We start from the raw sequence: 115,343 nt of genomic DNA, 5'->3' as shown, positions 1-115,343 counted from the left end.
CGCAACGACAGGCAAATCCGTAATTCTTAGGACTCAGATCACGGTTTACACCATCTTCATTATTATCCAACTGGCGGTAAAATGCCCACGTGGAAGAAAATTCCGAAGACGTCCAGAAGTATGCGCCACTTCCTAAAAAGTGGAAGTTCTTCTCGAGAACTAAGTAGAAGCCAGAAGGTAGCACATTGAAGCCTAATTCGTTTGTACCGTTTCCGTTACTGTTCCAACCAGTTGTTGATTTCATCCCTATTCCATGAGAATCTCGATATCCTGTGATTGTGGCCGCACCTGGATTCATACCCGAAGCTACTTCTAAAGTACCCCACTCGGCGTCAGAAGGTATATGCCATCCATTTGGGCAAATCCCTTGTACTCCGCTTGGGCTTGAAAAACTGGAACTACCTCCATTCATCATAGTATCCCAGTAGTATAATCGGCCATACTTCGAGCTTGGGTAGTCTGGATTTAGCCATGAGCCCGGAGCATTATAGCGTAGGTTTTCTGCCATCCATGATTGAGACTCAATAGTAACTATGGCATATATCTCGCCATCACGGCTATCTGTCATAGTAGACATAGTAGATGAACCACAATCGCTTTGACAGGATGACAAACTAGCATAGGCACCACCGCTTTCTACAGGGGTACAGTCTCCACTAATGCAATCAAAACCTTGAGCGTCATTTTCAGGAGAATCTTTTTGGCAGTTTTGGAAGAGTATAAACGTTAAAATAAAAAATAAAAAGACATTTGAGGGAGTTAATTTTTTCATGATTAATTAAAATTTGGGGTTTTAAAGTGATCTAAAGTAGGTTTATTTTTCTTAAAAGTTCAGTATTTATGTTTTTAGTGGAACTTTGTGAACCTTTCATCGATATTTTAAGATTATAAATAGTCAGGGATATTATGTATTTAATTAAAGTAACAGATTGCCATCAATCAACACATTTAATTTTTCTGCGAAAAACCCGCTCTGCGAAGTTTGCAACTTCGGAGTGATTGTATAAACTTAAATTTTAAAGATGCGAAGTTGCAAACTTCACTAAGGGTTTTGTTTTTATTTCCTAACTTCGTTACTAAACACTGCATTCCTATTATGAAAAATTTTACTTGTCTAATCTTCATTTTCGTGCTGTCATCCTATAACTTATGGGGACAGGAAAAGACCATACCCGTTATTAATCAGCAAACAGCTCACACGCTAAGCTCCGAGATCAATGAGACTACCTACTACCTAAACGTATCGCTACCTCAGCACTATAAAGCAGGGGACAGTATTCAGTATCCGGTGTTGTATGTCTTGGATGGCGGAATGTGTTTTCCGGTTGCCCATGCGGCACGTACCAGTATGGATTTTTACAGAGGACTGGAAGATCTCATTATTGTAGGAATACAATACGATTGGGAAAGATCCTTTAAACCATGGTTCACCAAAAGATGGCGCGATCTCACACCGGATCAAGACTCCCTTATTGACGACAATCCTGATGTCCGCGGAATTTTAGATATGCCCACCGGTACCTTGACCTCCGGAGGTGCTTCCGTTTTTTTACAGGTGTTAAAGAACGAGATTATCCCGTTTATCGAAAAACACTATAAAACAACTTCCGACCGTGGTATTTCCGGACACTCCTTTGGAGGCTTATTTACAACGTATTGTCTTTTTACAGCACCCGATCTGTTCAACAAATATGGTATCAATAGTCCATCGTTCTGGTGGCATAACAAAATGATGTTCGATATAGAGAAGGCGTTTTCAAAGGAACACAACATTTTAAATGCCGAGATCTTTATGTCGGTTGGAAGTTTAGAAGGCCCCTCAATGACGCCTCTGATATTAGAATTTGAGGAGATCCTCAGAAGCCGAGGGTATGAGGGACTAGACCTAACTACCCGCGTTTTTGAAGATGAAACGCATACATCGGTACTCCCGGCGATGATGAGTAGCACCATTAAAACCCTTTACGGTAAGAAATAAAATAGTCACATGACCAAAAAGTCACAAATAAACGTCCGGCAAGCCAAACTCCCCGAGGACCTGGACCACATAAAAAGCTTATGGTACGACTATTTGGTTTGGGGTAACAACCAAATGGAAGCCCTTTACGGGGTTCATCCGCATAATCCCAAAGAAGCGGTGGAAGCCGACATTAAACAGATCCATAAGTTTCAGCCACCATACGGACAGCTCATCACAGCCATTTATGACGGTACCATTTGCGGATTAGGAAGCCTGAAAAACATCAGTCTGGAGATCGGAGAAATAAAACGGATGTTCGTAGATCCCGATTTCAGGGGTTTAGGTGCGGGGCGCGCGATACTGGAAGGTCTTTTAGCGGCATCTAAACAGGCGGGCTACAAAAAGGTACGTTTGGACAGTCCGAAGTTTATGGAAGCAGCACACGGCTTATATCGAAGTTTTGGATTTCGTGATATTGACCCCTATCCGGAAATGGAAATTCCAACATCATTTATTGACTACATGTTGTTTATGGAATTAGATCTCACTGTGGATTCTCAGTAAATTCCTGTGGTTCAGTTTATTTTCCTAAATTAGTCACTTGAAATTGCAACACACTGTTGCACTTCAATGTAACCAACCACCAAAACCTTCAGAATGGAAAATTTAAAAAATTCATTCTCAAATCTATTTAACCGACCTGAACAAAATTACAAAGCTATCGACGGTATTAGAGCCATCGCCATATTATGGGTGATCATCTTACACGTTTGGTTCTTTCAACTTAATGTTTTTCCCGAAACAACACAAAGTATCGCCGACTTTCCACTATTGGCATGGATCACGCGTGGTGACCTTGGCGTGGATCTGTTCTTTGTGATCAGTGGATTTTTGATCGGAACCATCCTTTTTAAGGAGTTCAAGAAAAGTTCCAAAATCAATTTTAAAAAATTCTACACCCGCCGGTTTTTTAGATTGATACCCGTTTATATATTCTCTATGATCCTGGGTATTTATTTCCTGAAAGGTACCCCATTACACAACTGGCAAGACGCTTGGATCAACTTACTGTATATAAACAACTATGTTACAGGATCGTATGTCCCCTGGACCTGGTCATTAGCCATTGAGGAGCAATTTTACATCGTAACCCCGTTTCTTATTGCCTTTATATTTCCGCTTTTCAAAAGGAAATACCTGTTATTCCTAATATCAGCGATCATTCCTATTGCCTTGACCTATTACTATTCAACAGACATTTTCGATTTTTCCGTACCATTCAATAATCCCTATCCCAGCGAAGGCTGGCTCACCTGGTTTTGGGATTATTATATGCTCACCCATTTGCGATATGGAGGCTTGCTCGCAGGCATTATAAGCGCGTATTTAAATGTGTATTACAGTGATAAGGTACATGAATTTTTTACTTCAAAAAGAACCTTAAGTACCATCCTTATTGTGGTGTCACTCGTGGTGTTTTTCTTCATATCCAATATTAAACTAGGCCAGTCCATTGCTTTGGACCATTCCATATTTTACGATTTACCGGCCTGGGTAGGGACCTGGTATGAAGTGCTACACCGGGAAGTTTTTTGTTATGCCGTAGCCTATTTGATCATGGCTTGTATTTACTCTGATAGTTTTGCGATAAAACCTGTAAACCGATTTTTATCATTGAAATTCTTTTACCCTATTGCCCAAATATCCTATTCCGCGTATTTATTTAGTGAAATGCTCATGATCTGGTATTATCCCAGAGCAGCAGAATTTTTTGAGGGTTCTACCCTGGCGGATTGGGAGATCATCGTTTTAAATGGCGCCATAACCATCGTGATCATTCTTATTGTCTCCAGTTTGATGTATATATTTATTGAACAACCATTCCAACACTTAAGAAACAAGCTCACCATGAAGGTTGTGAAAGTTAAGGTTAATTAGCTTTGATCATGTCGTCTTTTAGCGAATTAGACCATGAAAAACCTAAATGTTTAATATAAAAAAGTAAGGTTACAATTTATTCAAAATCACTCGATTCCAATTCAAAAAGATCCTCAACCGATTTTTCCAGATATTTAGCGATCTTAAGAGACAGAACAGTTGAAGGATTATACCGACTTACTTCTATCGAAATGATCGTTTGACGCGATACACCTAATAATTCTGCCAATTCTACCTGGGTAAATCCTTTGTGCGCCCTCGCTGCCTTTACATTATTTTTCATACTTATAAATCCGAACGTGAAGCATATAGTTAAAACGAATGATATAGAAAAGCCAAAAAATTAGAATTGCAGTTATAAAAAATAGCATCATCCCGGCATCTTTTGGTGGCTGCTCCATCATTCCGAAGTACAACACACCCAGTGTTATTAAAACAATTTGCATTAGAGCTGCAGAGCGAAATGATTCTAATCGGATGTTTTTGATCATTTCATCTTCAATTTTTTCTTTCGAAAAGGCCAGAGCATAAATTCCAAATAAAAAGAACAACATACCAAGAACAGCGACCGTAATATTCAATGGTCTTGGATTTTGTAATTGGATAAATTCCGAAAATTTAAGGACCAATCCCTTTTGCATAATAATCCAAAGCGTTAAGCCCGTAGGTGCTAAAATTAAGCCTATTTTCTTAAAATAATGTGGTAAAAGTTTGAACATAATACTCGTAATTGTAAAGTTTACTTAACGTAAAGCTAACTTAACATTTTGACAAAAACAAATTTACCTTTAAACCCCCTAAAATATTTTCCGTGTTCTTGGTTATATGAGATCAGAATTTTCCCTTATGAATTTCTAAGGCTCTCGCAGGTGTAAGCTATTTTTTACTATTTTAGTTTCAATCCAATTTAAAAAAGGCTCACCATGGCTTAAGGCGTATTATTTAAATCCTATTTCCTGTGTTGAAAACCGAACCGATCAAGGAGCAAAACCGTATACTCATCATTGATGCCATTCGAGGTATTGCCATATTAGGCATCTTATTGATGAATGTTTACGTTGGGGGACAATATTGGCAGGATAATTATTTACAAGATCTCATTAGCGATTATAATAGTGCAGATTTTATTTCTACAATTTTCGTACAAAGCCTTTTTGAAGGAAAAATGAGGGCACTTTTTTGTATGCTTTTTGGCGCTGGCATTCTCTTGTTTTTAAAGAATAAAGAAAAACAATATTTTAGTGATACAAAAAAACTGCATTTTAAAAGAATGTTTTGGCTTGCCTTATTTGGCCTCTTTAATGGGTATGTTCTTTTGTTTAAATATGATATTCTTTTCATGTACGCCACAGCCGGAGTGATCTTAATTTTCCTTAAAAACTTAAGAATTCGGTATAAACTTCTTGCCATGCCCATAGTTATTTTGATAGGACTCTTCAATAGCAATTTAGACTATCAGAAGGAAAGAAAGAAATATTTTGAACAAATTGCAACAGCTGAAAATATGGCGCCAAATACTTCTTTGGTTAAAAAAGAAGAGGAAAAAATTGATCTTTTGAAAAAAGAAGAAGACCTTATTAAGGGGTCTTATATTGATGTAGCAACCGCAATATACCCTAAGGTTTATAGGGGGCAAACCAAAGAATTCATCAATAGATTAATAGACAATATTCCACTAATGCTTTTAGGAATGGCATTACTTCAGTTAGGATTCTTTACCAATGGTTGGCAAACAAATAATTTTAAGAAAACCGCTATAATAGGTTACCTGATTGGAATTCCTCTTGTCATTTATGACTGGTATTTTTTTATTGAAGTCCAAAATAATGAAGATGCAAAAAATTCCATGTACCAAAATCAATCCATTAACCTATCCTTCTTAGTTTATCACCTTCAGCGAATAGCATTGGCTTTGGCTCATGTTGCACTTATCACAATACTTTATCAAAAAGGTTGGTTTCATAGTCTTTTTAAAAGGCTTGAGGCTGTTGGGCAAATGGCACTTACCAATTATCTCATGCAATCCTTTTTCCTGGCATTAATATTTTATGGTTTTGGTCTCAATCTTTTTAATGATCTCAGTTACTATCAACTTTATTTTGTAGTTCTTGGAATATGGATTGTACAACTTTGGTATAGTCCGATTTGGTTAAAATACTTTAGATTCGGCCCTTTTGAATGGATGTGGCGCAGCTTAACCTATGGGAAAAGGCAAAAATTAAAAAGAACTCATTGACAATTATTTGGAACGTAATTATGATTAATTGAAAAATAGAATGACGGAAGTTTCATATAATCTTAAAGATCTCGTTTATGTTAATCAACGAAACCTCATGGCATCGTTTTATTTCCTAACTTCGTTACTTCATGTTATAACAAACCACCAACCAACCAACCAACCTGACATGAAACTCACCGTATGCAACCAACCAAAACCAAAAGAATTGAATCCCTGGATATCCTAAAGGGCTTAGTGATCGTATTCATGGCGCTCGATCACACACGCGACTATTTTCATACAGGCTCCTTTATTTTTGATCCGGCTGATCCGGAAAAAAGCAATCTTATCTTGTTCTTCACCAGGTGGATCACACACTATTGTGCACCTGCTTTTAGTTTTCTCGCCGGGATCTCGGCATTTTTAGTGGGCAGAAGGAAATCTAAAAAAGAACTCTCGGCGTTCCTTTTAAAACGTGGGACCTGGCTTGTATTTATTGAATTGACCATCGTTATTTTTGGTTGGAGTTTTAATATTCATTTTAACTACCTAGGCCTTTTAGTAATTTGGTCTCTGGGGATAAGTATGATCTTTCTTGCCTCTATAATTCACCTACGTATGAGATCGATCCTGATCCTGAGTTTGGTAATTATTTGTGGTCATAATTTATTGGACAACATCCATTTTAATGATAATCTCCTTTGGTCTATCCTACACGAGCGCGGTTCTTACGTGTTATTTGACTATATCAATTTACGTGTGGCCTACCCTATTATACCCTGGGTGGGCGTGATGTCCTTAGGTTATTATTTTGGAAAATTTTACAACAAGGATGTATCACCTGAATACCGAAAGAAACTATTTACTAAAATTGGTTTGTTCTGTATTGCAGGATTTCTAATCCTTCGAGGTATTAATCTTTATGGTAATCCGAGTCCGTGGATAGCTTATGACACCTTTTCGCAAACCCTCATCTCCTTTTTAAACCCGATGAAATACCCACCATCACTAAGCTATTTATTGATGACCCTTGGGCCTGCCCTGCTATTTTTGGGAAATGCAGAACAGCTTAAAGGCCGTTTGGCCGGGTACTGTGCAACGTTTGGGAAGGTGCCTTTTTTCATTTACATTATTCATATCTATGCGATCCACCTGCTCGCCACCATTTTGGCCGAATTTACAAGCTTCGGCTATGAATCAATGATTCTTAGCGGATTTGTTTCAACAAATAAACATTTGATAGGATTTGGTGTGAACCTCGGTTGGGTATACGTGGTGTGGGTATTTGTATTGCTCATTCTTTATCCGCTGTGTAAAAAATTCAGTCATTACAAACTGAGCCACAAAGAAAAATGGTGGTTGAGTTATTTTTGATAAAACCCCAACCAACCCGAGGATATATATATTCGTGTTATGTCGCAAGACCGAAAAATATAAATGGTTTTCTCGAGGTTTATTTTTATTTGCTAAATTAGGTACTTGAAGTTATAACAATTCGATAGGCTTCATGATAACCAACCACCAATCCATGATCAAGTTCTTTCGTAAAATCCGTCAAAAATTAATTACTGAAAACAAATTCAATCGCTATTTTCTTTATGCCATAGGCGAAATTATATTGGTGGTTATTGGAATTCTCATCGCCTTACAAGTAAATAATTGGAATAACGACCGCATCATAGAGCGCAATACAAACGAAAGTTTAAAATCACTTAAAAATGAATTAACATCCAACAAAGAGAAATTAAAATTTAATATAAACATTGCAAAAGGACAAATTGTAAATGGTCTTAATTTAATCGACTCCTTAAACAACCACAACGATGTAGAGGACAAAGATAAGTTCCTTTTAGATAAAATCGGAAACCTGGGCCCCTTGCGAATAAAAACCTTAACCACCACCACACTTGGTGAATTCGTTAATGCAAGTAATTCAGGTCTAATCTTACCGGATGCGATAAAAAACTATTTATTAGTCTACAATTCAGAAATTAAAAATTTAGATTTCGCGCTTGATAGATTTGAAGAATATTGGAAGGGTATTGAGTTGCCATACCTGACAAAGCACTTTAGCATATTAGATATGTATACTCAGAGGATCTCCAATTCAAAAACACAAGACTCTATTTTGGAAGGAACCACGATTTTGCTTTTGAATAATAAGAAGTCATATTTTAAAAATAACCTTGAGGCTTTTTACAACAATCGAGAATTTGCGAGTATGTACACATCGCGTTTTGCCGATCTGAGAGTTGCCCTTAATGCGATGATCCGATTAGATCATTCCATTGATGACCTGATCCAAAGTATTAACAATAAAAATGACATTTAAAAATAACAATAGAGGTACAACCCAAGTAGAAAGCAATGTTCCAGATTATAATGAAATAGTGAACGATCAAAAATTTATAATAAGAAAACCTTAAATGACCTTTAGTCCGGCTTAAACAAAATCTATACTAAAAAAATGTAATAAATTTCAAGGGGTTATAAACGGAATTGAAATAGCCACTTGAACAAATTAACTAAAAAGACATACCAAAAATGAAAAAATTATTCAGCCTTATCTTGCTTCTACCTTTATCCTATATGGGATTTACACAAACCCTTAAGGTTAGTTATAGTCCAGACATTTTTAAGGAAGCCTTTTCAGGCCGGGTCGTGGTGTATCTCTCAAAAGATCAAAAAGAACCCAAAGACCAAGGTATAGGTTTTGTAACCTTTCCTTGTTTTGCTATGGATGTTACCAATATAGAGCCGGGTGAGTCTGTTATTTTCGACGATAAGGCTATATCGTTTCCCACAACCTTATCCAATATTGAGCGAGGCACATATTATATTCAGGCTGTTTGGGATCGGAATTTAGGTGGACGGGCCATAGCCCAAAGTCCGGGTAATCTATTTAATACATCGCAGACCATTACCCTGACCAAAAATTATGAGGTCGTTTTCGAAGTGGTAGCTAACACCATGGTTCCTGAAAAAGAACCTTTTATTGAAAACGACTATGTAAAAGCTATCGAGATACCTTCCACCCTGCTAAGTGATTTCCATGGTCAAGATTTTAGTTTAAAGGCCGCTGTATTACTTCCTGAAGCCTATTATTCAGAACCCGAAAAGGAGTTTCCTGTCCTCTACCGCGTTTATGGCTATGGTGGTGATTACATGTTCATGTCTGGCAGAAAAGAACCTGCAGAACTCCTTGATGATATTCCGGTAATCCAAGTCATTTTGGATGGCAACTGTGCTTTAGGTCATAGTGTTTATGCGAACAGCGATAACAACGGCCCTTGGGGAGATGCTTTAACCCAAGAATTAATTCCCGCTATAGAAAAACGCTTCCGCGGAAATGGCACCCGTTTATTACGAGGTCATAGTAGCGGCGGCTGGACCGTACTTTGGTTGCAAACACAGTATCCGAAAGTATTTCACGGCACCTGGTCGAGTGCACCGGATCCCGTTGATTTTGAGAGTTTTCAAAGAATAAATATTTATGAAGACACCAATATGTTCTATGATGCTAAAGGCGATTTGAGACTGGTGAGCACGGTGGCCGGCGCTATTCCCTGGGGATATATGAAAACGATCTATAACTTGGAGTATGTCGTTTACCGCGGTGAACAAATGCGTTCCTTCGATGCTGTATTTAGCGGAAAGGATGCTAATGGCTGGCCTTATTCGATTTGTAATGTGGAAACTGGAAAAATTGACCCTGAAGTGGTAAACCAATGGTCTCGTTATAATATTACCAAATATCTCCTTGAGCATTGGGATAGCATCAAAGAGGATCTACAAGGAAAAGTGCGTGTTTCAGTTGGGAATCAGGATAATTTTTTACTCAACCACGCCGTGAGATCCATGGATGAAAAAATAAAAGCATTACAAACAGGATTTGAATTCGCCTATTATCCAGGCGATCACTTTACTGTTTTTAGATTGGATGATTATGTACCGGATGCTACGGCTTTTTTAAAGCAAAAGCTTCTGGAGCACGAAAACAGCAGGAATTGATACGTGGTTCACACTTCTATTTTTATACGCATTGAAAACTCATTATTTATTCACATCTGAACGACTGGGCTTTAGGATCTGGACTCTGGAAAATCTCCAATACCGGGAATAAGATTGAAGCACCTGTAAAACCACAAATAGTTTCAGGAAAGAAATAATGCTAGGTCAATTCATCTTTATTCCCCTCAATAATTTAATTCAAAACCTCTGGTATTTTGAAAATATCTAATTATTGCTTCTATAAGTAATTATCAAATATGCATCGAAAACGTTTTCGTATTGAAAAAATTTTATTTTAAGGTTTAAAAACTGCGAAATTTGTAAAATTTTATACATTTAGACCATGAATAAGGTCGGTGTTATTTTCGATTTAGACGGTGTAATTGTGGACACCGCCAAATACCATTATTTAGCTTGGAAAGAGTTAGCTGATCATCTCGGTTTTAGCTTCACAAAAGAGCATAATGAATTATTGAAAGGGGTGAGTCGCGACAGATCTTTAGAAATTTTACTAGATATCGGTAAGGTTTCAATTTCCGAGGCTGATAAACAAGCGTATTTAAAAAGTAAAAATGAGGCTTATTTGAAGTACATCTATAAAATGGATGACGGTGAAATTCTACCCGGTGCAGAAGCCTTGTTAAATACGTTGGATAAACTCAAAATACCTTACGTTCTGGGTTCGGCTAGTAAAAATGCACCATTAATTTTGAAACAGGTTCATTTGATCGATCGATTTAAAGGTATTATAGACGGCAATAGTGTAAATAAGGCTAAGCCCGATCCAGAAGTTTTTCTAATTGGAGCCCAGACCTTAAATCTCGATCCTAAAAACTGCATTGTATTTGAAGACGCCATAGCGGGTATTGAAGCGGCTAACCGGGCGGGCATGATCTCCGTTGGCATTGGAGATAAAGAAACACTGAGTGCTGCAGATTTTAATTTTTCTGATCTTAAGGAAATTCCTGAAAACTTTTTTAATCAATTCATCAATCAATAAATCAACCTAAAAGCAAGCTAATGAATCAGGATTATATTAAAGCCCATGAATGGTCGATTATAGAAGAAGGCTTTGACCCGAAACGCGTAAAATCCTCAGAAAGTCTATTTAGTATTGGTAACGGCGCTATGGGGCAACGCGCCAATTTCGAAGAACTCTATTCCGGTCCCAGTTTCCAGGGTAGTTATATTGCAGGCGTGTATTATCCGGATAAAACCCGTGTAGGCTGGTGGAAAAATGGCTATCCGGAGTATTTTGCAAAAGTCATAAACGCGCCCAGTTGGATAGGCATCAATGTTGAAGTTAACGGAGAGTCACTCGACTTATACACCTGCAAATCTGTTTCAGATTTTAAACGCGAACTCAATATGAAAGAAGGTTGGCTTTCGCGAAGCTTTACTGCGACCCTACAAAATGAGGTGATGGTACATGTTGAAGCCAAACGCTTTTTAAGTTTGGACAGTGATGAACTTGGCGCTATTGCGTATACCATAAAACCCTTAAACACGGCGGCGATCATTGTTCTTCAACCCTATTTAGATTCCGGAATCACCAATGAGGATAGTAATTGGGATGATAAATTCTGGGATACTACTGATGTTAGCCAAGAGAATCATCAGGCCTTTATAGAAGCTAAAACCATGAAAACTAATTTTCATACGTGTACCTTCATGACTTCACAGCTTTTTGTAAACGAGCGGCAGTTGGTTATCGAGCCGGAACAAAAAGCTAACGCTACATATGCTTCCTTTAGTTACAGACATCAGGTAAAACAAAATGAAAGTTTTACGATTCACAAATTTGGAGGCTATGTTGTAGACAGAAACCACAAAAAAAGTGACCTCCTTAAGGTAGCTAAGGATCTCCTGAAAAAAGCTTTAAACATTGGTTTTGAGCAACTTCTTGAAGATCAAAAAGAAGTATGGGCAAAAATTTGGAGTATGTCCGATATTAGTATTTCCGGTGATGTTAAAGCACAGCAAGGGATACGATTCAATATTTTCCAGTTGAACCAAACCTACCTGGGTCGTGATGCCAAATTAAATATTGGTCCTAAAGGTTTTACAGGTGAAAAGTATGGGGGAAGTACGTATTGGGATACAGAAGCTTATTGTATCCCTTTTTATATGGCCACAAAAGATCAAAAGGTAGCGCGAACCCTCCTGGAGTACCGATACTACCATTTGGAAAAAGCTATTGAAAATGCCGAAAAATTAGGTTTTTCAAACGGAGCTGCCCTCTATCCTATGGTCACTATGAATGGTGAGGAATGCCATAACGAATGGGAAATTACATTTGAAGAGATTCATCGTAATGGTGCTATTGCATATGCTATTTACAACTACGAACGCTTTACCGGAGACTACAGCTATATCCCTGAAAAAGGCTTGGAGGTATTGATTGGTATTGCTAGGTTTTGGCAACAAAGGGCCAGCTTTTCAACAGACAAGAACAAATATGTAATTTTGGGTGTTACCGGTCCGAATGAATACGAAAACAATGTTAACAACAACTGGTACACCAATTACATCGCACAATGGTGTATCAATTTTACAATTGAAAATATTGAAAAGATAAAAAGTGATCATCCTGAAGATTACAGTCGGATCTACAATAAAACATCACTCTCGGAGGATGAGATCACCCAGTGGAAAAATGTTGCAGAAGGGATGTATTTTCCCTATTCTGAAAAACATCAGGTATTTTTACAACAGGATGGTTTTTTAGATAAAGATCTCATAACTGTAGACCAATTAGATACATCGCAACGACCCATTAATCAGAAATGGAGTTGGGATCGTATTTTACGATCGCCATACATCAAACAAGCGGATACTTTACAAGGGTTTTACTTTTTTGAGGATCATTTTAGTGAAGAGATACTGGAACGCCATTTCGATTTTTACGAACCCTTTACGGTTCATGAAAGCTCCTTGTCGCCATGCGTTCACGGTATTCAGGCGGCAAAACTGAATCGAATGGAACAAGCATACACCTTCTATTTGAGAACCTCAAGGTTAGATCTAGATGATTATAATCATGAAGTTCATGAAGGCTTGCATATTACTTCAATGGCAGGTACCTGGATGAGCATTGTTGAAGGTTTTGGTGGCATGCGCATCCGAAATAATACCTTGTCCTTTACACCACGTATTCCCAAGGAATGGGATGCTTATTCCTTTAAAATAAATTTTAGAAACCAAACTATAAAAGTTACGGTAAATCAGGATACTACATGCTTTGAACAGGACGGTTCTAAAGATTTGGATATTTTAGTGAATAACAAATCGGTAACTTTAACGCCTGAGAATAAAGTTTCCTTGTCATGTGTTTAAAGTCGTTTTGGTGGTTTAATCCAAAACCTTTTTTACCTGTTTTATTTCAAAATTTGACAAAGTAGCGTCATTATTGATTTTCAAATCGGTAAACGGCTCCGAAGGAAATATTTGATTGGTTAGAACATAATCACCGTTATTAATAAATAATTCTATAGAGGAAGCATCTAAAACAATTTGAAATGAAAGATAGTCTGTTTTTCCAACTGACATTCTTTGAAAAGACATGGCCTCATATTTATCATTAAAATCTACCAAACCAGAATTTCTTCGATCCACGGTTAAAATACCGTTCGCTTTTTGATAGGTGATCCTTAAGTTCTCCAATTTTGAATTTGAAAATTGGATGTGCAAAGAATCTCTGATTTCGGCTTCAAACGAAATAAAGCTCGTCTGAAGATCCTTGAATTTAAAATCATATGGTCTTTCACCTACGATGTCATCAGTAGAAACCGGTATAAGGATCGACTTAAAGTCATCTATCAGTTGACTTTTAACATAATATGAATCCTCCTTTTTAATTAATTTCAGTTCTCTTGGCAAGGTCATGGCACTTCGCCATCTGATTGTAGGCGTGCTTTGTGCATATTCCCAGTTACTCATCCACCCTATAAACAATCGTTTATTATTTGGGGTGTTGTTATAGGTAACACCGGCGTAGTTATCGGTTCCGTAATCGATCCACTGACTAGACTTTTGATCAGTAACAAACTTTTTTCCATCAAAATCACCTACAAAATAACGGGTACCTGAACCACCGTTTGGCGCACTATTCCCACCATGACTTACTATGAGCACCCACCTTTCTTCATCAGATCCTTCCACGTTCATTTTAAATAAATCCGGACATTCCCAAACACCTAAAGGCGGATCATCAGGAAAATAAAAATCACTGAGTTTATCCCAGTTTTTAAGGTCTTTAGAATTATAAAACTCCACATGATCCTTCGCTACCAAAGCCATTTGCCAGGAGCTCGTTTCAGCGTTCCAGAATACTTTTGGGTCCCGAAAATCAGAAATTCCAGGATTTTTGATCACCGGATTATGATCGTACTTGGCCCAGGTCTCCCCATCATCATGACTGTAAGCGATGCCCTGAGTTTGATAATCCACAGCACCATCAGCCTCCTTTTCAGGATCGTGATAGGTAAATATGGCAATCATGGCGTTCTTACCTAAGCCTGATGTGTTTTGCTTATCAATGACAGCACTCCCTGAGAAAATGTATCCGAGACTATCTGGTGCTAAAGCCACCGGGCGATGTTTCCAGTGTAAAAGATCTTTACTTATGGCATGCCCCCAATGCATAGGACCCCAAACCGTACTGTCAGGATAATACTGATAAAATAAATGATAAGAACTATTGGCATATACCAAACCATTAGGGTCATTCATCCATTGGGCTTTTGGGGTAAAATGAAATCGTGGGCGAAATTTTTCCGTTTCCAAACCTAAAGAATCCGGGATAATAGAATTACTGGTATTGTTTTGTTCATTCTGCTTACAGGAAATGAAGCCGCATAAAATCATTAAAATCAGTACAATATGTCTCACGGTTTATTCTTTTATCAAAGTTTTACTTAGTTCTTCTAGGGAAACCCCTTTAGTCTCAGGCATCATAAATTTAACGAACCCTAATTGAAATACCATCATCACAGCAAAAATCATAAACACCACGCCGGGACCAATACTGGCAAATAATACCGGTACTAAGGACGGCACAACTGCTGCCAAAACCCAATGCGTTGAACATCCGAATGATTGCCCGGACCCACGTAAATGATTCGGGAATATTTCAGATATAAATACCCAGATCACTGAACCCTGACCAACGGCATGAGACGCAATGAACATGAATAAAAACACTGGCATGAGGTCGCCTTGCCACTTAAAAAAGAAAGCACAGGATACGAGGGTTAGGGAGATGATATAGCCCACCGACCCAATATACATGAGTTGTTTTCGACCTAGTCGATCTATGAGATAAATCCCCAGAAGGGTAAATAACATGTTCGTAACACCAACCCCTATACTACTCAATAATGCCGCACTTTCACCCAGACCCGCTTCTGTTAGGATTCGGGGGGCATAATATAAAAAGGCGTTGATTCCCGAGAGTTGGTTGAAAAATGCAATTAAAAAAGCCAGCAATAGCGGGAATCGGTATTTTTTCATAAAAATGGTTTCGTTAGGGACCGTATTATCCATTTCATTTTTAATTTCATCAATAAGAATTTGAGGGTCCATATCGGGACTTACGATTTTAAGAACTTCCGTAGCTTCCTCATTCCTATATTTTGTGAGTAACCACCGCGGACTTTTAGGTATGCTAAATGCTAAAACGGTATAAATAGCCGCAGGAAATGCTTCCACACCAACCATCCAGCGCCAGTCATTATCACCAATGCCATTCAACAAATAATTTGAGAAAAAGGCTATAAGAATACCAAATACGATATTGAATTGATATAATCCTACTAATTTACCACGATCACCGGATGGCGCTATCTCTGAGATATAGGCCGGGGCAGCAATGGTTGAGGCTCCCACACCTAAACCGCCAAGAAACCTAAAAATAGCAAAGCTATAGGGATCATTAACCAAAGCAGATCCTATGGCAGATATGGTGTATAAGACACCTATAAGAATTAAGGTTTTTTTACGACCCAATTTATTTGTTGGAAATCCGCCAAATATAGCACCAACAACGGTTCCCCAAAGTGCCATACCGATCACCACCGTGCCATGGAACATATCGGAGGACTGCCATAAAGCTTGTAATTTTTTTTCAGCACCGGAAATAACGACCGTATCGAAGCCAAACAGGAAACCAGCAAGGGCCGCCGTAATGGACCAAAGTATTATCTTTTTATTCATAGATTGGTTTTAGTTTCGTAGTAACCAAAAGTCTTTGCGGTTAAAACCACAAAAACTCTTCCGAATAAAGATAATAAGATTTTTTTAAGGAGATTCCTAATATGAAAATTATGATAAGCCTAGTCGCTCACTTTAGAAATCAGGGTTTCTAAGGAAACTTTCTCCTGATCGCCTGTTCTCATATTCTTTAAAGCATAACGATTGGACTGTAATTCTTCCTCCCCTACAATAACCACATGTGGGATGTTGCGCTTGTTGGCATAATTCATTTGCTTTTTCATTTTTGCAGCATCCGGATATAATTCCGCATTAATACCATTTTTCCGTAACTGTTTAATGGTTTTTAAACTGAATAAAGCCTCTTTTTCACCAAAGTTAATAAACAACACATCAATCGTTTTTGTAATGGTTTCAGGGAAAAGGTCCAGAGCTTCCAATACAAGGTAAATACGATCCAGCCCAAAACTGATGCCCACACCACTCATATCCTTCATGCCGAATATTCCCGTAAGGTCATCGTAACGACCACCACCACCAATAGAGCCCATATCCACGGTTTCAGGAGCCGCAACCTCAAAAATAGCACCGGTATAATAATTTAATCCGCGTGCTAAGGTTACGTCCAACTGTAAGGTAGCGGTTGCCAATTCCAGTTCTGAGATCGCCTGATCAATAAACTCTAATTCCGCAATACCTTTCATGCCTTCAGCTGAATCGGCTAAAATGGTTTTTAAGGTTTGAATTTGTGTTTCAAATGAACCTGTTAAAGAGAATAAGGGTTGTAGCTGGGCTATCCCCGCTTCAGGAATACCTTTGCTTAGCATTTCTTCTTTAACCTTCTCCTCCCCGATTTTATCCAATTTATCCAAAGCCACGGTAAAATCTATAAGTTTATCGGAAGCCCCAATAACTTCGGCTATGCCGGACAAAATTTTTCGGTTATTTATTTTAATGGTCACGCCCTCTAGATTCAAAGCTGAAAATACGGCATCGTAGAGCTGCACGAACTCTACTTCCTGCCAAAGGGAATCACTACCCACCACATCGGCGTCACATTGGTAGAATTCTCTAAAACGTCCTTTCTGCGGACGATCGGCACGCCACACCGGCTGTATCTGATAGCGTTTGAATGGAAATTCAATATCGTTTTGATGTTGTACCACATAACGGGCGAAAGGCACGGTAAGATCGTACCGTAAGGCTTTTTCTGAAAATAAACTTGAATCCTTGGAATTTAAAAATTCTAAATTATTTATGTATTCATTATATGTTTTTTGAAACAAATCTCGAAAATAAACTATTTGCTTAAAAACTAACCTATCATCTTTGTTATCAGATTTATCGCGAATATGACCTAAAATTTCATTTTCATTTTCGGAAAAGAACTTAGTTAAAATTGTTTTTTCTATTTCGTCTAAATCCTTATAAATAATCAACAATTTATTTATGAAATCTTTAAAGTTAAACGCATTTGAATTAATTCTAACCTTCGTTTCAATAGCATTCAGAATTTCAAAAAAATAAAAACTAAATTTACCTGAATCTATTACATTTCTTCTCAAATCCTTAAAATAATCTCCCGAATTTAGAATTTTAAATATTAATCGGTCGCCTTCATCACCATACTTCCCCATGAGGGTCTCTGAATTCTCGAAACTGGGTGTTTCGATAGGTTGAAAACCAAAGGTTTCAAAAGCACTGCGAATGGTGTTAAAAATATAGTTGCGTTTTGCAACTTCTTCTGGATTAAAGTCTCGGGTGCCTTTAGGAATACTTGGTTTTTGAGCCATTGGGTTAAAAGGTGTTTTTAAATTACAATACCTAACTGATCACAAAAATAAGTGTTTCATTTGATATTGTTTTGGCTTTTTAGAAGAATACAAAGGTATCAGTTAATAATGTTGTCAAAATAGGTATATAATTCTCCTTTCGTGATGACTGCACCCTGTTCTATCATTTTGAACTTATCCAGGTTCTTATCATCGGTATAATCCTTATCAGCTTGCAGGAATTCCACACGGTCATCCATGAGGTTTTCGCGCAGCCACTTGTAACCTTCTTCCGTTGTAATATCCACATCGTGCTTCACATTAAGGACAATGGCGTGCATCTGATCGTCATCCATATGGAACAAATACATGTGCTGCGGGGCGATATGTTCCAGATATTCCGCCTTATTAAGTACACCTTCCCAAATAAGATCACTAAAAACATCTAACTCGGTTTCGGCCAGTTCGGGTTTATTCTTCTTTAAATTCTCCCACTCATCAGCAGTAACCTGCTGGGTCGCCAAGAAATTTATAAACTCCTGATGTAATTCTTCAAATTGTTCTTTGGTTAATCTTCTGTACTTCATAGTATCTAAATAAAAATGCGCTCCTTTTTTAGGAGCGCAAATTTATTAAATATTAATTGATTCTGTTAAAAAATATAGCGTAAACCTACCTGAGCTTGCCAACGGGAAGCCAGACTGGAATCGAAACCAAAGGTAGTAGCATCAGATCCTCCAATAAAAGTATACTCTGGTGTTCCACCAGACGTATCAACACTCAATGGGGACAAATTGTTTGGTTGCTCAACGACACCCCAATCTGAGTTGATAAGATTTCCAAAGTTTAATATATCTAAACTTAATTGAATTGTGTTTATTTTATCGCCACTAACTTTAATATTAAAATCTTGTAAAATTTTAATATCCCAACGACCACGCCATGGTGCCAAAGCACCATAACGATCAAAATAACTTCCTCTATTATCTCTTAAATATTTATCTTGTTGAATGAAGTTTTCAAAATTATCCGCCATGGCTTGTCCACCTGAAAAATTCATTTGTTGTACTTCCGAAGCTGTTGGTACATATATTAAATCATTATTTTGAAAGGAGCTATCCCCATTAATATTACCTGCATAGGTATAATTAAATCGACCGCCTTGAGCGTATTCAAAAAATGTCGATATCGTAGTTCCCCACTTTCCACTACCATAAACCCATTTTTTACTTCCAACACCTATGAATCTGTGAGTGTCCCCGTATTTAGAATATGAAAGCACATCATTATTAGCATTACCTAAGTTAGGGTTAAAATCGAAGGCGTCACCTGTAATTTCTGCTTCAATTGAATTAACATCTTTAGCATTTAAATAGTTATAAGCTAAGCTAGTATAAAATCCATTGGCAAATGTTTTTTGGGCTTTTAATGTAGCATTCCAAATCCGCCCTTTATCGGAATTTGTGAATACATAAGCATTATTACCTCTGTCACTCGATAAATAAACAGGCCTATTGTCACCAGGCGCATTCAATGTGCCCGATGGATTTCTCAATCCCCAGTTTTGTACATGAGCTGCATTTAAATCTTTAGTGTATGAAAGATCAGCAGTAAGCGTAATGCCATTTTCTAATCTATGATCGGCACCTATGTTTGTTCGCCACACTTGCGGCCATTTGTAATCAGGATCAACTAATTGAAAGAAACCATCATCTGCTCCACTAACTTGATTACCCAGCCAAACAAAAGGAAAACGGCCCGTAAACAATCCTGTACCACCTCTAATTTGAGTAGTACTTTCATTATTTACATCCCAATTAAAACCTAACCTTGGTGAGATCAACCAATTATTATTAGGTAAGGTTGTTGAATCTAAATTTACTTCTTCATTAGTATTTGGGTTGAAATACAAAGTAGAGTTATCTCTTGTTGCTCCATTGTCTGTATCTATGTATTTCTGAATTAATTCAGCAGTATTAAAATACATCGGTTTATCAAAACGAATCCCATATGTAAGCTTAAATTCATCATTAACGTTCCATTCGTCCTGTGCATAGAAGGATAATTGACCAACATTAAGTTCTGCCAATTTCCAACCACCATCATTCCCTGTTCCATTAGCATTAAACGAATCATAAGCATTTTGAGTAGCGGTTAAATATTGATCAACAAGACCACCAGGTTGTGCATTATCCAAAAATGTTTGAACATCTGGATATGGACTAAAAATCCCATAGTAAGGGAAAATTCCAAAATTAAAAGACTCGTAATTAACTAGGTTAAAAGAATTTTTAAAAGCAAATTTTTCATAGGATAAGCCAATTGTAAATGTATGGTTACCTTTTACAATATTTAAATTGTTTGTCAACTGGAATACCTTCTGATCTAATTCATTATTAATAGAAAATGGTTCATGTCCTGCAATTATATAATTAGAGCCTGCACCATCTTGAATGGTTATTATCGGAGCAGGTCCAGACAATGGATTTCTAAAATCATCAAAATGCGTGTATCCTACTTGAAGTTTATTGGTCATTTCATCTGATAATTTAGAGTTTAATTCTAATTGAACAGACTTTAGTTTGTTGTTAATCTCATAACCAGAATTTTCAAATTGTAGTGTTTGGAAACTCGGTCCTCTTGAGCCCAATGCTGTTGGATGCGCTGGCTTTTCTTTTGAAGCATCTAACCAGTTATAGATAACTGCTAAACGATTATTATCATTGATATTCCAATCCAATTTAACAATTCCTTTCGTAGATTCTGAACCATAATTAAATCCTTTATATGCTCCGGTATTATAACCTAACCCTCCAGTTCTGGAACCATCAGGTTGTAGCACTCCCCATAATGCTTCTTGAACAGCTATAAAATCACTTTCCGAAACCCTGGATTCATTTACCGCACCAGAACCTGTATTAGGAACCCAACCATTGGAACCCAGATCTGTTCTATCATCTATTTCAAAATTCGCAAAAAAGAATAATTTATTTTTTACTATTGGACCTCCTAAGCTAAAACCGTATTGGTTTTGTTTCAGGTTTGATGTTGGAACATCCTGCCCATTTACCTTTCCTCCTGTTAAATTTTCATCTCGATAAAACCCATAAACAGTTCCATGAAATTCATTGGTTCCACTTTTTGTTACGGCATTTACAGAAGCCCCTGTAAAACCAGACTGTGTTACATCATAAGGAGCTGTTGAAACAGAAATTTGATCAATCGCATCTAAAGATATAGGTTGAGCATCTGTTTGTCCACCAGGAGTTGGAGCATCTAATCCAAAAGGATTATTAAAAATGGCCCCATCTAGAGAAAAGTTATTGTACTGATCGTTTCTACCTCCAAATGAATTTCCATTAGAGGACGGCTCTAACCTTGTAAAGTCCGAAGCAGATCTGGAAATGGTTGGCAAGCGCGTTAATTCGCGTCGTCCAACACTTGTTTCAGCACCTGTACGGTCACTACCAAAAGTTCCTGTACTCGAGGTCCCCTGAATCACTACAGCATCCAACTGAGACGCTTCTTCCGCCAAAACAGCATCTAAATTTAAGGTTTGACCCAGAGATAAATAAACATCATTAAACGTTTTAGCCTGATATCCCACATAACTTATAGTTATGGTGTAAGGACCTCCAACTTTAAGGTTCAAAAGGTTAAATCTACCATCAATGTTTGTAGCAGCACCAAAATTAGTACCAGTTGGATTATGCACTGCCAGAACATTGGCTCCCGGCAAAGGCTCTGAATTGTTGTCCAGAACCAACCCTTTTATGTTAGCTGTGGTTACCTGCGAAAGGCCTACAAAGCTCAAAGACATAAAAAAGATTAAAGCGTAAATTTTTTTCATAAGGTGGTTTTTGATTAGTTTATAAAGCTATTATGCATGCATAATATTAAAAAGCGAATTTACAATAAAAAAAAAGTCACTCGAAAGAGTGACTTTAATTATTTTAAAAATTTTATTAACTATTTTGATTAAGCCTGTGCTACGACCTCGAATGGGAAATCAAACACCACTTCTCTGTGTAAACGGATAACAGCATTGTACTGCCCTAAACGCTTGATGTTTCCTCCGGTAATGGTTACAAACTTTTTATCAACAGTGTGTCCTTCTTTTTCGAAAGCTTCCACAAGATCTGCTTTTGTAACAGAACCAAATAATTTATCACCCGCAGAAGCACCTTCAGTAGCTTTTGCAGCGATTTTAATTTCTAATCCTTTTATAGCTTCAGCAGTTTTGTTTGCGTCTTCTATAATCTTCTTTTCTTTATAAGCACGTTGCTTTAAGTTTTCTGCCAATACTTTCTTAGCAGAAGGCGTAGCTAAAATAGCTTGCCCTTGAGGAATTAAAAAGTTTCTACCATAACCGTTCTTAACTGTTACAACATCGTCTTTAAATCCTAAATTTTCAACGTCTTGTTTTAATATAAGTTCCATTGTTATTGGTATTTTATTTTAATAAATCTGCTACGTATGGCATCAACGCTAAGTGTCTTGCTCTTTTTACGGCAACAGATACTTTTCTTTGATACTTTAATGAGGTTCCTGTTAAACGTCTCGGTAAAATTTTACCTTGCTCATTCACGAACTTCAATAAGAAATCTGGATCTTTATAATCCACATATTTAATTCCTGACTTTTTGAAACGACAATATTTCTTTTGCTTATTGGTCTCAATATTCAACGGGGTTAAATATCTGATCTCTCCGTCTTTTTTTCCTTTAGACTGTTGTTCAATAGATGTTGCCATAATTACGCTTTTGCTTTAAGTTTTTCTCTTCGTCTTTCCGCCCAAGAGATAGCATGTTTATCTAACGCAACCGTTAAATAACGCATGAATCGCTCATCACGTCTGAACTCTAATTCTAAGGCTCCAATCACCTCTCCTGGTACAGTGTACTCAAATAAGTGGTAAAAACCACTTTTTTTGTTTTGGATCGGGTAGGCTAATTTTTTTAGTCCCCAATCTTCTTTAGCTATCATCTTAGCGCCGTTAGAAACAAGAAAATCTTCGTATTTCTTAACTGTTTCCTTTATCTGTTCATCAGATAAAACGGGATTTAAGATGAAAACAGTTTCATAATGATTCATAAAAATTGAATTTATTGTTAAAAATTGGCTGCAAAAATAACTATTTTATCTATATTACACAACTAAATAGAGAGACAAAATACCAAATCTCACGAATGTTAAATTTTTGTTAAAAACTACAGTTCACCGATGAAATTTGGTTTTTAACGTAATTTTTTGTACTATTGTCGATATCTTAACCGAAATAATATAAAATGTTATGACTTTAAACTGTGTAGTAGTAGACGACTCAGCGATACAAAGGCTGTCAATCGTGAAGTTAGTGGAGAATCACCCCGCTCTAAATCTAATTGCAGAATACAGCAGCGCGCTAGAGACTAAAAATGGTTTAAATACGCACCAGGTCGACCTTATCTTCCTTGATATTGAAATGCCTGTGCTTAATGGCTTTGAGCTATTAGACGTATTAAACAAAAAACCGCAAATTATTTTTGTAACCGGCAAAACCGAATATGCTTTTAAAGCATTTAATTACGATGCTACCGATTACTTACACAAACCCATTACAAAAGAACGCTTTAACATTTCTGTAGACAAAGCTTTAGAACAACACCGCCTTACCATAGATTATAATGAAGAAGATGGTGAACACATTTTTGTAAAAAGCAACTTAAAGAAGCGTAAAGTGTACATTAAAGATATTAAATGGATCGAAGCTCTTGGTGACTATGTAAAATTAGTGACTGAAGAAAATAGCTTAGTCGTTTTATCTACAATGAAGTCTTTTGAGGCAGAGTTACCTGCCGGTAAATTTTTGAGAATTCACAAGTCTTACATCGTGAATCTTGACAAAATTGACCGTTTTAACAGTAAAAATGTGGAAGTGGGGGCATACGAAATTCCATTAAGTAGAAACAAAAAGACACAATTAGTTGACGCTTTAAATAATATTTAAAAGTTATCGACATTTAAATTTACTTTAACCACCCGAAAATCTTTTATACTCAAGAAGCTATTATTAATTTTAATAATGGCTTCTTTTGTTCTTTGTAGCGACTGTTCCTTAGGGATCTTAATCAGGATATTTTTATGATATTGATTTCGAATCCTAGAAATGGCCGGTGATTCAGGGCCTAAAACATAATTGCCAAATAACTGCCGAAGAGACTTGGCATACCAAATCGCTCCTGTTTCTACCCTATTGTAGTCTTTGTGTTTTAAAGTAATTTTTATTTGTCTGTAAATGGGTGGATATTTAAAGGTATAGCGCTCCTCCATTTGATCTTTATACATCGCCGCGTAATTATTGGTTGACACCTGCTGCAGAATGGTATGATAGGGATTATAGGTCTGAATCAATACTTTACCTCGTTCTTTAGTGCGCCCTGCCCTACCGGCCACCTGAAGTAACAATTGAAAACTGCGCTCGTGTGCCCTAAAATCTGGGAAATTCAGCATATTATCAGCATTTAAAACGCCAACTAATTTCACATTTCTAAAATCCAATCCCTTGGTCACCATTTGGGTACCTACTAAAATATCGATTTCCTGCTGTTCCAGTGCCGTAATGATCTTTTCATAGCCGTGCTTGCCACGTGTAGTGTCGAGGTCCATACGACCAACTTTAAAATCAGGAAAAAGTTCCTTGACCTCAGCTTCAATTTGTTCCGTTCCGAAGCCTTTATTATCGAGATCAGGACTCCCACAAGCCATACAACTATTTTGCATCGCCATAGCATAACCACAATAATGACAGCGTAATTGATTTCGATATTGATGGAAAGTTAAACTCACATCACAATTAGGACATTGCGGAGAATGCCCACAGGTCTGGCAGGAAATAACCGGTGAAAAGCCGCGGCGATTTTGAAATAAAATCACCTGAAATCCTTCATGCAAGGTTTCGGCCATTTCCTCAATTAAAGTATCACTGAAATGACCTTTCATGCGTTTCCGCTTATACTTATCCTTGAGATCCACCAGTGAAATATCCGGCATCAACACATTATTATAGCGATAATTCAGTTCCACCAAACCATATTTGTTTTGCTGAGTATTGTTATAGCTTTCCAAACTTGGTGTCGCCGAACCTAATAAGGTTTTAGCTTTAAAAAAAGAGGCCAAAACAATGGCGGTATCGCGGGCATGATACCTTGGCGCCGGATCGAATTGCTTAAATGATTGTTCGTGTTCTTCATCAACAATAATCAAACCCAAATGACTAAAGGGTAATAGGACCGCAGAGCGTGCTCCCAGAATAATTCGTGCCTTCGATTTATCCCCTAAAATATTATTCCAGACCTCCACGCGCTCGTGGGTAGAATATTTTGAATGGTACACGGCTACCTGTTCCCCAAAATACTCCTGCAAACGCGAGATCAGCTGGGTTGTTAAGGCGATCTCCGGCAGCAGATATAACACCTGTTTTCCTTCTTTAAGAGTGTCTTCAATAAGCTTTACATAGATTTCTGTCTTTCCCGACGAGGTGACACCATGGAGTAAGCTTACTTCATGACTTTCGAAGGACGTCTTAATTTCCTCTAAGGCCGCAGCCTGATAATCATTTAAATGTTTTGAGTCTTCATTTTCTTCTCCCTGATACTGAATTCTATCGGTTTGAATAAAATATTCCTCTAAAATATCTTTATCAATAAGGGTTTTTATAATGGAAGACGATGTGTCACTAGCCTTAGCCAGATCAGTGACCTTTACCGGTTTTTTTGTTTGTGCTGAAAGCGAAAAAAAGGTCATAACCACTTCTCGCTGCTTTGGTGCACGACTTAGATCATCAAGTAGTTTGTGTAATTGTTCCTCGGAATTATATGTAGTATGGAGCTTTACATAACGTACTAATTTTGGCTTATACGTTTCATAAATATCTTCCTGTAATGTTATGGCATCCTTTGCGATCAAACGATTTAAAACGGGAAGCACATGTTTCTTATCCAAAATATTTGAAATATCTTGAATTTTAAGTGAGGATTGATGGTGTAGCGCTTCATAAATTAAAAATTCGTCATCTTCCAGATCAGAATCCTTTATATCCTTAGCATTATTTTTTACGATAAGAGTTTCACTTTCTAAAATAAAACCACTTGGTAAGGAAGCACGCATAACGTCTCCTAAAGTGCACATATAATAGTCAGCTATCCACTGCCATAATTTTAATTGCCAGGAATTAACTATGGGGGTGTCATCCAGAATTTGCTCAATATCTTTGGCTTCATAGGCGGTAGGCGCATTATTGTGAATATGATGCACAATACCGGTATATATCTTGGTTTTGCCAAAAGGGACAGCAACACGCATTCCCGGTTTTAAAAATTCCGCTTCCGCGGAAGTAATACGATACGTGAATAACTTTTGAAGTGGGACAGGAATAATTACATCTATAAAATATAGCATAGCTTATTTCCTGTTTCGAAGTTTATTAATAGAAATATTCAACTCATAACCCAATAAAAGCACATTGGAGTTTAACCACAGATAAAATAATAAAATCAAAAGCGCTCCAATAGAACCGTATAATTTATTGAATTGGCCAAAATTTTCGATGTAAACACCAAATAAAAACGACGTTACAACAATGAGAAAAGTAGTGAATAACGCGCCTACAGAGAAAAATTTAGAGTTTCGTCCTTCGCGTGTTCCAAAATAATACAATGTAGCTGTAGCGATATAGATCATGATAACAAAAAAGACATACTTCACCACATTTGGCCAAACTGTTTCCTTGTCTGGAACCTGATAGCCTCGCTTATCTAAGGCAAGGAATACCTCATCGACCACATAAATTTGAAAATACCCCAGAACAGCGATCGTAAGAATGAGTAAAAAGGACAAAATCAAGGCAATTCCCAAAGCAAACAAATACTGCCGAAGCACGCTTCTGGACAATTGATCGTGATATGAATTTTCAAATCCTGAAAAAATAGCATTTACACCATTAGCCATCAAAATTATGGATAAGATGAATACTCCTGATAATAATCCCGCCTGCTGTGATTGATCGATATTTTCAAAAATATTATTAAAGAAGAAATCCGAGGTTGTCGGCGGTAAAAACGATTGCAAAAAGGTTTGAAATTCTAATTTAAAGTTTTGTATTGGGATGTAGGGAATAACGATTAAAATAAATAATAGAAAAGGAAATAAAGCCGTGAAAAAACTAAAGGCAATAGCACTTGCTCGTGTGGTTAATGCTCCCTTTACAATACCCGTAATGTATAATTCGAAAAGGTCGTAGAATGAAAGTCCTTCCAAGCCTGGAAGCTTCACTTTTTTTAATAACCTGATAACAATATTGATAACAGGAATTTTTTCAAGTTTCTCTTCAATAGGTTTGGTCATTAATTTTTATGCTTTTCAGAATGAAAAACAAAGTTATCAAATTTAGCTTGCTAAAACTACTATGAAAATTACTTTATAGCCTTTAAACTAATGTCCATATTATGTACAGAATGCGTTAGAGCACCACAAGAGATAAAGTTTACACCACACTCAGCATAATGACGTACGGTGTCTTCATTAATATTTCCTGAAGATTCAATAAGACATTTTCCATTAATAAGCTTTACCGCTTTTCGAGTATCTTCATAATCAAAATTATCCAACAGGATTCTATAAACGCCATCATTTTTCAGAATCTCTTCAAGCTCTATGAGATCTCTGGCCTCTACCATAATAAGTAAATCCTTTCCTGTTTCACGTAAATAATCTTTGGTCATCTCGATAGCTTTAGTGATACCACCGGCAAAATCAATATGATTGTCTTTCAACATGATCATATCATAAAGTGCGAACCGATGATTTTCTCCACCTCCAATTTTAACTGCCCACTTTTCTAGCACACGAATACCTGGCGTAGTTTTCCTAGTATCTAATATTTTTGTTTTGGTTCCCTTTAAAAGATCAACAAAAGTTCTTGTTTTGGTAGCAATAGCACTCATACGCTGCATCGCATTTAAAACCGTACGTTCCGCCTTTAAAATAGATTGTGACGGCCCTTCGATATACATAACCACGTCACCAAATGTCACTTCGCTCCCATCCTCAATTTTTACATCTAATCTGAGGTTTTTATCAACATAGGCAAACACTTTTTTAGCAAAATTTACACCACCAATGATGCCTTTGTCCTTCACCAAAATTTTTGCTCTACCACGGGCATTTGCCGGTATACAAGCTAAAGAACTATGGTCGCCATCACCTACATCCTCGCGAATGGCATTGGCTATAATCATTTTGACTTCATTGTCAAACTGCTCTTGCGTTATCATATTGAGTTGATTTGAAAAACAAAAATAAGAAATTGATTTACTTAACCACGTTTTACAATTACGAATTTTGTAATTTTTTAGTTTGAAAATACGGCTTTCGTAATTTGGAAATACTAATTTTGCGATTATGACTATTAAACTCATCGCTGTAGGCAAAACAGATAAGACAGAATTCCAAGATCTTATGACCCTGTATCAGGACCGTTTAAAACATTATATAAAGTTTGAAATAGAAATTATTCCAGATATTAAAAATGCTAAAAAGCTAAGTGAGTCTGAGCAAAAACAAAGGGAAGGCAATTTAATTTTAAAGAAAATAAATCCGGGCGATAGTATTGTTTTGTTAGATGAAAACGGTAAACAGTTCAGTTCGGTCCAATTCTCTAAAGAACTTCAAAAGCATATGAACTCCGGGGTAAAAAGACTGGTTTTTGTAATTGGGGGACCTTACGGTTTTTCGGATGAGGTATATCAAAAAGGAAATGGGAAAATGTCTTTATCAAAAATGACCTTTTCCCATCAAATGATCCGTTTATTTTTTATTGAACAATTGTATCGTGGCTTCACCATTTTAAAAAATGAGCCTTACCACCATCAATAATTTTAAAAAGTTTTAAATACCTGCTTACGCTTTTTTAATTGGCGCTCAAGGTCATTAATCGTATCCCTAACGGATACTTCATAATTATGAGTATTCGAAGTGGCAAAAATTCTAGGGCCCGGTAAACTTAATTCAATGCTACAAATTTTCCCCGCATCATGATCGCTGCCCTCTTGTTTAAAATGTACCGAGGCACTGATTAAAAACTCATATCTATTAAATAATTTTTCTAATTTTTCTCTTGTGAATTCCGATAATGTTTCACTTACATCTAGGTCTACATATTGAATGTTTACTGTCATTATAATTCTATTTTAATGTTTATTTCTACCACTAATATACAGGTTTTAAATGGAGCTATTCCTAACATTAATCATAAAAAATGGTGAATCTTTAATTGGAATCAGATTCAAAAATTACTTTATCCTCCATGGCAAACCATTTGTAGTAATATGGTTTATGTATTTTTTCAATGGCATTTCGTTTTACCTTGAGGGTAGGTGTTGTTAAATTATTGTCTGGCGTCCAATCTTCCTTCATAATAACGACTTTTTCAATGCGTTCGTGTTTCTCCAAGGTTTTATTTAGCTCACGAACAGTACCCATCAAACTTTCTGCCAATGATTTTTTAGTTTTGGTTGCTCCCACCTCAGAGAGCGTAATAAGAGCTATAGGTTGCGGTATACCCGAGCCTACTAAACAAATCTGCCCAATATCGGTATTCGCGCTTAAGGCTAATTCGATTGGTGCAGGAACAATGTACTTACCTTTATCTGTTTTAAACTGGTCTTTAACACGACCGGTAATGGTTAAAAAACCATCGTGATCGTATTCTCCCGTATCTCCGGTTTTTAAATAACCACCCTCGAAAACCGAAGCGGTCAATTCAGGGTTTTTATAGTAGCCTAGCATCATACATTCATTTTTAATTAAAATTTCACCTTCTTGCGATAATTTTACTGAAACCTCATCATGAGCCTTCCCTACGGTTCCTGGTTTATTAGCACCTCGAAAATTAGCATGCGAAAATGAACAATCTTCTGTCATACCATAAAGCTGTACAATTTCAACACCTATGGTTTTATACCAGTAGATAAGACCTACAGAAATTGGCGCAGCTGCAGACCCTACGACTAGGGCTGAGCCCATTCCTAATTTTTTTTGAAGTTTATTCTTAATAATCGAACCTACTAGAGGTATACTCAATAAAAAACTCAAGCGTTTTTGAGGGATTTTATCAAGTATTTTTTCTTGGAATTTGGCATATATGCGTGGTACCGCAAAAAATAAATGTGGTTGTGTATTTTCCAGATCCTCAGCAAAGGTATCCAGCGATTCCGGGAAAAACACTTCTGCACCTTTCATGATACATAAAACACTAATGAGACGCTCAGCAACATGTGCTAATGGTAAGTAAGAGAAAAAACGAAAATGATCGGGGACCTTTAACTTTTTTGCAAAAAGACGACAACAATAGGCGAAATTGTGTGCCGAATGCATAACACCCTTTGGCATTCCAGTGGTTCCTGAAGTATAAATAATAGTATGTAGATCTTCCGGGTTACTAATCTTCGGCTCCATGGGCTCATAAGTACTCAACCAGGCCTCCCAAGTAGACGCTTCATTGATTCCATACCTTGCAATACTTAGGACAGGAATATCAGTTATTCCTAATTTTTGAGCTTCAAAATTATCGAGTTTACCCACAATAATGGCCTTTGAATCACTATGCTCTAATATTTGCCGAATGCCATTTGCGACTAAAGTGGGATAAATAGGAATGGATACATACCCTGCCATCATAATAGCCAGATCGCTCATATGCCAATGTGCACAATTTTTAGAAAGGAGCGCCACATGGCTACGCTCAGGTAACCCCAAATCTTGCAACCCGCTTGCTATTCTTCTCGCCTCCTCACCCGCTTGTTTATAAGTATACTGTAAATTTTCTCCGTTTATTGGTTGATTTAAAAACACTCTATCCGGGGTTTCTTTTTCCCAGAACAAAAAAGCTTCTAAAGGGGTTTTGAAATCCATCGCACTAAATAATTTTAAATATTTTGCAAGGCTTTTGAAGATTTTTCAATCATAGTCTTATCACCAAGCATCATGGCCGATTTGTTAACTCCACTTAATGCCAACCTCCGTTTTGTTCCTCGTTCTAAAGCCTTCTGGTATAGAGCTAAAGCCTCAGCCGGACGATTTTGGTCTAAAAGAAAATCCGCGTAGAACTCCATCGGTGGCTTCTGAATAAATGGCGGACCATAACTATAACTCATTTGTTCATGAAGATTTACAGCATCTTTAAAATAGGTTTCAGCCACTTCAAGGTCGTTATCCTGCCAGGCTTTCAAACCTTGTAATTGCATCAGCATAATTTTTGCTTCATTAATATCAGACTGCGTTGGCAGTGATCTCGAAGCCGATGAGCATACGGCAAAACCTTTATTTAGGTTATCTGCCAAAAGGGCTTCTTTAGAAATCTCTTTAGACAAGGTATCAATGGCCGCAACCAAATTAGAATTTTCTTTCATTTTGAAAGCATGCATCCCTTTAATAAAATAATTTTGAGCGCGAATACCAATATTTAACCCAGAAACATCAACAGGAATAGAAGCGATATCATGATCCCAAAGATTGGTTTCCGCTAAAAAAGTTCCTTTTAAAAACATTAAATGCACGCGTGCTACAGGAGACGGTGTTTCAGAACAATACCGTTGCATATCATAAACCATTTTTTCCGCTTCTTCAATTTGATTTTTCTGTAAACACCCATATTCTAACCAATGATAAGCATGATACCCTCTCGCATTATTGTCGAGTTTCTTAGCCTCCATGCGGTTTAAACTGGCTTGATACGAATCAATATTCGATGCTATCACTTTATCCCACATCCCTAAAGCGACATAAATATGTGATGGCATGTGCAAGGCATGACTTGCATCCGGAGCTACTTTAGCATAAGCATCAGCAGCATCTAAAGCCATATACGCATGTTGGGGATCATCGTACGAATGAATTAAATAGTGCAACGCTCCCGGGTGCTGCGCATTTTCTTTTAAAATACCCTGAGCAATTTTCGCACCCATACCATAAACGGTATCATCGCGTCCTTCCGCTACTGAGCCTAATAAGGACAAGGCATAAAAGGCAGCAACCTCATGATTAGAAGGGTATTTTTCAAACAGAGATTTCATGTAATCTTTATAGGCTACATCCCGGTCATTTTTCGACGTTTTAGGCTTATAAAGCAAGTCTAGCCCGGCGATCAAATCAGATTCTAATTCAGTAATAGAAGTGGGAACATTACTATTTTTTAATTTTTCCAAAGCTGCAACACCACTTTCATAATCCTGCTCGCTCCACAAACTGTGATTATACGACATGGCTTCACCCCAGTACGCCATTGGCATTGTTGGATCGGCTTCCTGTGCTTTTAAAAACGCTTCACGGGCATCTTTATATTCAAAACTATGCAGTAATAAAAGACCCTTTTCAAAGTGGGTTTTAGCAGCAGCATTTCCGGTAACTGTTAAATTAACAACACCTAAATAATCATGTTTTGATTCCTTTTTACAAGAATAAAAAAGAATCAGTAATGCTAAAAATATGGACTGTCTCATAGGGTTATTGTGGTTTAACGGGTTGTACAGCAGCTTTTTATATAAATTGCTCCCGAACTAAATATACATAATTTTTGAATGGTTTTTGAATTTATTTTATTGGTTTACTTTTACAGTTCGAAACCCATGATGCCATGAAACTTGTATTTGCAACCAACAATAAAAATAAAATTAAGGAGGTCCAGAAATTAATTCCGGAACACCTATCACTATTAAGTCTTGAAGATATTGGTTGTTTTGAAGATATCCCCGAAACCAAGGATACCATTGAGGGCAACGCCCTTCAAAAGGCGCAATACGTAAAATCACATTATGGTTATGATTGCTTTGCTGATGATACCGGATTGGAAGTTTCCGCTTTAAATGGTGCTCCGGGTGTTTACTCCGCACGTTACGCGGGTGAGGAGAAAAATGCTGAGGCTAATATGCAGAAATTACTTTCCGCTTTAAGCGAAAAAAACAATAGAACGGCACAATTCAAGACCGTAATTGCTCTCATTCTAAACAATGAAACTACCCTATTGACGGGGATTTGCAAAGGGGAGATTATCAATAAAAAGCGAGGGGATGGTGGTTTTGGTTACGACCCTATATTCAAACCTGAAGGCTTTGATGAAACGTTTGGTGAAATGGATCTCGATTTGAAAAATCGTATTGGACATCGCGGAAAAGCTACAAAAAAGTTGCTCGATCACCTTTCAAATAAGTTCCAATAAAAATTCCTGATTAATTTCAGCCGACTATTGGTTGTTTATATTCTTTATGCTACTTTTATTCTATGACAGCTGTAGAAATTGAAAAAGAAAACAACGCAATAACCAAAGCCTACAAACAGCTTCTGAAAGTGAGTTACACCACCTTGACCAAGGAAGACAAAAAACTGATTCGTAGTGCTTTTGAAGTTGCCATGGATGGGCATAAAGACCAGAGACGAAAATCGGGTGAAGCCTATATTTTCCACCCTTTGGCTGTAGCTAAAATTGTGGCTCAGGAAATCGGACTAGATGCGACTTCAATTGCCTCTGCCTTGTTGCATGATGTGGTGGAGGACAGCCCGGATTATTCCATCGAAGATATTCAAGAAAAATTTGGAGATACCGTGGCTATGATCGTCGACGGCCTTACTAAAATCTCTTCCCTGAGCAAAGAAAAGGATATGGATGTGTCGCTTCAGGCAGAAAATTTTCGTAAAATGCTGCTCACATTGAATGACGACGTACGCGTGATCATCATAAAAATTGCCGATCGCCTTCATAACATGCAAACGATGGATTCTATGGCACCGGACAAGCAAATAAAAATTGCTTCGGAAACCTTATACATTTATGCACCTCTCGCCCATAGAATTGGTCTTTATAATATTAAAACGGAACTGGAAGACCTGGGATTAAAATACACGGAACCTGATGTGTATTATGACATTCTGAATAAAATTAAGGAAAGCAAGGAGGAACAAGATAAATATATTGAGCAGTTCAGTAAGGTGATCAAAAATTCTTTGGATAAAGAAAATCTGGAATACACCATAAAAGGACGTCCGAAATCTATCTTTTCTATACGTCGAAAAATGCAGAAGCAGGGTGTTTCTTTTGATGAGGTTTACGACAAATTCGCCATCCGGATCATTTATCGAAGTGATGCTGATAATGAGAAGTTTTTGGCCTGGAAAATTTATTCAGTGGTGACCGACCACTTTAGACCTAACCCCATTCGACTGCGCGATTGGATCTCCTCACCGAAATCGACGGGTTACGAAGCCCTACATATTACGGTTATGGGACCAAAAGGGCGTTGGGTAGAAGTGCAGATCCGTAGCGAACGGATGAATGAAATTGCAGAAAAAGGTTATGCCGCACACTACAAATACAAGGAGGAAAATGAAAAAGAAGACAGTTTAGAAAATTGGATCAATCGGCTTCAGGAAGCCCTTGAAAACCCGCACACAAGTGCCGTGGATTTTGTGGAACAATTCAAACTCAACTTATATTCCAAAGAAATTTTTGTGTTTACCCCTGCCGGGGAATTAAAATCACTTCCAAAAGGCGCTACGGCTCTTGATTTTGCATTTGGTATTCATACTGAAGTGGGTATGAAAACCCGCGGTGCCAAGGTAAATGGAAAATTGGTGCCCTTGAGCCATGAATTAAAAAGTGGCGATCAAGTTGATATATTGACCTCTGATAACGCTAAACCCAATTCCAACTGGCTCGATTATGCCACAACGGCCAGAGCACGTAGCAAGATCAAATCGGCACTTAAAGAAGACAAAAAGCATATTGGTGAGGAGGGTAAAGAGATCTTGCGCCGAAAGTTAAAACAGCTTAAAATCACCCTAAACGAAGCCTCTGTAAATGAGTTGGTAAACTATTTTAAACTGAAAACCAGTTTAGACCTTTTCTATCGCGTTGGTCTGGGAACCATTGATAACACAATGCTGAAAGCCTTCGCCTCGTCAAGAAGTAACGTTTTGATGAGTTTCTTCAAAAATAAAATCACAAGAAAACAAACAGCAACCAAAGAAGAACTGGAGCGTGATGAGGTTACCAATAAATTTGACTCTTTGGTGTTTGGTAAGGACGAAGAAAAACTGGACTATAAATTAGCAAACTGCTGTAATCCAATCCCCGGAGATGATGTTTTTGGATTTTTAACCGTAACGGAAGGTATCAAAGTACATAAAAAGAACTGCCCCAATGCCGTAAGTCTGCAATCAAATTATGCCTATCGCATCATGCCCGCTAAATGGGTAGATTCAACCCAGCAAGAATTCTCGGCTCAAATAATACTTACAGGTATCGACCATCTTGGATTGGTAAACGATATTACCAAGGTGATTTCTGAGAACATGCATGTTAATATGAAGAGTATCAGTTTTGAAAGTGATGGCGGAATCTTTTCCGGTAAAATAAATGTGGTGGTGAAAAACAATACCCTTATTAAAAAACTAATCGATAGACTGAAAAAAATTAATGGTATCGATAAGGTGTCAAGAGTGTAAAAAAAGTGTAAATTTGCGACGAAATTATGAATGAGAAGGCAGACACTAAAAATCAGGAAATTGTAAAGAGCGTTTTTACAAGCTTTTTAGAAGGTAACGGGCACAGAAAAACCCCTGAACGCTATGCAATTCTACAGGAAATCTACAATAATACCGAACATTTCGATATTGAATCCCTGTACCTCAGTATGAAAAATAAAAAATATCGTGTATCCCGCGCTACGCTTTATAATACTATAGAATTGCTTCTGGAATGTGGCCTGGTGCGTAAGCATCAATTTGGTCAGAATCAGGCGCATTACGAAAAATCATATTTCGACAGACAACACGATCACGTGATCCTGACCGATACGGGAGAGGTGATCGAGTTTTGCGATCCGCGTATCCAATCCATAAAAAAAACAATCGAGGAAGTATTCGATATAGAAATTAATAACCACTCTCTTTATTTCTACGGGAATAGAAAATCAACCAAATAACTAACTTTTACGATGGCAGTAGATTTACTACTAGGATTACAATGGGGCGACGAAGGCAAAGGAAAAATTGTTGACGTTCTCACGAAAAACTATAATATCATTGCACGATTTCAAGGCGGACCAAATGCAGGTCACACGCTTGTTTTCAATGGAAAAAAACATGTATTGCACACTATTCCGTCTGGAATATTTCATGACGATGCCATTAATTTAGTTGGTAACGGGGTAGTCATAGATCCGGTAATCTTTAAAGGGGAATTAGAAAAATTGGATGAGCAGGATGTCGATTATAAAAAAACTTTAATTATTTCGCGTAAAGCTCATATTATTTTGCCAACACATCGTTTGTTGGATGCTGCCAGTGAAGCGTCCAAGGGGAAAGCTAAAATTGGTTCTACCTTAAAGGGTATCGGACCAACGTACATGGACAAAACAGGCCGAAACGGGATCCGTGTGGGTGATCTGGAATTAGAGGATTGGAAAGAGAAATACCGTGCCCTGGCAGATAAACACGAGTCGATGATCGCATTTTACAATGTAGACATTCAATATAACCTAAAGGAACTGGAAACCGAATTTTTTAAAGCCGTCGATGTTTTGAAATCATTAACGTTTATTGATTCTGAAGAATACATCTACCAGGCTCAAAAATCAGGGAAATCTATTCTTGCTGAAGGTGCTCAAGGTTCACTTCTTGATATTGATTTTGGAACATATCCTTTTGTAACTTCAAGTAATACAACTGCGGCTGGTGCTTGCACAGGCTTAGGGGTTTCTCCCGGTGATATTGGTGAAGTTTTTGGGATTTTCAAAGCTTATACCACACGTGTAGGTTCCGGACCCTTCCCTACCGAACTCTTTGATGAAGACGGTGAAACTATGGGGCGTGTTGGAAATGAATTTGGTGCTACAACCGGACGCCCAAGACGTTGTGGTTGGTTAGACTTAGTCGCTTTAAAATACGCCTGTCAGGTGAATGGCGTAACACAACTCATGATGATGAAAGGTGATGTGCTTTCAGGTTTTGAAACCTTAAAAATTTGTACGGCCTATAAGTATCGTGGTGAAGTGATCAAGCATTTGCCATACAATATTGAACCTGAAAATGTAGAACCTATTTACACTGAGGTTAAAGGCTGGAAAGCCGATCTTACAGGGATGACAGAAGCTTCACAATTACCGGTTGCCTTAAATGACTATATCGGATTTTTAGAGCAGGAATTAGAAATTCCAATCACTATTGTTTCTGTAGGTCCGGATCGGAATCAAACGATTTTTAGACCTAAAAAATAAGATTTTATAAATATTTATCAAACGCTCCAAAAAAATAATTTTGGAGCGTTTTTTGTTACTTCATACGCAAACCACAGATTAATCGTTATTTTTGCCACAAACACATTTTATTTTGAATTCAATAAAACCCAAATATCTCCTACATCTCCTTTTTTTGGTTGGTGCCTTACAAATAGCATGGTCTCAGGAACAAAAGAAAATTGAAATAAAATATGCAGGGCGATTAAATGTGGATGAGGCCCAATATCCAGGAGCACGGATACTAACCCGTGACGCTTCGCAACAAGTGCATGTTGCGCAAGGAAGCATTGATATTTGGTGTGATAAAGCCATTTATTATGGTGAGGAAAATTTTGTAGAGGCCTACGGAAACGTATCGGCGAAACAAGGTGATACTGTAAATTTAAGATCAAAATATATAGAATACAGTGGTAAAACACAATTGGCCTTTGCCAGTGGTGATGTGGTTCTAACCGATCCGTCTTCAAAAATTTTAAGCGACACCTTGTATTTTAATCGCGCGACGCAGCAATCATTTTACAAAAGTGGTGGAAAAGTGGTCAAAGACTCCTCAGGAACCATAACTAGTAAAATTGGACGCTATTACATGGAAACCAAAAAATACCAGTTCGTAAATGATGTGGTCCTTGTAAATGATGAAGCCACTATAGAGTCTGATTTTTTCGATTTTTATTCGGATACTGGTCATGCCTATGTTTTTGGTCCTTCCACAATAACTACAGAAGACAGTAAAACCTATTGTGAAAAAGGCTTTTACGATACCGAATTAAAGATTGGTTATGCCCTGAAAAATTCTAAAATATATTACAACAATAAAATCATAGAAGGTGATAGTCTGTTTTTTGATAATAACCGCAGTTTTGCTTCTTCAACCAATAATATTAAGATTACCGATACAATAAATAATACCATAGCGAAAGGACATTATGCCGAAATTTTCAAGGTCAAGGATTCTCTATTTATTACTAAACGTGCTTTGGTGATCACGGTTCAGGAAAAAGATTCCATCTATCTTCATGCCGATAAGATCATGGTTACCGGTAAACCGGAAAATAGAATAACTCGCGCATTTTACAAGGCCAAACTTTTCAAATCAGATATAAGTGCCAAGGCAGATTCCATCATTTCAAATCAAAGGACCGGCTTAACAGAGTTGATCAATTTAGAAGGGTTTTCTTCCGAAGAGGATGCCTTTTCTACTAAGAAGCGACCCATTTTATGGAATTTAGAAAATCAAATGACCGGAGACACCATTCACCTCATTTCAAATAGCGAGGTTAAAAAACTCGATTCTCTATTGGTTTTCGACAATGCCTTTATCATCGCAAAAGACACCTTAACAGCTGATGGTTATAACCAAATAAAAGGTTTGAAACTGGTTGGCCTTTTTGATGAAGACAACCGCCTAAAGGAAGTAACTATTAACAAAAATGCCGAATCTATTTTCTATTCCAGAAATGAAAATCAAGAATTGATTGGAATTGATAAGTCAAAATCAGGAAGTATTGAAATGGAATTTGCTGATGGTGAAATTCAAAAATATACCCGACTCAACAATATTGATGCTATTTTATATAAGGAATATGAATTTCCTGAAAAGGAAAAATATTTTAAAGGTTTCGATTGGCGTGATGAGGAGCGTCCAAAAAGTGTCGCGGACCTCTTCAAAGAAGACCCGCCACTGGAATTACCTAAAATCAAAGGATTGGATGATTATATTCCTCAGGAAGACTTTTTTGACGAGGCTTTGTTAGAGCGGATCCAGAAAGCAGATGAAGAAAGTAATACCCCGGAAGATGAAGAACAAAAAGCCTCAAGACACCTACCGGATTCATTAAAAAGCGCACAAACGCCACTTAAAAAAAACGCTCAGGCCGTAAAGCCAAAACCTGTTAAATAATTAGAAGATACTAGTTTTTGAAATCAGATTTTTTCACATACCAGGCACAAACAACCACACATCCTTTAGCCATGGAAATTTCCCATGCAGAGGGTTCATATATTTTTGATACCAATCAAAAAGCTTATTTGGATTTTGTTGCTGGTGTCTCGGCCTGTCCGTTAGGGCATCGTCACCCAAAGGTCGTCAATGCCATTAAGGCGCAATTAGATCGCTACCTGCATGTTATGGTTTACGGAGAATACATTCAGGAACCTGCTGTTGCTCTCACCAAATTCCTTGCAGAACATTTACCACCCCATCTTTCAAAAACCTATTTAACGAACTCTGGAACAGAAGCTATTGAGGGCGCTATTAAACTAGCAAAGCGGGCTACCGGACGAAGTGAGGTTATCGCGGCCCATCATGCCTATCATGGCAATACTATGGGCGCCATGAGTGTCATGGGTTTTGAAGAACGTAAACGTGCATACAGACCATTAATTCCTGATGTAAAATTTATTCACTTTAATAAAGAAAATGATCTCGATGAGATCACAGAGAAAACAGCTGGTGTTATTCTAGAAACCATTCAGGGAGGTGCTGGTTTTATTGTACCAGAAAATGATTATTTAAAAAAGGTAAAAGCCCGCTGCGAAGCCGTTGGAGCCCTTTTTATTTTAGATGAAATACAACCTGGTATTGGTCGTACAGGGAAGCTTTTTGGTTTTGAAAACTATAATTGCACACCTGATATTATCGTTAGTGGTAAAGGTTTGGGTGGCGGTATGCCTATCGGAGCATTTACAGCTTCAGAAAGCTTAATGGATCTTCTCAGTGAAAACCCAAAGTTAGGGCACATCACCACATTTGGGGGACATCCTGTTATTGCGGCTTCCGCTTTAGCGACCTTAAAAGAAATCACAGAAAGTGACCTGATGGAACAAGCGCTGATAAAGGAAGAGCTTTTTAGAAAATATTTGGTACATCCATTAATAAAAGAAATCCGAGGTAAAGGACTCATGTTGGCATTAATGATGGCTTCGGAGGACATTGCAAATACCCTGGTTCTCGAAGCACAAAATCAGAGTTTGATCCTTTTTTGGCTACTTTTTGAACCAAAAGCCGTCAGAATTACGCCACCATTAACCATATCTGAAGATGAAATAACAAAAGGTTGTCAAATTATTTTAGGGATTTTAAATGAAATTAAATTATAGAAAAAGACCATTAATTAACTGAAAATCAGTTTAAAATATTAACATTTCGCTCTATTGTTCATTACTTTGTTGAAAACATTTAAACCCAAAATGGCTATTCTAGCCTGATAGTCTTAAATTTAATCTAGTTGAAATCTCACTTATCTGCTTATGGAGTTCAGTCATAATGACAACGACAATTTATCGCTTACAAAGTTTGAATCGATGCTTAAAACGAACAACGTTTTATTCTTCGATTCTGAAGAATTCGAAAACATCATTCATCACTACCTTAATGAAGGAAAAATTGCTTTAGCTAAAAAGGCCATCAAACTTGGTCTGGAACAGCATCCCTCGTCCATTAATCTGAAACTTTTCAGAGTTGAAGTCTATGTGTTTGAGGATAAGCTTGTTGAAGCAGATGCGTTATTGAATGAGTTGTATAGCTTAGATCCCACAAACGAAGAAATTTTTATTCAGAAGGCGAATATTTTTTCTAAAAAAGACGATCATAAAAAGGCTATTGAGGTTTTAATACAGGCTCTGGACCTTACTGATGATGTCGTAGATCTATATTCATTAATAGGAATGGAATATTTGTTTTTAGATGACTATGAAAAGGCCAAAACCTATTTTATGAAATGTCTGGAAACTGATATTGAGGATTATTCTGCTTTGTACAACGTCGTATATTGTTTCGAATTTTTAAATCAAAATGAAGATGCTATAAGTTATCTGAATATCTTTTTGGATAAAAATCCGTATTGTGAGGTTGCCTGGCATCAGTTGGGCAAGCAATATTTTCATTTAAAGAAATACAAAAAAGCCCTGGCAGCTTTTGATTTTGCTATAATCTCAGACGACTCCTTTATTGGAGCCTATTTGGAGCGCGGGAAAATTTTAGAAAAATTAAAGCGGTATAATGAAGCGATAGAAAACTACAACATTACTCTGAAGCTGGACGACCCAACGTCTTTTGCGTTGTTAAGAATAGGCCATTGTTTTGAGAAATTACACAAAGATGATCTGGCAATTCAATATTTCGAGCGTACCGTTCATGAAGACCCTTTATTAGATAAAGGCTGGATCGCCATTACCAAGTTCTATAAAAAAAAGGGTAACTATCAAAAAGCTCTGTATTACATCAATAAGGCCATAAATATCGATTCTGAAAATGTGGTATATTGGAAGCTTTATGCTCAAATAAATCTTCGTTTAAAATTCTATGAGGAGTCTGAACGAGGTTACAAAAGAACTTTGGAACTTGGAAATTATGAATTAAATACTTGGCTTTCCCGCGGTGATATTTTGATCAAAATTGGTGAAATAGAGGCTGCGATCTATAACTTTGAACAGGCCATTGAATTTTATCCTGAAAACGCTGAAATTGAATACAGATTGGCGGGGTTGTATTTTTCCTTAAACGAAACCGACAAAGGAGCGTTTCATCTCAAAAATGGCGTGAAATACAATGAGGAATTTGCCTTTATAATTGACGAACTATTTCCTGAAGTGGCCAACAAAATTCTGGTAAAAAACATTCTAAAAACAAATCATTAAGCCCGACTCGTTTTAAATACATATCTTTGATTTTTTGCTAAAAAAATAGTCGCTATGCAAAGATCTGTCAAAGATTATGTCATAATCTCCTTAAAGGGTGTTGCCATGGGTGCTGCAGATGCAGTTCCGGGAGTATCCGGTGGTACAATTGCTTTTATTTCCGGGATTTATGAAGAATTAATCTCCACGATAAGTAATGTCAATTTAGCCTTATTTAAAACCTTCTTTCAGGACGGATTTGGACCATTCTGGAAACGCCTGAACGGTAACTTTCTGCTAGCTTTGATATCCGGGATCTTGATCAGTTTTGTATCATTTATGCGATTGGCTAAATATTTGTTGGAAAACCATCCCGTTTTAATTTGGTCCTTTTTCTTTGGCTTGATAGTCGCGAGTATCTATTTTGTTGGTAAGCAAATTACGAGATGGAGCCCGGCTGTAGTGATATTCCTAATATTGGGTGCCCTTATAGCCTACTATGTTTCCAATTTGCCCGTTCTGGCTGCCAATAATAACAACAGTTTTTTATTCTTTGCGGGAGCATTGGCTATTTGCGCTATGATTTTACCGGGTATTTCCGGTTCATTCATTCTTATAATCCTAGGAGCTTATAAAACCTTGAGTGACGCCCTTCATGATTTCGATTTTACTCGTATTACTATTTTTGCCTCAGGAGCCTTAATTGGCCTTCTTAGCTTCAGTCATTTTTTAAAATGGCTTTTTAAACATTATCATAATCTGACTCTTGCTATTCTAACCGGGTTTATTTTTGGATCTCTAAACAAGGTCTGGCCTTGGAAAAAAACCCTGACATGGAATTTGAATTCTAAAGGAATTAAAGAGCCATTATTACAAAAAAGCGTATCACCACTTAGTTTTCAAGGAGATAATCACCTTGTTTGGGCTTTAGTTTTAATGCTTATTGGTTTTTTAATTATTTTTATTCTTGAAAAAGTAGGCTCGAAAAAAGAATAATGGAAAGTACCAGAACATTAAAAGATAAAGTGTTTTTAGTCCTCAAAGGTCTGGGCATGGGTGCCGCAAATAAGGTACCGGGTGTTTCCGGTGGTGTTGTGGCTTTTGTTGCTGGTTTTTACGAAGAGTTTATATATTCCTTAAAAAAGATCAATAGAAAGGCTTTTAAACTATTAATTAATGGGCGTTTTCGAAGTTTTTACCACTATATAAACGGGCGCTTTCTGAGCTTGTTATTTTCGGGAATGATCATAAGCTATTTTAGTGTTTCTAAATTATTGGATTACCTCATAAAACATTACGAACTGTATGTATGGAGTGTGTTTTTTGGGATGATTATCGGTTCTATATACTACATCAACAAGGACTTTAAGGTTTGGAATTATAAAACCTACATTACTCTGGCACTCGGTATTCTAACCGGATTGAGTATAAGTTTTTTAAATCCCGCCACTCAAAATGATAATTTGTGGTTCGTTTTTTTCTGTGGTATAATCAGCGTTTCGGGCATGACCCTTCCTGGCTTTTCCGGCTCATTTATTTTAATTCTAATGGGGAATTACGTACTCCTTTTAGTAGATTCAGTTAATGCGCTTTATGATACCTTCCTAAATATCATTGTTGGTGATTTTAGTTTCATTTATAATGATGAACGCTTGCGAATGCTTCAGGTTCTTGCTATGTTCACGCTGGGTTCCGTGACAGGTTTAGTAACTTTTTCGCACCTTTTAAGCTTTATTTTAAAGCACTACAAAGACATTACTATTTCAGCCATCATTGGGTTTATTATTGGATCTTTAGGTGTTGTATGGCCTTGGAAAAAAACCATTTTTAAGCTGGATCCGTCAGGACAATATATTTTTGATTCTGCTGGCGAAAAAGTTGTTGAAAATTATCAACGCTACCTGCCTCAATTAAATGTTGAAACACTCTACGCTATATTCTTTATTATTTTGGGCGTTGTGATCGTGCTTATATTAGAGTGGTATGGGCAACGAACACGACGCGTTAAAAGCTAATAACTATGAAAAAATTAGGACTTTTAGGTCGGCATATTTCCTACTCCTTCTCACGAAGCTATTTTAATGGCAAATTTGAAAAGGAAAATCTGAGCGGATTTAGTTATAAAAATTTCGATATAGATTCCATTACAATGTTTCCTGACATACTAAAAAACAACCCTGAATTGATCGGTATGAATGTTACCATTCCCTACAAAGAGGTTGTTATTCCTTATTTGGATAAATTGGACCAAAAAGCTCGAGAAATTGGCGCTGTGAATACCATAAAAATATCTAAAGACAAGACGCTTACCGGCTATAATACGGATTGTTATGGGTTTAAGAACTCTTTAAAACCAGCCTTGAAACACCATCACAAGAATGCATTAATCCTAGGAACAGGGGGAGCCAGTAAGGCCATATCCTTTAGTTTAAAAGAACTGGGAATAGCTTACAGTTACGTATCCAGAAAACTAAAAAGTGACGTGAAGTTTACATATAGCATGCTTACAGATTCCATCATACAAGAGCATCAAATCATTATTAATTGTACTCCTTTAGGAACCTTCCCTAATATCGATAATTGCCCTGAAATCCCTTACGAAGCTTTAGGTTCAAAACATATTTTATTCGACCTAGTTTATAATCCTGAAGAAACTAAATTTCTTAAACAAGGTAAAGCTCAGGGCGCTACTACGATAAATGGCCTGAATATGCTTAAATTACAAGCAGAAAAGGCCTGGGAAATTTGGAACAGCTAGTTCAAAATATTTCAATTTAGGAACTAAAAATCTGCTAGGTCTTTGTAAATAGTAGACTAGTTAGTATCTTTAATATCTCAAGTATGTAATCGAACCTAAACATTTTTAAGATGTCTGACGTAAATAATAACCAAAAAGCTGAATTAGAAAACAAGGTAGAAGAACAGGTTTCAGAACAAAATGAAACATCCAATACCGAAGTATCTCAAGTTGATTCTGCAGAAGCAGAGGAAGCTACAGTGACTTCTAAAGATAAAGCAAAAGACACAAATTCAGATGATTCTGTTACTGACAATGATGAGGTTATTAATGAAATAGAAGCCTCGAATGCTGAAGATGCGGAAGACGAGGGTAATAAAGACAGGCATAAAATTGAGCTTAAAGATTATGAGTCGATGTCCCTGGAGTCATTGACTATTGAGCTTGAACGATTGTTGAAAAACGAAAAGGTACAAGCCATTAAAAATCATGTTAATAGCCTTAATGCCGAATTTAAATCGAAATACCAATCCCTTTTAGAAGAGAAAAAAGAAGAGTTCTTAAGTGACGGTGGAAACGAAATAGATTTTTACTACAGCTCCCCCATTTACAAACGTTACAAAACGGCATATCGTGAATATCGAAAAAAACTTAACGATCATTTCAAAAGCCTACAAAAAAATTTAGAGCAAAATCTAGCTGATAAATTGGAAATTATTGAGGAGCTAAAAGGTTTGATAAATGTTGAGGAAAATATAAATACCACTTACAAACATTTTAAAGAATTACAGGAGCGTTGGAGAAATACCGGGCCTATTCCTAGAGATAAATATAATAATGCATGGAATAGTTATCATCACCACGTAGAGCGTTTTTATGATTTTTTACATCTCAATAGAGACTTGCGTGACTTAGATTTTAAACACAATCTTGAGAAAAAATTACTTATCATTGAACGCGCCGAAGAGTTAGCCGCAGATGATAACGTTCTTCGTGCTTTCAGAGAGCTTCAGGAACTTCACAAAATGTGGAAAGAAGAATTAGGTCCTGTAGGAAAGGAACACCGCGAAGAAATATGGGAACGCTTTAAGGCTGCCACAAAAACAATTAATGATAAGCGGCAGGTTTATTATCAGGAAATTGATAAGATCTATGAGAAAAATTTAGAAAAGAAGCTAGAGATCATTACAGATATCGATGCGATTACTGAACAAGGCGCTAAGACGCACGGTGATTGGCAAAAACAAATTAAAGCTGTTGAAGCCTTGAGAACACGTTTTTTTAATGCCGGTAAAGTACCTTTAAAAGTTAACGAAAGTACCTGGGCAAAATTTAAAGAGGCTGTTAGAAACTTCAACAGAAAGAAAAACGCATTTTACAAAGGTCTAAAAAAAGAGCAGTATAAAAACCTGGAGAAAAAAATGGAGCTTATTAAGATTGCTGAGGATAATAAGGATAGTGATGATTTTGCAGCCACCACGCCCCTAATGAAGAAAATCCAAAGCGATTGGAAAAAAATCGGTCATGTACCAAGAAAAGACAGTGACAAGATCTGGAAACGTTTTAAAGCAGCTTGTAACCACTATTTTGACAGAATCCACACCAAACGTGATGAAACCCAAAAGAAATATTTTGACGCCTTCAAAGAGAAAGAGTCGCTTTTAGATGAACTCAAAGATTTTAAACCTTCTAAGGACAAGGAAAAAGGTATAGAGGAAGTTAAAGATTTCATTAATAAATGGAAAGACCTTGGTCGTGTACCACACAACAAACGCTATATAGAAGGTAAATTCCAAAAAGCAGTTGATGCCAAGTTAAGCAACCTTGACATGGAAAAGAACGAGGTAGAAATGATCAAATTTGAAAATAAACTTGATACTATTACCTCTTCCGATAATTCAGCGAATCTCGATAATGAACGCACCTTTATTAGAAAGAAAATTGATGAGTTAAAAGGAAAGATTAATCAGCTGGAAAACAACTTACAGTTTTTTACCAATGTTGATGACGACAATCCTTTAGTTCAAGAGGTTCATACAAACATTAAAGAACATAAGGATGCATTAAAACTTTGGAAGGAGAAATTTCAAAAAATAAAAGAACTTTATTAATCGACGTATTAAAGAATAAAAAACGCCTTGCTAATCACAAGGCGTTTTTTAATATTATCATTTTAATTTGGCGATCACACTCTTACGTGACCATCACCATAAACATAATATTTATTAGTCACTAATTGTTTTAAGCCCAAAGGACCTCTATGGTGCAATTTATCTGTACTTATAGCCAATTCGGCTCCAGCACCAATTTGTCCACCATCTGTAAAGCGTGTTGATGCGTTGTGATACACAGCAGCACAATCCACCTGGTCCATAAAGATTCCCGCGTGTTCGTTATTTGAGGTCATAATCGTTGCCGAGTGTCCTCCAGAAAAAGTATTGATCATTTCTACAGCCACATCCATCGAATCAACAGTACCAATACAACATTTCATTTCCAGGAACTCTTCAAACCAAATAGAACGATCTTTAATCAATTCTTCAGCTTCAAGAGTTTCGTGAGTCGTTTTATCAACAAGAACCTTTACACCGTTTGTTTTCAGAACCTTATTTAGATCCTGAAGTTTCGAAACATAATCCGGAATATTTTTGTTGATCAAGATTTTATCCAATGCATTGCATGCTGAAATTTTATCAGTTTTAGCATTTAAAATAACATCGATGGTTTTTTTCCAATCGGTATTTTCATCTATATACAGGAAATTGTTACCCCGACCACTAACGAGAACAGCACATTCGGCGTGATCTTTTACAAATTTAATAAGCCGTTCACCACCACGCGGAACAATTAAATCAAGTTGTTCGGTAGGGTTCTTAAGAAATTCTTGTGTTTCAGTACGATTCATTTCAAGCATTTGGATATACTCGGTACTCAATCCATTTTCCTCAAGTGCCTTGTGCCATAATTTTACAATGGCCTTATTGCTGTGTACAGCCTCTTTTCCTCCCTTTAATAGGATTTTATTATTGGCTTTAAAAGCCAATACCGTAGCTTCAACGGTAACATCAGGTCTAGATTCATAAATGATCATAATAGTTCCGAAAGGCGCTGTTTTATTGACTACCTTCAAGCCACTGCTCAATTCATTTTGACTAATGACTTTGTTCACGGGATCGTCCTGAACCCTAACATCCTCAATGGCTTTAATCATACCTTTAACCTTTTTTTCGTTTAGAATTAAGCGGTCATACATGGCTTGATCATCACGGTTAAAAGCTTCTATATCTTTTTTATTAGCGTCTAGAATATCCTTTTCATTTGTTTGAATAAGGCTAATCATAGATTCTAATACGGTATTCTTTTTATCTTCTGGTAATAATTTCATGTTTCTTCTTAGTTTTAAAGTGATACTTTAGTTCCTGTAGCTTTACCATCTATAATATCAATAATCGTGTTATCCTTCTTTCCATTAGCAATAAACGTCGGGATATTTTGAGCAGCAGCCTGTTGCGCATAATCTAATTTTGATCCCATTCCACCACGACCTTCTTCTTCGGCCTTATTATTATCTTTAATAAATTTATCCAGATCGTCTCCAGGACTAACATTTTTGATCAGATTACTACCCGCATCTTCCGGGTGACCGGTATATACTCCATCAATATCCGTTAGAATAATCAATTTATCTGCATCCAATAATTGCGCTATTAAACTCGCTAGCTCATCATTATCCGAAAACATAGACATGGTTACTGAAACAGCATCATCTTCATTCGCAATAGGTATCACGCCTTCTGATAATAAACCTTCACAACAATTAATCATATTTTGTCGGTGCAATCCCGGGCTAAAATCCCGTTTAGTGGGTAACACCTGCGCACATTTCATTCCATAATCATGGAAAATATTGTAGTACAAACGCATCATACGAGGTTGACCAATAGCCGAATACACCTGGCGGCGTTGTGTTCTATCTTTTATCTTTGATTTTCCGAGGACTTCTTTTCCTGCGATTACGGAACCTGATGACACCAAAATAGTGATGATATCACGTTCATACAATTCTGCAATTTGTTTCACCAATCTTCTTAAAACCGGTCGCACTATGCGGTTATCTTTGTTGGTCATTACATTGGTACCAACCTTGATAACTATTCTTTGTTTTGACATTTTTAGTATTCTTTTCCTAATTCCACTGCCCGATTAAAGGCAGCAAAAGCAGCATCTTTTATTAATTCGTTTACATTATTATCCTGCATAGAATCGAGCGCAGCTCGCGTAGTCCCTCCTTTAGAGGCCACCTTATCCATCCAGGAATCTGGGGATAGATTATTTTGATTGAACAATTCTACAGCACCTGTAAAGGTCTGACTTACCAAAACGGTAGAATCATTTTTTGAAAAGCCCATTTGTAGCGCGGCTTCCATCATACTTTGCATAAAGTAAAATACGTAAGCCGGACCACTTCCGGAAATTCCGGTTGAGGCATCAATTAATTTCTCATTAGAAACGCGTACTGATTTACCTGTAGTGTCTAAAAGACTTTCCACAGTAAGCATTTCAACTCGGGACACTTCAGCAGATGTCACATATGAGGTTAGTCCTTTACCAATCTGGGCTGGTAAATTAGGCATGGCACGTACCACTTTCTTTAATCCGGTAATGTCTCTAATACTGGCAATGGTTATACCAGCCATAATCGAGATGATAATTTGCTCCGGCTTAACCAATGTTCTAATGGCTTTAAAAACACCCTCGGCGTGGTAAGGTTTTACGGCTACAAAAATAATATCGGCCTGTGGTACACACTCATCAAGCTCTTTGTAAGCATCAAAATGAGATAATTGATTTAGTTCTTCTAGTTTTTCTTCAGATTTGTCCAAAACCATAATATTCCTTTTTTTAAGGAGTTTTGATTTAGACATGCCTTCAGCGTATGTAAGGCCCATATTACCGGCACCTATTACTAATACTTTCATTTATTGGTTTTTATAGATTAATGAAGTTCTGTCGGTTTTCGACATTAAACAAATAACATACAGTCTTTACTGTCTTTAATCTCACCATAGTACGTTTCACGATATTTGTGAAGTGTTTTATAAGGCATTCCAAAAAGGTATTTTTTTATGTACGTTACCTTAGTCGTTAATTCGCCCATACGAATGGTGTGTCTTTTTTCTACTATAGTTTTTCGTCTTACTGAAATCAGTTTCATGGTATCTTGATGTTTTTAATTAATTTAATTTATTGATTTGGTTATCGTTCTAAGCGCATTTCGATATTTCTGGATTTGAATCCTTGCTTTTCAAATAATTTTATAACCGGATCTTTTATACTTATATGTATAGCAATATCACCCTTGCAATATCGTACGGTATGTTTTATTAATTTTTTCGCTATTCCCTTTTGCCTAAAACTTTTTTTCACTGCGAGATAGACTAAGATATTCTCCGAGAGGTATTCGTTCATACCTGTTCTATTTACTACTACAGCTCCAACGATCTCTGCTTTATCTTCCATTACAAATACGTAACCGCCAAGACCGGGCATTTCTTTGGCTGCATACAAGATGGATTTTCGAATCGCACTTTTATTATCTTTAAACTCGCCCATATTGGCATGTAAAAAGTTGGTGACCCGGCTTATATCCATCATGGATAATCTGGTAAAAGCATCAAATGTTTTAATCGTCATGTGGTGGGTTAATATTAATTTTAATATGTAATTTCTTACAAATAGAATTTAGCTAAAATCAACAGTTTCTATTGAAGTCCTTATATCTCGAAAAAATATAAGGCACTAAGAGAAATGGGAATAGAGAACAATTTTATACTGAAGGTGGTATGAATTTTTTAGATTGGTTTCTAAATACTAAAAAATTAAAGCTGAAGATTCTATGATTTTGGATCACACCCGAGTTCGTTTCCATTTTGCAAAGGTACAGAAAGAAACCGCTAATCGCAAGTTACAGATGTTAAGATAATTACAAAATCGTATAGGAAAACCCTTATATTTTTTTGGCTTCTTCCCAAAACACGTCCATTTCTGCCAGAGTCATATCCTTTAAAGGCTTGTTCAAACTTTGTGCTTTCGCCTCTAGATATTGAAATCGTTTTGAGAATTTTTTGTTGGTGCGTTCCAGCGCGTTCTCTGGATTAATATTTAAAAACCTGGCATAATTGATCAAAGAAAAAAGGACATCACCAAATTCATTTTCGATAGCGTCCTGATCTAATGAATCTACTTCAGATTTAAATTCGTGTAACTCCTCCTCTACTTTTTCCCAAACCTGATTTGGAGCTTCCCAGTCAAAACCCACTCCGGCTACTTTTTCCTGTATACGATTAGCTTTAACGAGCGCAGGTAAGCTTCGAGGTACTCCCTCCAAAACACTTTTTTTACCTTCTTTAAGCTTCAAGTTTTCCCAATTTCGCTTTACGTCCTCTTCGTTTTCAACCTTTACATCACTATATATATGTGGATGTCTGGCAACTAGCTTATCGCAAATACTATGACAAACATCGGCGATATCAAAATCATTGGTCTCACTCCCGATTTTTGAATAGAATACAATATGTAAGAGAACATCTCCCAGTTCTTTTTTAACCTCTTCCAGATCATTATCGAGAATAGCGTCTCCTAGTTCATAGGTCTCTTCAATGGTTAAATGGCGTAAAGATTCCATGGTTTGCTTCTTATCCCAAGGACATTGAGCTCTTAGCTCATCCATAATGGTTAACAACCGATCGAATGCTTTTAATTGATCTTGTCTGGAATTCATATTGTGGTGTTTTGTTAAATGTACAATTATTACTTAAAATGTTGTGCCGAATGGAAACAAAAAATCCAGCAAACAAGCTGGATTTTTTGATATCATTCTCTCCTAAAATTAGGCGTTTTGTATCTTAATTAAATTAAGGGCAGATCCCTCATTGTACCAATTAATTTGTGCATTGTTATAAGTATGGTCTAATTTAATAACATCTTTAGAACCATCACTATGAACCACTTCTACGGTCAAAGGTTTATCAGGTGCGAATTCATTTAAATCTAAAAAGTTAAATGTATCATCTTCCTGAATAAGATCGTAATCATTTTCATTGGCAAAAGTTAAGGCTAACATACCTTGTTTCTTCAGATTCGTTTCATGAATACGGGCAAATGATTTTACGATCACAGCAGCAACACCAAGGTGTCTTGGCTGCATAGCAGCATGCTCACGAGAAGACCCTTCTCCATAGTTATGATCCCCAACAACAACCGTTTTTATACCGGCCTCTTTGTATTCACGTTGTACATCCGGAACACCACCATAATCGCCAGTAAGCTGGTTTTTCACAAAGTTTGTCTTTTTATTATAGGCATTCACAGCGCCAATCAAGGTGTTGTTGGCTATGTTATCTAAATGCCCTCTGAAGCGTAACCACGGTCCCGCCATAGAGATGTGATCTGTAGTACATTTTCCAAAGGCTTTAATCAATAATTTAGCGCCTTCAATGGTATCACCAATGGGTTCAAAGGGAGTGAGCAATTGTAAACGTTCAGAATCTTTAGCCACTTTTACTTCTACACTACTCCCATCTTCTCTAGGTTCTATATATCCATTATCTTTAACTTCAAATCCTTTAGGCGGTAATTCCCATCCTGTTGGTTCTTCCAACCGCACTTCCTGACCGTCTTCATTAATTAATGTATCCGTCATCGGATTGAAATCTAAACGACCCGCGATTGCGATTGCCGCAACGATCTCGGGAGAAGCTACAAAGGCGTGCGTATTTGGGTTTCCATCAGCACGTTTTGCGAAATTTCGGTTAAACGAATGCACGATACTGTTCTTCGGAGCGTTTTTAGGATCGCTATAACGTGCCCACTGCCCGATACAAGGTCCACAAGCGTTTGTGAATATTTTAGCATCCAGTTTTTCAAAGACTTCTAAAATACCATCACGCTCCGTGGTGTAACGTACTTTTTCCGATCCCGGGTTGATACCGAACTCAGATTTCGTTTTTAAATTTTTATCTAGAGCCTGTTGTGCAATAGAAGCAGCTCGCGACAAATCCTCATACGAAGAGTTTGTACAAGATCCTATCAATCCCCATTCTACTTTTATAGGCCAATCATTTTTGTTTGCCTTTTCAGTCATATCCGATCCAACTTCTGTTGACAAGTCAGGTGTAAACGGCCCATTCAACATCGGTTTCAATTCAGATAAATTAATGTCAATAACTTGATCAAAATAAGCTTCCGGATTCGCATAAACCTCATCATCAGCTGTTAAATACGAACGAATCTCATTTGCTTCATCAGCTACTTCTTCACGCTCCGTAGCTCGCAAATAACGTTCCATAGAATCATCGTAACCAAACGTAGATGTTGTCGCACCGATCTCTGCGCCCATGTTACAAATGGTGCCTTTACCGGTACAGGACATCGATAAAGCACCAGGTCCAAAATATTCTACTATAGCCCCTGTTCCTCCTTTAACTGTAAGTATCTCAGCAACTTTTAGAATAACATCTTTCGGTGCCGTCCAGCCTGATAATTTCCCGGTTAACCGTACACCAATTAACTTTGGGAACTTTAATTCCCAAGCCATACCGGCCATCACGTCAACGGCATCCGCACCACCAACACCAATAGCGACCATTCCTAGTCCACCGGCATTTACCGTATGCGAATCGGTACCAATCATCATCCCACCCGGGAAAGCATAATTTTCTAAAACCACCTGATGTATAATTCCAGCTCCCGGTTTCCAGAAACCAATACCATATTTATTTGAAACAGACTCCAGGAAATCAAAAACTTCACTACTTACGTCGTTGGCATGTTTTAAATCGTTTGCTGCACCATCTTTGGCTTGAATTAAGTGGTCACAATGTACCGTTGTTGGTACCGCCACCTTAGGCTTACCGGCCTGCATAAACTGCAATAAAGCCATTTGTGCTGTTGCATCCTGACAAGCAATACGGTCGGGTGCAAATTCCACATAGTCCTTCCCACGTTCAAAAGCCGTCGTTGGATTTCCATCCCATAAGTGTGAGTATAATATTTTTTCTGAAAGAGTAAGGGGTTTACCCACAATATCACGAGCCTTGTCTACACGCTCCGCCATTTTGGAATAAACATCCTTTATCATGTCGATGTCAAATGCCATATAGTTTGATTTTAAAGGTTATTCAAAGGTTTCGCAAAATTACGAAATATAAACAAAGATGTAAAATTAATACCCATAATATCCCTAGAAAAGATATTAATTTATTATATCGGTATTAGCTTTCAATATACTTAAAGAAATACTTTAAAATGAGCTGAAAATTTGAAAAAATTAAAATAGACTTTGAATGATCTGATTCTCAGTAATGCCTTCCGCCTCAGCTTTGTAGTTTTTGATAATTCGATGTCTCAAAATACTCTGAGCTACCGCCTGGACATCTTCTATATCCGGTGAAAATTTTCCGCGAGTTGCAGCGTAAGTCTTGGCTGCTAAAATAAGATTTTGAGAAGCCCTCGGGCCTGCACCCCAATCGACATAGGTTTTTACCAGATCACTGGCAGCCTGACTGTCAGGTCGTGTTTTACCAACAATAGACACCGCATATTCCACCACATTATCAGGCACAGGAATACGTCTGATCAGATGTTGAAAATCGATGATCTGTTGCGATGTAAATAGCGGATTAACTTTGGTCTGAATATCGTTTGTAGTGGCTTTCACAACTTCAACTTCTTCTTCAAAAGATGGGTATTCCAGATTTATCGCGAACATAAAACGGTCTAATTGAGCTTCAGGTAAAGGATAAGTCCCTTCCTGCTCAATGGGATTTTGGGTAGCTAACACAAAATAGGGTAAATTTAATTTATAGTGGTGTCCGGCTACAGTAACGGCACGTTCCTGCATCGCCTCTAATAAGGCAGCTTGAGTTTTTGGAGGTGTTCTATTGATCTCATCAGCTAAAATGATATTAGCGAAGATTGGCCCCTTGATAAATTTGAAGTGGCGGTTCTCATCTAAAACTTCACTCCCTAAAATATCGCTTGGCATGAGATCGGGGGTGAATTGGATCCTTTTAAAATCCAGTCCCAAGGCCTGTGCAATAGTATTTACCATTAAAGTTTTGGCTAGTCCAGGAACTCCAATCAATAAGGAATGGCCTCCCGAAAATATGGATATCAGAATTTGATTTACCACCTCATCCTGACCAATAATGACTTTGGCTATTTCTTTTTTTAAATCCTGATATTGATTTACGAGTTGTTTAATGGCTGCAACGTCCGACATGCTTATTTTTTTAACCAGTTACTGGAGAATTGGCAATCACGATACTCTCCATTGATCTTAATATAAGTATCCTGAATTTTTTCTTTTTGCCACTCCTCAATGGCTTTAAGTTTTTTCTCTTCAAGTGCTAAATCCTTTATTTTAAGATAATCGCGGGCAAAGTCTGCTTTATGCTCATCAATCCTATCAGTAACCATCAAAATTTTAAATTTCACCTTACCGGTACGGTCTTCTTCTTTTTGGATCAAACTTACTTCACCGTCCTTCAATCCCTGGATCTGAGAATACAATTCTGTGTCCATTCGGGTTAATTCAAAATTGTAATCCTGAGTTTGGGGGTTAATAAGTTGACCTCCATCAGCGCGCGTTTCTTTTTCATCGCTAGCTTCTTTGGCAGCATCGGCAAATGAAATATCACGATCTACAATACGCTTTCTGATTTTCTCCAAACGCTCTTTAGCCTCATCAGTGGCTTCCTGAGATACTTTTGGGATAAGCAAAATATGACTAACATCGTATTCCTGACCTCTAATTTTATCCACGGTTAAAATGTGATGGCCAAACTCTGTTTCAAAAGGATCTGAGACCTCACCTTCCTGCAAGGAAAAAGCAACCTGACGGAATTCCTTGGCCATTCGCGGTATTTTCTTATCCAGTGTATACCGTCCGCCTCTACTGGCAGATCCAGGATCTTCCGAATATAGAACGGCTTTTGATCGGAAACTTGATCCATTTTCGATAATATCTTCTCTGAATGTTTTTAACCGATTAATAACACGCTGTTTCTCTTCTTCAGAAACTTTAGGGATAGTCACAATTTGAGCCACTTTTAACTCCGTACCAAAGGTAGGGCGTTCATCTTCCGGGATTTTATTAAAGAATATACGAACTTCCTCTGGTGTGATCTCAAGATCTTGTATAATCTTTTCCTGCTCCTTGGCGGATAGTTCATTACTTTTATTGATCTCGAACATTTCATCTCGCAATGATTGTTCATCCGATTTTCCATATAGCTTTAAAAGACGCTCCATCGAACCATCAACTTGTTGCAAGAATTGTTCAATTTGATAATTAATCTTACTACGAATTTCAGCATCAGACACAATAATACTATCCTGAACGGCTTGATGCGCATACAACTTGTCTTCCAATAACTTACCGAATAACTGACAGCGAGTAATATCCTTCGTATTTACACCCTGAGCTTCCAATTGCCTAAAGGTCCTTTGAACATCAGAATCCAATACAATATAATCTCCAACAACTGCAGCGACACCATCTACTTTTTCAGGTTTAAAAACTTCTGTAGAGTCTTTTACCTTGGTCACTTCTGTAGCCATAGAATCAGCCACAGTAGTAGGGTTTTCCTCAATAATCTCTTGAGCCAAGCCTAATTGCACGCCTGCAACCATAAGACCAAATAATGTCAAGTATTTAAGTTTAATAATAAATTTCAAATTGTTTGTTTTTAATTGCATCCTTAGTAATATCCTTTTCTAATTGTTTTATCAATTCTAGTTTTCGTTTGTTTATTACGATCTGCCTGATGGTGGGTTTAACGTATTCCAGCGGCGCCGTATCGTTCCTCAATAAAACATCATTAATTTGCATCAAATATACTCCTAATGAATCTTTGAGCTGTATAAAATTAGATTTTTTTAACAGTTGATCTTTGTTTTCAATTGTGATCGCAGGAATTTTTTCAATAGCCTGACTGACCTTGATCCAAATGGAATCATTTAGTGAATATGATTTGAATTGAATCGAGAGCGAATCCAAAGTGCTTTTATCTTCAGAATTGAAGCGTTTGAACATCTTTTCAATCGCCGTGTAATTATTCATTTCTTCATTAACATGAACATATCTGAATTTTATTAAAGGTTCATTTAATTTGAAAGCCTCCTTATTGGTTTCATAGTAATCCATCATAGCCTCCGAGGCAATGGTGGTATCAATATTTTTTTTAACCAAAGCCTCTATGTAGGCCTTCGTATATAAATCGGTTTTGTATTGTTCTACAAGTTTATTAAAACTTTCCTGCGTATCCTCGCTCAGATTAATTAAAGCACCATCCAATAATAAACGTTTTGTAGCCCACTTGGTAATAAAATTCTGCACTCTTAAGGTACTATCGTCTTTTGAAATAGCATCAGATACCAAATCTTTGATATCACTTTCATATAAATAGGAATCATTTACCCGAGCAATTGGTTTCTCATCTATATCCTTTCTAAAGAACTGACAAGAGGATACCATAAGCAAAACAGAACAGCCTAAAATGATTGATTGATAACGCATTTATTGTGCTTGTAATTGAGTTTTAATAGCTTCTAAAACATCCTTATTAATAGTTACTTTATACTTTTTATCCAAGGCTTCCAACCATTGTTTTTCCTTCAAGGCTTGGTAATCACTTTGAACCAGACCCCGAATACTTTCAAGCGGTTTTTGCGTTTCCGGTATCACTTCTTTTATTTGTACTAAAATAAAAGAATCGTTTTGTTTAAAAACTTTTGATATACCAATTTTAATCTTCAAGTTTTTAGGTAATACTGAATCATTCAAAGTAAATAAACCCGATTTGAATTCAACATCTGGAGTATTTGGATTTTTCACCAAAGCTTTTATATCTTCGAGGTCCATACCGGAACCTAATAATTTTCCTGCTTTTTTAAGCGTTTTTTGATCTGATGATAGCGCCACAACGGCATCAATCTGTTCCGGTGTTTTATACTTGTCTAAATGATTTTTATAATAGGCTTTCATTTCGGTTGAATCAGACTTTGAAAGCTTCCAAATTTTTGAATCCATTAAATCGAACAATAACAAACCATCCTTATATTCCTGTAATATATTGGCATATTCAGGATTAATATTTACTAAATTCGATTTGTGATAGCTCACTAATGTGGTATTCAGAAATTTGTTGTAGAGTTCTTGTACTACAGGCTTGACGTTCGGATTATTTTCAGAAATAAGGCCATAAGTTTCTAAATACATCCCAAAATCCCGATAGGTGTAAGTTCTATCACCAAGAGTAAACAATGGCTTTGAAGTTTCGTAAGATTCCGGAAGTTTGATCTTTTTGCTGTTGGAGGGCGTTATTAATCCTGAAAAATAATTTACAGCTACCTCATTATTAGACACTCCATACATTTTTCGAAGCTTCGCATGTAAAGCCTCATCAATACGTTTAGATCGCCCATCTCGTTTAATTTTTTCGATGAGTTCAGGTTTCATTTTATCAAAAGATTGAACAGGTTCTTTTTGAATTAATTTTATAATATGCCAGCCAAATCTTGATTTGACAGGCTCTGAGAAATCACCCGGATCCTGGAGTGCGAAAGCAGCATCTTCAAATACCGGAACATTCAGCTGTCCGCTTGAGAAAGGCGATAATTCCCCACCGTTGGCTGCGGTATTCCGATCCTCAGAATATTGTTTTGCCAAATCTTCAAAAGATGCACCATTTTTAAGTTTTATGTAAATATCATTGATCTTTAATTCTTGCGAAGCAGCCAAGGAATCATTTTCATTGGAAAGTAACATGATGTGGGCCACAGTCGCTTTACCGCGGGCAGGACGCTTATCAAGAACCCTTACAATATGGTACCCAAACTGTGTGCGGAAGGGTTGAGAAATAGTGCCTGAATCAGTGTTATAAGCTGCTGTTTCAAAAGGATAAACCATTTTAAACCCAGAAAAATATCCCAATTTCTCACCAAAGATCGTTTTCCCGTCGTGAACAGCTTCACGGACCGTTTCAAAGCCTTCTTTTACTGCTCTATCTCTAAAGGCATTTATTTTATTGTAGGCTGCTAGAGTGTCCTGCGGACTTGCATCTTCAGAAAGACGGACTAAAATATGATCTGCATTTACTTCCTGAGTAGCCCTGATATAAGCTTCTTCAACCAAAGGATCGGTTACTTTAGAATCTGTAATATAATTTTTTGCAAGCTGTTCAGTGTATGTCCCCAACTCTCTAAGGTATCCGGGTTTCTGATCTAAACCTTCTGCCTTGGCTTCTTGAATCTTTAATTTGTAATCGACAAATAATTCTAAATAATTATCTACATCTTTTTGGGAATCATCCTGAACAAGATTTAAATTCTTTTTATAAACCCTAATAAATTCTGAAACTTTTACAGAAGTTGAATCGATAGTAAAAAGTACCGAATCATCTATATCTTGAGCTAAGGCGCTGAAAGATAAGAAACTACAAAACATTAATAAAAAAAACTTGAAGCTCATTATTTTTTTTTTAGGAAACTGAACAAAAATACTAATATAAACATACAATGCAAGTTGGTTTAACAAACGTTTAATTATAATCAATATTACGTGAAATACCTTAAAATTCCTGTATCTTTCAGGCCGATTTAATGGCTGTACCATGCGAAAAATTAAACTGATCTGGGACTTTAGAGGTCCGGATGCCCAAAAAATTGCCGAACATCATGAAATTCATTTAAAAGAATATATCGTGATGGAAAAACTGGGCGATCTACCCACCGGCGTTGAAACCCTAAGTAAATTGCATACCATTGCGTTTTTGGTCATTGGCGAAGACAAAATGATCTCAGTAAGAGATGCCCTTAAACCACATAGGGGTTTATTCCATGACGAATAAAATATGGTTTTATTGGTGTTATATATTTGTAATTTTAAACTTAAAATATTAGTTTAGAGTAAATTACACCACCAACCAATGAAAAAATATAAAACACTATACCTATGGATGCTCGTACCCATGGTATTCATGCAATTGGGAATTTTCAGAGACTATTGGGGAGATTTCACAGATAACGCCTGGTCGGTTCATGTCCACTACTGGACCGGTTCCATTTGGTATTTATACCTTATTATTCAACCTTATTTTGCTACCCATAACAAGCTAGACCTTCACAGAACCAATGGTATTATTGGAATGTTCTTAGCCGGAGGGGTTTGCCTTACGGCTTTAAGTATGATGTATCGCGATGTAAATACTGCGCATTTGGCCATGGAAAATACTGAGCGCTTTGGGCCTTTAGGACCGTGGTTCTTTTACGGTGTGGCTGCTATTGAAATCCCTATGATGATAGCCTTTGGATTTGCAGTGATAAAAAGCATCATCCATAGAAAAGAAATTGAAAATCATGCTTGGTGGTTGATCTCTACGGTATTTTTAATCATGTTCCCCGCTGTTGGCCGCGGTATTCAAAACGTGTATATCGGGATGAATGCCTCGGATTGGCCAAATGTAGATATTATGTTCCCCTTATACCTGGCCGTCGCATTTATTATAGTATTACTTCTGTTAGCTGCCTGGAAATATAATAAACTTAAACACCCAGCAACCTTATTAGGTGTGGGTGTCAATGTTTATATCTTATTTTTAGAACCTCTTGGAAAATCAGAAGCTATCCAAGCGTTTTTTGAAACCTTTGTAAAAGGTTAATCCTTTGATTAACGCGAATAATTAGGTGATTCCTTCGTAATAGTAACATTATGTGGATGACTTTCGTGAATACCACTAGACGTTATTTTTACGAACTGCCCCTTATTTTTTAAGGTCTCAATGTCTTTTGCGCCGCAATAGCCCATTCCGGCACGAAGTCCTCCGACAAACTGGTGGATACTTTCATAAAGGTCACCTTTATACGGTACACGACCAACGATCCCTTCGGGAACCAGCTTTTTGATATCGTCTTCCACATCCTGAAAATAACGGTCTTTACTCCCTTGTTTCATAGCTTCAACAGAACCCATACCACGATAGGTTTTAAACTTTCGTCCTTCATAAATAATGGTTTCTCCCGGAGATTCTTTCGTTCCCGCCAATAATGAACCTAGCATGACTGAATCCGCACCGGCTGCAATAGCTTTTGGAATATCTCCAGTGTAACGAATACCACCATCTGCAATTACGGGAACACCTGTTCCTTTAATCGCCGCAGAAACTTCCAATACTGCAGAGAACTGTGGAAACCCCACACCAGCGATCACACGTGTGGTACAAATAGAACCGGGACCAATACCAACTTTTACTGCATCAGCACCAGCTTCAACTAAATATTTAGCAGCTTCGGCAGTCGCAATATTCCCCACAATAACATCCAGATCAGGAAATTTAGCTTTCACTTCCTTAAGTACTTTTACAACGCCCTTTGTATGACCATGAGCTGTATCGATAACCACGGCATCAACACCTGCATTCACAAGGGCTTCAGCACGATCAACAGCATCAGGAGTAACGCCAAGAGCAGCTGCTACACGAAGACGGCCATATTCGTCCTTATTGGCAAAGGGTTTAAGACTTAATTTTGTGATGTCTCTAAAGGTAATTAAACCAGATAATTTGTAATTATCGTCGACAATAAGAAGTTTTTCAATTTTATGTTCCTGAAGAATCTTTTCAGCATCCTGAAGGGAAGTCCCAACACCGGCTGTTACCAAATTATCTTTGGTCATGACCTCCACAATGGGTTTAGAATTTTGATGTTCGAAACGTAGATCTCGATTTGTTACGATCCCTTTTAAAGTCCCGGTATCATCTATTATTGGAATCCCACCAATACTGTGTTCAGCCATATTCTGTTTGGCATCCAATACGGTTGCATTCATAGGTAAAGTTACCGGATCGATAATCATCCCACTTTCTGCACGTTTTACACGCCTTACTTTCAGGGCCTGTTCTTCAATGGTCATGTTTTTATGTAAAACCCCAATGCCACCTTCCTGGGCCATAGCAATAGCCATTTTACTTTCGGTAACAGTATCCATAGCGGCCGAAATTATGGGCACGTTTATGGTTATATTTCGTGTGAATTTTGTTTGAATATTTACCTCCCTTGGAAGTACTTCGGAGTAAGCAGGAACTAAGAGAACGTCGTCGTAGGTTAGCCCTTCACCCAGAATTTTGTTTTGATGTGCAGTCATAGTGCAATTACAGTTATAATTGCGTGCAAATATACAACTAATATTCTAAGTTCTAATATTAATATTAATATCGCATATCATCGAATCTTACTACTACTTTTTTGAAAAAAATAAACGTAGATAAGTATTAGTTAGGAAAATAAAACTCGATATTATGCTTAATTCTCAAATTTAAAAGAACCTCTTAATTTTAAAATTATTATCCGTTTAAAATCACCTTTAAGTTCAATTAAAAATTTAATTTTTAGACAAATAATTTTTAAAACATAATATAAGATTCGCATTAAATGTGTTAAGATATACTGTAATTTTAATAGGTTAACATGAGGAGTAATAATGTCTTAGTATATTTTCATTAAGTATGATACTTATTTTTTTTAATTTTAATTATTTGAGCTACAAAGCTTTATAAAATTTATTTTTATTTATTCTAAATAAACTTTGAGAATGCAAAATTCATGATTAAATTTGCACCGAAATAAAAGTGTTATTTTTAATAAGTCTAAATAAAATGAGAGTCAAGATTACCCTATTTTTCCTGTTAATTTTAGGAGCTACCTATGCTCAAGAAACCCAAAAAGATTCTATTCAAAAACTAGATCAGGTTTTAATAAATGCACAAGTTATTTTTGGGAGTAAATATGAAGCTAAGAACAGAACCGGTTCTTCTTATTACATTTCTCCAAATGAATTAGAAAAATTTAACTATACAGATATTAATCGTGTTTTAAGAGCTGTACCAGGTGTAAATATTTATGAAGAAGATGGTTTTGGATTACGTCCAAATATTAGTTTACGTGGTACATCTCCCGAGCGAAGTGCCAAAATATCAATAATGGAAGATGGTGTTTTAATTGCACCTGCACCATATAGTGCGCCTGCAGCCTATTATTTTCCATCAGTTGCCAGAATGCAAGCCGTGGAGATATTAAAAGGAAGTAGCCAAATTCAATATGGTCCATTTACAACTGGTGGGGCTATTAACTTGGTTAGCACCAAAATTCCAAATAGCTTTAATGGTGCATTAAAAACAAGTTTTGGTAGTTTTAATACAATGCAAACCCATGTTAAAATTGGAGATAGCAAAACAAACTTCGGCTATTCTGTTGAGTATTTAAATTTAAACTCTGATGGTTTTAAAAATTTACCTGATGGCAGTAACACTGGGTTTGACAAAAATGATTTTGTTGCAAAATTTAGATTAAATTCAAATCCTGATGCTACTTTTAATCAGTCTGTATCTTTTAAGTTCCAATATTCTGACGAAGTTTCAAATGAAACATATTTAGGACTTACCCAAAATGATTTTAATAACAACCCGTTTAACAGATATGCTAGTTCTCAAGAAGATAAAATGACAAACGACCATATTCAATTTATGGCAACACATAAAATAAATTTTTCTAAACAATTCAGAATTACTTCCAATGCCTATTATAACGGTTTTTCAAGAAACTGGTATAAATTAAATGATGTGGTTTATAATGGTAATAAAGTTGGTATAGCTTCTATTATTAGTAATCCCCAAGATTATCCAAATCACATGAATATTATAGATGGGTCAACAAATTCTGATAATGATGCCCTTATTCTTAAAACGAATAATAGAAATTATATTGCAAAAGGAATTCAAACAAAATTTGATTACCATTGGTCTACTGCAAATGTGTTTAATGATTTAGAAATTGGTGTACGCTACCATTACGACGAAGAAGATCGTTTTCAATTGAAAGACGGGTACAGTATATTAGATGGTGAAATGAATTTAACATCCAACGGTACTCCAGGTAGCGATGCCAATAGAATTAGCAGTGCTAAAGCTTTTGCAGCTTCTATTTTGTACAAGCTAACTTATAAAAATTTAACTTTAACCCCAGGTTTGCGTTATGAAAATATAGTTTTAAATAGAGATAATTATGGAACTAGTGATCCTAACAGAATTGGTAATGAATTATCCACAAGAGAAAATAAAGTTGATATTTTTATACCAGGAATAGGATTCAATTACAAAATAAATCGAAACACATCTGTTTATGGTGGTGTACACAAAGGGTTTTCTCCTCCGGGTAATGAAATAGGACAAAAAGCAGAAGAAAGTATAAATTACGAATTGGGTTCTCGTTTCAATCTTCAAGGCCTTAGAGGTGAAGCAGTTATTTTTTACAACGACTATAGTAACTTACTAGGTAGTGATTTAGCAGCAACTGGCGGCACCGGTTCTTTGGATCAATTTAATGCTGGTGAGGTCGCCGTTAAAGGTATCGAGTTACTTTTAAATTATGATCTACTTCAAAACAACATTAAATTTTCTTTACCAATTACTTTTGGATATACATTTACAGATACTGAATTTTTAAATAGTTTTGGAAGTGATGATTCATTATGGGGAGAAGTTACTGCAGGTGATGAACTACCTTATATCGCAAAACATCAGTTTAACACTTCAATATCATTAGAGCATAACAGATTTGAACTAAATCTTAATGGCCGGTTAAATGGCGCATTTAGAACTTTAGCTGGCACAGAAACTATTACAGCTGATAATGGAGTTACTTCAAACTTTATTATCGATTTTTCTGGAAAATATCACTTTTCTAAAAATTTAAGTGTGACTGGAAACATTATTAATCTTTTAGATAAAACTTATGCTGTTTCTAGGGTTCCTGCAGGATTAAGACCAGGGCATCCTTTTGGGGCTTACGCTGGTTTAGAATTTCAATTTTAAAATAAAAGATAATTCTCACAAGAGTCATTATTTGAAATAATGGCTCTTTTTTGTTAATAGAAATGATTAAAAATTTTAGAAGCCTCATTATAAGCACTCTCAAAACTGAGGGCATTTAGTGTATTTACCTGGTGCGTCGTGAAGTAAGACAAAAGTTTTTCTGTGGGCATATTACCAATCAGTTCATCTTTGGCCATAGGACAACCTCCAAAACCCTGAATGGCGCCATCGAACCTAGAACAACCAGCCTTGTAAGCCGCATCGATCTTTTCGAACCAACTTGATTTTGTAGTATGTAAATGGGCTCCAAATTCAATATTGGGATAAGCGGGTATTAAATGTGAAAATAGATACGTAATATTCTCAGAGTTTGAGGTTCCTACGGTATCGCTAAGTGAAAGGATCTTGACGCCCATTTTAGCTAATTTTTCGGTCCACTCCCCAACAATTTCCACATTCCATGGATCACCGTATGGATTACCGAAACCCATAGATATGTAAACCACAACTTCTTTACCTGATTTATCGGCGATGTTCAAAATCTCTGACAACGTTTCGACAGACTCCGCTATCGTTTTGTGCGTATTACGCATTTGAAAGTTTTCTGAAATAGAAAAAGGATATCCCAAATAATCAATTTCGGGATGCTTACAAGCATCCTCCGCCCCACGGATATTGGCAATAATAGCCAACAATTTACTACGGGTCTTACTTAAATCCAGTTTTGATAAAACCTCGGCCGTATCCACCATTTGTGGGATCGCTTTTGGCGACACAAAACTCCCAAAATCGATGGTATCAAAACCAACGCGTAATAACGATTGGATGTACTGTACCTTTTTATCCGTAGGAATAAAGGTCTTGATACCTTGCATGGCATCGCGTGGACATTCAATGATTTTTACTGGTTTTGACATCGCTTTATTTAGCACTAAAAATACTATTAATTTTTGTAAGCACCGTAACTAGGAATTGTAATTTAATTGAAATCTAAGCCTTATTTAGCACGGTCCAAAATAGCCTTGTTAATAGCTTTTATGAGTCCGGGGCCCTCATAAATAAACCCCGTGTAAATTTGAACGAGATCAGCTCCTGCCTCTAATTTTTCAAGTGCATCTTCGGCGGAATGGATTCCTCCAACACCAATAATAGGAAAGGCTCTTTCGCTTTTTTCCGACAAGTATTTTATAACCCGAGTGCTTCTAGCTTTAATGGGCTGCCCACTTAAACCGCCATTACCAATAGCCTTTAGTTGTGCATCGGAGGCTTTTAATCCTTCACGAAAAACGGAGGTATTACTCGCTATAACACCATCTAATTTGGTGTTTTTTACAAGGTCTATGATCTCATCCAACTGACCTTTGTTGAGATCCGGCGCAATTTTTAATAAGATAGGTTTTTGTTTATCGAAAGTTTTGTTTGCTTTTTGTACCACTGAGATCAATTCTTCCAAATAATCCTTATCGTTTAATTTGGCATGACTATTTACGTTGGGACAACTTACATTCAGAACAAAATAATCCACATAAGGATGTAAAGCATTAAAACAAGTTAAATAATCGTTTGTATACTCTTCGGGCGATGTTTGCGTATTTTTGCCAATATTACCACCGATGATCACCTGTCCTCGGTTTTTCTTCAATTGTTCAATGGCTGCTTCAACACCTTCATTATTGAAACCCATTCTATTGATAATACCCTGATCGTCTTTGAGTCGGAACAAGCGTTTTTTAGGGTTTCCCTGTTGCGCTTTGGGTGTTACCGTTCCTATTTCAATAAAACCAAAACCAAAGTTGGCCAGTTCGTTGTACAAGACGGCATTTTTATCAAATCCGGCTGCTAATCCTACCGGATTCTTAAAGGTTAATCCGAATAGTTTTCGTTCTAAACGTTTATCTTCTACAGCATATATTGCTTTAAATAGGTCTTTAAATCCTGGGATCCGATACGTTATTTTAATTAATGAAAAGGTAAAATGATGGATCTTTTCAGGGTCGAACAAAAAGAATATTGGACGAAGAAGTGATTTGTACATCTGTTTGATTTGTGCAAAAGTACTCCGAAATAAAAAATTGCGCAATTCAAATGAAAAAAATCTCAATAGTTGTAACTTTAGCAGCAAATAAGCTATTAAAATAACTAGAATGATTTCGAAAGACCACCTTATAAAACGCTTTATCAGTTATGTAACCGTCGACACGCAATCAGACCCTAAATCGGAGACCACTCCAAGTACTGAAAAACAATGGGATTTAGCTAAAAAACTAGCTAAAGAGCTTAAGTATATTGGGATGGAGGATGTAAGTATTGATGATAATTCTTATATCATGGCCACTTTACCCAGCAATGTTGATAAAAAGGTTCCGACCATAGGTTTTATTGCTCATTTTGACACGTCACCCGATTTTACCGGAACCAATGTAAAACCACAAATTCATGAAAATTATCTGGGAGGTGATCTCCTTTTAAATAAAAAAGAAAACATTGTTTTATCTCCGGATTATTTTGAGGATTTAAAACAATATGCAGGTCAGACCTTAATTACTACTGATGGCACCACACTTTTAGGTGCTGATGATAAAGCAGGGGTTTGTGAAATTGTAACGGCCATGGAATATTTAATTCAGCATCCGGAAATAAAGCACGGTGAAATTCGTGTAGGATTTACCCCGGATGAAGAAATTGGTCGGGGTGCCCATAAATTTGATGTGAAAAAATTTAATGCCGATTGGGCTTACACCATGGATGGTAGTCAGGTTGGAGAATTGGAATACGAAAACTTTAATGCTGCCGGTGTAGAGATCACAATAAAAGGAAAAATCGTGCATCCGGGTTATGCCAAAGGTAAAATGATCAACTCCATGTATATTGCCATGGAATTCATCAATTCATTACCCCGTATGGAAACACCTGAGCATACAGAAGGCTATCAAGGATTCTTCCATTTAACTCAAATTGAAGGTGATGTCGATGAGAGCAAACTAGAATATATTATTCGCGACCATGATCGAAAACATTTTGAAGCTCGAAAGGAAGTCATGATTAGACTAACCGAAGACATCAATTCACGTTACGATCATGATGTGGTATTCACTGAAATAAAAGATCAGTATTACAACATGCGGGAAAAAATTGAACCCGTTATGCACATTGTAGACATTGCCGAAAAGGCCATGAAAGAATTAAAGATAAAACCACTTATTAAAGCCATTAGAGGTGGAACCGATGGATCTCAATTAAGTTATATGGGCCTACCCTGCCCTAACATTTTTGCAGGTGGCCATAATTTCCACGGGCGTTATGAATACGTTCCTGTAGAAAGTATGATTAAAGCTACTGAAGTGATCTGTAAGATTGCTGAGTTAACAGCTGAACAATAATCAAGACCAACTAAAAGACATAAAAAAAGCTTCCAGAATCTGGAAGCTTTTTTTATGTCTATAATTTAAATTATTTTTTTGGAGCATTGAGTTTACCACTCATTTCCATGGATATAGATGAACGCTCGAACTTAATCTTCCCAGACATTGTTTCGATCACACAACTATCATCATTTAGCTCAATGATTTTACCATGCATACCGCTTTTGGTAATTACTTTATCACCGCGCTTGAGTTCCGCATTGAACTTTTTTTCTTTTTTAGCACGTTTCATTTGAGGAGCGATCATAAAAAAATAGATCACCACAAACATTAAGATAAACGGTAAAAATTGGCCAATTCCTCCTTCCATTTGATATATTTTTAACTGTTAGTTTCTGTAGGCTTTACAAAAGCCGATATTTTTACTACTTCTTTGCCTTTTTCGGTGTTCGCCGTTACGGTAATTGTTTTCGTGATTTTATTCATACCACTTCCGTTGTATTGCACCGTAAATTCACCTGTTTCTCCGGGTGCTAATGGGTCTCTACTCCAATTTTGAGGTACCGTACAACCGCAAGAGGATTTGATATCGGTAATCACCAAAGGGGCATCTCCAACATTGGTGTAGGAGAATGTTGTTTCAACAGATTTCCCTTTTTCAATTTCACCGAAATCATGATCGGTTTTGTCAAATTGCATAACAGGAAATTTAGTTGCAGCCGCATCACGCTCTGCAGCAGCGCTTAGCTTGGCAGCATCAATTTTTTTTGCTGCATTTTCTTTACAAGAAGTAAATGAGACTAAGCAGATTGCGCTTAATACTAAAAGTATTTTTTTCATTTTACAATGTGGTTTTTTGTTATCGAGGTAAAAATAGTAATAATTTAATCTATTAAAAACTTTTGTTAAACCCTTAACATAATATTAAAGCAATCCACGCCCGATTTTATTCAATGTACCATTTTCGCTGTATTCCTTAACAAGTTTATCCAGAATACCATTAATAAAAATGCTGCTCTTTGGAGTTGAATATTCTTTTGCGATTTCCAGATATTCATTAATGGTCACTTTCACGGGTATGGTTGGAAAGTTTTTTAACTCACATATCGCCATTTGCAACAATACATTATCAACATTAGCAATCCTATCAGCTTCCCAATTTTGGGTCTTTTCTTCGATCGTGTGATTCAATGCGGAACGATTTAAAAGTGTTTTCTTGAATAGGTCTATTGCAAATTGTTTGTCATCCGCATCTTTATATAATTTAGGAACGAATAATTCGTCATTACTCGAGGTCTTTAATTTCCGAAGCTGCTTGAGAATAGTTGTATTTACTGTTGGCAGGTCATCCAGCCAGGTTAAATTCTTGTCTTCCAAATAATCGTACAACTTCTCGTTAGGGGCAATAATTTCTTTATATATATCTATAATAAAGCTCTTATCTTCTTTAAAATCCGAAGTACGCGTTTGCATATAATCGGCATATATATCGCTGGAAATAATGGCTTTGAATAAAATATCAACATATTCGTTATCTAATTCCCAATTATTAATTTTTTCAGATTTAATCTGATTTTTCAGCTGGATATTTTCGGCCAAATATTGCAAGACCTGGTTATTTACAAACTTGCGATTTGGATTTTTATCTTCAGAGGTAGCGAGGTGTTTGTTCAACTTTTTTTGAAGATCCGATTCTGCGCGTTTTTGAATTTCGATCGTTAACGCCATAAGCAGTAGATATAGCTTATACATGTTTTCAATACTAAACAGTAAAAATTTCTGGTCCCTTGAGAAATCATCGCTTTCACTACCTTTAAAAGCGTAAAGCGTTTGCATAACCTTGATACGAATATGTCTTCTGTTTAGCATAATGAAAAAGAACGGTATTAAAAGTATTGGTCTTATTTTTTCCTGCGCAAAAATAACATTATTTTAAAAATAAAGCGGTCTTTTCGATGTAATTATAAGGCATATTTTAAAGTATATTTAACATTCTAAACGTTTAAGTTTTCTATATAGTTCGTTTTAATACGTATCTTTGCTCATCGATTTTAAACTGGTGAATGAAAGAACTACAGCACTTAAATAAGTACCTTTTTAAATACAAAACCCATCTGATAGCTGGAATTATTATTACTATTGTGGCACGAATCTTTTTGCTGTTCACCCCGCGGTATGTAAAGGATATTTTTACCACTATCGAAACCTATAGCGCCGGAGAAATTTCAAAAGAGGGCTTTCGCGATGAATTGTTATATGCCATTCTTATAATAATTGGTGCAGCACTAGTTGGAGCTTTTCTCACCTTTTTTATGAGGCAAACTATTATCATCGTTTCCAGATATGTAGAGTTTGATCTTAAAAATGAAGTCTATCAACAATATCAAAAGCTATCCTTAAATTTTTATAAAAAGAACCGAACCGGTGATCTAATGAATCGGATAAGTGAAGATGTGAGCAATGTGCGCATGTATTTTGGCCCTGCGATAATGTATAGTATTAACACGATAACGCTTTTTGTTATTGCGCTAATTTACATGTTTAGAGATGCACCTACCCTCGCGTTCTATACAATCATTCCATTGCCCATATTATCTGTTATCATTTATAAATTAAGTCGGGAAATTCACCGGCGCAGCACCATCGTTCAGGAATTTTTATCAAACTTATCTGCTTACACTCAGGAATCCTTTAGCGGTATCTCAGTCGTTAAGGCCTATGGAATTGAAATTAAAACGGCTAACGATTTTATTGATCTAGCAGAAGATGGTAAACATAAACAAGTTAGTTTAGCACGTGTTCAAGCCTGGTTCTTCCCAATGATGGTCCTTTTGATTGGCGCCAGTAACCTTTTGGTTATTTACGTCGGTGGGATGCAGTATATTAATGGAACAATTACGAGTTTAGGAACGATTGCCGAATTCATTATATATGTAAATATGCTCACCTGGCCTGTGGCTACCGTAGGATGGGTTACTTCGATTGTACAACAGGCAGAAGCTTCGCAAAAACGTATCAATGAGTTTTTAAAAATAGAACCTGAAATTAAAAATACCGTGAACGAGGAAACCGATATCCATGGTGATATTGTTTTTAAGAACGTTTCCTTTACTTACGACGACACTAATATTCAAGCCTTGAACGACATAAGTTTCACTTTAAAAGAAGGAGAAACCTTGGCGATCTTGGGTAAAACCGGTTCAGGAAAATCGACGATCCTAGATCTTATTGGGCGACTCTACGACATCGATCAGGGGACTATCACAATAAATGATATTCCTGTTGATAAGCACAATCTGAACACCTTGAGAAGTCATATTGGGTACGTACCTCAGGATGCCTTCTTATTTTCAGACACCATTAAAAATAATATAAAATTTGGTAAAGGTGACGCTACTGATGAGGAGGTTATTGAAGCTGCAAAAAATGCTCATGTCCACAAGAATATAGTGAAATTTAGTAAAGGCTACGATACTGTTCTCGGAGAACGAGGTATTACACTTTCGGGTGGCCAAAAACAGCGCGTGTCTATTGCACGAGCAATTATTAAATCACCTAAAATCTTACTGTTCGACGATTGCTTATCGGCCGTTGACACGGAAACGGAAGAAAAAATCCTAAATAATCTGAAAAAGATCCTTATTGGAAAAACGGCTATTATTGTGAGTCACCGCGTGTCGTCTGCCAAAAATGCAGATAAGATTATTGTGTTGGAAGATGGTAAAATTCTTCAAGAGGGTACGCATGAATCACTGGTTAATGCCGAAGGACATTATAAGGAACTTTACCTAAAACAATTGAGCAAATCTGAATAAACAATTCGATCAAAACATTAGAAAGAAATACAACGTAATTATTCCAACGAAATACCTTAGAAAAAAGAATATTAATAAAATGTTGGTTAATTTCACTTTTTTTTAGATTTTTGGTACAACACTTGAAACACTAACGCATAATTAATGATATATTGATATGATGGAGAAAGAGGAGATATTTTCGAAAGTATTAAGAGCCGGAAGACGGACCTATTTTTTTGATGTACGAGCGACAAAAGCAGATGACTATTATTTAACCATTACAGAAAGTAAAAAATTTACAAACGACGATGGTTCATTTCACTACAAAAAACACAAAATTTACATCTACAAGGAAGATTTCGAAGAATTTAAGGAAATTCTTGCTGAAATGACTGATTTCATAATCCAAGAAAAAGGTCAGGAGGTGATTAGCGAACGTCACCAAAAGGACTTCAAAAAAGAACTTGAGGACACCCCACAAGTTGCTGAAGCAGATGTAAACAAATCTGCAGAAAGTTTTACAGATATCGACTTTGATGACATTTAAAAGTTTTAAATTTTAACGAATTTTAACCTAACCGTTGCATTTCATGCAGCGGTTTTTTTTTACCTTTAACCAAAAGACTAACTTCCTATGAAAAAATTAATGCTATTTTTTTTCTTGGTATCACTAACGCTGTATGCTCAAGAAAAAACAGACCTATCCTATTATTTACCCCAGAATATTAATTACAATCCAGACATTCCTACACCAGAAAACATTATTGGCCACCAGGTAGGAGAATGGCACGTAACACACGATAAGCTCCTTGAATACATGAAAGTGATTGCTAATTCTTCTGACCGGATCACGCTGGAAAACAGAGGAGAAACATTTGAAGGCAGACCGCTTATACTTCTTACAATAACCTCACCTAAAAATCACCAAAATATTGAGGTTATTCGTCAAAAACACATACAGGCCACCGATACAAATAGTTCAAATATCTCGGAAAATACGCCCATTGTGGTTTATCAAGGTTTTTCTATTCATGGAAACGAACCAAGTGGAGCAAACGCCAGTTTATTAGTGGCCTATTATTTAGCAGCAGCTGAAGGCGACTATATAAATAAGTTACTGGATAACACGATTATTTTATTCGACCCGGTCTACAACCCTGATGGTTTGCAGCGCTTTGCCTATTGGGCGAACACCAATAAAAACGAAAATTTAAACCCGGATCCAAACGATAGAGAATATCACGAAGTATGGCCAGGAGGTAGAACAAATCATTACTGGTTCGATCTAAATCGTGATTGGTTACCAGTACAATTACCTGAATCTCAAGTGCGTATAAAAACATTTCACGAATGGTTACCCAATATAGTCACAGACCATCATGAAATGGGAACTAATTCTACATTCTTCTTCCAACCTGGAATACCTTCTCGAACAAATCCGCTAACACCTCCGTTAAACCAGACTTTAACAAAAAAAATAGGGGAATTTCATGCCAAGGCCTTAGACAAAATTGGATCTCTTTATTTTACAGAAGAACGATATGACGACTTTTATTATGGGAAAGGGTCTACATTTCCAGACATTAATGGAAGTATTGGTATTCTATTTGAACAAGCCAGTTCTCGGGGCCATTTACAAGAGAGTGATAATGGGATCATAACATTTCCATTTACTATACGAAATCAGTTTACAACAGCCCTTTCTACATTGAACGCGGCTTTAGAAATGCGTGTTGAACTATTAAATTATCAGCAAAGTTTCTATCAAAACGCGCGAGCAGAAGCTTCAAAAGAATCAAATAAAGCCATCATTTTTGGTGATGAAAAAGATGCTGCGAAAACCTATCATTTGGCAGAGATTTTAAAAAGACAAAAAATTAAAATTCATGAGCTTAAGGAGGATCTCTCTTTAAATGGAAAAAATTTCAAAAAAGGATATAGCTATGTGGTGCCTAAAGATCAAAAAAATGCACGCTTAATTAAGGCTATGTTTCAAAAGCGCACTACGTTTCAGGACAGTTTATTTTATGATATCTCAGCATGGACATTTCCTTTAGCTTTTAACCTTGATTATGCTGAAAATGTTTCTACTAACAATCTGGGGGACGAAGTCACAAATTTAAATTTACAGGAAGGGCAAGTTTCCGGAGTAAGTGATTACGCCTACCTCATGGAATGGCACGAATACTATGCTCCAAAAATTCTTAATAAAATACTAAGTAAGAACATTAGAGCGAAAGTCGCTTTAAATCAATTTAGTATGAATGGAAAGAATTATGATTATGGTACGATCATGATTCCCATACAAAATCAAGAATTAAACAAAACGGAGTTACATGCTTTTTTAAGTGAATTATCCAAGGACTCTCATATTAAAATTGATGCTGTAAACACGGGATTAACTGAAGGAATTGACTTGGGAAGCAGTAATTTTAAAACATTAAAGAAACCGGAAATTGCCCTTTTGGTTGGTGAAAAGATCACTTCTTACGATGCCGGAGAAATTTGGCATTTACTTGATACCCGCTACGATATAACGGTTACTAAATTAGACACCAAAAATATAGAAGATACCGATTTAAGCAGATATACCACCATAATAATCCCAAACTCCAGGTCTTTAAATAAGACTGACACAGATAAACTCATGGAATGGGTAAAAGATGGCGGCGAGCTTATTGGCTACAGAAATACAGTGAAATGGCTACAAAAAAAGGAGTTTATTGATATAAAACTGAAAGAGGAAAAGGAGATTCCTGCAAACAACATAAGCTTTGAACAAAAAAGGAATTTTACAGGAGCACAGCAAATTGGTGGTGCCATTTTTCAGGCAAAATTAGATCGATCTCATCCTATAAATTTTGGATATAAGAACGATGAATTAGCTTTATTCAGAAATACAACTGTATTTATTGAACCTGATTCGCTAAGTTATAATAACCCAATAAAGTACACTAAAAATCCATTATTAAGCGGCTATATTTCGAAGCCAAATCTGGAAAGCTTATCCGAAACTGTTCCATTTCAAGTAAACCGTCTCGGTAAAGGTAAGGTTGTGGTATTTACGGATAATACAAACTTTAGAGCCTTTTGGTATGGCACAAATAAACTATTAATGAATGCCATATTCTTTCGGGAAGAATTATAGTTTTACACATAAAATTGACACAAATAAAACCAGTAAAAAATATAAACCTCCAAGTAGCCATCCAAAGTTTAGAACTAAAATAAGGGATATTAATATTATCCAAAGTGGCACTAAACTGATTCCGACGGCGAAACGAAAAGTGCCTATAAATTCCGGCGAGGCTACTCTAGGTTTAACGACCAAACGCCAACTCAGATAGGGTCCAAGAAGTAAAACAGCTAAAAGCGATTTAAATATCGGTTTTAGTTGAGAAGATTTCTTATATTTTTGTATTTTCAAATTGATTTTTTTGTTTGAAATCACTTTGTTAACATGTTCGGGATCTAAATAAGAGATTCTGTGCTTCTCTAATATTTTAAAAGTAGCATCGTAAGAATCATGAGGGATATGTGTGGTTAAATTTTTTAGTTCACCACGAACTTTAGCTTTCAAATCTTGAACCGATTTATTTTTATACTCTGAAATTACAGATTTAGCACCTAAAGGTTCTCCAAAATATATGGAAGCAGAATCACCAAAAGCGATTGCATTTTGATAATTAACACCTACAGGAATCAATTTCAAATCTATATCAGGATAACGATCTAAAGTTTCAAAAATAATTCGTGTAAACCCTTTACTCAAAGGTCTTACTGTACGCATCAAATTATGATTTCCTTCGGGAAAAAGAGCTAAAGCCTCATTCCGATGCAACAATTCAGTACAGTTTTCGAAAATAGCGGAGTTATTTGATAAGTTAGACCAGCCATCTCGAATTCGGTAAACAGGGATCATCCGAAGACTTTTAAGCACTCTTGAGAGAATTTTATTTTGAAAAACGCCGGCACGAGTTAAAAAATAACAAAACCGATCGGTGCTCATAGCAATAAGCAAGGCATCTAATAAGGCATTTTGATGATTTCCCAGGAACATTACAGGCTGCTGTTCTGGAATCTCTGCTTTTTTAACAACCACAATTTTTTTATAGTAGAACCATAAAGCTATCCTTAAATACAACCGAACACTATACAACCACAATCGTTTCAAAATTTATTCTTTTTTAGACCAATATGACGCTAAAACCAGGCCTGAAATAATATGCCAAATTCCCCAAAATGCCGCTAGTATGGCCATACCGCCAAGACCTTGAAAAAAGGTGAATATTAGCAATAAGCCCAATCCGGAATTTTGAATTCCAGTTTCAATGGTGATCGTTTTCTTATCCTTTAAATTTAACTTGAATAAATAGGCTACAGCTAATCCAAGACAAATTGCCAAAATATTATGGCTAATACCCAAAACCAAAACATGTTGAACATAATTGTTAAATACATCCAGATTATTGAGAAAAGCAATAACTACAATTGCAATAAAAATAAGAATGGACACTGGTTTTAAATACCTCGACCATCTCATGGCAAATTCTGGCCTTTTATACCGAATCAACATACCCAATATCAGGGGTATTCCTAAAATAAGCGAAACCACCTTTAATAATTCCCAAGGATTTAATTCCACTTCTTTTAAAATAAGGGCCGTAGGTTGGTATAACTGTCCGTAAAACTCAAAATTAAAAGGTGTCATGATTACTGCCAGTGCCGTGGCAAATGCCGTTAAACTTACGGAAAGTGCCATATTACCTTTAGCTAGATGAGTCATAAAATTTGAAATATTTCCTCCGGGGCAAGCTGCTACCATGATCATACCTAAAGCAATACTTGGTTGGGGATTCACCAAGCTTACTAAAAGAAAGGTGAAAAAGGGCAGTAAAATAAACTGAGATAATAGACCTACCAAAACCAATTTAGGTTGTCGCATCAAAATCTTAAAATCGGTGGTCGTAATGTTCAAAGCTACGCCAAACATGACAATCGCCAACGCCATGTTTAAGCCTAAAAGCGCACCGGAATCAAAATTAATTTTAACAGCATCGAGGTCCATCATAAGCTTAGGAAACGATACTTCCATTTTTTATTTTGCTTTCAGGGTGAAGCAGGATTACCTCCTTGTTATTAACTGCACCTAATACCAGGCATTCACTCATAAAATTAGCGATCTGTTTTTTTTCAAAATTTACAACAGCAACAATCTGTCGGTTAAGTAAATCACCTTTACTATACAAGTCTGTGATCTGAGCAGAGGATTTTTTAATCCCTAAAGGTCCAAAATCTATGGTAAGCTGATAAGCTGGTTTTCGCGCTTCAGGAAAATCATTTACTTCTATTATAGTACCAACCCTGAGGTCAACTTTAGAAAAATCATCAAAAGATAGGCTCTTATTCATTTTCTAAAAATACAAATTATACCGAACTTTGAATAAACTTTTTATTATGGCAAATACTCCATCAAATATGCTTCCACTAGGAACAAAGGCACCGAAATTCACCTTAAGAGATACGATTTCGAATACCATGTTAAATTTCGAATCTATAAAAGGAAAGCATGGTACTGTTGTGATGTTTATTTGCAACCACTGCCCTTTCGTGCTGCATGTGAATGATGCCTTGGTATCAATCGGGAAGACCTATCAAGATAAACACATTGGCTTTGTAGCTATTTCGAGTAATGATGTTGAAAATTACCCGCAAGATGGTCCTGAAAAAATGACCAAACACGCCAAAAGGGTAGGTTATCCATTCCCTTACCTTTACGATGAAAGTCAGGAGATCGCTAAGGCTTATGATGCTGCGTGTACGCCTGATATTTATGTATTCGACAATGAAGACACTCTGATTTACAGAGGTCAACTAGACGATTCTCGCCCCGGTAACGGGATTCCTGTGACAGGGAAAGATTTGAAACATGCATTGGATTGTTTATTGAATAATAAAGAGAACCAAATGCCGCAAAAGCCCAGTATTGGCTGTAATATAAAGTGGAAAAACTAATACAAATCCAATTGCCAGAATCCTACGTCCAACCAGGTCTCAAATTTATAACCAACTTGTTTTAAGAAGGCCACTTGTTTAAATCCAAATTTTTCGTGAAGTCCCACACTGGCGTCATTAGGCAAGGTTAGCACGCCGAGAACAATATGAAAATTAGCCGCTTTGAGTTGTTTTATGAGTTCTTCGTAAAGTAAACTACCAATCTTTTTACGTTGGGTGTTGTGTTTTACATAAACCGTGGATTCTACCGTAGTATTATAAGCGGGTTTCGGCCGAAATTTACTGCCGTAAGCATAGCCTAAAATTTCACCATCCTCCTCGAAAACTATGAAAGGAAAATCCTGATAGATCTTGGTAAGCTTTTCTGTGAAGGTTTCAAGTGATAAGGGCTCAATATCAAAAGTAGCTGTTGAATTTAATACAAAATAATTATACATCTCCAACAACTCCGGAATGTCTTTCGGTTCAAAAGGTCTGATCATATAAATATTACCAATTACGTCGTTTTAAAAGCGATTCAATATGTGCATAATGATGCTTACTGTGCCAGGCATAAATTCCTGTTAACGTCTTCAAATTAATTTTTTTATTCGTTTCAGGATGAATAAAGCCTGCTTCCAAACTGTCCATGGGAAGTCCCTTTATCAGGTGCACTAATTTCGCATGTAGAGCCCTAAGATACTGCAAGGATATCTCAATTGGAGCTGTTTTAGAATCGAACAATTCTGCCCAATCAGCCTCATTATATGCTTTAATCAAAGGGGTGATTTCAGTTAAGGCCCATTTAAATCTGGTATAACTGTGGTGATGGCTGTCTGCTAGATGATGAATCACCTGCCTAATAGTCCAACCTTCTGGCCTGTAGGGCGTATCCAGTTGCTCCTCAGTCAAAGGTTTTACTAAAGCTTCTAATCGCGCCGGAAAAAATTCCAGGACTTCTACCCAAGCTTTTAAATTAGCGGCGGTAATGGGATCAGGACATTCAAATTGTCCTATTGGATATTTCAATTTTTGTAAGTCCTGTGCTTCCATAATCAAATATAAAAAAAACACCTCCAAAAGAGGTGTTTCCATTATTGTTATTTTTTGAAAATTATATTATTTCACATTCATTAATTCTACATCGAATACTAAATTGGCATCGGGTGGAATAACCCCTCCCGCGCCACGACTTCCGTATCCTAAATGACTTGGAATGACTAGTCGGGCTTTATCACCTACAGACAGTAAACTGATACCTTCATCCCAACCTGGAATAACTTGTCCCACACCCAAAGGAAAATCGATAGGCTGGTTGCGTTTATAGGATGAATCGAATACCGTTCCGTCAGCTAATTGCCCCTTATAGTGAACAGAAACCGTTTTACCCTTTTCTGCTTTTGGACCATTTCCTTTTTGAATGATCTTATATCGCAAGCCACTATCAGTGGAATCAAATCCCGATGCTAATTTATCTAATTCGGCTTCGGCTGCTTTTTTAGCCTCTTCCAAACGTTTTTCACGTGAGCCTTCAAAGGTTCTGAACGCTTCAATAGCATTGAATTTTTCAGCCTGAGCACCATTTCGAATGATCTCAAGACTTTCTATAATATCACCTTGTGCGATCGCATCCACGACCTCCTGACCTTCTACTACCTTACCAAAAACAGTATGCTTATTATCTAGCCAAGGCGTTTCAATATGAGTGATGAAAAACTGACTTCCATTTGTTCCAGGGCCGGCATTGGCCATTGATAAAACTCCAGGACCATCATGTTTTAATTCCGAATGGAATTCATCATCAAACTGATACCCAGGATTTCCGGTGCCCGTACCTTGTGGACATCCTCCCTGAATCATAAAATCAGGAATTACCCTATGAAATTTTAAACCATCATAATAGGGTTTTCCCTGAGGTTTAGCCGAGTTCTCTAAATTACCTTCAGCCAAAGCTACAAAGTTTCCAACTGTGCCTGGTGTTTTTTCAAATTCCAGATTTACAAGGATCTCTCCTTTTGAAGTATTGAATTTTGCGTATAATCCGTCTGCCATAATTCTATTTTTTTTAAGCCCTGCAAATATAGAAAACAAAGTTTTAAGATTACGCTTTCTAATATTAAGGATTTCTTAAAATAAAAGGAAAAATAAAAAATTTAATAAGCTAAGATATTGAAGATTCGAAAGTATGCTAATTAGCAACTTCACTTATAAATTTGATGCGGTACAAGCGTAGTTCCTCATCGTCGTAATCGCCATCAAATTCTTCCATTGCAGCTTCAATACTATCGGACTGGGATTCCATAAAATAATCATGAATTTCTTCCTGCTGATCTTCATCTAAAATTTCATCGATCCAATAATTTATATTCAGTTTGGTACCGGAGTATACAATAGCTTCCATTTCTTTAATAAACTCGTCCATGCTCATACCTTTTGACGAAGCAATATCATCTAATGGCAATTTTCTGTCGACGTTTTGAATGATAAATAATTTATTCGCAGAATTACTACCTGTAGATTTGACTACCAGATCATCCGGTCTTATAATGTCATTATCGGCCACATATTGACTTATCAGATTCACAAAATCTTTCCCGTATTTTTTGGCTTTTCCGTCTCCAACACCATGAACATTGGCTAATTCGGATATATTTGTTGGATATTTTAAGGCCATATCTTCCAAAGAAGGATCCTGAAATATAACGAAGGGGGGGACACCCAGCTTTTTAGCATTCTTTTTACGCAAATCCTTCAGCATACCCATTAAGGTTTCATCCACAACAGCGCCACCTCCTTTAGCTGCAGTTATTACGGCATCATCATTTAGTTCGTCGTACACATGATCTTCAGTCATCATAAAAGAACTTGGACTCTTTAAGAATGCTTTTCCGGCAGATTTTAATTTAATAACACCGTAGGTTTCAATATCTTTTTTAAGCAATCCGGCCACTAAAGCTTGTCTAACCAAGGCCATCCAATAGGTTTTTTCTTTGTCTTTACCACGGCCAAAAAAAGGTTGCTCATTGGTTTTATGTGAATTGATCATGGCATTTTCTTTCCCGATAATAACATTCACAAGATCCTTGGCTTTGTATTTTTCATTCGTTTTGGCAATGGTATCTAGGACAACTATAACATCATCCTTGGCTTCGTGTTTCTTTTTTGGATGACGCACATTATCATCCATGGCCCCACCCTCACCGGTTTCATTATCAAATTCCTCACCAAAATAATGAAGAATAAACTTTCTTCGTGATATCGATGTTTCCGCGAAAGCGACCACTTCCTGTAATAAAGCGTGCCCGATCTCTTGCTCTGCAACAGGTTTACCGGACATGAATTTCTCTAGTTTTTCGATGTCTTTATATGCGTAAAAAGCCAAACAATGTCCTTCTCCACCATCACGACCAGCTCTACCGGTTTCCTGATAATAACTTTCAATACTTTTTGGAATATCATGATGAATGACAAAACGAACATCAGGTTTATCGATTCCCATACCAAAGGCGATGGTAGCAACAACAACATCAACATCTTCCATAAGGAACATATCTTGATAACTCGATCTTGATTTGGCATCCAATCCCGCATGGTAGGGTACCGCTTTAATTCCATTCACTTGAAGTACCTGCGCCAATTCTTCAACACGCTTTCGGCTCAGGCAATAAACAATTCCTGATTTCCCTTCGTTCTGTTTAATGAACCGAATAATATCAGCATCGACGTTTTTGGTTTTCGGACGAATTTCATAATACAAATTAGGCCTGTTAAACGAGGCCTTAAAGGTATTAGCTCCTGTAATACCAAGGTTTTTTATAATATCTTCCTGAACTTTTGGGGTTGCGGTTGCCGTTAATCCGATAATTGGAATGTCATCACCTATACGACCAATGATATGCCTAAGGTTTCGGTATTCGGGCCGGAAGTCATGACCCCATTCACTTATACAATGCGCCTCGTCGATGGCCATAAACGAAATTTTTACAGAGCGTAAAAATTCAACATTCTCCTCTTTGGTTAAGGATTCAGGAGCCACATAAAGCAATTTGGTAACTCCGTTCTTAATATCCTCTTTAACACGTTTGACCTCTGTTTTATTTAAGGATGAATTTAGTACGTGAGCAACACCTTCCTCATTCGAAAGGCCTCGAATGGCATCAACCTGATTTTTCATTAGTGCTATGAGCGGAGATACCACAATTGCGGTTCCTTCCTGCATGAGCGCCGGTAACTGATAACAAAGAGATTTGCCTCCGCCGGTAGGCATGATAACGAAGGTATGATGTTTATTTAAAATACTTTCTATAACAGATTCCTGAAGACCTTTGAATTTATCGAATCCAAAATATTTCTTCAGTGCAGTTTGTAAGTCACTTTTAGCTATCAAGATTAATTCTTTTTTACATTTTGAGGTAGCTATCTAAAGATTAAATTTAAATAGTACAATAAGATATCCCTCATCTTTTTTTTCGTTAGTTTTGTAACGAAATTCAAATTACAACAAAAATTTAATTTCATTATCTCTAAAGATAAAAAATTCTTTAGAAGCATCAAATTAAAAATAAAGGACATTTTGAATAGTAATAATTCAATTATTGAGAAGGCCAAACAAACCATTGCCTTGCAGAGTGAGGCTATTTTTAATTTAACCCATCGCGTTGATGCCGATTTTGCCGAGGCTGTTGAACTTATATATAATTCAAAAGGTCGCGTGATCATAACGGGCATTGGAAAAAGTGCCATTATCGCCAACAAAATAGTGGCCACCCTTAACTCAACAGGCACTCCAGCCATATTTATGCATGCTGCTGATGCCATTCACGGTGATCTGGGATTGATCTTGGAAGATGATGTGGTTATTTGCATCTCAAAAAGCGGTAATACCCCGGAAATAAAAGTCCTGATTCCTTTAATAAAAAGTGCACATAATAAAATTATTGCTATCACCGGTAATAAAGGATCTTATTTAGGTGAACAAGCCGATTTTATTTTAGATGCCTATGTTGAAAAAGAAGCTTGCCCAAATAATTTAGCCCCAACAACAAGTACCACGGCACAATTAGTAATCGGAGATGCTTTGGCTATTTGCTTACTAGATCTTCGAGGATTTTCAAGTCGGGATTTTGCCAAATATCATCCAGGCGGAGCTTTAGGTAAAAAATTGTATTTACGTGTAGAAGATATATCATCAGTAAATCAAAAACCTCAGGTGGTTGCCTCCACCTCCATTAAAGACGTTATTATTGAAATCACCGAAAAAATGTTGGGGGTTACGGCTGTTGTGGATGATCAAAAAATTGTTGGTATCATTACGGATGGGGACCTACGTCGTATGCTTTCTAAGGTCGATGACTTTTCAAAATTAACAGCCAAAGACATAATGAGTGCCAATCCCAAACGAATTGACACGCAAGCTATGGCTGTTGATGCTCTGGAAACTATGGAGTCCCACGATATTTCTCAACTCCTAGTTGAAAAAAATGGAAAATATGCCGGAGTGGTACATTTACATGATCTAATAAAAGAAGGAATAATCTAATGGCAAAAAAGAATGTGAATGAGATGTCATTTCTGGATCATCTCGAGGATTTACGTTGGCATTTGATCAGAATTGTAATGGCCGTGGTAATTGTAGCTACATTTGCCTTTATTTTTAGCCGTTTCATCTTTCAGGATATTGTTTTCGCTCCGATCTATATGGATTTCCCAACCTATCACTATTTGTGCGAAATAGCACAATTATTGAAAATAGACTCTACATTTTGTAATGAGGAAATGCCGCTTATCATACAAAACAGAACCATGGCAGGGCAATTCTCAGCCGATATTTGGACTGCTATTCTAGGTGGTTTCCTGATCTCCTTCCCTTACATCATTTATGAGCTTTGGAAATTTATAAGTCCGGGATTACATGAGAACGAACGAAAGCATTCACGAGGGTTCATTATCATTTCATCTCTGTTATTTTTCGTGGGTGTTCTTTTTGGTTATTATGTGATTACACCGTTATCTATTAACTTTTTAGCTAATTATAGTATATCTGATCTCGTTGAGAACCAAATTGATATTTCCTCATTTATTGGTTTAGTGCGATCTTCTGTGTTGGCTGCAGGTTTGGTTTTCGAGCTCCCGATCATTATCTACTTTTTAACCAAAGTTGGTTTGATTACTCCTCAAATATTGAAAAAATATCGAAAATATGCTTTAGTTCTGGTATTGGTACTTTCTGCCATCATTACCCCTCCGGATATCGCCAGTCAGGTTATTGTAGCTATTCCAATCTTAATTTTATACCAAGTAAGTATCTATATTTCCAGAATTGTGGTTCGAAATCAAAAAAGAAAAGCAAAATAATATGTCAGACATCATAAACGAATTTAATGCCTACCGCTCTAAAATGAACGCGGAAATTATGGCTGATAACAATAAAATTATCAAGCGCATTTTTAATTTAGATACTAATGCTTATGCACCGGGTGCTTTGGATGTTAAAACCAAAGAGTTATTGGGTTTGGTAGCCTCAACCGTTCTCCGATGCGATGATTGCGTGAAATATCATTTAGAGTCCAGCTATAAAGCTGGTTTAAGCAAAGCTGAAGTTGTTGAAGCCCTCAGTATTGCTACTTTAGTAGGTGGCACTATTGTTATCCCACATTTACGTCGTGCATATGAATTCTGGGATGCTCTGGAAAATCAGGAATAAAAAACACAAATTATGTGTTTCATCCTTGAATCGCATATGATTTTACTATTTTTAGCGTTCAGATACTAGATTATGATTTTAGAAGCCAAAAATTTAATGAAGTCCTACAGCGGGCGTAAAGTGGTTAAAGATGTTTCACTTAAAGTGGAACAAGGTGAAATTGTTGGTCTTTTAGGGCCCAATGGTGCCGGTAAAACAACTTCTTTTTACATGATCGTAGGTCTTATAAAGCCTAACGGCGGAAATATATATCTGGACCAAACGAATATCACAAAGTACCCAATGTACAAACGGGCTCAAAACGGCATTGGTTATTTAGCTCAAGAAGCATCCGTATTTCGAAAATTAAGCATCGAAGATAATATTCTAAGTGTACTTCAAATGACCAAACTCAGTAAAAAAGAGCAACGCATGAAAATGGAGTCCTTGATTGAAGAATTTGGTCTTGGACACATCCGAAAAAACCGTGGCGACCTTTTATCTGGTGGTGAGCGTCGAAGAACTGAAATTGCCAGAGCTTTGGCTACAGATCCGAATTTTATTCTATTAGATGAACCCTTTGCCGGTGTAGACCCTGTTGCAGTTGAGGATATTCAACGTATCGTAGCACAGCTTACCAAAAAGAACATCGGGATACTGATTACAGATCACAATGTTCAGGAAACTTTGGCGATTACTGATAGAACCTACCTTATGTTTGAGGGAAATATTCTGAAAGCAGGTGAACCTGAAGAACTGGCCAACGATGAAATGGTACGAAAGGTTTACCTCGGGCAGAATTTCGAATTACGAAAAAAGAAAATTAGGGATTAACAGGTCGTTCTTACTTTTTTTTGGAAAATTTACCTATAATTTTCTTGAACCCACTGACTAAACCAAAACAACAAATTCCGATAGTTAGACCAAAAATGGCATCGCGTAAAAACTCTGGAATGCTTTCTAGGGTATGATGTAATAAATCGATGTTGTGACTAAAAATTCCTCCTGATACGAGCACCAAGGCAATAGTTCCGATTACGGATAAACTCTTAATTAACTTGGGCAACGCACGAATCAAAAAGTTCCCAAAAAAGTTTAAAAAACCTTTAGAACCATTGCTGAGTCGAACAAGCTTGTAGCCTAGGTCATCCATTCTAACAATTAAAGCCACAATACCATAAACACCAACCGTTGCTATTAAAGCTACCACAGACACCACAAGAATTTGAAACAGTAATGGCTCTTCAATTACAGTGCCTAAAGCAATGATTACGATCTCAATTGATAAGATAAAATCGGTTATTACTGCCGATCTTATTTTTTCCTTCTCGAGTAATAATCGCTCCTCTTTAGGCAAAGCTTCTACTATTGGTACAGAAGCTATTTCATGTGGAAAGAAGAACTCAAATATTTTTTCAGCAGCTTCGTAAGCCAAATACAAAGCACCAAGTACGAGTATCACTTTAATCGCACTACTCGCAAAAGCACTCAATAAAAAAGCAATAGGCAAAATAATTACCTTGTTCTTGAAGGAGCCTTTAGTTATCGCCCATAAAACAGGCAACTCTCTAGACGCCACAAATCCCGTGGCTTTCTCAGCATTTACCGCGAGATCATCCCCTAAGATAGCAGCGGTTTTTTTAGTACTAATTTTACTCATCACTACCACATCGTCCATCAAGGTGGCAATATCATCAAGTAAAGCAAAAAATCCTGAAGCCATGTAAAATCTATGAAATTTTCTTTTGATCTAAAGCCGATAAACCAAGATACATAAAGATGATTACCGGAATAGCAGCAAATTGCAATACAATGATCATAATTAAACTTAGAATTAAAAAGATGTATCGCACTTCGTTCCCTTTAAAAGCATAGTTTTTAAATTTTAAAGCGAATAATTTCATGTTCGCATTAAGTAAAAAACTACTCAATAAGGTGATTACAATTAAAAAACCTTTATTCAAAATAATGGCATTAATGTTATCGTTTTCCTGAAATTCCAATATCAAAGGTAATGATATAATAAGCAAATTATTTGCAGGTGTAGGGAGCCCCTTGAAAAAATTTTGTTGCTCGTCGTCGAGATTAAAGCGTGCCAACCTAACAGCGGATGCCAATGTTATGGAAAAACCTAAAAGTGGCAACCATTCTACTTCAAAACCTGACAGTTTCACATTGGATCCCCATTGCGGAAAAACATCCTGAAAGAAGGAATTATTTGTAGTTAAGGCCAGCATTTTATACATAACCAAACCAGGAACTATACCACTGGTAACCATATCAGCCAAGGAATCCAACTGCAGTCCAAATTCGCTAGTAACCTTCAATTTTCGAGCTGCAAAACCATCAAAAAAGTCGAGAAGAATACCCAAAAACACAAATTGAGCGGCACCAACATAATTATTATTTACAACGTATAATACAGCAATGCTTCCACATAGTAAATTTAAAAGTGTTAGACCACTGGGGATATATTTTTTCATAAAAAGGAATTTCATCTTGTAAAAATAAGAAACAATTTTTCTCCACCGCAATATCTATACGATTTTGCAGTTTTAAAGCTAGTAAATTATATGCATCTTTGTAAAAAAAACCAAGCGATTGAAATCTTACATTACGGCATTATTTCTACTTTGTTTTTTTCTGGGAGCTAGTCAGACTACCAGAAAATATTCAAATGCATTTATGGATATTGGTGTGGGCGCAAGAGCTCTGGGCATGAGCAGTGCTGTTACTGCGAATACGGCAGATGTAAATGCGGGCTACTGGAATCCTGCCGGGCTCGTAAATATAGAAGATAACCAATTAGCTTTGATGCATTCCAGTTATTTCGCTAACATCGCTAATTACGACTATGTCGCATTCGCCATGCCTTTAGATAATGAAAGTGCTATTGGTATTTCTCTTATTCGGTTTGGGGTTGATGACATCCTAAATACCACACAGCTTATAGATGCACAGGGGAATATTAATTACGACAGAATCAGTTTATTTTCCACAGCAGATTATGGCATCACCTTTTCCTATGCACGTAAACTACCCATTGAGGGCCTTAATTACGGTGTTAATGCTAAAGTGATCCGCAGAATAATTGGTGATTTCGCCTCTTCCTGGGGTTTTGGTTTGGATGCAGGTATTCAGTTTGAAACACAAAGCAACTGGAAGTTTGGGATTATGGCGCGCGATATCACCACAACCTATAATTCTTGGGCTATCGACGAAACCCAGTTTTCCACCATCAGTAATGCAGTGGCAGGTCAAAATCAGGAGTTACCGGAAACCACGGAAATAACGATTCCTAAATTACAAATAGGGGTTTCAAAACTAATTGCATTCAACCCTGATTATAACTTATTATTAGCCACGAATTTAAATATGCGATTCGAGCAAACAAACGATGTTATTTCTTCTTCTTTCGCAAGTATCAGTCCGGCTTTAGGCTTTGAATTCGGTTATCTGGAAATGATTCATTTACGTGCCGGTTTGGGTAATTTCCAAAATGAACTACAATTTGACAATAGTCAACAACTAACCTTTCAACCCAGTTTTGGAGTAGGCTTCCAATATCAAGGCATCGCCATTGATTACGCTTTTACAGATATTGGCGACCAAAGTGTGGCTTTATACTCGAACGTGTTTTCTTTAAAGCTTGATTTTAGTATCTTTCGGTAATTAATTTTTTATGAAAAAATCACTTTTTTTTCTACTTTTATTCACCCTCATTCAAGTAGGAACTGCACAAGAAATAACATTATCCAATCAGGCGAAAATCAGTGTCTTAACCATTGCTCCGGGATCATCCCTAAATGATGCTTTCGGACACAACGCTTTCCGGGTTAAGGATCCTGTTAATTTTTTGGATGTTACCTATGATTTTGGGCGTTATGATTTTGATGCGCCTAATTTCTATTTGAATTTTGCCCGTGGAAAATTGAATTACTCCATTGGCAAAGAAGATTACAACACCTTCCTAAGCTATTATATTCGAACAAATCGGACGGTACGTGAACAGGTTTTAAATTTATCGCAGACCAATAAACAGCGATTATATAACGATCTGGTTATTAACAATAAACCTGAGAACAGGGAATATCTTTATGATTTTTTCTATAATAATTGTGCTACAAAAATTAAAGATCTGGTTAATAATACGTTTCCTTACCAGGTAAAATATCATGAGCCCGATGATTTTGAACCGAAAACCTTTCGGGCGTTGATCCATGATAAAGTCGGACTGAATACCTGGGGTAGTCTGGGGATTGATATCGCTTTAGGAAGTGTTATCGATATTAAGGCCACGCCCGTACAACATATGTTCTTACCAAGTTATATTTATAGATTTTTTACTGAGGCAACCATACCGGGCGATCAACCTTTGGTAACTAGTAGTGAGGTTATTTTTCAGGAAAAAAAGGTGAAAGCAGCCAATACTTTTTTTACGAGTCCACTATTTATTTTTGGTCTTCTAGGTTCGTTCGTTCTTTTTATCACCTATCAGGATTCAAAAACCGGAAATAGATCAAAGTGGCTCGATTTTATTTTGTTTGCACTAACAGGCCTAGTAGGTATTGGAATTCTATTACTTTGGTTTGCCACTGATCATTCTGCAACACATCAAAATTATAATTTATTGTGGGGTTTTGCACTGAATATTTTGATGTTGAGTGTGATCCTTCGTGAAAAAATAAAGCCCTGGTTTCGAAGCTACGTGAAGTTTTTAATTATCATACTTTGCTTGTTAATTTTGCATTGGCTTATTGGCGTACAAGTATTTGCGGTTGGTCTTATACCTTTATTAGTGGCATTATTTGTACGTTATATATATTTGGTTCGCCATTTAAAATCACCACGATAGCTCACTTAATAAACAATTAATTTGTTAGGAAAGCCTTTGTTAGTACTTCGTTATTTAGCACTTTTTGTCTCATATTTGTAAAAAAATTTCGTTTGAATTATTTAACGGTTGAAAATATCACAAAATCCTACGGGGAACTGGTTTTATTCGAAAACCTGTCGTTTAGCATCCATAAGGATCAAAAGATCGCCTTTGTAGCTAAGAACGGTACGGGTAAAACGTCCATTTTGAATATTTTATCGGGTGATGATCAACCAGACGCCGGTAATGTTATTTACCGTAAGGGCATTAAAGTATCATTTTTATCACAAGACCCTAAATTTGATTCGGACCTCACGGTTGAAGAAGCTATTTTTGCGAGTGATAATCCGATTTTAAAGGTTATTCAAACCTACGAAAAGGCGCTTGAAAACCCCGAAGACACAGCAGGGTATCAAAAAGCGTTCGAAGCTATGGAACGCCATCAGGCCTGGGACTTTGAGACCTTATATAAGCAGATTCTGTTTAAACTCAAACTCGATGATTTAGACCAATTGGTGGGCACTCTTTCCGGAGGTCAGAAAAAGCGTTTAGCCCTTGCTAATGCCTTGATCACGAAACCTGATTTATTGATTTTAGATGAGCCTACAAACCATTTGGATCTGGAGATGATCGAATGGCTTGAAGACTTTTTTGCTAAAGAAAACTTAACGCTTTTTATGGTAACACACGACCGTTATTTTCTGGAACGCGTTTGTAACGAGATCATAGAATTGGATGGTGGTGAATTGTATACTTACAAAGGAAATTATGCTTACTATTTGGAGCAACGTGATGCCCGGATAGAACGTGAAGCGGTAGAGACCGGAAAAGCAAAACAATTGTTTAAAAAAGAATTGGATTGGATGCGGCGCCAGCCAAAGGCACGAACTACGAAATCGAAATCGCGTATTGATGATTTTGCAGACATCAAGCATCGGGCCCATCAGCGACGAAAAGACCACCAAGTTGAGCTTGAGCTGAACATGGAACGCTTGGGTAGTAAGATCGTTGAATGTCATAACATTTCTAAATCCTTCGGGGACAAACCTATTTTAGAACACTTTGATTACACGTTTAAAAAAGGGGAACGCATTGGTATAATAGGCAAGAACGGCACCGGAAAAACCTCATTTTTAAATATACTAACAACAGCCATAACCCCCGATAGCGGAAAAGTGGTAGTTGGAGAAACAGTTAAATTCGGTTATTATACCCAGAGCGGCATTGCGGTAAAACCCGGTCAGAAAGTAATTGATGTGATTCGGGAATTTGGCGACTATATTCCTTTGAAAAAAGGACGTCAGATCAGTGCGCAGCAATTACTGGAACGCTTTTTATTCAGTCGAAAAAAACAATACGATTATGTTGAAAAACTAAGTGGCGGGGAACGTAAACGCCTTTATCTGTGTACCGTATTGATACAAAACCCGAATTTTTTGATTCTGGATGAGCCTACCAACGATCTGGATATTGTGACCTTAAATGTATTGGAAAGCTTTTTGCTGGATTTTCCCGGTTGTATCATCGTAGTATCCCACGACCGTTATTTTATGGATAAAGTTGTTGATCATCTTTTTGTATTTAAAGGTGAAGGCGTTGTAGAGGATTTTCCCGGAAATTATACAGATTATAGGGTTTATGAAGATAGTATACCTCAAGAGTCATCCAAAGAAAACTTTGAAAAAACACCAGATTCTGTGGTTGAAAATGAAGCTTCAAAACTCTCCTATAATGAAGAAAAGGAACTCAGAAATATTGAAAGTAAATTAAATTCCTTAGCTTTTGATAAGAAGACTTTGGAAGAAAAATTTAATGATCCGGAGCTAACGCAAGATCAAATTAACGAACTCTCACAGAAATTACAGGATATTCTTGATACCATAGAAGCGAAAGAGTCACGTTGGTTCGAATTATCGACAAAACTGGAAGAATGATACATGAGTTTTAAAGGTTGGAAGTACATAAAATTTCTTTTGAAGGCCACCAATCAACATGGTGTGCACTCCCCTTTTGTCTATGACCTGGTTACGAAATGCTTTTATGATAAGGCCTGGTACGGAGATTACAAAGAATTAGAAATAATCCGAAAGGATAATCTCTCAAAGAAAAAAAGTAGGTTGTTGTATCGTGTCGTTAAATACTTTAAACCTAACTCGGTAGTGGTGTTTGGTAAAAAAAAGGACGCTATAAACAATACAATTTTACTGGCTAAGCCTGAGGCCAAAATTATGAATGAGGATGATTGGCCGGACTACGAGGTAGTTAAACCCTTTGACATTGTATATTTTAATAGTGCTGACAAAGCTGATTATTTAAAGGCTTTAGTGTATTTACTGGAAACCACAACCAAAGACACTGTATGGATCTTTAACAACATTCATAGAAGCGAAGACTTTTCCGAGGTTTGGAAAACCATAAAACGCCACAAGAGCGTTAGGATGACCATCGACCTGTTTTTCTGGGGTATGGTGTTTTTCAGGAGGGAGCAGGCTAAGGAGCATTTTAGAATTCGGGTGTGATTGATGAGATTACTTTGCTTTGCTCGCAATGACGAATCCTTTCTCATTACAAAATTAAATACAGGGGTGTCATTCAGAAGGAACGACGTGACTGAAGAATCTATGTGGTCATTCTATTGAGATTCTTCGCTTTCGCTCTGAATGACAAAAGAATTCCTTTGAATAGATTGCTTCGCTTTGCTCGCAATGACTATATTCCATGAATGACAACGCGAGAAACCTTTTAAAGTCTTCCAAAAAACCGTTACCTTGCAGTATAACTGACTTATCGCTAAAAAAAGAATTAAAAACGCATGAAAATTTACACAAAAACTGGAGATGCAGGAACCACGGCTTTATTTGGTGGTACGCGTGTATCGAAACATCATATAAGAATTGAAAGCTATGGTACCCTTGACGAGTTGAACTCGCATTTGGGCTTATTACGTGATCAGGAAATTAATTCTGATTATAAGGACGTGCTTATTGATATTCAGAATAAGTTATTCACTATTGGTGCCATTATGGCTACCGACCCTGAAAAAGCCATTTTAAAGAGCGGAAAAGAACGTTTGAATATCGAAAAAATTTCAACTGCAGATATTGAGCGTTTGGAAGCTGAAATGGACAGCATGAACACTGAACTTCCGGAGATGACACATTTTGTGCTTCCTGGAGGGCACCAAACGGTGTCATTCTGTCACATTGCCCGTTGCGTTTGCCGCCGGGCCGAGCGCTTGGCAGTGGCTTTATATGATTTGGAACCTTTTGAAGCGAATGCTTTGAAGTACTTAAACCGCCTTTCTGACTATCTTTTTGTGTTGGCACGGAAGTTGTCTCATGACTTGCAAGCTGATGAAGTTAAGTGGATTCCGGAGAAAAAATAAGATGAAGGGAAGCACTTAAATTTGCGTTAGGGATTGAAGCTAGCTACCGTGTAGCGCGGAAAGCCCGACCCGCAGGGAAACGCCCAAATTATAAAGATGGAGTTTGCTTGATTTCAGAGGTTTAGTATAAAAAATACGCAGGTTCTTGGTATTATTGATAAATATTTCATTTTTTTCTTGGATGTTAAGCTGAAAAATATATTTTTGCACAAAATTTAAAACCTATAAGTTATGTATTGGACGTTAGAATTAGCATCGTATTTGAGTGATGCGCCCTGGCCAGCGACGAAGGATGAATTGATAGATTATGCGATTAGAACTGGAGCGCCTTTAGAGGTTGTTGAAAATTTACAGTCGATTGAGGATGAAGGTGATTCTTACGATTCTATCGAAGAAATCTGGTCTGACTATCCAACTGACGAGGATTATCTTTGGAATGAAGATGAATATTAGAAAAGCATAAAGAATAGTTAAAAAGTCTCGGTTAGAGGCTTTTTTTTTGTCTTAATCTTTAAATAACACTTTTCATAATGTATCTTTGATATCACTTAACACTGCATAAAAAATAAACCATAAATAATAGGTTTGTTCTACGACTTACAAACAAACCTTGTAAAATAAAAACACATGAGTTTTTTAAATTCTGTACTAAAAGTATTTGTTGGAGATAAATCTAAACAAGATGTAAAAGCTATAACCCCTATAGTTGAAGATATTAAAGCTTTTGAAGCTAGGCTTGAAGCCCTGTCACATGACGAATTACGAGCGAAAACGGCTGAATTTAAAGAGAAGATTAAAGAAGCTAATGCGGAAATAGATGCTAAAATAACTGATCTTTTAAAGCGTGCCGATGACACGGAAGATATTGATGAACGGGAAGAGTTTTACGAGGAAATTGATAAACTGAAAGATGACGCTTACGACATAACAGAAGGCGTTTTGAATGATATTTTACCGGAAGCCTTTGCGGTAATGAAAGAAACGGCTAAACGTTTTGTAAATAACACCTCGATACCTGTTACGGCCAATGAATTTGATCGTAGTTTATCTGGGGAGAAAGAGTATATCACTCTAGATGGTGAAAAAGCCGTTTGGGCTAATTCGTGGGATGCTGCCGGAAAACCGGTTACCTGGGATATGGTACACTATGATGTGCAACTTATTGGCGGTATTGCCATGCATCAGGGAAAAATTGCTGAAATGCAAACTGGTGAGGGTAAAACATTAGTGGCTACACTACCTGTTTATTTGAACGCCCTTTCTGGCAAAGGCGTGCACCTAGTAACGGTTAACGATTACCTAGCTAAACGTGACAGTGCTTGGATGGCACCATTATTTGAGTTTCACGGCCTAAGCGTAGATTGTATTGATTACCACCAACCAAACTCGGCGGCTCGTAAAAAAGCGTATAATGCTGATATTACCTATGGTACCAATAATGAATTTGGTTTCGATTATCTAAGGGATAATATGGCGCATGCACCAGATGATCTGGTTCAACGTCCGCACCACTACGCGATCGTGGATGAGGTAGACTCGGTGTTAATTGATGACGCACGTACACCCTTAATCATTTCTGGACCAATACCAAAAGGAGATCACCATGAGTTTAATGAATTAAAGCCCAAAGTAGAGGATATCGTTGCAGTGCAACGTAAATACCTTACAGGGGTTTTAGCCGAGGCTAAAAAATTAATTACCGAAGGCGATAGCAAAGAAGGTGGTTTTAAACTTTTACAGGTATTCCGTGGTATTCCGAAAAACAAAGCTCTGATCAAGTTTTTATCCGAAGAAGGTGTAAAACTGTTATTACAGAAAACTGAGAACTTTTACATGCAGGACAATAATCGTGAAATGCCGAGAGTTGATGCTGATCTTTACTATGTCATTGATGAAAAAAATAATCAGATCGAATTAACGGATAAAGGTGTAGAGTATTTATCTGGTAAGGACAATCCTGACTTTTTTATCATGCCTGAAATTGGAGTTGAAATTGCCAAGATCGAGGAGAAAAATTTATCGTCAGAGGAAGAGGCTAATCTGAAAGAAGAACTATTTAAGGAATTCGGTGTAAAATCGGAACGTATCCACACCCTGAACCAGTTACTAAAAGCCTACGCCTTATTTGAAAAGGATACCCAGTATGTGGTGATGGAAAATAAGGTTATGATCGTGGATGAACAAACCGGTCGTATTATGGAAGGTCGCCGTTATAGTGACGGTTTGCATCAAGCCATCGAGGCGAAAGAAAATGTAAAGATCGAAGATGCTACGCAAACATTTGCAACGGTAACATTACAGAATTACTTCAGAATGTACCGTAAACTATCCGGTATGACCGGTACTGCGGTTACTGAGGCTGGAGAGTTCTGGGAGATCTATGAACTGGATGTTGTGGAAATTCCAACCAATCGTCCTATTGCCCGTGATGACCGAGATGATCTGGTATACAAAACCAAACGTGAAAAATATAACGCCGTTATAGACGAGGTAACGACATTATCTCAAGCCGGTCGACCTGTATTGATCGGAACAACTTCTGTTGAGATCTCCGAGTTATTAAGTAAGATGTTGAACATTCGTAAGATCAATCATAACGTTTTGAATGCGAAACAACATAAACGCGAGGCGAATATCGTTGCTGAAGCCGGACATCCCGGACAGGTAACAATTGCGACTAACATGGCCGGTCGTGGTACAGATATTAAATTATCTGATGAAGTTAAAAAAGCCGGTGGTTTGGCCATTGTAGGTACAGAGCGTCATGACTCACGTCGTGTAGACCGTCAGTTACGAGGTCGTGCCGGACGTCAGGGTGACCCTGGAAGTTCACAGTTCTACGTATCTTTAGAAGATAATCTGATGCGTTTATTTGGTAGCGAGCGTATTGCTAAAATGATGGACCGAATGGGCTTAAAAGAAGGTGAAGTGATCCAACATTCTATGATTTCCAAATCTATAGAACGGGCTCAGAAAAAAGTTGAAGAAAATAACTTTGGGGTTCGTAAGCGATTGTTAGAATATGACGATGTGATGAACGCCCAACGTGAGGTTGTGTATAAACGTCGTCGTCACGCCTTGCACGGAGAACGATTAAGCGTGGATCTGGCGAACATGATCTTCGATACATCCGAGAATATTTCTGAAACGAATAAAGCCGCAGGCGATTATAAGAATTTCGAATTCGAGTTGATCCGTTATTTTTCAATGAGTGCTCCGGTTACAGAGGAAGAATTCAATAAACTATCCGAGCAAGAATTAGCAGCCAAGGTTTACAAGGCTGCCTTTACACACTACAAGGATAAAATGAAGCGTAATGCTGATCTGGCCTTCCCTGTGATCAAAAATGTATTTGAAAATCAAAGTGATAAATTCAAACGAATCGTAGTTCCTTTTACAGATGGTGTGAAGACTTTAAATGTGGTTACCGACCTACAAAAAGCTTATGAAACCAACGGTAAACAATTGATCACAGATTTTGAAAAGAATATAACGCTTGCCATAATTGATGACGCCTGGAAGACGCATTTAAGAAAAATGGATGAACTGAAACAATCAGTACAGCTAGCCGTTCACGAGCAAAAAGACCCTTTATTGATCTATAAATTTGAAGCTTTTGAATTGTTCAAATCAATGATGGATGCCGTAAATAAAGATGTAATTTCATTCTTATTTAAAGGTGAATTACCTCAAGAAACGCAAAACACCATTCAGGAGGCCCGACAAACTCGAAGAAAGGAAAACCTAAAAACTCAAAAAGACGAAATACCAAATCTAGATGAGCGTTCTGCACAAAATCGTGCTGCGGGAAACAGACAGCGTCAGCACGAGGTTGTAGAAACCATTGTAAGAGATCGTCCGAAAATTGGAAGAAACGATAGGGTGACCATCAAGCACGTGTTAAATGGTGAAAATAAAACCTTGAAATATAAACAAGCAGAACCCCTAATCAATAAAGGAGATTGGGTTTTGGTTGACGAGGCATAGTTTATTATAACTCATACATAACCGAAAAATACATTTTACTGGTTGCCAATAAATTAAAAATCCCGATACCCTATCGGGATTTTTTTTATTACATTTAAAGACGTTTCACTATTATTTTTATGGAATGATCATCATTATGGGCGTTAGCGGTTGCGGAAAAACGACAGTAGGCAAAGCCCTATCTAGGAAAACTAATATCCCTTTTTTTGATGCTGATGATTTTCATCCGCAAAAGAATATTGAAAAAATGAAACACAATATTCCCTTGAATGATTATGATCGTAAACCTTGGTTGGATTCCTTGGCTGATAACATGGTAACCTGGGAAAAAGAAGGCGGATCTATTTTAGCGTGCTCTGCCTTAAAAGAATCGTATCGGAAAATACTAGGATCGAAACTAAAGCAAATTCATTGGGTTTATTTGTATGCGCCTTTCGAAGTAATCCAATCGCGGCTTGAAGATCGCCCGGAACATTATATGAAATCTGATTTATTACGATCTCAGTTTGAGACCTTAGAACCACCTGAATATGGTTTACATCTCTCTACTGAGGAAACTCTTGAAGACATTGTAAAACATATCATCACATATTTTTCATTGAAATGAACGTATCAGCATTTGGTCTTATTGGTTTAGGTGTTATGGGAAAAAGTCTCAGCTTGAACATTGCTGAAAAAGGATTTACCCTTTCAGTTTACAATCGTACTGAGGGCGACGAGGCCCATGTGGTAGATGATTTTATAAATGATACGGAGACCTTTGATTCTATCTCCGGTTTCAAAAATATGGAAGATTTTATTCGCTCTCTGGAAAGTCCGAGGAAAATATTGATCATGGTAAAGTCCGGACCGCCGGTAGATGCTGTTATCAGCCAATTAAAACCCCTACTAGATCCCGGTGATATTATTATAGACGGAGGGAACTCCTATTTTAAAGATACTCAAGAACGTTATGAAGCCTTGAAAAAAGAAGGTTTTAATTTTATCGGCTGTGGCATTTCAGGTGGAGAAGAAGGCGCACGAACAGGACCATCTTTAATGCCCGGTGGATCGGCTGAAGCTTACTCTAAAGTAAAAACTATTTTAGAAGCCATTGCAGCTAAAGATGCACAGCAGCAACCTTGCTGCACACATATCGGTTCAGGGGCAGCAGGTCATTTTGTAAAAATGATCCATAATGGCATCGAATATGCTGAAATGCAACTGCTAGCAGAATTGTATGCATTGCTCCGACCCTTTTACAACAATCAAGCTATTTCAGATCTGTTTTCCCAATGGCAGCAAACCAGATCAGGAAGTTTTTTATTGGATATCAGCTCTAAAATCCTGATAACAAAAGAAGGCAACACATATATATTAGATCGCATTTTGGACAAGGCCGGAAATAAAGGTACCGGAAGCTGGTCTAGTGAGACTGCCTTAGACCTCGGGCAACCTTCTACAATGATGACCTCAGCTGTTTTCTCTCGTTATATTTCCGCTTTAAAAGAAAAACGTGTTGATCTTAGAAAGCGCTTCAATAATCAAACGGAAAGTACCCAAGAACCTGACTTACAAAGCTTAGAGAAAGCTTATTATTTTGCGCGACTCATTAATCATTATCAAGGTTTTGAATTGATCAAGGAAGCCGCAAAGCTTTACGGTTGGAATATCAATCTTGCCGAATTAGCCAGGAGCTGGACAAGGGGTTGCATTATTCAATCAGAACTGATGTCAAAAATAGCCATCTGGTTTCAGTCGGGAGATGACCTGATTAAAAATGATACTGTTTTTGAACATCTTAAATCCAATGAACCGGCAGTTTTAGATTTGATTCAAAACGGACTGGCGAACAGGGTCCCTGTAGACTGTTTTTATCAGGCCTATCATTTCTGGATCGCAATAACCACTGAAAACCTATCGGCAAATCTCATTCAGGCGCAAAGGGATTATTTTGGTGCTCATTTATATCAACGAAATGACACACAAAATTCAAAATTCTATCACACCAACTGGCTAGACTCATGATCGACTTCACGCTTATTTCCGCAGTAATTATCGGTATAGCCGTGTTATTGATACTCGTATTAAAATTTAAAATTCAGGCTTTTATAGCACTACTCATAGCAAGTATTTCTGTTGGAATTATTGCCGGGATGGCACCAAGTACCATTATCAAAACTATGCAGGAAGGCATGGGCAATACGCTAGGTTTTGTGGCGCTGGTTGTAGGTTTGGGTGCTATATTCGGAGCTATCCTAGAACATTCAGGTGGCGCAGAAGCTTTGGCGCATTATTTACTGCATAAATTTGGAGACAAACGTGCCTCATGGGCTTTAATGCTCACTGGTTTTTTAGTGGCTATTCCAGTGTTTTTTGATGTCGCTTTTATACTGCTGGTTCCTCTAATTTACTCTATTCAACGCCAAACAAAAAAATCACTTTTACTTTATGCTATTCCTTTGCTAGCCGGTTTGGCCATAACTCATGCTTTTATACCGCCTACACCAGGTCCTGTAGCTGTAGCTGATATTTTAAAAGCGGATTTAGGCTGGGTCATATTATTTGGCTTTATTGTAGGAGTCCCAACGGCTATGATTAGTGGTCCACTTTTCGGAAAATATATTGCCAAAAAAATTCATATTAATGCACCAGAATTACAAGCTGAAAAGAAGTCAACAAATTCCTATCCAGCCGTTTGGCTAGTGGTTTCAATTATTGGAATTCCTATTGTTTTAATTATTGGCAATACCCTTCTTAATAGTCCGTTATTAAATCACTTAAATATCTCAGAAAGTGTAAAGTCCTGGTTAAAAATGATTGGCCATCCTTTTACTGCTCTAATCATAGCTAATTTAATGGCTTGGTATGTGCTAGGTATCAGACGAAAAACCAGTAAAGCGGTTTTACTTAAAATAAGTACAGCTTCCATGGGACCCGCCGGGGTTATCATATTACTGACAGGTGCCGGTGGCGTATTTAAACAAATGCTAATCAATACAAAAACAGGAGAAATGCTGGCGAATTATTTTGCGGATAAAGGCGTTAGTATTTTATTATTTGCTTTTTTAGCAGCAGTACTGGTTCGGATATTACAGGGATCCTCTACAGTAGCCATGATTACTTCTGCCGGTTTAACAGCACCATTATTAATGCCGGAGACGGGACCTTTGTACACTGCTATATTAGTAATCGCTATCGCCTCAGGAGCATCCATCATGTCGCATGTAAATGATAGTGGCTTTTGGTTAGTAAGTAAATATTTAGGACTCACAGAAAAACAGACTTTTAAAAGCTGGACCATAATGACTACCATTTTATCCTTAGTAGGATTTAGTGTCGTTTTAATGATTTCTGTTTTTCTGTAGTTCAAAATGTGATGGATTAACTGTTTAGATTCTACAGAAGCCATATTTTACAATAGGAAAAGAAGAATAAAATCATTGTAAAATCAAAAATTTTGATGGCTCAAGAACAAAATAGAATAATTTTAAGGTGGTAACCTTTGAAGGAGAGAGTACAACTGTAAATTAAAAATTAAAATGGAAAAGTATTTAGACGCATTTTTTAATGCCTTCACAGGTACGGTGAATTGGACCTGGAAATCTATAATTTTTGAAGTGCCTTGGTATACAAACTTCTTTTGGGGACTTATCGCAATTTCACTTTTTGTGTGGATATTAGAAATTTTATTTCCTTGGAGAAAAGAACAGTCTATATTTAGACGTGATTTTTGGTTGGATGCATTTTATATGTTTTTTAACTTCTTTATTTTCTCAATAGTCATTAGCGGGGTTTATAAAATTTTAGGCTTGCTATTTTCTGAAGTAAATTTAACAGCAAAAAGTTTAGCCCTTATAGATATCTCAAATTGGACGCCTTGGGCACAATTAGCAGTATTCTTTATTATTTTAGACTTTGTACAATGGTTTACGCATGTATTATTACACAAATACCCCTTTTTATGGAAGTTTCATAAAGTTCATCACAGTGTGAAAGAAATGGGTTTTGCCGCTCATTTAAGATACCATTGGATGGAAAATATTTTATATAAACCCCTGAAAACTTTTGGGGTTATGATTATTGGTGGTTTTGAACCGGAACAAGCTTACATAGTTCATTTTATCGCTATTACAATAGGACACCTTAATCACTCTAATATTAAAATTACATGGGGTCCTTTAAAATATATATTTAATAACCCGGTTATGCACTTATATCATCATGCCTATGAATTACCTGAAGGAAAATATGGGGTTAATTACGGGATCAGTTTAAGTTTATGGGATTATATTTTTAAAACGAATTACATTCCTGAGGACAGTGGTAAAATAGAGATTGGTTTTAAAGGAGATGATAAATTCCCGAAAGACTTTATACATCAAAACCTTTATGGTTTTAAAAAGGGACAGAACTAGTCTAAAAAGCCATTTCAAAGTGTTTTAAAACTAAAAAAGTTTAAATAATTGAGGCCAATAAAAAAGCATGAATTTTTACGTTCATGCTTTTTTATTTTATGCTATCGTTCAATTAATTTATAACCTCTCCGTAGAGATCAAAATCTTCAGCCTCGATAATTTTAACTGTAGCATATTCCCCTGTTTTTAGGTAGGTGGATGATGCATCAATTAATACCTCATTGTCCACATCGGGAGAATCAAACTCCGTTCTACCAACGAAATAATTTCCTTCTTTTCTATCGATCACAATCCTATAGATTTCCCCAATTTTGGTTTGATTGAGTTCCCATGATATTTGTGACTGAATTTCCATGATCTGGTTGGCTCGATCTATTTTCACATCGTCAGGCACATCATCCTCTAAATTAAAGGCATGCGTATTTTCTTCGTGACTATAAGTGAAGCAACCCAAGCGTTCAAAACGCATGTCCTGAACCCATTGTTTTAATTCTTCAAAATCTTCTTCAGTTTCCCCGGGATAACCAACAATCAAGGTTGTTCTAATAGCCATTTCGGGAACTTTATTTCTAAATGTCTGAAGTAGTTTCGTTGTTTTTTCTTTGGTCGTACCACGACGCATACTTTTCAGGATATGATCGGAAATATGCTGAAGTGGAATATCTATATAATTGCAGATTTTGGATTCGGTTTTCATAACATCCAAAACATCCATTGGAAAACCGGTTGGAAAGGCATAATGTAAACGGATCCATTCGATACCATCAACTTTTACAAGAGCTTCCAGCAATTCTGCTAAATTACGTTTTTTATAAAGATCAAGTCCGTAATAGGTTAGATCCTGAGCGATCAAAATAAGCTCCTTAACACCTTTTGCTGCTAAATTTTCAGCTTCTTTTACCAGATCTTCAATCGGTGTACTACGGTGCTTTCCACGCATTAAAGGAATAGCACAAAACGAGCAAGGTCTGTCACAACCCTCAGCAATTTTTAAATAAGCATAGTTCTTAGGTGTCGTTGTTAAACGTTCACCAATCAACTCATGTTTATAATCAGCCCCTAAAGCTTTTAATAAACCGGGTAACTCAGTGGTTCCAAAATAAGCATCTACATCCGGAATTTCCTTTTGCAGATCAGGTTTGTATCGCTCACTCAAACAACCGGTAACAAATACCTTATCTACAACACCCGCTTCTTTTTGCTGCACATATTCCAAAATGGTGTTCACGCTTTCTTCCTTGGCGTTATTGATAAATCCACAGGTATTAATTACTACAATATTACCTTCCTCCTCATGAGCTACTTCCTTCCCATTGGCTTTAAGCTGTCCCATAAGTACCTCGCTATCGTAAACATTTTTACTACAGCCGAGGGTTACCACGTTAATTTTATTTTTTTTAAGCGTTTTTGTGCGCATATTCTTTTACAAATCAGGGCGCAAAGATACGGAATCCTTAAGGATTTTTTATAGCTATGATCAGAAACTAAAATTTCATAAACAGGGGTATTTTCTAAACGGAATAAAAAAACTCCCAAGGTTAGGCTTAAGAGTTATAAGAAGTTTTATTTATTCCATTTCTTCTAAAAATATTTTCGAACAATAAATTCAATGACAATGCAACATTAACATTTTCGAAATACAAACTGTGAAAATCTACAATATTTGATGCTTTTAAATTACCAAGAATTTCGCCCTATATATTCAACAGAAAGAATAAGACTATACTTTTTTCATTGTTTTTGCTATTAGTTAATTATAATTTTTAGGAGAAATTCTTTTTCCGGAGGTTTGTTCATAACTATAGGCCCAGTCGAGCAAACGTTTTTCTGATAGTGGCAGACTGATAAAGGTTAAACCTTTTGGAGCGCCTTTTTCATCGTAACCCATGGGTACCGTAATTGCCGGGTATTCTGCAACGGCCGCAAAACCAGCATGGTAATTATTGATACTTAAAAATCCATCAAGTTCATGAGTGGTCATGGGCTTATTGAAAAACAATCTGCCATTCGTTTTCAATGTATCTTTTATCTTTTTAAAGTCTTCTGGTGTAGCCTGATCCGCAACGGCACTTAAAAATAGAGATTGGCCATATGGCATGGCCATTATAGAATCCTTTTTATTGAATACAATAACATCTTGCATAGAGCTTACAGTAAGGTCTTCCCCACCAAAATTGGCAAGGTAATCCGGTAAATCCTTCTGCATATCTAGATTAAGGAGTCTCCTGAAGTTAGGTAAATTTACATCCTCTTCTTCAATCTCTACTACGGTTGCTCCACTCGATTTAAGATCAGCAATAGCATTCACATATAAACTATCTTCCAAAAGGCGCTTAAAGGCTCCAAAGCGCTTACCTTCCAACGCGTTAGAACTAAACCCTTCATACATTGGCTTTTTATTATAAGGTTTCATCGACTTAGCATCCTGAGGGTCATATCCCAACATAGCGTCCAACATGATCGCATTATCGAGCACATTTTTCGTCATAGGGCCGGGTGTGTCCAAGGTTGATGAGATCGGAACAATTCCCGACCGACTTAACAAACCAATAGTGGGTTTTAATCCCACGTTAGAATTTTGACTAGAAGGCGATAAAATAGAACCGGAGGTTTCACTTCCAACAGCAGCTACAGAAAAATTAGCTGCCACGGCCACGCCACTGCCTGAACTCGACCCACCGGTATCCAATATTCGTCGGCCGTAGGGATTTAAAGTTTGTCCGCCAACCGCACTATATCCGCTTGGGCAATCACCACAGAAAAAATACGCCCATTCACTCAAATTGGCTTTACCCAATATAATAGCACCATGCTTTTTAAGCTGCTTAACAATAAAGGCATCATCGGTACGATTATTAATCAAGGCAGAAGCACCAGCTGTTGTAGGCACCTCAGCAGTATTAATATTATCTTTAAGAAGAATAGGCATTCCGAAAATGGGATGCTTTAATTTCCGATTTAATAGTTCCCGATCCTTTTGTTTAGCTTCTGCGATCGCATTAGGATTAATAGATATAACGGAATTCAAGGAAATATCATTATCTCGGTCGAATTTACGGATACGGTACAAATAAAACTTCGTAAGTTGTTCGTATGATAAGTTATCCGAATTGATACTTTTTTGAAGTGTTTTAATGTTTTGCTCTAAAACAAGTGGTTTTAAGGCCTGATAATCCTGTTCAGTAAAATCTTCAAGATCATTGTTGATAGGCTCCCAAAGTATGTCGTTGTTGATATATTTGGAATCGAGGACTTTAAATTCTCTGAAATCCTTTGAAGCAACAGCTGATGAGTCGGTGGCTGTTTGTTCCATATCCAAAGGGGTTTTAGTATCATTTTTACAAGATAAAAATGACACCAAAAGAAATGCGAGTAGAAGGTGTTTCATAGTTAATTTTTTATTAAAATTACTAAAAATTCACCTTTATATAAGGGGTTGAAAATGGTCGTAAAAATATATAGAACAACTCTATAAATACAACGTGTTGACTAACAGGTGTTTAAATAGTTAGTGTTATAAAAACTATCCTGTTAAAAGGCTGTTAAAGTTTTTGTGTGCAATAATTTTCCTACGAATCTGGGAACAAATTTTAAAAATCGCAGAGTTTTTGGAATCAGGGATTTGGTGTTATTTGAAAAATGAATCTACAAACTCGTATTTATTAAACACTTGTAAATGTTCAATACCTTCGCCCACACCAATGTATTTTACAGGAATTTTAAATTGGTCGGAGATACCAATAACAACCCCACCTTTTGCAGTTCCATCTAGTTTTGTAACACACAAAGTGGTTACTTCAGTGGCCGCTGTAAATTGTTTCGCCTGTTCGAAGGCGTTCTGGCCGGTAGAGCCATCTAAAACCAACAACACATCGTGAGGGGCTTCAGGAATTACTTTTTGCATCACGCGCTTTACTTTGGTTAGCTCGTTCATCAAATTTACCTTATTATGCAAACGACCAGCGGTGTCTATAATAATAACATCAGCGTCTTGTTTTACTCCGGATTGCAAAGCATCGAAGGCTACAGATGCCGGATCGGAGCCCATATTCTGTCGCACCATAGGCACGTCTACCCTATCAGCCCAAACCTGAAGTTGGTCGATGGCCGCGGCACGAAACGTATCTGCAGCACCAAGAACCACTTTAAAACCATTCTTTTTAAATTGATAGGCGAGCTTTCCAATGGTCGTGGTTTTACCTACACCATTAACTCCTACAACCATGAGCACGTAAGGTGTTTTTTGTCCGTTGCCTTGAGGCGGTAACTCAGGAATGGTAAATTCGGTTTCTTCTCCGGTATTTGTTTCACTTAATAATCCTGCAATTTCTTCACGTAATATGAGATTAAGTTCATCAGTGCCCAGATATTTATCTTTAGCCACACGCTCTTCAATGCGCTCGATGATCTTAAGTGTGGTATTTACGCCTACATCACTGGTTACGAGTACTTCCTCCAGATTATCTAAAACCTCATCGTCTACTTTTGATTTTCCGGCTACGGCTTTTCCTAGTTTTCCGAAAAAGCTGGTTTTGGATTTCTCGAGACCTTTATCTAAGGTTTCTTTTTTTTCGGATGAGAATATTTTTTTTATGAAGCTCATTTTGTAATTAAGTTGTTTGCGTTAGGGATTGTAGCTAGCTACCATGTAGCGCGGAAAGCCCGACCCGAAGGGTAACGCCCAAATTAACGTATGGTTTATTAGGTCAAATATAAAATAAAAAAAGCTGCTTTCCGAACAGAAAGCAGCTTATAATATATGCTTGATTGTAACTTACTTTTTAGCTAAAAAGTCGTTTACTTCTTCCGGAGCCATGATAGATTCAACAAACATGTAAGCGCCTGTTTTCGGCGACTTAACCATTTTTATTGCCTTTGTTAATCGTTTAGATCCTGTTTGTAATGTTGCTACTGATTTCTTTGCCATGATCTATGTTTTTTACTTGATTTCTTTATGAACAGTCATGCGATTAAGAATAGGATTGAATTTTTTAATCTCCATTCTTCCCGGTGTGTTCTTTTTATTTTTAGTACTTATGTAACGAGAAGTTCCTGGTTTTCCAGACTCTTTGTGCTCGGTACACTCTAAAATTACTTGTATTCTGTTTCCTTTTTTTGCCATCTCTATATTATTTTTTTCCAGCGATTACTTTAAGAAGCCTTTAGATTTTGCTTCTTTAAGTGCTGCAGAAATACCTATCTTGTTAATTGTTTTTAAAGCAGAAGTTGACACTTTTAAAGTTATCCACTTATCCTCTTCAGGGATATAAAAACGTTTTTTAACCAAATTGGCATTGAATTTACGTTTTGTTCTGTTTAACGCATGAGACACGTTGTTTCCAACCATAGCTCTCTTTCCTGTAAGTTCACAAACTCTTGACATTGTTATATAACTTTAATTGGTGTTACCTAAAATCGAGGTGCAAATATACAAATTCTTTGTATTATGACAACCTAATTTTTATCTATTTTTAAAAATTTCTTTAAGCAACATTTCGAGTGCTTTATTTACCGCTTTATTGATCACTTTTACCCGGTGATTTCCGAAGTTGAATTTTTCGGAATATATAGTATCCTTTGTAGCAATAGCAATATATACGGTACCTATTTCGGCTTCTGAATCGCCTTTAGTTGGACCCGCATTTCCTGTTGTTGCCAAGGCAAAATCAGATTTGAATAAATGGCGTGCATTTGCAGCCATAGCTTCGGCAACCTGAGAACTCACTACCGAATAGGTATCTATGATCTCTTTTGGAACCGCAAGCACATCGGTTTTTGAAGCCGTAGCATAGGTTACAACACCTCCATTAAAGAAGTTAGAGGCTCCGGAATGCAATGTAAAACGTTCTGCAACAGCACCACCTGTGCAACTCTCGGCGATAGCTAGTGTTTTTCCTAGTTTTATAAGTTGTTTGGCTATTACGATCTCCACAGAACCTTCTTCTTCCTCGAAGCCCGCGAACTCATCTTTTATTAAAGGTAAAAGCGCGTCGATCTGGTTCTGCACTTCAAGTTTTACTGCTTTTACGTCGAAACCTTTCGTAGATATGCGCAGCCGCATTTTTCCCAGACTTGGTAAATAAGCCAGTTTGATGTGTGCTGGTAACGCGTCTTCCCAGACTTCGATCTTTTCGGCAAGAGCGCTTTCACCCAAACCATAAACCAGTAAGGTTTTATGAAGAATATATGGACAATTATATTTTGCTTTTAACTTTGGAATTACTTGGTGCTCCATCAGAGCCTTCATTTCGTAAGGCACACCCGGAAGCGAAACAAATACCTTCTCTCCCTCTTCGAACCACATGCCGGGTGCGGTTCCCAGCTTATTCATTAAAACCGTTGCTTTGGTAGGTACTAAAGCCTGATCTTTATTAACCTGGAGTAACTTTCCTCTCACATGATTTTTCCAAAGGTTTTCGATATTATCTAAAACTTCGGAATCTAGTTCGAGCGTATCATTAAAAAATTGAGCAATTGTTTTTTTAGTGATATCGTCTTTGGTGGGCCCTAAACCGCCCGTAAGTATTACAATATCCACGCGGCTTTTGGCGTCATGTAAGGCTTGAAGAATGTGATCTTTATCGTCTTGTATCGATGTTATTTGAAATACTGAAACCCCAATTTTATTGAGTTGCTTAGCCATGAACGCGGAATTGGTGTCAATAACTTGACCAATTAAAAGTTCATCGCCTATGGTGATTATTTCAGCAAGCATTAGAGATTAAAGTCGGACTTGATTTCTGCCAAGGCATTATCGACAGCCGTGGTAACATTATTAAGTTTGTCAGTAATATCTAAGTCGGTTTTGGTGAATTTTCCCCAATCCTGCACTTCAATTAAGTCGTCAAGAACACCTAATTCAAATAAATCTATAGTAGGTTTCATTTTATGAGCAGCCTGATAGGCCTCCTTGTAGTCTTTGTTAGCTACAGCATTTTTTAAACGTTCTACATCTACAGCAACTTCATCCAAAAAGGTTTCGGCCAAGGCCTGAATAAAATTTTCGTCGTTATCTGCTAACTCTTTAACACGATCAAGCTTATAATATTTTTCCATATCATTTTATTTTTATTGAAAACATTTCGTGGTCTTCAATATATCCTTTTAAAGTATCATTGGGTTCTACTTTAGAAACACCGGCAGGTGTTCCTGTAAATATAATATCTCCTATCTTTAAAGTAAAATATTTTGAGACATATTCTATAATTTCATCAATTTTCCAAAGCATAAGGCTGGTATTTCCGTTTTGCACAATTTTATCATTCTTTTTTAAAGAAAATGTAATCGAATTTACATCAGCAAACTTTTTTTTAGGCAACCAATCCCCTATTACTGCTGCGCCATCAAAAGCTTTAGCCTTTTCCCACGGAAGCCCTTTAGCCTTTAAATCACCTTGTAAATCACGAGCTGTAAAATCGATTCCCAAGCCAATTTCATCATAATATTTATGAGCGAACTGTTTATCGATATGTTTTCCAAGTCGGTTGATTTTTACTAAAATCTCGACCTCATGATGTACATCATTCGAAAAGTCAGGAATAAAAAAAGGCTGCTTTTTCAGCAAAATAGCCGTATCAGGTTTTAAAAATACTACGGGATCTTTGGGTTTTTCGTTCTCCAATTCTGCAATGTGCTCCGTATAGTTTCTACCAATGCAAATTAATTTCACTTTAAGTTATTTTGAGATTGAATGATTATATCTTGTTATTAAAATTGCGCAATTTAATAGCTGTTAAAACCTTTTTGGTGTACAGGGGAAAATCTGCATTTAAAAGCCAGCCAAAATAACCGGGCTCAGCTTCTAATACTTCAGTCACTAATTTTCCTTTGTGTTTACCAAACGCAAAACATTCTTCTCCTTTTTTATTGTACCCAATAAAACCGGCAAAATCTGCAAACTTCTTACGCGAACTAAATTCAGACAGGAAATTCATGTCATTTTCCAAATCCTGATATTTTTCTAATTGCGCTTTAAGAACCTCATATGTAGCATCAGTATCAGCGCCGGCACTGTGGGCCTCCTCTAAGTTCTTATCGCAATAAAATTTATATGCGGCACTTAAAGTGCGTTGTTCCATTTTGTGAAAAATGGTTTGTACATCTATGGCACGTCGGTTTTTCATATCGAAATCGATGTCAGATCGAAGCATTTCTTCCGCTAATAGCGGAATATCAAAACGGTTAGAGTTGAACCCTCCTAAATCTGAGTCTTTAATGACATTGTAAACATCCTTCGCAACCTCTTTAAAGGTCGGAGCATCAGCAACCATATCGTCTGTAATTCCATGAATATCTGAAACTTCCTTAGGTATCGGCATTTCTGGATTTATTAACCACGTCTTTCGCTCTTCATCCCCATTAGGGTGTACTTTGAGTATGGCCATTTCAACAATGCGATCTTTTGAAATATTGATGCCAGTTGTTTCCAGATCGAAAAAACAGATGGGTTTACTTAAATTTAAATGCATGTCAATTTTTTATGAATGTTTTAGTTTTTGAGCTTGCTAAAACAATCCTCAAATATACTGTTTGTTCTTAAGTTTTGGCAGTATTGTTAAATCTCCCGATTGGTATCCCAAGCTTCCAAATAGTTTTTTACAGCCTGTACAAATTGTCCGCCTAAAGCTCCATTAACCACACGATGATCATAGGAATGAGACAGGAACATTCTATAACGAATCCCGATGAAATCCCCTTCAGGCGTTTCAATGACAGCAGGTACTTTTCGGATAGCCCCTAAGGCCAAAATTCCAACTTGAGGTTGATTAATTATTGGCGTTCCCATTATGCTTCCGAAGGTTCCAACATTGGTTACCGTATAAGTTCCGCCTTGAATTTCGTCAGGTTTTAATTGATTCAATCGTGCGCGATTAGCCAAATCATTTACCTGTTTTGTCATCCCAACCAAGTTCAACTGATCCGCATTTTTTATAACAGGAACGATCAAATTACCATCTGGTAAAGCCGCCGCCATTCCTATATTAATTTGCTTCTTTTTGATGATAGAATCACCTTTCACCTGAATGTTTATCATTGGAAAATCTCGAAGCGCTTTTGCAATGGCCTCCATAAATATTGGTGTAAAAGTGAGGTTTTCGCCTTCTCTTTCCATAAAAGCGTTTTTCATCCGCTTTCGCCAATTCCAAATATTGGTTACATCTGCCTCAATAAAACTCTGAACATGAGCCGAAGTTTGTGTGGACTCGACCATGTGATGGGCAATCATTTTACCCATTCGTGTCATTTCAATAATTTCATCACCATCGTTAGTAACCACTGGTTTTGGAGCTGGTTTAGACGGTGTCTTAGGCGGAGTTTCAGGGGCTTTAATATCCTGTTTCAGACTTGGTGCTGGAGTTATTGGCTCCTTAACGGCACCACGATTTTTGATATAATTCAGGATATCATCTTTTGTCACACGACCTTCTAATCCTGAACCGGGGATACCATCTAATTCTTCCTGAGTTATATTTTCTTCTTTAGCTATATTGCGAACCAGTGGTGAGTAAAAACGCGTATCACTTGACACTGCTGGCGAAACTATTTCTTTTGCTTTTTTAACCGTTTGATCAACTTCCGAAACCGAATTTGCCTGAGTTGTTGTAGTTTCAGGATTTTCAGGAGTTTCTGAAGCTGTGTCTCCTTGATCTTCTTGAAACCCTTCAGGTTCTATAACGTTCGAGTCTTCCCCTTCCGTTTCAATTATGGCCATTACTTCGCCTACCTGAACAACATCATCTACATTAAAAAATTTTTCTACTAAAACACCTTCTACTTCACTAGGCACCTCACTATCTACTTTATCGGTTGCAATTTCTAAAACAGCTTCATCCATTTCAATGGTATCGCCAACATCTTTAAGCCAGGAGGTTATAGTTGCCTCTGCAACACTCTCTCCCATCTTCGGTAATTTCAGCTCGAACTTTGCCATATCTATAACGTTGTAGTCGGTTTTTAATTAGACGTTGCAAAATTAACTAAAAATCATCGGTTTTTTTAAATTATACTTAATTTTATCGAATTCCAGGACTTCACCACGGCTTACACCATTATCACTACCCAAAATGAAATGGGCTTTATCTGGTAAGATTTTAAAAGAAGTGTTGTATTTATTTAATTCGATCTCCTGTATGATTTCTTTGTAACTCAAAACATTGGCATCAAAAATAACTTGAGCCTCACGATCTATTGCAACTTCTTCAGAAAACAATATCAACTTTTTATCGAGTGCATTTTGTAGTTTTTGAATCATATTGTTTGAAACAAGCACATAATATTTTGGTTTTATATTCGTAATCTTAGGACTTTTTCTAAAAACATGAAGCGTTTTAATTCCCAAATACACAAACATATCAAACAACCTGTTTCGCTTGAAATGTTTTTTGTAGAATAATTGCATAGCATTAAAAAATTGCAGAGCGTAATTTTTATCTTTTAAGGTGCTTTCCCCTTTAAAATGGATAACAGTTGTTTTACCAAAATAATAATTTTCAAAACCTGCTTTTAAGGCGCAATATGAAAGATCAATATCTTCACCGTACATGAAGTAACGCTCATCAAAACTACCGATCTGATGAAATACACTCTGTTCCATCAACATAAATGCGCCAACTAAAACATCAACCTTTTGAATACTTTCCTCTTGGATGTGCGCAGCGTAATATGGCTTATTGATCCCCATAAATTTTTTAACAGCTACTTTAATATCGGGCAGGTTTCTTTTACTTTCAGGAAGGAATTTTCCGGAACCATTGATTAACTTACAACCAACAATTCCTAGATTTTTTTTTGAATTAGCAAATTGAAGTAATAATTCAAAAGTATCCTCAGCAACAACCGTATCAGGATTTAAAAAGCACAAATAATCACCAGTGGCTTGGGCCACTCCTATGTTATTCCCTTTTGAAAACCCGAAATTTTCTGAATTTTCAATTAAGGTGACCTCAGGAAACAATGCTTTTACCATTTCACAGCTATCATCTTGCGAATGGTTATCTACAACAATGATCTCGGCATCGAGATTTTGCGTTGCAGCACGAACACTTTTTAGACATAATTCCAAAAAGTATCGTACATTATAATTTAATATAATTATAGAGAGCTTCAAGAATGGTTTGAGAGGTTTTTTTGGATTAGTTAGTTGGTTAATTAGTTAGGATCTTAAGGAGTTTTCAAAGGGTATTCGGTTAACAATACTTCTGCCAAGGGTAATTTCATCAGCATACTCCAACTCGTCGCCCACAGAAATTCCTCGGGCTATTGTTGAAGTTTTAATGTTATACGCTTGAATTTGTTTATATATATAAAAATTAGTTGTGTCCCCTTCCATGGTAGAACTTAGAGCAAAAATAAGCTCATCCACCTGACCATCTTTTACTTTATTTACCAAAGGCTCAATACTTAAATCATGAGGTCCAATACCATCCATTGGTGATATTTTCCCGCCTAGCACATGGTATAACCCTTGATATGAACTTGTGTTTTCTATCGCCATGACATCTCTTACATCCTCAACCACGCAAATGGTCTTTGCATCCCGTTTTGGATTGGAACATATATAACAAAACTCCGAATCGCTTAAATTATTACATGACTGGCAAAATTTTACATCATTTCGCATTTGCATGAGAGCCTCCGACAGGTTTTTTGTTTGCGTTTTGGGTTGACGCATCAAATGCAAAACCAAGCGGAGCGCTGTGCGCTTGCCAATACCAGGGAGCTGGGACATTTCGTCGACTGCTTTTTCTAATATTTTTGATGAAAATTCCATGGTGGCGAAATTACAATATATTCCGAATATGAACTTGCTAAAAAAGTAAATACTTCATCGCTTTAAAATAGAAAAATATAGGTTTTCATTAAAATTACTTAATATTGCTCAACCAAAAACGGAATACGTGTTATGACCTCAACTCAGATTTTATTGCTCATCGCCGCTTATTTTGGGGTGCTTATTTTAATCTCTTATTTCACCGGTAAAGAGGACTCAAACGAGGCTTTTTTCAAAGCCAATAGATCTGCGCCTTGGTATTTGGTGGCCTTCGGAATGATTGGCGCATCCCTTTCCGGAGTTACTTTTATTTCTGTTCCTGGCATGATTGGCGGTCAACAATTTGCATATATGCAGGGCGTTTTCGGTTTTTTTGTGGGTTATATTTTTATTTTAACAGTGTTATTACCGCTTTACTATAGATTGAATGTAACTTCAATTTATCAATATCTTGAGCAACGCTTCGGTACAACTAGCTATAAAACCGGTGCATTTTTCTTTTTGCTTTCCAGAGTTACCGGAGCTTCCTTTAGATTATTTTTAGTGGCCTTAGCCATGCAATATATTGTTTTCGAAAATATTGGCGTACCCTTTTGGGCTACCGTGGTTATTTCCATTATGCTTATTTGGTTATACACTAACAGGGGTGGTATAAAAACCATTATTTGGACAGACACGTTACAAACTATGGCTATGCTGACTGCCGTTGGTGTTGCCATTTATTTAATAAATGAGCGTTTGGGCTGGAATTTCTCTACACTGATTGAGTCGTCTGAATTTGCCTCAAGAAGTCAAATATTCTACTTTGAGGACCCAAATTCGGCTACCTATTTTTGGAAATACTTTATTGGAGGTATTTTTATTGCCATCGCCATGACCGGTCTTGATCAGGATATGATGCAAAAGAATCTTACGTGCAAAACACCTGGAGAAGCCAAAAAAAATATGTTAACCATGGCCACCCTTTTGGTCGTTGTAAATTTTTTCTTTCTATCCCTCGGTGCCTTACTATTTATTTATGCTGAAAAAATGGGACTTCAAATTCCGGTGGTTGATGGTATTACCAGAACCGATTTATTATTCCCGGAGATTGCCATGAACCAAGGATTGGGAACTGCACTTGCCATCACATTTATCATTGGATTGATTGCGGCAGCATATTCCAGCGCAGATAGTGCATTAACCTCTTTAACCACCTCCTTTTCAGTAGATTTTTTAGGAATTGAAAAGCGTCCGGAAAGTCAAAGAAAGGCTTTGCGCAAAAAGGTTCATATCGCGGTGTCTTTAGTTCTAATAATTGTAGTGATTATTTTTAACAATCTGGAAGGAAATGTTGTAAGCAATCTTTTTAAATTCGCAACCTTTACCTACGGGCCATTGTTAGGATTGTTTTCCTTCGGAATTTTAACCAGGTATCAAATAAAAGATAAATACACCTGGGTTGTTGGTTTGATTTCTATTATCCTTACCTATTGTATTACGATACTTCCGCCAAGTATTATCGGAGCATACCAGTTTCAATGGGAAATATTACCATTAAACGGAATGTTAACCTTTATTGGATTAATACTGATTCGAAGAAAGTAACACCAAAGAACAGGCTACTTCAAAATTAATTCCCTCTTTTTTTAACAAGACATAAAACTCTGGATTTTCTGTACCCGGATTAAAAATAACCCGTTTCGGTTTTAATCCAATTATATAATCATAAAACGGTTTCTGATTATCCGGATTTAGATACAATGTAACTGTGTGAATGTCTTTAAAGGGCTTTAAAGATTCCTCAATTTCAACACCTGCCACACGACCTTCACGAGAACCAAAGGCAACTGTTTCAATATTTTGACCGACAAGTTTTTGGATGGCAAAATTAGAATAACGCCCCGGATTTAAAGAGGCTCCCATAACCAGAGTTTTCTTTTTCATAGTGTTAACAAAACGTTAATATTAATTAATAAAGTAACGAAATTAATCCTTCGACGTCTTTAAAGTACATAAATCAATCAATCAAAAAACAAATCAAATGAAAAGACTTATCTTTTTGTGCTTTATTTTTCTATTAACTCTATCAACAAAAGCACTAGCCACCAATTCCGATCCAGATCCAGATCCCAATCCTTTAAAATCAGGTGAAATTACCGGTCGCGTTTTAGACGCGAATTTAAAACAACCCTTACCGTATGTTAACGTTATTATTAAAAACGATCAGGGCGAGATACTCACAGGCGGTATAACAAGGGACGATGGCTTTTTTGAAATAGAAAAAATTGAACTTGGAAATATCCAGGTAAGCATACAATACATTGGTTATAAAACGTACTCGAAAGTACTTAGGCTCGATAGAAAAAATAATAAAGTAGACCTAGGTCAAATT

At 36.9% G+C, this 115,343-nt stretch carries 104 protein-coding genes (2 of these 104 only partly in view); 47 read left to right on the top strand and 57 right to left on the bottom strand.

Features of this window, described 5'->3' with window-relative positions:
* Window positions 1-772 carry the 5' portion of a fibrobacter succinogenes major paralogous domain-containing protein gene (locus V8G61_RS07585; protein ID WP_394874923.1) on the bottom strand. The gene continues 11 nt to the left of window position 1, outside the view, so the window shows 772 of its 783 coding nt (coding positions 1-772); the start codon lies at window positions 770-772; its stop codon lies off the left edge, out of view.
* Between the two features lie 324 nt (window positions 773-1,096).
* On the opposite strand from V8G61_RS07585, the gene V8G61_RS07580 reads away from it, so the two are divergent.
* The 3 genes from V8G61_RS07580 to V8G61_RS07570 all read left to right on the top strand — a co-directional run bounded on the left by V8G61_RS07580 (window position 1,097) and on the right by V8G61_RS07570 (window position 3,898).
* Window positions 1,097-1,978: an alpha/beta hydrolase gene (locus V8G61_RS07580; protein WP_394874922.1), complete on the top strand. Its 882-nt coding sequence runs from the start codon at window positions 1,097-1,099 to the stop codon at window positions 1,976-1,978.
* Between the two features lie 9 nt (window positions 1,979-1,987).
* Entirely contained in the window at window positions 1,988-2,524 is a 537-nt protein-coding gene (locus V8G61_RS07575) for a GNAT family N-acetyltransferase (RefSeq protein ID WP_394874921.1), read from the top strand.
* 93 nt (window positions 2,525-2,617) lie between these two features.
* The gene (locus V8G61_RS07570) at window positions 2,618-3,898 is read left to right on the top strand and encodes an acyltransferase family protein (protein WP_394874919.1); all 1,281 of its coding nucleotides are present in this window, start codon (window positions 2,618-2,620) and stop codon (window positions 3,896-3,898) included.
* 76 nt (window positions 3,899-3,974) lie between these two features.
* Here the strand turns inward: V8G61_RS07570 and V8G61_RS07565 are convergent, their stop codons facing one another.
* Together V8G61_RS07565 and V8G61_RS07560 are read right to left on the bottom strand one after the other, a co-directional pair.
* The gene (locus V8G61_RS07565; RefSeq protein WP_394875300.1) at window positions 3,975-4,187 is read right to left on the bottom strand and encodes a helix-turn-helix transcriptional regulator; all 213 of its coding nucleotides are present in this window, start codon (window positions 4,185-4,187) and stop codon (window positions 3,975-3,977) included.
* On the bottom strand, window positions 4,171-4,617 hold the full coding sequence (locus V8G61_RS07560) for a hypothetical protein (protein ID WP_394874918.1): 447 nt from the start codon (window positions 4,615-4,617) through the stop codon (window positions 4,171-4,173). The genes V8G61_RS07565 and V8G61_RS07560 overlap by 17 nt, the downstream gene beginning before the upstream one ends.
* Before the next feature lie 242 nt (window positions 4,618-4,859).
* On the opposite strand from V8G61_RS07560, the gene V8G61_RS07555 reads away from it, so the two are divergent.
* From V8G61_RS07555 to V8G61_RS07530, 6 genes are all read left to right on the top strand, one after another.
* Window positions 4,860-6,134: a DUF418 domain-containing protein gene (locus V8G61_RS07555; RefSeq protein ID WP_394874917.1), complete on the top strand. Its 1,275-nt coding sequence runs from the start codon at window positions 4,860-4,862 to the stop codon at window positions 6,132-6,134.
* 183 nt (window positions 6,135-6,317) lie between these two features.
* On the top strand, window positions 6,318-7,490 hold the full coding sequence (locus V8G61_RS07550; protein ID WP_394874916.1) for a DUF1624 domain-containing protein: 1,173 nt from the start codon (window positions 6,318-6,320) through the stop codon (window positions 7,488-7,490).
* A gap of 154 nt (window positions 7,491-7,644) precedes the next feature.
* A complete protein-coding gene (locus V8G61_RS07545) occupies window positions 7,645-8,448 on the top strand; it encodes a DUF6090 family protein (RefSeq protein WP_394874915.1) in 804 nt (267 codons plus the stop codon).
* A 212-nt stretch (window positions 8,449-8,660) separates the two neighbouring features.
* Window positions 8,661-10,127, top strand: a complete 1,467-nt coding sequence (locus V8G61_RS07540; RefSeq protein ID WP_394874914.1) for an alpha/beta hydrolase-fold protein — start codon at window positions 8,661-8,663, stop codon at window positions 10,125-10,127.
* A gap of 343 nt (window positions 10,128-10,470) precedes the next feature.
* Window positions 10,471-11,127 (top strand): beta-phosphoglucomutase, encoded by a 657-nt coding sequence (pgmB, locus tag V8G61_RS07535; RefSeq protein WP_394874913.1) that lies wholly within the window; start codon window positions 10,471-10,473, stop codon window positions 11,125-11,127.
* A 20-nt stretch (window positions 11,128-11,147) separates the two neighbouring features.
* Window positions 11,148-13,463 carry a glycoside hydrolase family 65 protein gene (locus tag V8G61_RS07530; RefSeq protein ID WP_394874912.1) on the top strand — a complete coding sequence of 772 codons (2,316 nt, stop codon included), beginning with the start codon at window positions 11,148-11,150 and terminating at the stop codon, window positions 13,461-13,463.
* 15 nt (window positions 13,464-13,478) lie between these two features.
* Here V8G61_RS07530 and V8G61_RS07525 read toward each other — a convergent pair whose 3' ends face one another.
* The 8 genes from V8G61_RS07525 to rpsF form a co-directional block, all read right to left on the bottom strand.
* Complete coding sequence (locus V8G61_RS07525) at window positions 13,479-15,017, bottom strand: glycoside hydrolase family 32 protein (RefSeq protein ID WP_394874911.1); 1,539 nt, start codon at window positions 15,015-15,017, stop codon at window positions 13,479-13,481.
* A 3-nt stretch (window positions 15,018-15,020) separates the two neighbouring features.
* On the bottom strand, window positions 15,021-16,340 hold the full coding sequence (locus tag V8G61_RS07520; protein WP_394874910.1) for a sugar porter family MFS transporter: 1,320 nt from the start codon (window positions 16,338-16,340) through the stop codon (window positions 15,021-15,023).
* Window positions 16,341-16,459: 119 nt separating this feature from the next.
* Window positions 16,460-18,130 carry a histidine--tRNA ligase gene (gene hisS, locus V8G61_RS07515; RefSeq protein ID WP_394874909.1) on the bottom strand — a complete coding sequence of 557 codons (1,671 nt, stop codon included), beginning with the start codon at window positions 18,128-18,130 and terminating at the stop codon, window positions 16,460-16,462.
* Between the two features lie 98 nt (window positions 18,131-18,228).
* Entirely contained in the window at window positions 18,229-18,696 is a 468-nt protein-coding gene (locus V8G61_RS07510; RefSeq protein WP_394874908.1) for a DUF6495 family protein, read from the bottom strand.
* A 65-nt stretch (window positions 18,697-18,761) separates the two neighbouring features.
* Window positions 18,762-21,959 carry a carboxypeptidase regulatory-like domain-containing protein gene (locus V8G61_RS07505; RefSeq protein WP_394874907.1) on the bottom strand — a complete coding sequence of 1,066 codons (3,198 nt, stop codon included), beginning with the start codon at window positions 21,957-21,959 and terminating at the stop codon, window positions 18,762-18,764.
* A 128-nt stretch (window positions 21,960-22,087) separates the two neighbouring features.
* Window positions 22,088-22,549 (bottom strand): 50S ribosomal protein L9, encoded by a 462-nt coding sequence (gene rplI / locus V8G61_RS07500; protein ID WP_394874906.1) that lies wholly within the window; start codon window positions 22,547-22,549, stop codon window positions 22,088-22,090.
* Window positions 22,550-22,562: 13 nt separating this feature from the next.
* The gene (gene rpsR / locus V8G61_RS07495) at window positions 22,563-22,862 is read right to left on the bottom strand and encodes a 30S ribosomal protein S18 (RefSeq protein WP_394874904.1); all 300 of its coding nucleotides are present in this window, start codon (window positions 22,860-22,862) and stop codon (window positions 22,563-22,565) included.
* A 2-nt stretch (window positions 22,863-22,864) separates the two neighbouring features.
* The gene (rpsF, locus tag V8G61_RS07490; RefSeq protein WP_394874902.1) at window positions 22,865-23,203 is read right to left on the bottom strand and encodes a 30S ribosomal protein S6; all 339 of its coding nucleotides are present in this window, start codon (window positions 23,201-23,203) and stop codon (window positions 22,865-22,867) included.
* 199 nt (window positions 23,204-23,402) lie between these two features.
* Here rpsF and V8G61_RS07485 point away from each other — a divergent pair, with 199 nt between their 5' ends.
* Window positions 23,403-24,098: a LytR/AlgR family response regulator transcription factor gene (locus V8G61_RS07485; RefSeq protein WP_394874901.1), complete on the top strand. Its 696-nt coding sequence runs from the start codon at window positions 23,403-23,405 to the stop codon at window positions 24,096-24,098.
* Here the strand turns inward: V8G61_RS07485 and priA are convergent.
* From priA to nadC, 3 genes are all read right to left on the bottom strand, one after another.
* Entirely contained in the window at window positions 24,095-26,548 is a 2,454-nt protein-coding gene (gene priA, locus V8G61_RS07480) for a primosomal protein N' (protein ID WP_394874899.1), read from the bottom strand. The two genes, V8G61_RS07485 and priA, sit on opposite strands and share 4 nt — an antisense overlap.
* Before the next feature lie 3 nt (window positions 26,549-26,551).
* The gene (locus V8G61_RS07475) at window positions 26,552-27,493 is read right to left on the bottom strand and encodes a YihY/virulence factor BrkB family protein (RefSeq protein ID WP_394874898.1); all 942 of its coding nucleotides are present in this window, start codon (window positions 27,491-27,493) and stop codon (window positions 26,552-26,554) included.
* Between the two features lie 68 nt (window positions 27,494-27,561).
* Complete coding sequence (gene nadC / locus V8G61_RS07470) at window positions 27,562-28,422, bottom strand: carboxylating nicotinate-nucleotide diphosphorylase (protein WP_394874896.1); 861 nt, start codon at window positions 28,420-28,422, stop codon at window positions 27,562-27,564.
* Window positions 28,423-28,549: 127 nt separating this feature from the next.
* On the opposite strand from nadC, the gene rlmH reads away from it, so the two are divergent.
* Window positions 28,550-29,023 (top strand): 23S rRNA (pseudouridine(1915)-N(3))-methyltransferase RlmH, encoded by a 474-nt coding sequence (rlmH, locus tag V8G61_RS07465; protein WP_394874895.1) that lies wholly within the window; start codon window positions 28,550-28,552, stop codon window positions 29,021-29,023.
* Between the two features lie 2 nt (window positions 29,024-29,025).
* Here rlmH and V8G61_RS07460 read toward each other — a convergent pair whose 3' ends face one another.
* The 3 genes from V8G61_RS07460 to V8G61_RS07450 all read right to left on the bottom strand — a co-directional run bounded on the left by V8G61_RS07460 (window position 29,026) and on the right by V8G61_RS07450 (window position 32,646).
* Window positions 29,026-29,325: an HPF/RaiA family ribosome-associated protein gene (locus V8G61_RS07460; protein ID WP_394874894.1), complete on the bottom strand. Its 300-nt coding sequence runs from the start codon at window positions 29,323-29,325 to the stop codon at window positions 29,026-29,028.
* Window positions 29,326-29,416: 91 nt separating this feature from the next.
* On the bottom strand, window positions 29,417-31,060 hold the full coding sequence (locus V8G61_RS07455) for an AMP-binding protein (RefSeq protein WP_394874893.1): 1,644 nt from the start codon (window positions 31,058-31,060) through the stop codon (window positions 29,417-29,419).
* 14 nt (window positions 31,061-31,074) lie between these two features.
* Window positions 31,075-32,646: a hypothetical protein gene (locus V8G61_RS07450; RefSeq protein WP_394874892.1), complete on the bottom strand. Its 1,572-nt coding sequence runs from the start codon at window positions 32,644-32,646 to the stop codon at window positions 31,075-31,077.
* 134 nt (window positions 32,647-32,780) lie between these two features.
* Between V8G61_RS07450 and V8G61_RS07445 the strand changes: the two genes are divergently transcribed.
* The 11 genes from V8G61_RS07445 (at window position 32,781) to V8G61_RS07395 (ending at window position 46,902) form a co-directional block, all read left to right on the top strand.
* Window positions 32,781-33,362 carry a non-canonical purine NTP diphosphatase gene (locus V8G61_RS07445; RefSeq protein WP_394874891.1) on the top strand — a complete coding sequence of 194 codons (582 nt, stop codon included), beginning with the start codon at window positions 32,781-32,783 and terminating at the stop codon, window positions 33,360-33,362.
* Window positions 33,363-33,424: 62 nt separating this feature from the next.
* Window positions 33,425-35,644: a RelA/SpoT family protein gene (locus tag V8G61_RS07440; RefSeq protein ID WP_394874890.1), complete on the top strand. Its 2,220-nt coding sequence runs from the start codon at window positions 33,425-33,427 to the stop codon at window positions 35,642-35,644.
* 26 nt (window positions 35,645-35,670) lie between these two features.
* Window positions 35,671-36,123: a Fur family transcriptional regulator gene (locus tag V8G61_RS07435; RefSeq protein WP_394874889.1), complete on the top strand. Its 453-nt coding sequence runs from the start codon at window positions 35,671-35,673 to the stop codon at window positions 36,121-36,123.
* A 12-nt stretch (window positions 36,124-36,135) separates the two neighbouring features.
* Window positions 36,136-37,416: an adenylosuccinate synthase gene (locus V8G61_RS07430; protein WP_394874888.1), complete on the top strand. Its 1,281-nt coding sequence runs from the start codon at window positions 36,136-36,138 to the stop codon at window positions 37,414-37,416.
* 112 nt (window positions 37,417-37,528) lie between these two features.
* Complete coding sequence (locus V8G61_RS07425) at window positions 37,529-39,337, top strand: OstA-like protein (protein WP_394874887.1); 1,809 nt, start codon at window positions 37,529-37,531, stop codon at window positions 39,335-39,337.
* A gap of 17 nt (window positions 39,338-39,354) precedes the next feature.
* Window positions 39,355-40,536, top strand: coding sequence for an aspartate aminotransferase family protein (locus tag V8G61_RS07420; RefSeq protein WP_394874886.1), 1,182 nt, complete (start codon window positions 39,355-39,357; stop codon window positions 40,534-40,536).
* A 150-nt stretch (window positions 40,537-40,686) separates the two neighbouring features.
* Entirely contained in the window at window positions 40,687-42,075 is a 1,389-nt protein-coding gene (locus tag V8G61_RS07415) for a tetratricopeptide repeat protein (RefSeq protein WP_394874885.1), read from the top strand.
* A 54-nt stretch (window positions 42,076-42,129) separates the two neighbouring features.
* On the top strand, window positions 42,130-43,050 hold the full coding sequence (locus V8G61_RS07410) for a DUF368 domain-containing protein (protein ID WP_394874884.1): 921 nt from the start codon (window positions 42,130-42,132) through the stop codon (window positions 43,048-43,050).
* Window positions 43,050-44,069, top strand: a complete 1,020-nt coding sequence (locus V8G61_RS07405) for a DUF368 domain-containing protein (RefSeq protein ID WP_394874883.1) — start codon at window positions 43,050-43,052, stop codon at window positions 44,067-44,069. Before V8G61_RS07410 ends, V8G61_RS07405 begins: the two co-directional genes overlap by 1 nt.
* A 5-nt stretch (window positions 44,070-44,074) precedes the next feature.
* Window positions 44,075-44,812: a shikimate dehydrogenase family protein gene (locus V8G61_RS07400; RefSeq protein ID WP_394874882.1), complete on the top strand. Its 738-nt coding sequence runs from the start codon at window positions 44,075-44,077 to the stop codon at window positions 44,810-44,812.
* 110 nt (window positions 44,813-44,922) lie between these two features.
* The gene (locus V8G61_RS07395) at window positions 44,923-46,902 is read left to right on the top strand and encodes a DUF349 domain-containing protein (protein WP_394874881.1); all 1,980 of its coding nucleotides are present in this window, start codon (window positions 44,923-44,925) and stop codon (window positions 46,900-46,902) included.
* 74 nt (window positions 46,903-46,976) lie between these two features.
* On the opposite strand, the gene V8G61_RS07390 is transcribed toward V8G61_RS07395, so the two are convergent.
* The 11 genes from V8G61_RS07390 to V8G61_RS07340 all read right to left on the bottom strand — a co-directional run bounded on the left by V8G61_RS07390 (window position 46,977) and on the right by V8G61_RS07340 (window position 59,324).
* Entirely contained in the window at window positions 46,977-48,176 is a 1,200-nt protein-coding gene (locus V8G61_RS07390) for a glutamate-5-semialdehyde dehydrogenase (protein ID WP_394874880.1), read from the bottom strand.
* 14 nt (window positions 48,177-48,190) lie between these two features.
* A complete protein-coding gene (proB, locus tag V8G61_RS07385; RefSeq protein ID WP_394874879.1) occupies window positions 48,191-48,961 on the bottom strand; it encodes a glutamate 5-kinase in 771 nt (256 codons plus the stop codon).
* 2 nt (window positions 48,962-48,963) lie between these two features.
* Window positions 48,964-49,770 (bottom strand): pyrroline-5-carboxylate reductase, encoded by an 807-nt coding sequence (gene proC, locus V8G61_RS07380; protein ID WP_394874878.1) that lies wholly within the window; start codon window positions 49,768-49,770, stop codon window positions 48,964-48,966.
* Window positions 49,771-49,814: 44 nt separating this feature from the next.
* Window positions 49,815-50,006, bottom strand: a complete 192-nt coding sequence (locus V8G61_RS07375) for a hypothetical protein (RefSeq protein WP_394874877.1) — start codon at window positions 50,004-50,006, stop codon at window positions 49,815-49,817.
* A gap of 41 nt (window positions 50,007-50,047) precedes the next feature.
* On the bottom strand, window positions 50,048-50,485 hold the full coding sequence (locus V8G61_RS07370) for a GNAT family N-acetyltransferase (protein ID WP_394874876.1): 438 nt from the start codon (window positions 50,483-50,485) through the stop codon (window positions 50,048-50,050).
* Window positions 50,486-50,798: 313 nt separating this feature from the next.
* On the bottom strand, window positions 50,799-51,572 hold the full coding sequence (mazG, locus tag V8G61_RS07365) for a nucleoside triphosphate pyrophosphohydrolase (protein ID WP_394874875.1): 774 nt from the start codon (window positions 51,570-51,572) through the stop codon (window positions 50,799-50,801).
* A 108-nt stretch (window positions 51,573-51,680) separates the two neighbouring features.
* The gene (locus V8G61_RS07360) at window positions 51,681-53,948 is read right to left on the bottom strand and encodes an aconitate hydratase (protein ID WP_394874874.1); all 2,268 of its coding nucleotides are present in this window, start codon (window positions 53,946-53,948) and stop codon (window positions 51,681-51,683) included.
* Window positions 53,949-54,119: 171 nt separating this feature from the next.
* On the bottom strand, window positions 54,120-55,073 hold the full coding sequence (locus V8G61_RS07355) for an AAA family ATPase (RefSeq protein ID WP_394874873.1): 954 nt from the start codon (window positions 55,071-55,073) through the stop codon (window positions 54,120-54,122).
* 2 nt (window positions 55,074-55,075) lie between these two features.
* Entirely contained in the window at window positions 55,076-56,551 is a 1,476-nt protein-coding gene (locus tag V8G61_RS07350; RefSeq protein ID WP_394874872.1) for a peptidylprolyl isomerase, read from the bottom strand.
* The gene (locus V8G61_RS07345; protein ID WP_394874871.1) at window positions 56,514-57,371 is read right to left on the bottom strand and encodes a peptidyl-prolyl cis-trans isomerase; all 858 of its coding nucleotides are present in this window, start codon (window positions 57,369-57,371) and stop codon (window positions 56,514-56,516) included. The genes V8G61_RS07350 and V8G61_RS07345 overlap by 38 nt, the downstream gene beginning before the upstream one ends.
* Window positions 57,372-59,324, bottom strand: a complete 1,953-nt coding sequence (locus V8G61_RS07340; protein WP_394874870.1) for a peptidylprolyl isomerase — start codon at window positions 59,322-59,324, stop codon at window positions 57,372-57,374.
* A 142-nt stretch (window positions 59,325-59,466) separates the two neighbouring features.
* Between V8G61_RS07340 and V8G61_RS07335 the strand changes: the two genes are divergently transcribed.
* Window positions 59,467-59,703, top strand: a complete 237-nt coding sequence (locus tag V8G61_RS07335; RefSeq protein ID WP_394874869.1) for a hypothetical protein — start codon at window positions 59,467-59,469, stop codon at window positions 59,701-59,703.
* 78 nt (window positions 59,704-59,781) lie between these two features.
* The gene (locus V8G61_RS07330) at window positions 59,782-60,513 is read left to right on the top strand and encodes a hypothetical protein (protein ID WP_394874868.1); all 732 of its coding nucleotides are present in this window, start codon (window positions 59,782-59,784) and stop codon (window positions 60,511-60,513) included.
* Window positions 60,514-60,521: 8 nt separating this feature from the next.
* Here the strand turns inward: V8G61_RS07330 and guaB are convergent, their stop codons facing one another.
* On the bottom strand, window positions 60,522-61,994 hold the full coding sequence (guaB, locus tag V8G61_RS07325) for an IMP dehydrogenase (RefSeq protein ID WP_394874867.1): 1,473 nt from the start codon (window positions 61,992-61,994) through the stop codon (window positions 60,522-60,524).
* 511 nt (window positions 61,995-62,505) lie between these two features.
* Here guaB and V8G61_RS07320 point away from each other — a divergent pair.
* A complete protein-coding gene (locus tag V8G61_RS07320) occupies window positions 62,506-64,719 on the top strand; it encodes a TonB-dependent receptor family protein (protein WP_394874866.1) in 2,214 nt (737 codons plus the stop codon).
* 53 nt (window positions 64,720-64,772) lie between these two features.
* Here V8G61_RS07320 and V8G61_RS07315 read toward each other — a convergent pair whose 3' ends face one another.
* Together V8G61_RS07315 and V8G61_RS07310 are read right to left on the bottom strand one after the other, a co-directional pair.
* Window positions 64,773-65,636: a hydroxymethylglutaryl-CoA lyase gene (locus tag V8G61_RS07315; protein WP_394874865.1), complete on the bottom strand. Its 864-nt coding sequence runs from the start codon at window positions 65,634-65,636 to the stop codon at window positions 64,773-64,775.
* A gap of 80 nt (window positions 65,637-65,716) precedes the next feature.
* Entirely contained in the window at window positions 65,717-66,754 is a 1,038-nt protein-coding gene (locus tag V8G61_RS07310; protein ID WP_394874864.1) for a quinone-dependent dihydroorotate dehydrogenase, read from the bottom strand.
* A 109-nt stretch (window positions 66,755-66,863) separates the two neighbouring features.
* Between V8G61_RS07310 and pepT the strand changes: the two genes are divergently transcribed.
* Window positions 66,864-68,099 (top strand): peptidase T, encoded by a 1,236-nt coding sequence (gene pepT, locus V8G61_RS07305; protein ID WP_394874863.1) that lies wholly within the window; start codon window positions 66,864-66,866, stop codon window positions 68,097-68,099.
* A 70-nt stretch (window positions 68,100-68,169) separates the two neighbouring features.
* On the opposite strand, the gene yajC is transcribed toward pepT, so the two are convergent.
* The 3 genes from yajC to nusB all read right to left on the bottom strand — a co-directional run bounded on the left by yajC (window position 68,170) and on the right by nusB (window position 69,950).
* Window positions 68,170-68,451 (bottom strand): preprotein translocase subunit YajC, encoded by a 282-nt coding sequence (yajC, locus tag V8G61_RS07300; RefSeq protein WP_394874862.1) that lies wholly within the window; start codon window positions 68,449-68,451, stop codon window positions 68,170-68,172.
* An 11-nt stretch (window positions 68,452-68,462) separates the two neighbouring features.
* Complete coding sequence (locus tag V8G61_RS07295) at window positions 68,463-68,921, bottom strand: DUF1573 domain-containing protein (RefSeq protein ID WP_394874860.1); 459 nt, start codon at window positions 68,919-68,921, stop codon at window positions 68,463-68,465.
* A gap of 84 nt (window positions 68,922-69,005) precedes the next feature.
* Complete coding sequence (nusB, locus tag V8G61_RS07290) at window positions 69,006-69,950, bottom strand: transcription antitermination factor NusB (protein ID WP_394874859.1); 945 nt, start codon at window positions 69,948-69,950, stop codon at window positions 69,006-69,008.
* Window positions 69,951-70,144: 194 nt separating this feature from the next.
* Here nusB and V8G61_RS07285 point away from each other — a divergent pair, with 194 nt between their 5' ends.
* The 3 genes from V8G61_RS07285 (at window position 70,145) to V8G61_RS07275 (ending at window position 75,026) form a co-directional block, all read left to right on the top strand.
* The gene (locus V8G61_RS07285) at window positions 70,145-71,896 is read left to right on the top strand and encodes an ABC transporter ATP-binding protein (RefSeq protein ID WP_394874858.1); all 1,752 of its coding nucleotides are present in this window, start codon (window positions 70,145-70,147) and stop codon (window positions 71,894-71,896) included.
* A 157-nt stretch (window positions 71,897-72,053) separates the two neighbouring features.
* On the top strand, window positions 72,054-72,425 hold the full coding sequence (locus tag V8G61_RS07280) for a PUR family DNA/RNA-binding protein (protein WP_394874857.1): 372 nt from the start codon (window positions 72,054-72,056) through the stop codon (window positions 72,423-72,425).
* An 87-nt stretch (window positions 72,426-72,512) separates the two neighbouring features.
* Entirely contained in the window at window positions 72,513-75,026 is a 2,514-nt protein-coding gene (locus tag V8G61_RS07275) for a M14 family metallopeptidase (RefSeq protein ID WP_394874856.1), read from the top strand.
* On the opposite strand, the gene V8G61_RS07270 is transcribed toward V8G61_RS07275, so the two are convergent.
* From V8G61_RS07270 to V8G61_RS07260, 3 genes are read right to left on the bottom strand one after another with little or no spacing between them, the layout of a single operon-like run.
* Window positions 75,021-76,052 (bottom strand): lysophospholipid acyltransferase family protein, encoded by a 1,032-nt coding sequence (locus V8G61_RS07270; RefSeq protein WP_394874855.1) that lies wholly within the window; start codon window positions 76,050-76,052, stop codon window positions 75,021-75,023. The genes V8G61_RS07275 and V8G61_RS07270 overlap by 6 nt on opposite strands.
* Window positions 76,053-76,055: 3 nt before the next feature.
* The gene (locus V8G61_RS07265) at window positions 76,056-76,973 is read right to left on the bottom strand and encodes a bile acid:sodium symporter family protein (RefSeq protein WP_394874854.1); all 918 of its coding nucleotides are present in this window, start codon (window positions 76,971-76,973) and stop codon (window positions 76,056-76,058) included.
* Window positions 76,954-77,289, bottom strand: coding sequence for a tRNA-binding protein (locus V8G61_RS07260; RefSeq protein ID WP_394874853.1), 336 nt, complete (start codon window positions 77,287-77,289; stop codon window positions 76,954-76,956). Before V8G61_RS07260 ends, V8G61_RS07265 begins: the two co-directional genes overlap by 20 nt.
* A 46-nt stretch (window positions 77,290-77,335) precedes the next feature.
* Between V8G61_RS07260 and V8G61_RS07255 the strand changes: the two genes are divergently transcribed.
* Window positions 77,336-77,893, top strand: coding sequence for a thioredoxin family protein (locus V8G61_RS07255; protein WP_394874852.1), 558 nt, complete (start codon window positions 77,336-77,338; stop codon window positions 77,891-77,893).
* Here V8G61_RS07255 and V8G61_RS07250 read toward each other — a convergent pair.
* The 4 genes from V8G61_RS07250 to V8G61_RS07235 form a co-directional block, all read right to left on the bottom strand.
* Complete coding sequence (locus tag V8G61_RS07250) at window positions 77,890-78,375, bottom strand: GNAT family N-acetyltransferase (RefSeq protein ID WP_394874851.1); 486 nt, start codon at window positions 78,373-78,375, stop codon at window positions 77,890-77,892. The two genes, V8G61_RS07255 and V8G61_RS07250, sit on opposite strands and share 4 nt — an antisense overlap.
* 7 nt (window positions 78,376-78,382) lie before the next feature.
* Complete coding sequence (locus V8G61_RS07245; RefSeq protein WP_394874850.1) at window positions 78,383-78,967, bottom strand: YfiT family bacillithiol transferase; 585 nt, start codon at window positions 78,965-78,967, stop codon at window positions 78,383-78,385.
* Window positions 78,968-78,991: 24 nt separating this feature from the next.
* The gene (locus V8G61_RS07240) at window positions 78,992-79,924 is read right to left on the bottom strand and encodes a peptidylprolyl isomerase (RefSeq protein WP_394874849.1); all 933 of its coding nucleotides are present in this window, start codon (window positions 79,922-79,924) and stop codon (window positions 78,992-78,994) included.
* 136 nt (window positions 79,925-80,060) lie between these two features.
* Complete coding sequence (locus V8G61_RS07235) at window positions 80,061-82,262, bottom strand: RecQ family ATP-dependent DNA helicase (protein WP_394875299.1); 2,202 nt, start codon at window positions 82,260-82,262, stop codon at window positions 80,061-80,063.
* Window positions 82,263-82,445: 183 nt separating this feature from the next.
* Between V8G61_RS07235 and V8G61_RS07230 the strand changes: the two genes are divergently transcribed.
* The 4 genes from V8G61_RS07230 to lptB all read left to right on the top strand — a co-directional run bounded on the left by V8G61_RS07230 (window position 82,446) and on the right by lptB (window position 85,388).
* On the top strand, window positions 82,446-83,411 hold the full coding sequence (locus V8G61_RS07230; protein WP_394874848.1) for an SIS domain-containing protein: 966 nt from the start codon (window positions 82,446-82,448) through the stop codon (window positions 83,409-83,411).
* Window positions 83,411-84,226: a twin-arginine translocase subunit TatC gene (gene tatC / locus V8G61_RS07225; protein ID WP_394874847.1), complete on the top strand. Its 816-nt coding sequence runs from the start codon at window positions 83,411-83,413 to the stop codon at window positions 84,224-84,226. The genes V8G61_RS07230 and tatC overlap by 1 nt, the downstream gene beginning before the upstream one ends.
* A gap of 1 nt (window position 84,227) precedes the next feature.
* Window positions 84,228-84,575, top strand: a complete 348-nt coding sequence (locus V8G61_RS07220; protein ID WP_394874846.1) for a carboxymuconolactone decarboxylase family protein — start codon at window positions 84,228-84,230, stop codon at window positions 84,573-84,575.
* A gap of 72 nt (window positions 84,576-84,647) precedes the next feature.
* Complete coding sequence (gene lptB / locus V8G61_RS07215; RefSeq protein ID WP_394874845.1) at window positions 84,648-85,388, top strand: LPS export ABC transporter ATP-binding protein; 741 nt, start codon at window positions 84,648-84,650, stop codon at window positions 85,386-85,388.
* Between the two features lie 10 nt (window positions 85,389-85,398).
* Here the strand turns inward: lptB and V8G61_RS07210 are convergent, their stop codons facing one another.
* On the bottom strand, window positions 85,399-86,277 hold the full coding sequence (locus V8G61_RS07210; RefSeq protein ID WP_394874844.1) for a DUF808 domain-containing protein: 879 nt from the start codon (window positions 86,275-86,277) through the stop codon (window positions 85,399-85,401).
* A gap of 7 nt (window positions 86,278-86,284) precedes the next feature.
* Complete coding sequence (locus tag V8G61_RS07205) at window positions 86,285-87,037, bottom strand: CDP-alcohol phosphatidyltransferase family protein (RefSeq protein ID WP_394874843.1); 753 nt, start codon at window positions 87,035-87,037, stop codon at window positions 86,285-86,287.
* Window positions 87,038-87,239: 202 nt separating this feature from the next.
* On the opposite strand from V8G61_RS07205, the gene V8G61_RS07200 reads away from it, so the two are divergent.
* The 11 genes from V8G61_RS07200 (at window position 87,240) to V8G61_RS07150 (ending at window position 101,199) form a co-directional block, all read left to right on the top strand.
* The gene (locus V8G61_RS07200) at window positions 87,240-88,226 is read left to right on the top strand and encodes a PorV/PorQ family protein (RefSeq protein ID WP_394875298.1); all 987 of its coding nucleotides are present in this window, start codon (window positions 87,240-87,242) and stop codon (window positions 88,224-88,226) included.
* 10 nt (window positions 88,227-88,236) lie between these two features.
* Window positions 88,237-89,409, top strand: coding sequence for a DUF4105 domain-containing protein (locus V8G61_RS07195; RefSeq protein ID WP_394874841.1), 1,173 nt, complete (start codon window positions 88,237-88,239; stop codon window positions 89,407-89,409).
* 92 nt (window positions 89,410-89,501) lie between these two features.
* Complete coding sequence (locus V8G61_RS07190) at window positions 89,502-91,364, top strand: ABC-F family ATP-binding cassette domain-containing protein (protein ID WP_394874840.1); 1,863 nt, start codon at window positions 89,502-89,504, stop codon at window positions 91,362-91,364.
* A gap of 3 nt (window positions 91,365-91,367) precedes the next feature.
* Complete coding sequence (locus tag V8G61_RS07185; RefSeq protein ID WP_394874839.1) at window positions 91,368-91,949, top strand: hypothetical protein; 582 nt, start codon at window positions 91,368-91,370, stop codon at window positions 91,947-91,949.
* A 293-nt stretch (window positions 91,950-92,242) separates the two neighbouring features.
* Entirely contained in the window at window positions 92,243-92,815 is a 573-nt protein-coding gene (locus V8G61_RS07180) for a cob(I)yrinic acid a,c-diamide adenosyltransferase (RefSeq protein WP_394874838.1), read from the top strand.
* A gap of 231 nt (window positions 92,816-93,046) precedes the next feature.
* Complete coding sequence (locus V8G61_RS07175) at window positions 93,047-93,268, top strand: DUF2795 domain-containing protein (protein WP_019387375.1); 222 nt, start codon at window positions 93,047-93,049, stop codon at window positions 93,266-93,268.
* A gap of 174 nt (window positions 93,269-93,442) precedes the next feature.
* On the top strand, window positions 93,443-96,802 hold the full coding sequence (gene secA / locus V8G61_RS07170; protein ID WP_394874837.1) for a preprotein translocase subunit SecA: 3,360 nt from the start codon (window positions 93,443-93,445) through the stop codon (window positions 96,800-96,802).
* A gap of 124 nt (window positions 96,803-96,926) precedes the next feature.
* Window positions 96,927-97,409 carry a gluconokinase gene (locus tag V8G61_RS07165; RefSeq protein WP_394874836.1) on the top strand — a complete coding sequence of 161 codons (483 nt, stop codon included), beginning with the start codon at window positions 96,927-96,929 and terminating at the stop codon, window positions 97,407-97,409.
* Window positions 97,406-98,809, top strand: a complete 1,404-nt coding sequence (gene gnd, locus V8G61_RS07160) for a decarboxylating NADP(+)-dependent phosphogluconate dehydrogenase (protein WP_394874835.1) — start codon at window positions 97,406-97,408, stop codon at window positions 98,807-98,809. The genes V8G61_RS07165 and gnd overlap by 4 nt, the downstream gene beginning before the upstream one ends.
* On the top strand, window positions 98,806-100,149 hold the full coding sequence (locus V8G61_RS07155) for a GntP family permease (RefSeq protein ID WP_394874834.1): 1,344 nt from the start codon (window positions 98,806-98,808) through the stop codon (window positions 100,147-100,149). Before gnd ends, V8G61_RS07155 begins: the two co-directional genes overlap by 4 nt.
* 174 nt (window positions 100,150-100,323) lie before the next feature.
* Window positions 100,324-101,199, top strand: coding sequence for a sterol desaturase family protein (locus V8G61_RS07150; RefSeq protein ID WP_394874833.1), 876 nt, complete (start codon window positions 100,324-100,326; stop codon window positions 101,197-101,199).
* A gap of 112 nt (window positions 101,200-101,311) precedes the next feature.
* Here the strand turns inward: V8G61_RS07150 and rimO are convergent, their stop codons facing one another.
* The 13 genes from rimO to recR all read right to left on the bottom strand — a co-directional run bounded on the left by rimO (window position 101,312) and on the right by recR (window position 112,969).
* Window positions 101,312-102,616: a 30S ribosomal protein S12 methylthiotransferase RimO gene (gene rimO, locus V8G61_RS07145; protein WP_394874831.1), complete on the bottom strand. Its 1,305-nt coding sequence runs from the start codon at window positions 102,614-102,616 to the stop codon at window positions 101,312-101,314.
* A 333-nt stretch (window positions 102,617-102,949) separates the two neighbouring features.
* A complete protein-coding gene (locus V8G61_RS07140; RefSeq protein WP_394874830.1) occupies window positions 102,950-104,587 on the bottom strand; it encodes an amidase family protein in 1,638 nt (545 codons plus the stop codon).
* A gap of 240 nt (window positions 104,588-104,827) precedes the next feature.
* Complete coding sequence (gene ftsY, locus V8G61_RS07135; RefSeq protein WP_394874829.1) at window positions 104,828-105,802, bottom strand: signal recognition particle-docking protein FtsY; 975 nt, start codon at window positions 105,800-105,802, stop codon at window positions 104,828-104,830.
* A gap of 171 nt (window positions 105,803-105,973) precedes the next feature.
* The gene (locus tag V8G61_RS07130) at window positions 105,974-106,126 is read right to left on the bottom strand and encodes a DUF4295 domain-containing protein (protein WP_394874828.1); all 153 of its coding nucleotides are present in this window, start codon (window positions 106,124-106,126) and stop codon (window positions 105,974-105,976) included.
* A 12-nt stretch (window positions 106,127-106,138) separates the two neighbouring features.
* The gene (gene rpmG / locus V8G61_RS07125; protein WP_394874827.1) at window positions 106,139-106,321 is read right to left on the bottom strand and encodes a 50S ribosomal protein L33; all 183 of its coding nucleotides are present in this window, start codon (window positions 106,319-106,321) and stop codon (window positions 106,139-106,141) included.
* Window positions 106,322-106,345: 24 nt separating this feature from the next.
* Window positions 106,346-106,582, bottom strand: coding sequence for a 50S ribosomal protein L28 (gene rpmB, locus V8G61_RS07120; protein ID WP_394874825.1), 237 nt, complete (start codon window positions 106,580-106,582; stop codon window positions 106,346-106,348).
* A gap of 78 nt (window positions 106,583-106,660) precedes the next feature.
* Complete coding sequence (locus tag V8G61_RS07115) at window positions 106,661-107,914, bottom strand: competence/damage-inducible protein A (RefSeq protein ID WP_394874823.1); 1,254 nt, start codon at window positions 107,912-107,914, stop codon at window positions 106,661-106,663.
* Window positions 107,914-108,255, bottom strand: a complete 342-nt coding sequence (locus V8G61_RS07110; protein WP_394874822.1) for an Hpt domain-containing protein — start codon at window positions 108,253-108,255, stop codon at window positions 107,914-107,916. Before V8G61_RS07110 ends, V8G61_RS07115 begins: the two co-directional genes overlap by 1 nt.
* A 1-nt stretch (window position 108,256) precedes the next feature.
* Window positions 108,257-108,868: a fumarylacetoacetate hydrolase family protein gene (locus tag V8G61_RS07105; RefSeq protein ID WP_394874821.1), complete on the bottom strand. Its 612-nt coding sequence runs from the start codon at window positions 108,866-108,868 to the stop codon at window positions 108,257-108,259.
* A 25-nt stretch (window positions 108,869-108,893) separates the two neighbouring features.
* On the bottom strand, window positions 108,894-109,667 hold the full coding sequence (locus tag V8G61_RS07100) for an exonuclease domain-containing protein (RefSeq protein ID WP_394874820.1): 774 nt from the start codon (window positions 109,665-109,667) through the stop codon (window positions 108,894-108,896).
* Window positions 109,668-109,753: 86 nt separating this feature from the next.
* A complete protein-coding gene (locus tag V8G61_RS07095) occupies window positions 109,754-111,130 on the bottom strand; it encodes a dihydrolipoamide acetyltransferase family protein (RefSeq protein WP_394874819.1) in 1,377 nt (458 codons plus the stop codon).
* Window positions 111,131-111,172: 42 nt separating this feature from the next.
* The gene (locus V8G61_RS07090) at window positions 111,173-112,306 is read right to left on the bottom strand and encodes a glycosyltransferase family 2 protein (protein WP_394874818.1); all 1,134 of its coding nucleotides are present in this window, start codon (window positions 112,304-112,306) and stop codon (window positions 111,173-111,175) included.
* Between the two features lie 45 nt (window positions 112,307-112,351).
* Window positions 112,352-112,969: a recombination mediator RecR gene (gene recR, locus V8G61_RS07085; protein ID WP_394874817.1), complete on the bottom strand. Its 618-nt coding sequence runs from the start codon at window positions 112,967-112,969 to the stop codon at window positions 112,352-112,354.
* A gap of 132 nt (window positions 112,970-113,101) precedes the next feature.
* Here recR and V8G61_RS07080 point away from each other — a divergent pair, with 132 nt between their 5' ends.
* A complete protein-coding gene (locus V8G61_RS07080; RefSeq protein WP_394874816.1) occupies window positions 113,102-114,556 on the top strand; it encodes a sodium:solute symporter in 1,455 nt (484 codons plus the stop codon).
* On the opposite strand, the gene V8G61_RS07075 is transcribed toward V8G61_RS07080, so the two are convergent.
* Complete coding sequence (locus V8G61_RS07075; RefSeq protein WP_394874815.1) at window positions 114,533-114,895, bottom strand: CoA-binding protein; 363 nt, start codon at window positions 114,893-114,895, stop codon at window positions 114,533-114,535. The two genes, V8G61_RS07080 and V8G61_RS07075, sit on opposite strands and share 24 nt — an antisense overlap.
* Window positions 114,896-114,992: 97 nt before the next feature.
* Between V8G61_RS07075 and V8G61_RS07070 the strand changes: the two genes are divergently transcribed.
* A protein-coding gene (locus V8G61_RS07070) for a TonB-dependent receptor domain-containing protein (RefSeq protein WP_394874814.1) crosses the window boundary here: on the top strand, window positions 114,993-115,343 show its 5' portion. It continues 2,142 nt past the right edge of the window; 351 of the gene's 2,493 nt are visible here — the first part of the coding sequence; it begins with the start codon at window positions 114,993-114,995; its stop codon lies beyond the right edge, outside the window.

The organism is Gaetbulibacter sp. M240, assembly GCF_043876815.1.
GTDB lineage: Bacteria > Bacteroidota > Bacteroidia > Flavobacteriales > Flavobacteriaceae > Gaetbulibacter_A.
The sequence above is the reverse complement of the archived record's forward strand: the minus strand, read 5'-3'. Positions and strand labels throughout refer to the sequence as shown.

Bases quoted from the DNA above. Each gene is read 5' to 3' on its own strand.
- yajC (WP_394874862.1), bottom strand. From the start codon at position 68,451: ATGGAAGGAGGAATTGGCCAATTTTTACCGTTTATCTTAATGTTTGTG.
- V8G61_RS07185 (WP_394874839.1), top strand. From the start codon at position 91,368: ATGAGTTTTAAAGGTTGGAAGTACATAAAATTTCTTTTGAAGGCCACC.
- V8G61_RS07570 (WP_394874919.1), top strand. From the start codon at position 2,618: ATGGAAAATTTAAAAAATTCATTCTCAAATCTATTTAACCGACCTGAA.
- V8G61_RS07245 (WP_394874850.1), bottom strand. From the start codon at position 78,967: ATGGAAACACCTCTTTTGGAGGTGTTTTTTTTATATTTGATTATGGAA.
- V8G61_RS07200 (WP_394875298.1), top strand. From the start codon at position 87,240: ATGGATATTGGTGTGGGCGCAAGAGCTCTGGGCATGAGCAGTGCTGTT.
- V8G61_RS07575 (WP_394874921.1), top strand. From the start codon at position 1,988: ATGACCAAAAAGTCACAAATAAACGTCCGGCAAGCCAAACTCCCCGAG.
- mazG (WP_394874875.1), bottom strand. From the start codon at position 51,572: ATGAATTCCAGACAAGATCAATTAAAAGCATTCGATCGGTTGTTAACC.
- pgmB (WP_394874913.1), top strand. From the start codon at position 10,471: ATGAATAAGGTCGGTGTTATTTTCGATTTAGACGGTGTAATTGTGGAC.
- V8G61_RS07580 (WP_394874922.1), top strand. From the start codon at position 1,097: ATGAAAAATTTTACTTGTCTAATCTTCATTTTCGTGCTGTCATCCTAT.
- V8G61_RS07455 (WP_394874893.1), bottom strand. From the start codon at position 31,060: ATGGATTTCAAAACCCCTTTAGAAGCTTTTTTGTTCTGGGAAAAAGAA.
- V8G61_RS07240 (WP_394874849.1), bottom strand. From the start codon at position 79,924: ATGGCAGACGGATTATACGCAAAATTCAATACTTCAAAAGGAGAGATC.
- rpsF (WP_394874902.1), bottom strand. From the start codon at position 23,203: ATGAATCATTATGAAACTGTTTTCATCTTAAATCCCGTTTTATCTGAT.
- V8G61_RS07395 (WP_394874881.1), top strand. From the start codon at position 44,923: ATGTCTGACGTAAATAATAACCAAAAAGCTGAATTAGAAAACAAGGTA.
- V8G61_RS07445 (WP_394874891.1), top strand. From the start codon at position 32,781: ATGAAACTTGTATTTGCAACCAACAATAAAAATAAAATTAAGGAGGTC.
- V8G61_RS07260 (WP_394874853.1), bottom strand. From the start codon at position 77,289: ATGAATAAGAGCCTATCTTTTGATGATTTTTCTAAAGTTGACCTCAGG.
- V8G61_RS07530 (WP_394874912.1), top strand. From the start codon at position 11,148: ATGAATCAGGATTATATTAAAGCCCATGAATGGTCGATTATAGAAGAA.
- rpmB (WP_394874825.1), bottom strand. From the start codon at position 106,582: ATGTCAAGAGTTTGTGAACTTACAGGAAAGAGAGCTATGGTTGGAAAC.
- V8G61_RS07275 (WP_394874856.1), top strand. From the start codon at position 72,513: ATGAAAAAATTAATGCTATTTTTTTTCTTGGTATCACTAACGCTGTAT.
- V8G61_RS07360 (WP_394874874.1), bottom strand. From the start codon at position 53,948: ATGGCATTTGACATCGACATGATAAAGGATGTTTATTCCAAAATGGCG.
- V8G61_RS07100 (WP_394874820.1), bottom strand. From the start codon at position 109,667: ATGCATTTAAATTTAAGTAAACCCATCTGTTTTTTCGATCTGGAAACA.
- guaB (WP_394874867.1), bottom strand. From the start codon at position 61,994: ATGACTGCACATCAAAACAAAATTCTGGGTGAAGGGCTAACCTACGAC.
- V8G61_RS07210 (WP_394874844.1), bottom strand. From the start codon at position 86,277: ATGGCTTCAGGATTTTTTGCTTTACTTGATGATATTGCCACCTTGATG.
- ftsY (WP_394874829.1), bottom strand. From the start codon at position 105,802: ATGAGCTTCATAAAAAAAATATTCTCATCCGAAAAAAAAGAAACCTTA.
- V8G61_RS07450 (WP_394874892.1), bottom strand. From the start codon at position 32,646: ATGAGACAGTCCATATTTTTAGCATTACTGATTCTTTTTTATTCTTGT.
- priA (WP_394874899.1), bottom strand. From the start codon at position 26,548: ATGCTATATTTTATAGATGTAATTATTCCTGTCCCACTTCAAAAGTTA.
- V8G61_RS07375 (WP_394874877.1), bottom strand. From the start codon at position 50,006: ATGAAACTGATTTCAGTAAGACGAAAAACTATAGTAGAAAAAAGACAC.
- V8G61_RS07430 (WP_394874888.1), top strand. From the start codon at position 36,136: ATGGCAGTAGATTTACTACTAGGATTACAATGGGGCGACGAAGGCAAA.
- V8G61_RS07250 (WP_394874851.1), bottom strand. From the start codon at position 78,375: ATGATCAGACCTTTTGAACCGAAAGACATTCCGGAGTTGTTGGAGATG.
- V8G61_RS07340 (WP_394874870.1), bottom strand. From the start codon at position 59,324: ATGAGCTTCAAGTTTTTTTTATTAATGTTTTGTAGTTTCTTATCTTTC.
- V8G61_RS07280 (WP_394874857.1), top strand. From the start codon at position 72,054: ATGATGGAGAAAGAGGAGATATTTTCGAAAGTATTAAGAGCCGGAAGA.
- V8G61_RS07435 (WP_394874889.1), top strand. From the start codon at position 35,671: ATGAATGAGAAGGCAGACACTAAAAATCAGGAAATTGTAAAGAGCGTT.
- V8G61_RS07370 (WP_394874876.1), bottom strand. From the start codon at position 50,485: ATGACGATTAAAACATTTGATGCTTTTACCAGATTATCCATGATGGAT.
- V8G61_RS07460 (WP_394874894.1), bottom strand. From the start codon at position 29,325: ATGACAGTAAACATTCAATATGTAGACCTAGATGTAAGTGAAACATTA.
- rimO (WP_394874831.1), bottom strand. From the start codon at position 102,616: ATGCGCACAAAAACGCTTAAAAAAAATAAAATTAACGTGGTAACCCTC.
- V8G61_RS07080 (WP_394874816.1), top strand. From the start codon at position 113,102: ATGACCTCAACTCAGATTTTATTGCTCATCGCCGCTTATTTTGGGGTG.
- rpmG (WP_394874827.1), bottom strand. From the start codon at position 106,321: ATGGCAAAAAAAGGAAACAGAATACAAGTAATTTTAGAGTGTACCGAG.
- V8G61_RS07075 (WP_394874815.1), bottom strand. From the start codon at position 114,895: ATGAAAAAGAAAACTCTGGTTATGGGAGCCTCTTTAAATCCGGGGCGT.
- V8G61_RS07345 (WP_394874871.1), bottom strand. From the start codon at position 57,371: ATGCGTTATCAATCAATCATTTTAGGCTGTTCTGTTTTGCTTATGGTA.
- V8G61_RS07130 (WP_394874828.1), bottom strand. From the start codon at position 106,126: ATGGCAAAGAAATCAGTAGCAACATTACAAACAGGATCTAAACGATTA.
- V8G61_RS07155 (WP_394874834.1), top strand. From the start codon at position 98,806: ATGATCGACTTCACGCTTATTTCCGCAGTAATTATCGGTATAGCCGTG.
- V8G61_RS07310 (WP_394874864.1), bottom strand. From the start codon at position 66,754: ATGTACAAATCACTTCTTCGTCCAATATTCTTTTTGTTCGACCCTGAA.
- V8G61_RS07315 (WP_394874865.1), bottom strand. From the start codon at position 65,636: ATGTCAAAACCAGTAAAAATCATTGAATGTCCACGCGATGCCATGCAA.
- proC (WP_394874878.1), bottom strand. From the start codon at position 49,770: ATGAAAGTATTAGTAATAGGTGCCGGTAATATGGGCCTTACATACGCT.
- nusB (WP_394874859.1), bottom strand. From the start codon at position 69,950: ATGCTAAACAGAAGACATATTCGTATCAAGGTTATGCAAACGCTTTAC.
- V8G61_RS07390 (WP_394874880.1), bottom strand. From the start codon at position 48,176: ATGAAATTATTACCAGAAGATAAAAAGAATACCGTATTAGAATCTATG.
- V8G61_RS07330 (WP_394874868.1), top strand. From the start codon at position 59,782: ATGAAAAAATATAAAACACTATACCTATGGATGCTCGTACCCATGGTA.
- V8G61_RS07295 (WP_394874860.1), bottom strand. From the start codon at position 68,921: ATGAAAAAAATACTTTTAGTATTAAGCGCAATCTGCTTAGTCTCATTT.
- V8G61_RS07545 (WP_394874915.1), top strand. From the start codon at position 7,645: ATGATCAAGTTCTTTCGTAAAATCCGTCAAAAATTAATTACTGAAAAC.
- V8G61_RS07355 (WP_394874873.1), bottom strand. From the start codon at position 55,073: ATGTCGGACGTTGCAGCCATTAAACAACTCGTAAATCAATATCAGGAT.
- V8G61_RS07475 (WP_394874898.1), bottom strand. From the start codon at position 27,493: ATGACCAAACCTATTGAAGAGAAACTTGAAAAAATTCCTGTTATCAAT.
- tatC (WP_394874847.1), top strand. From the start codon at position 83,411: ATGGCAAAAAAGAATGTGAATGAGATGTCATTTCTGGATCATCTCGAG.
- V8G61_RS07540 (WP_394874914.1), top strand. From the start codon at position 8,661: ATGAAAAAATTATTCAGCCTTATCTTGCTTCTACCTTTATCCTATATG.
- V8G61_RS07560 (WP_394874918.1), bottom strand. From the start codon at position 4,617: ATGTTCAAACTTTTACCACATTATTTTAAGAAAATAGGCTTAATTTTA.
- hisS (WP_394874909.1), bottom strand. From the start codon at position 18,130: ATGGCTCAAAAACCAAGTATTCCTAAAGGCACCCGAGACTTTAATCCA.
- V8G61_RS07335 (WP_394874869.1), top strand. From the start codon at position 59,467: ATGCGAAAAATTAAACTGATCTGGGACTTTAGAGGTCCGGATGCCCAA.
- V8G61_RS07415 (WP_394874885.1), top strand. From the start codon at position 40,687: ATGGAGTTCAGTCATAATGACAACGACAATTTATCGCTTACAAAGTTT.
- V8G61_RS07165 (WP_394874836.1), top strand. From the start codon at position 96,927: ATGATCATCATTATGGGCGTTAGCGGTTGCGGAAAAACGACAGTAGGC.
- V8G61_RS07115 (WP_394874823.1), bottom strand. From the start codon at position 107,914: ATGCTTGCTGAAATAATCACCATAGGCGATGAACTTTTAATTGGTCAA.
- V8G61_RS07520 (WP_394874910.1), bottom strand. From the start codon at position 16,340: ATGAATAAAAAGATAATACTTTGGTCCATTACGGCGGCCCTTGCTGGT.
- V8G61_RS07285 (WP_394874858.1), top strand. From the start codon at position 70,145: ATGAAAGAACTACAGCACTTAAATAAGTACCTTTTTAAATACAAAACC.
- lptB (WP_394874845.1), top strand. From the start codon at position 84,648: ATGATTTTAGAAGCCAAAAATTTAATGAAGTCCTACAGCGGGCGTAAA.
- V8G61_RS07405 (WP_394874883.1), top strand. From the start codon at position 43,050: ATGGAAAGTACCAGAACATTAAAAGATAAAGTGTTTTTAGTCCTCAAA.
- V8G61_RS07485 (WP_394874901.1), top strand. From the start codon at position 23,403: ATGACTTTAAACTGTGTAGTAGTAGACGACTCAGCGATACAAAGGCTG.
- V8G61_RS07320 (WP_394874866.1), top strand. From the start codon at position 62,506: ATGAGAGTCAAGATTACCCTATTTTTCCTGTTAATTTTAGGAGCTACC.
- proB (WP_394874879.1), bottom strand. From the start codon at position 48,961: ATGTCAAAACAAAGAATAGTTATCAAGGTTGGTACCAATGTAATGACC.
- V8G61_RS07505 (WP_394874907.1), bottom strand. From the start codon at position 21,959: ATGAAAAAAATTTACGCTTTAATCTTTTTTATGTCTTTGAGCTTTGTA.
- V8G61_RS07410 (WP_394874884.1), top strand. From the start codon at position 42,130: ATGCAAAGATCTGTCAAAGATTATGTCATAATCTCCTTAAAGGGTGTT.
- nadC (WP_394874896.1), bottom strand. From the start codon at position 28,422: ATGATAACGCAAGAGCAGTTTGACAATGAAGTCAAAATGATTATAGCC.
- V8G61_RS07195 (WP_394874841.1), top strand. From the start codon at position 88,237: ATGAAAAAATCACTTTTTTTTCTACTTTTATTCACCCTCATTCAAGTA.
- recR (WP_394874817.1), bottom strand. From the start codon at position 112,969: ATGGAATTTTCATCAAAAATATTAGAAAAAGCAGTCGACGAAATGTCC.
- V8G61_RS07180 (WP_394874838.1), top strand. From the start codon at position 92,243: ATGAAAATTTACACAAAAACTGGAGATGCAGGAACCACGGCTTTATTT.
- V8G61_RS07440 (WP_394874890.1), top strand. From the start codon at position 33,425: ATGACAGCTGTAGAAATTGAAAAAGAAAACAACGCAATAACCAAAGCC.
- rplI (WP_394874906.1), bottom strand. From the start codon at position 22,549: ATGGAACTTATATTAAAACAAGACGTTGAAAATTTAGGATTTAAAGAC.
- V8G61_RS07095 (WP_394874819.1), bottom strand. From the start codon at position 111,130: ATGGCAAAGTTCGAGCTGAAATTACCGAAGATGGGAGAGAGTGTTGCA.
- V8G61_RS07140 (WP_394874830.1), bottom strand. From the start codon at position 104,587: ATGAAACACCTTCTACTCGCATTTCTTTTGGTGTCATTTTTATCTTGT.
- V8G61_RS07255 (WP_394874852.1), top strand. From the start codon at position 77,336: ATGGCAAATACTCCATCAAATATGCTTCCACTAGGAACAAAGGCACCG.
- V8G61_RS07265 (WP_394874854.1), bottom strand. From the start codon at position 76,973: ATGGAAGTATCGTTTCCTAAGCTTATGATGGACCTCGATGCTGTTAAA.
- V8G61_RS07220 (WP_394874846.1), top strand. From the start codon at position 84,228: ATGTCAGACATCATAAACGAATTTAATGCCTACCGCTCTAAAATGAAC.
- V8G61_RS07205 (WP_394874843.1), bottom strand. From the start codon at position 87,037: ATGAAAAAATATATCCCCAGTGGTCTAACACTTTTAAATTTACTATGT.
- pepT (WP_394874863.1), top strand. From the start codon at position 66,864: ATGATTTCGAAAGACCACCTTATAAAACGCTTTATCAGTTATGTAACC.
- V8G61_RS07150 (WP_394874833.1), top strand. From the start codon at position 100,324: ATGGAAAAGTATTTAGACGCATTTTTTAATGCCTTCACAGGTACGGTG.
- secA (WP_394874837.1), top strand. From the start codon at position 93,443: ATGAGTTTTTTAAATTCTGTACTAAAAGTATTTGTTGGAGATAAATCT.
- V8G61_RS07110 (WP_394874822.1), bottom strand. From the start codon at position 108,255: ATGGAAAAATATTATAAGCTTGATCGTGTTAAAGAGTTAGCAGATAAC.
- V8G61_RS07350 (WP_394874872.1), bottom strand. From the start codon at position 56,551: ATGCAATTAAAAACAAACAATTTGAAATTTATTATTAAACTTAAATAC.
- rpsR (WP_394874904.1), bottom strand. From the start codon at position 22,862: ATGGCAACATCTATTGAACAACAGTCTAAAGGAAAAAAAGACGGAGAG.
- V8G61_RS07510 (WP_394874908.1), bottom strand. From the start codon at position 18,696: ATGAAGTACAGAAGATTAACCAAAGAACAATTTGAAGAATTACATCAG.
- V8G61_RS07175 (WP_019387375.1), top strand. From the start codon at position 93,047: ATGTATTGGACGTTAGAATTAGCATCGTATTTGAGTGATGCGCCCTGG.
- rlmH (WP_394874895.1), top strand. From the start codon at position 28,550: ATGACTATTAAACTCATCGCTGTAGGCAAAACAGATAAGACAGAATTC.
- V8G61_RS07400 (WP_394874882.1), top strand. From the start codon at position 44,075: ATGAAAAAATTAGGACTTTTAGGTCGGCATATTTCCTACTCCTTCTCA.
- V8G61_RS07550 (WP_394874916.1), top strand. From the start codon at position 6,318: ATGCAACCAACCAAAACCAAAAGAATTGAATCCCTGGATATCCTAAAG.
- gnd (WP_394874835.1), top strand. From the start codon at position 97,406: ATGAACGTATCAGCATTTGGTCTTATTGGTTTAGGTGTTATGGGAAAA.